Below are 115,343 nucleotides of genomic sequence, written 5' to 3' on the forward strand. Positions count from 1 at the left end.
TGGCTAATGTGGCAAATGGGTAGTGCGCCTTATTTAGGTGGTGGCTTTGGTCACTTCTATGCCTATGCACCAGAAAAATTTGAGTACCCAATTAATCGTTTTACTATGGAAGTGAAGCGTCAGCTTGATGTGCTGGATAAGCGCCTTGCCAATAATACTTACATTTGTGGTGAAGAATACACGATTGCCGATATGGCGATCTGGCCTTGGTACGGTGTACTTGTGCAAGGTGGTTTATACGAAGCAGCTGAGTTTTTAGACGTGAACGCCTATCGCAACGTTGTGCGCTGGGCAAACCAAGTGGCTGAACGGCCTGCTGTACAGCGTGGTCGCATGGTAAATCGTGCTTGGGGTGAACCTAACGAGCAATTACATGAGCGCCACGACGCCAGTGACTTTGAATTGCGCACACAAGATATCATTGGTGAGCCTGAGTCAGAAGAAAACTCTTAGCACATTATCTTGCTATAAGTTAGCTGCAACGCTAAAAAGCAAAGCTAAACAAAAAGCCCCAAGCAATAGTGATTGCTTGGGGCTTTTTAATTACGACTGTCGTCAGTTGATTGGCTTATTTCAACTTACTGGCAAAAGTCTTTTTAAACTTCGCTAATTTCGGTGAAACCACAGCTTGGCAGTATTGGTTTTCTGGGTTCGCGTTGAAGTAACCTTGATGGTACTCCTCGCCACTGTAAAACGGCATTTGCTCGTTCACTTCAGTAACCACAGGATCGGGCCAAATAGCGTCTTGATTAATCTCTTCAATAATGGCTTCTGCCGCCTGCTTTTGCGCATCGTTGTGGTAGAAAATCGCTGAACGGTATTGGCGACCAATATCATTACCTTGACGATTTAACTGCGTAGGATCGTGCAGCGCGAAGAAGATCTCTAAAATCTCGCGATAGCTAATAAGTTCAGGGTTAAAGGTCAGTTGCACCACTTCTGCGTGGTCAGTATTACCTTCGCAGACCGTTTTATAATCGGCTGTTGCTTCCGTGCCGCCCATATAGCCAGACACAGCTTGCTCTATGCCAACCAGTTGATTGAAAGCTGCTTCAATACACCAGAAGCAACCACCAGCTAATGTGGTTTGTTGAAAGTTTGTAGTCACGATAAACGTCCTAAACACCTAATGATGATGTTAAAGATACAGCATAGATGTTTAGACGTCTAGATGTTTTTATTGGTTGTGACTATTAATCGCTTCTTGCGCTCAAGTTATAGGCAATATGCTGATGAAAGCGCACCGTGACCTCATCATGTTTAGGATCAAATGCCAGCGTTTGTGCCATTTGCTTAACCGCCATTTCGATTTGATTGAGAAACTTTGCATGGGCTGAATCAGTTTGATTGTCTTTGGTCGCGACAAACACGAGTTGGATATGGTCAACTAAGTGACGTGCATCCCATTTACTCATCAAACCGCAGGGAGATAGCTCAGGGTTGTACCCGAGCATTTGCAATTCACCAACGCGTGAAACGGTTTCATGCTCGTTGCAACGAACAATAGGAATTAAGCCATTGGCGATAAGTGCACCGTTGTTGAGATTAAAACGCTGCGCAGCGTTGGAAAAGGCGTCAGTAATTAGCGTATAAAATGGGTTATACGGATCGTCAGAAGATGGGTCGATATCAGCCAAATTCACTAAGTCAGATTTAACGGGAATGTTAATGGTTGCATAGGTCATTTGGCGTTGTGACGCTGGTAGCTCGACATTTTGGCTTGCATAACGAACGTTAATGGTTCTCAGCTTATGAGCTTTAGAGTCGGCACCCGATTTTTGTTTCTCGAATAAATCGTAGGTTAGGTGCTGGTGATCTCTTAATCTAAAGTTCAAGCTGCCCAAGTTTAACGCTGCTTCAAACTCCAATAGTAGTTGGCTGACTTTGGCATGAAAGCTAGCAGCATTAACACGAATATCGCTGCCAGTTGCTAAAAATAGCAAGGTGATTTTTTCAGCGCGATAGCTGGCATCGTAAAAAGACTTTTGCAACTGATGGTAGCTAGGGTTGTAGTAAAACAAAATTTGCTGATTTGTTTGCCACTGATGCATTTCTTGAGAGTAGCGAACTCGTGCTAGTTTATCGTTTGCAATAAATAGGGCATTAGTGATTTCGTAATGCTGACCCAATTCAAAAAGCTTGGCACTAAGCGTTTGATAAACCGATTCATACTCTCCCTCAACTTTACTAGGTTGTGTTTGCAACGCTTTAATCAGGCGATCTGTTAAGGGAAACTCGGCAAGTAAATAATGGTTATCTCTGGCGTTAACTGGAATGTAGGCTTTTTGCGGTGCTGTTCGTTTACGAATAATTGACATCTATAGTCCCTTAACATGTTAATTCGTGAATTCGAGCCGAGTATAGAGAGTGCAGATGACACTTTTATTGCATGGTTAACCAGTTGCTTTAGCGTTTATCGCCTTGCGTTAGCGTCAATATAGGGGAGTGCGCTTAGGTGTGAATTTTTGATGACAAAATGCTGATCAAACTTTGTTATTGAATTGATGTACTACTCAGCGTAAGAAAGTGCGAAAATATTCATGCAAACTAACTCATGGTACTTATGCCAACCCATAACAATTAACCAAGTGGATTATTAGTCTTATGTTCGCCGATCAACAAGCACTTGTTGCTGCCATTAATCAAGTGATGCCATTTGGCAAATACGCTGGGCGTAAGTTGTTGCAGTTACCTGAACCTTACTTGGTTTGGTTTAATAGCAAAGGCTTCCCAGAAGGGAAGTTAGGGGAACAGCTAGCGTTAGTATATGAAATTAAACTCAATGGTTTAGAAGCGATGTTACAACCGCTGCTACAGACCGACTAGCAAAGCTAATTGTCGAGCGGTAGCGTTGTAAATAGCCCAGTGCTTGCTGAGCCTCAGTTAGTTGATGCTCAGCTAGTTGAATCATTAAATAAACTGGTAGCTTCCGGCGTTATTGCCTATTCAGCGTCGATATCGATTGATTCGGTCGTCGTTTCTTCATCACTGGCTTCGACTTTAGTGCGGCCAAATAGTGTATGAAACTGCTTTGGTGATAACACTTTGTTTTGGTACTTAAGCCAAGCTTTTTCGACTTTATTTTCTGGGGCAAGCTTGCCTTGGCACACTTCAACAAAGCGTTGCTCCAACTGGTTTTCTGGGGTTTGAGAGCCATCAGCTAATGCTTTTAAGGCAACGCCGTGGTTTTCTAAAATTTGCACTTCAGCGAGCGTAAAGTCGCCACTTCTACCCATACCGCGTGGGTAGTTTCTATCATCGTAAAATTTGCGGTTAGCCTTAAAGCTATCTTTTGGGATACTAGTTGCGTTCATAACAAGACTCAAAAAATAAAGATAAAGATTACGAGCGTTTTGTATCGCAAGATTTGATAGTTGGCAATGGCATTTTTATGAATTTTTTATCATTTTTGTCTAATTGTGGGTGCTTTAACCTCGCTTGTTTAGTGCGCGAACATTTAGCTTATTGTGTTGCTTCCCTACTTGTTAAATATTAACCACATGTTTTCAAATAGCTTTTCAAATTTAGCTAATGAGTGATTTGTTTACTTGTTCCTACTAGTTACATCAAATGACATTTTTATGAATTTTTTGTTATTGCATTCGGATTCAATTTGTTCTTAAATGAATCGTCAACTGTTGTTCAAGGTTGACCGCTTAATCAATTTATAGTCAATAAAACCACAATACTTTTAACAAGTTACGGAGACTGATCTATGAGAAGACAAAAACGAGATCGTTTGGATAGAGCGCATGCAAATGGTTATCAAGCCGGCCTTAGTGGCAAATCCCGAGACAATTGTCCTTACCAAAGTATCGAAGCCAAATCTGAATGGCTCGGCGGTTGGCGAGCGGCAATGAATGACCGCAATATGGGCTTATTTAAATAAGTCTTGCCTTAAGTTAATAATCTACTTAGACAACAAAATCTATTTAGATAACACGAGTACGGAAAACACACGTACGGAAACATAAACACAGATAACAAAAATTTCCACATCATGCTATTTTCGGCGTGATCATTACAGTAAGGATTCCGAAAAAAGCCGCTTAATGCGGCTTTTTTCATATCTACTCATTTAGATCTTTCTTCAGGATTATTGTTTTTGGCAAACAGGGCAGCTTGTTTGCGGGGCGAGAGTAAATTGCTGCCATTGCTGGCTTAGGCCATCAAACAACTGTAGCTGATTGATATTCACGGAAAGGTTAGCCAGGTATTTTATTGCCGTTAGGCTTTGCATGCCCGCAACTATCGCCAATACTGGCCCAAGTATGCCAAGGGTTTGGCAGTTTTGATTGTTATCGGCTGCTTCGCTCGAAGAAGATGCAGGAAATAAGCACTGATAGCAAGCGCTTGATTTTCGCGGATCTATCATCATGGTTTGGCCATCAAACCCCGTTGCTGCGCCGATTACAAGCGGTACACCAAAATCATAGCAAGCTTGATTAAGTAGGTAACGGGCGCTAAGGCTGTCGGTGCAATCAATCACTAAATCAACTTCAGGTAAGTAACTTTCGGCGAGCTCTGAGTCGAACATCTCATCAACCGCTTCGACCTCTATCAGCGGGTTTTGCTGCGCAAGCTTTTGCGCCGCTGTTTCTGCCTTGTTTTCGCCAATGTCATCTGGGGTGTAGAGCACTTGTCGCTGTAAATTGGATGCTTCAATTTCATCGCCATCACAGAGTACTAAGTTACCAACTCCGGCACTGGCAAGATAAAGGCTCACTGGGCAACCCAACCCACCCATGCCGACAATCAACACCTTGGCGCTCTGTAAGGCAAGTTGCCCCTGTTCGCCAATTTGGCTTAGCATTATTTGACGACCGTAACGGATATGCTCTTGTGCTGTTAACACCTTAATCTCCTTGATAAGCCAGTTGTTGTAAGGCACTTGCCTTAAATTGCAGATAAATCGGTTGATTAACCGTTAAAGCCAGTTGCGACATTGAATAGCTAGTAATAGCTGAAAAAAATTCCTGACCACTGCAGTTCACCGTTAACAAGGCTTGATGTTGATGAACTGATATATGCGTAATAATGCCGGACAGTTGATTAACGATAGAGCTATGATCTGGCGGTGAAGTGCAAACACTGATATCGCTGGCAAGAATACTACATACGCTGCTGCCTTGGTTAAAGATAATGCGGCCACTTAAGGTATATAGCTCTAGGCCATTTGGCGTGCGCAGTTGCATTAAACCGTTTTGCCTTGCTAAGCCTTTTTGCTCTGGCAAGTCAGTTTGTTCTACTTTTAATACCGTTTGCGGCACGATGCGTTGTTCTTGGGTTAGCTGAGCAACCACGCCAGAGATTTCGCCACGCTCGATAATTTGACCATTTTCCATAACATAAAGCTGCTCACACAAAAATTCGTGTTCACTTATATTGTGACTGACAAACAGCATGGGCATTTGGGTGGTGAGATGCAGCAACTTAATCAGTTGTAAGATGGCTAGTTTATTTTGTCTATCGAGCGCGGTAACCGGCTCATCTAATATTAGTAACTTAGGCTCTGCCAATATTGCCTGCACTAACGCAACTTTTTGCCGTTCACCACCTGATAGGTAAGTGACTTTGCGATCAAGTAGCAAGGTTAATCCAGCTTGCTCGATAATCTTGTCGGCATCGAGTGTTGGCGATGACAAGCGTTTACGGCCAAAGCGTAAATTGTCTCTCACGTTTAAGTGAGGGAATAAGCTGTCTTGCTGAAATACACCGACGATGCGTCGATGCTTACTCGCAATATTTAGGCGCTCTTTAGTTGCCAATAGCTTAGTGTCAGCAAGGCTGATATCGCCAACTGCAGGCGTTTTTAGGCCAGCAATGGTTTTTAATAGCGTGGATTTACCTGCACCTGAATGACCGAATAAGCCAACAATACCCGTTAGCGGTATGCGCTCTTCAACGGCTAAGGAAAAGTTTGCCAGCTGTGCCTTGATGTTAACTTCTAAATAACTCATTAACGCTGCCTGAGTCCGCGCGAGCCTTCATTCGCACTCTTATTTGAACTTGGCTGATCATGGTAAAAATTGAGTAAATAGATCAGCGCTAACGTAATTAATGAGCCGATTAGCAGTATCGAAGCCAACAGGTGTGCTTGTTGATATTCAAATGCTTCAACATGGTCGAATAGTGCGATAGATAACACTCGAGTTTCATCAGGAATATTACCGCCAATCATCAGTACCACCCCGAATTCGCCAACAGTATGAGCAAAACCTAAGGTTGCTGCGGTGATAAAGCTGGCTTTGGTCAGCGGTAAAATAACGTGGAAAAATAAGTCGAGCTTGGCAGCACCTAACATGCGTGCTTTGGCCAATACATGTGGGTCAATTTGTTCAAACGCTTTTTGGAGTGGCTGAACAACAAAGGGCAGTGAATAAAACACAGAGCCAATAACAATTGCCGAAAAGCTAAAGGCTAGTTGTTGGCCGGTAAGTGACTGCCATAATTGGCCGGGCAGGGCATCTGGCGCAAAGGCAATAAGCAAGTAAAAACCTAACACGGTTGGCGGTAGTACCAATGGCAAAGCAACCACAGCCTCAATCACCACTCGCCATTTGGATTGTAACTGACTTAACCACCATGCCAGCGGTGTGCCCAGCAATAATAAAATCAAGGTTGTGACACTTGCCAGTTTCAGTGTTGTGTAGGTGGCTAATAGATCAAATTCAGTCATGGCGAATGGCACTTGGTATATCTTGAGGCAACTGCGCAGGGTTACTCAATGCATCAATAGGCAAATAGCCGAGTGATGCGAGCTTTTCTTGTTGTTCAGTATGCGTAAAAAAGGCAATCAGCTTACTCGATAGTGCAGGCTGTTTACTGGCAGAAAGTACACCTACGTATTGGGTGAGCATCTCAGGACTTGTCAGGGTAACTTGCTGCACAGGCAACTGATGGGCGACTAGCTGACTAACCGCAACTAAGCCCCAATCGACGGCGCCAGAATGAGTTTGCTGAAAGGTTTGATTGACATTATTGCCGACAATCGCGCTTTTGCGATATTGCTGCCAAAGTTCATGCTCGGTTAGCCACGCTTGTGCCGCTTTGCCATAGGGGGCGGTGACAGGATTTGCAATGGCGATACGTTTAGCAACAAAGTCTTTGTTGATAATAGCTTGTGGCGTTAGCGCCGGATTTTTCGCCGCATAAATGGCAAGTTGGCCAATGGCATACGGAGCAAGCGTTGTTTGCTTGATAAAGCCACTATCGGCTAATCGCTCTGGGTGTTCGCGATCAGCGGAAAAAAATAAATCAAATGGAGCGCCGTGGCGAATTTGTTGGTAAAGCGCACCGCTAGCACCGCTTATCCAATGGATTTTAAGGTTATATTGTTTTTCAAAAGGAGCGGATAATTGTTTTGCACTGGCCGCAAAATTACTGGCAACGGCTGCTCTAAGCACGACCTCTGACTGGGCGTAAGCACTGGCGCTCAATGCTGCCAAGCTAAATAAGCCAAGCAAGTTAAAAAAATTAAACGAGAAAAAGCTAAATAAGCCAAATACGTTAAATAATATAGTGCGACGCTGTCTAAGGTTAAGTTTATGAACGAAAGAAGCAGGCAAGTGACAGCAGCGCGAGCGCAAATCGCGCTTGTTGAGAAAGGGTTTAATGAACTTACTCGTTGACGTTAAAAACTGCTGCATTACCAAGTAATTGCTTTATCTTGATCGCTTTGTCTGGCGTCTATCCAAACTTCACCATCGGTTCGCGTTTCTTTTTTCCAAAACGGTGCTTCAATTTTGAGGTAGTCCATAATAAATTCGGCCGCAGCAAATGCATCACCACGATGTGCACTAGTAACGCCAACAAAAACAATATTATCGCCGAGATTCAGCTGGCCAACGCGATGAATAACCGTCACTTTGTTGATCTGCCACTTGGCTCTGGCACTATCAATGATGCGGTTAAGTGACAATGCTGTCATTGCTGGGTAGTGCTCTAGAAACAAGCCTGTGACTTGCTGACCTTCATTTTGCTTACGTACGCGACCTGTAAAGGTTACAACCGCGCCATCTGCTTGGTTGTTGGCTTGCAGCAATGCGATTTCATCACCGGCATTAAAATCAGCTTCGCTCACTCGTACTTTGGTGCTCATTGAGTTAGCGCTATTAAGGTCAGTTACAGTCAACGCTTAGCCTCCGGTAACAGGTGGGAAAAATGCGAGCTCATCACCAGCATTTACCACAGTATCTTTACTCACCATTTGTTGATTAAGCGCCGCTAAAATATTGTTGCTACTTAGAGGAGATTGCCAATCAGGGTACTCTTCCTTTAGTTGCGTCAGCACTTGTTCTACAGTGGTGTTTTCGTTAACTGCGATTCTAACCGAAGCTTGACCAAGCTGCTCACGCAATCGAGCAAAAAATAATACGGTTAGCATGTTTGTGTGCGCTCCCAGTGTCCGCTTTTACCACCTGATTTAGTGGTTACTGCGATACCTTCAATCACCATGTGAGGGTCAACCGCTTTACACATGTCGAACAAGGTTAAACAGGCAACTGATACCGCCGTTAGTGCTTCCATTTCAACACCGGTTTGGCCCGAAAGCTTGCATAGGCTAGTGACTTTGACTCGGTTGTGCTCAAGCTCGGAAGTAAAATCAACTTGAACTTTTGTCAGCATCAAAGGATGGCAAAGTGGAATTAAATCGCCACACTTTTTTGCCGCCTGAATACCGGCAATACGAGCTACGGCGAACACGTCTCCTTTTTTATGTTTACCTTCGGTTATCATGGCTAAAGTGTCTGCCGACATCTTAATATAGCCTTGTGCCGTGGCCTGACGCTGCGTAACCGCTTTGTCAGTAACATCAACCATGTTGGCTTCGCCTTGTGCATTCAAATGAGTTAGTGAATCACTCATTAATTAACCTCGGGTATGGCAGTTAACATCAATATTTTTCAGGTGCGGTGCAAAGTTACACGGCTTGTGGCTGGCATCAAGCTGCTCTGCTAATAACTTATCCCATGCGGTTTTACAGGCGTTAGTTGAGCCGGGTACACAAAATACTGCGGTACCATTCGCCATGCCAGCAAGGGCGCGAGATTGCACTGTAGAAGTGCCAATTTCACCTAATGAAATATGGCGGAAAGTTTCGCCGAAACCTTCAATCTGTTTGTCAAATAATGGCATTAAGGCTTCTGGCGTATTGTCACGGGCGGTAAAACCTGTGCCGCCAGTTGAAATAACCACTTGCACATCGTCACTGGCAATCCATTTCGAGACAATGGCGCGTAATTGATAAACATCGTCTTTCACTATCGCCTTTTCAGCCAGTGTATGGCCTGCTTGAGTTAAGCGCTCGACTAATGCAGCGCCTGAGGTATCAGTTTCTTCAGTGCGGGTATCTGAAACGGTAAGTACAGCGATATTTAATGGAATAAATTCAGGTAAACTTGCTTTGGCCATTAATAACTCCTTAGTGGCGTCAACAGTTGCGACTGAGCTTGTTGCCAGTCGTCAGGGGTATTGGTATTGGTTAATGTACTGGGCGTTAAGCACCTAATTGACTGATGTGGCATTTGTGCCAATAGCGCCTTAATCGAAGGCCCTTTCGCACTTTGACTTAGTTGAACTAAGTGCTGATTAAAAAACAATTCAGTATAGGCATTGTTTGGCAAATAAAGCGGTAGTGAGTGTTGTTCAAAATGTACCGCCTGCTTTAGCAGTTGCCCAGCCTGTTTTAATTGCGTTAACACCTTGGCATTCATCAAGGGCAGGTCAACAGGAATAATTAATGCTGCCTGACAAGGTACTTGTGCAAATACGCTATAAATGCCGCCCAATGGCCCAAGTTTAGGCATTAGATCAGGTACAATATTGGCCTTGTTGTCGGTCTTGTTTAAAGTTGAATCTGCGGTTAAGTTTTCCGATGACGCGCTAATCACCACGCGATCAACACCAGCATCAGTCAGCAGTTCTTGGCTAAATGACAACATGGTTTGCGAACTAGCTTGCTGTGTGCGCATTAGCTGCGACTTATTTTGCCCCATGCGGCGTGACAAGCCACCCGCCAGTACTATGCCGATGCAGCCATTTTGATGGTTATTCAAGCTTAGCCTCCTAACATCGACAAATGTTTAGTGGCGCCAGTAAGCCGGTCTTGTAAAAAGTGGCTGACTTTTTTGTCACCCAGTAAGGCGGTAATTTCGTCTGCTATACGTTCAATCTTTTTGTCATTGCTTTGAGCATCGCTTTGCGTGTTTGGGGTTAATAAGTGACGCAATTCGTGACCTTGCTCGGCAAACAAGCAAAGGTGAAGTTTACCTAGCGAGCTAATTCTCAAGCGGTTACAGCTGGCGCAGAAATCTTTGCTGTAGGGCATGATAAGGCCGATTTTGCCAGCATAATCTGGGTGGTAGAACTCTTGCGCTGGGCCTGCGGTTTTATCTCTTAACGCTGGTAGCCAGCCATTTTGCAGCAAGTGACGCTTAATGGTGTCGCCACTAACATGCTGCTGATCAAAGAAGGTTGTGTTATCACCAGTTTGCATCAACTCGATAAAGCGTAATGAAACAGGTTTGTCTTTTACCCAACCTAAAAAGCGTGACAACTCATCTAAATTAAAGCCGCGCATTAATACAGTATTTACCTTCACAGTTAATTGCGGCGCTGCAAGTGCTTGGTCAATGCCTTCAAGAATGGTGGCTAACTTGTTGTGGCCAGTAATTAGCTGAAACTGCTTGGCGTCTAAACTATCAATACTGATATTAATAGCATCTAAGCCAGCATCTAACCAGCTCGGCAAATGCTCAGGTAATTTATAACCATTAGTGGTTATGCCAACTTTTTTAATGCCTGAGGTATTTTTGCAGGCACTGATAATTTCAGGTAAGTCTTTTCGCAAAGAGGGCTCACCGCCAGTAATACGAATTTTCTCTGTGCCTAAACGAGCGAAGGTTGCCGCCAGTGTTTTGATTTCGGGCAGGGTAAGAAAATTGCGATCGTGATCGCACTGATAACCATCAGGCAAACAATATTGGCAACGAAAGTTGCATACATCAGTAATTGAAAGGCGCAGATAATAAAATCTGCGACCGAAAGCGTCTTGTAACATCTCACCTTTCCAAATGCGGGAGGCTAGCGCGTTTCCTTGCTAACCCTGGTGGTTTGACAAGTGGTCGCTGCATTGCTTTGCCACTCGTTAACCACGGCTTATCAGACTTATCTTTGTCGCTTAATGCAACAAATACTTAGTGCTGAAAAGCTCGGCGAACCAAATTGTTCCTTAAGCATAACAATTCACAGCTGGATTTCAAACTTGCATAAAACCCAGTATATTGAGCAGGCGCAAATTATTATAAGGTTTTGTCATGGCTGATTGTTTTAGTCAATCGGGGTTGCTGCCATTTGAGCAAGCGAAAACCCTCATATTAGAAAATGTTCCAACCCACAGCGATAGTGAAGAAATTCCCATTGACCAGGCAATTGGTAGAGTTCTAGCCAGCCAAGTGCTGAGCCCCGTTAATGTGCCTCCTCATGATAATTCAGCGATGGATGGCTATGCCTTTGCTCAGGCAAGTGTTGAGCATACTAATAGGCTAAGGTTGGTAGGCAAAGCGCTTGCAGGTGCACCCTTTAAAGGCCAAGTCGGTGCAGGTGAATGCGTTCGCATTATGACCGGTGCTAAATTGCCTTTAGGCTGTGACACGGTTGAAATGCAAGAAAATGTTGAGGCTCAAGACGATCAGCTTGAGCTGCAACAAGCAACTAAGCATGGTCAGCACGTTAGAGCGACAGGCGAAGATATTGTGCAACAACAAGTATTGATGAACGAAGGACATCAGTTAACGAGCGCTGATATAGGTACCTTGGCTTCTATTGGTATTGCCTCCGTCGCCGTTGTGAAACCGCTGACTATTGCGTTGATTGCGACAGGAGATGAGTTAAAACAGCCAGGTGAAGTGTTAAAGGAAGGGGATATTTTTGAAAGTAATCGCTTCTTTTTGTCGGCGATGTTGAGCAAGCTACCAGTTAAGGTGATTGATTTTGGCGTGATCGCTGACGATAAAGAGAAACTGCGAGCAGCGTTTAATCAAGCTAACCAGCAAGCGGATGTGGTGATCTCAAGTGGCGGTGTTTCAGTGGGGGAGGCTGACTACACTAAACTGATTTTGGAAGAATTAGGCCAAGTAGGCTTTTGGAAAATTGCCATGAAGCCAGGCAAACCGTTTGCTTTTGGTAAGCTAGCGAACAGCACCTTCTTTGGCCTGCCGGGAAATCCCGTTTCAGCATTGGTCACTTTTTACCAGCTAGTGGTGCCTGCGCTCTACCAAATGATGGCGGGGCAAATGCCACCGCGCGTTAAATTGCCTGCGGTAACAACTTCAGCACTGAGAAAAGCACCGGGGCGCATGGATTTTCAACGGGCGGTTTGGCAGTTAAATAGCGAAGGTCAACTTGAAGTGACAAGCACAGGCTCACAAGGCTCTGGCATCTTAACCAGCATTGCCAAAGCTAACTGCTTTATTTTGTTACCACAAGATCAAGGTCGAGTTGAGCTGGGCGAAACTGTGACGATAGAGTTGTTTGACGAGTTAATCTCATAATTAGCTACTTTCCTGAACAGTAATTTTTCCTTAACAGTAATTTCTAGAGCGGCTCAGGTGTTACTAGCAGTGACTTAAGGATTAGTTTTAAGAAATGATGTGCTCATTTATAAATGATTGTAATGAGCACACCGTTTTCTGAACTGAGGCATGAGATAGTCACTTATTCAATAAAGTTAACATTAATTTTATCCGCTTTGGCTACGTCGATAATTTCAACACCACCAATACTGTTTTGCAGGCGAGAGGCGGTTTTATAAGCACCGCGAGTTTCCGCAAAAGTAATAATATCGTCGCCATTACACATAACTTTCAACGCAACGTCATGTGTTGATAGGTTGTAGTCCTCCATGGCCACTTTCATTCGAATGGGTTTGTTGCTAGCCGCTGATTTACATACTTTGATCAGTGCGCGCTCTACTTGTTTGTCCATTGCCATACTATTGCCGCTCACCAGCGCCAACGATAAACCAGCGACAACGCCAGTGATGACAGTTTTAACCTTAATTGTTTTGATTGGGCTATTCATTGTTAATCTCCTTGATTTTGATGGCGTGCAAAGTGTTACTGAGCATCAATTAGCACGCTTGTTTAAAGTGCTGTTGTAGATGTATTGCCAAGCACAAGTTAATAGTGGTGTTTTTTCATCGAAAAGTTGTTAATGAGTCGAGACTGGCTGTAAATATCTTTACCGTAGAAAACAGGTTGTTCGTCGCTAAGTGATTAATAATTCGTCTTTTATGGAAAATGTGAATAATGATTTTTGAAAAATATAGTTACATTCGATCGCGATAACATGAGTCTATAGCCGATAAACGGTGACAAAAATTTGGTGAAAAATTGGAATTGTGTTACTGTTGATCTATACAGTTTATTGTCTAATGTTTTACTGCGTTATTAAATGCAGTGTTCGGTAAATGAGGGAAACGCATGGCAGTTGAAAGTCGGTTTGTGGTAATTAGAGATGGCGTGGAGGTGCAGACGTTTATGGATAAGAAGGCCGCTGATGAATACGACAAAATGTTGGATATGGCAGATAACTTGTCTGCGATGCTCACCGATGCACCAATCGAATTGTCAGAGCAAGTAACTGAAGACCTCAGTATCTTTTTAGCGGAGCGACGCGAAGAAGTGCTCATTGCGCTGCAAGCGAAAAAGCCAAAGCCAGCACCAAAAACTGAAGCGCAGTCTGCGAGCAACAAAGAGCAAGCATCAAATAAAGTAAGTAAAAAAGATAAAGCGACTAACACTAGTAAAGCTGATAGTAGTGATGAAGAACAGCTTCCAGAAGCAAGTTAGTGACTGAAAACTTACAAACTGCATCTTCGGGTAGCTTGTCTTATCAATTGGTTTATAGTGACAAACGCAAAACAATAGGTCTACAAGTTAAGCACGGGCTTATCACAGTTCGTGCTCCCTCCTTTGTTGATAAGACTTTTGTTGAGCGATTTGTGGCCAGTAAAGCAAGCTGGCTTAGGGCAAAAGTTTCTCAACAACACAATACAGAAAACCGCTTACCACGCTATCGGCTTATGGATGGTGGTCGTATGCTATTTATGGGAAAAGAGTTCGATATTATAGTGCAAACGGGTCGCCGACGTAGTATTGAACTTGGTGAAGAGGTTTTCACTTTTAAACTGCCAAGCAGCTATTTTGCTTCAAGCGAAGATGAAATAAATTGTAAAGGCATACCTAGCAAGTTAACGCTTCAATTGGAAAAACAGCTTGATCAATGGCTCAAAGAGCAGGCGTTAAAATATCTACCCGAGCGGGTCCGATATTGGTCATCAATAACCAACTTATTCCCGCAAGAGGTATTGATTAGGAAGTACAAATCCCGGTGGGGAAGTTGCACGAGTCAACGCGTTGTCAGTTTAAATAGCCGGCTAATGTTGTGCCCTGTAGAAGTTATTGACTATGTTATTATTCACGAGCTTTGCCACTTAGTTCATCTTAATCATTCCGCAAAATTCTGGCAGCTTGTAAACAGGCACTGCCCTGATATGGAACAAGCTAAATCTTGGCTTAAACAAAACCAGCGAGAGTTCTATTTTTAGTTTCATTAGCATTCTATAGATAACTAGCGCTTGAACATTTGTTTGAGCTGCTTTTTCCACATGCATTGAAGTTAAAGCTACTCAGCTAATCAGCCTTCCTCTGCTTTGTAATAATTGCTTAAATTACCTAGCGCTTTATTTTTCAACTGTTTTTATATCTTTCTATATAAGTCTTTTCTTTGCACATAATTTATCCCTGCGAATATTTTCGTATTTTTTTCTTGAATGCGTAATTTTTATACGACTAAAGCGGTTATATATGAAAATTATTTGTTAATTGAGCGTTAAATTTAACGAACTATTTTCAAATTTTTGGATCAAACAATGCATAAGCAGTAAATCAGAGGTAAGAATGCACAAGTAGTAAGGTTGGGTTTATGAGGAAAGGTCATGAAATTAACAACGAACGTTGTCAAAATGGTATTGATATATTGTATATCAGCGATAATTTCGCTCTTATTAATTAAGCTACTGTTGCCATTTTAAAGGCTTTTTTGTCACAGAATTATTTTTTGTACCAACTGGTTTGGTGCAAGGTCTTTACTTATCTCTATATTTTTCGCCTTATTTATCTACCTGTTCCCATGTGTCTAAAAATCTTACAAATATTGTTGATATTCATTAACAATTTGAAAAATATGCGTTAGATTAGACTATTAAAATAATAATAACGAAAGGAAGTACCTCTTTATGAGTTCGTCGGTTCTTATTTGTGATGACTCGAATCTCGCGAGAAAACAAGTGATAAGAAGTTTACCCTCGCAATGGGATGTAGATGTTCAACTCGCCAAGAATGGTCTTGAAGCATTGTCTGTGTTACGCACTGCCAATATTGATGTCATGTTTCTTGATCTAACCATGCCTGAATTAGATGGTGTCGGTGTGCTTGAAGCACTTCAACAAGAAAATATAAGCCTGCCTGTATTTGTTATTTCTGCAGATATTCAACCTGAAATGCAAAATAAAGTGTTAGAACTAGGCGCAAAGGCTTTTTTGCGTAAGCCTATTAATGCCGATACCTTAACCTCGACTTTACAAGATTTTGGAATTCTGTAATGGCGTATGAATTAACTGAAGATCAACAAGACTGCTTGCAGGAGTTGATCAATGTTGCCATGGGTCAGGCAAGCGATCAGCTCGCTCGCTATTTAGACTCTTTCGTCTACTTAACCGTACCCAATATTGCCTTAGTCAATGGGCAAAAGTTGAGTGATGACCTTGTTGCTAACGAAGCATCTATGGCTGTTGTGAGCCAAGGCTTTTTTGGTTATGAGGGGATTCGCGGTGAAGCCTTGCTGGTCTATCAACACAAAGACTCGGATCGTATCGGTGATTTGCTCGGCTACGAGCCCGATGAATTGTCGGTTGAAGAGCAGTTAATCGATATTAGCTCAATTTTAACAACCACTTTTTTGAATGTATTTGCTAGCCAAATAGAAAATCAGCTTTCATACAGTGCACCAAAATTACTAGCAGATAGTAAAGGTACCTTATCGGCTCATTTGACTCAGCTTTCGTTTGATTGGGATACGGCATTAACGGTAAATATTAATTATCAGGTGACCGACTACTCGTTCAATTGTGAAATGATTTTGTTAATTCCAGAAGCTGCGATCGATAACATTAAAACCGTTATTGATAGGATCTTGGCAGACTTTTAATGAGTGAGGGTATGATGGACAGCCAAATAATTGATCAATTAAATTCTGGTGTTTTACTGGTCGATCTGAACTTTAAACTCGTTCATTGGAACCGTTTCCTCGCTGTTCATGTTAATAAGCCTTTTAATGACGTTGCTGGGCAATCAATATTTGATGTCTTTCCAGAGTTACCTAAACGTTGGTTAGAGCGCAAGCTCAATAGCGTTGTTCAACTAGGTACACCAAGCTTTTGTGGTTGGGAGCAACGACACCACTTATTTGAATTACCTCACACTCGGCCAATCTCTACAGACAGCGAGTTTATGGCACAAAACTGTACGTTCTTGCCTTACCTTGAGCAGCAGCAGTTGGCGGGAGTTTATATCTTAATTGAAGATGTCACCGATGTATGCCATTACCAGTCAATGCTCAAAGCCACGATGCAGGAGCTTGAGCTAGCGACTCGAATTGATGGCCTAACTAAAGTTTACAATCGCAAGTTTTGGGAAGAGTCACTTACTCATGAGTTTTCGCGTGCCAAGCGCTATGCTTGTGACATGAGTTTGTTGATGTTTGACCTTGATCATTTCAAGTCCATTAATGATAACTATGGTCATCAATGTGGTGATCTTGTTCTTGTCGAAGCTGCTCACAGAGTTAACTCGCTATTGCGCGATGCTGATGTTTTAGGTCGCTATGGCGGCGAAGAGTTCGCTGTTATTTTAACGGAAACTGCGCAGTTCGGTGCGGTTGAAGTCGCCGAGCGAATTAAAAAATCGCTCACTGCAACTCCTGTAGTCTTTAATGGCAAAGAGATTTATTTTTCTGCGAGCATTGGCATTGCTTCATTTAACTCTGAGCAAACCAGCCATGAGACGCTAATTGCTGAAGCTGATGCCGCTTTATATCGGGCGAAATCATCAGGGCGAAATAAAATTTGCCTCTCTCCTACACTTTATAAGTGTTCTTAATACCAAAAACGTTAAACCATCACAAAATAGCTGTAGAAGTTTAAATTGAGCTATTTTGCCTAGTTATGCACAAAAGCTATTGGTTTATTCATAATTAATGGGTTTTATTCAGTGTTTTAGAGTTGACATTCTAAAATGACAGTGGCATGTTAAGCCCATGCTTAAAATTCAAAACCACATCATTACCATTATTACCACTACCACCCTCGAGGGTTGGTGGTCATTGGCTGACGTGTAAATAAAATAGATTTTTACAAAGCCCGTGACCTAACAAGGTCACGGGCTTTTTTGTTTTTAGAGGAAGAAAAAATGCGGGTATTAAAGTTTGGTGGGTCATCACTGGCATCAGCGGAACGATTTAAAGCAGTTGCCGATATCATTCTTGCCAAAGAAAAAGAGTCTAGCGTTGCCGTTGTGGTATCTGCACCACAAGGTGTTACAAACCACTTGGTTGCTATGGCTGAAAATATTGGCGATGAAGCCAAAATGCAGCAAGATTTATCGCATTTCAAGCAAGCCATTGAAACCATAATCACCGACTTAAGTGCTAGCATTCCTTCTTTTGATAAGCACCATGCCGAGCAAGCGTTAACTGATTGGGAGCATCAATTAACACGCTTGATGCAAGGGGCACATTTGCTTGAGTTTTGTCCGGATCATGTGCGGGCACGCATCATCTCAACAGGTGAGCGATTAAGCGTTGCTATTTTGTCATCAGTGATTGCCGCTCATGGAAAAGAGGCTGTAGCCCTAGCGCCTGAACAATTCTTAGCTACTAATGATGTATCACTCAATGCGGTTGCTGATCTCGTATTATGTAAAGAGAAGTTTAGCCTTGCATATCCTTCACTATCGGGCATTAGCATTATGCCAGGTTTCATTGGTGTAAATAGCAAAGGTGAAGTGACTACGCTCGGTCGCAATGGCTCTGACTACTCAGCTGCGGTATTAGCGGTTTGTGCGCAAGCAGAATGCTGTGAAATATGGACAGATGTAGACGGTGTTTATAATGCTGACCCACGCATTATTAAAGATGCAAAACTATTGGATTACCTCTCGTACCAAGAAGCAATGGAGCTTTCCTACTTTGGTGCGAAAGTGCTGCACCCCAAAACCATTGGCCCAATTGCGCAATTCCACATTCCTTGTTTGATTAAGAATACTGGCAACCCGTCAGCGCCGGGTACTCGCATTGCTAATGAAACTGACGACAAGCAGCAAGTAAAAGCGATATCTAACCTAGATAACCTGACCATGGTTAATGTATCTGGTCCCGGCATGAAAGGCATGGTAGGTATGGCTAGCCGCGTATTTGCCGCGATTAGCCGCGAACAAATTTCTATGGTGATGATCAGTCAGTCATCAAGTGAATACTGTATCAGTTTTTGTATTCATACTGCTGACACGTTCCGCGCCGAACAAAGTTTAAAGCAAGAATTTGAGCTGGAGCTATTAAACGGTTTATTAGAGCCCATCGAACTACAAAGCAATTTATCTATTGTTTCACTCGTTGGTGATGGCATGCACCATCAACGCGGTGTGGCGGCTAAATTATTTTCATCATTAGCACAAGCACGCGTGAATGTTGTGGCGATTGCGCAAGACTCTTCTGAGCGCAGTATCTCAGTGGTGATTGAACAGCGTAAATGTACTGACGCACTTAAAGTGTGTCACCAAAACTTCTTCTCACACCGTTTAACCATTGATGCTTTTGTTGTTGGTTGTGGCGTTGTTGGTAGTGAACTGCTAGGTCAAATTGCTAAGCAGCAAGCGAGCCTAAAAGCGCAGCAAATCGAGCTAAAAGTATATGGCCTAGCAAACTCAAAAGGTATGCTATTTAATGAAGGGGGTATCGACTTAGCTAATTGGCAGCAAACACTAGCCGATGCCGATGAGCAGCAACGAGAGCCGCTGACGGTTGATAACTTAAAAGCTTTTGCCCGTGATAATCACTTAATCAATCCTGTATTAGTGGATGTTACCTCGAATGAAGCGCTGGCACTGCAATACGCAGATTATTTGGCAGAAGGCTTCCATGTTGTCACACCAAACAAAAAGGCTAATACTGATTCTTGGCAATACTACGGCAAGCTGCGCGAAGCGGCGCAAAGCACTAATCGCCGCTTCTTATACGAAACAACTGTTGGTGCTGGCTTACCTGTGATTGACACCTTACAAAACCTGATTAAAGCCGGTGATGAACTGGTGCGTTTTGAAGGGATTTTATCTGGCTCACTATCTTACATTTTCGGTAAGCTAGAAGAGGGCATGTCGCTGTCTGAGGCAACAGCGATTGCCAAAGAAAATGGTTTTACTGAGCCTGATCCACGTGATGATTTAAGCGGTATGGATGTCGCACGTAAACTATTAATTATGGCGCGTGAAGCAGGTATGCCATTAGAGCTAAAAGATATCCAAGTAGACTCTGTGTTACCGAATAATTTTGATGCCAGTGGCGATGTCAGCGAGTTTATGAATAACTTAAATGCACTTGACGGCGAAGTTGCTGAGCAAGTGGCGAAAGCCCAAGCAGAAGGGAAAGTGCTGCGCTATATCGGCACTATTAACGAAGGCAAATGCCGTGTGGCTATTCAAGCGGTCGCTGCTGACCATCCGCTATACGTGATTAAAGACGGCGAAAATGCTCTAGCGATTCACTCTCGCTACTATCAACCACTGCCATTTGTACTGCGCGGTTATGGCGCAGGTGCTGCTGTTACCGCAGCTGGTGTTTTTGGTGACTTACTGCGCACGCTAGCTTGGGAGCAACAACACTAATGACTGTTTCAGTTTTTGCCCCTGCTTCAATAGGTAATGTGACGGTTGGCTTTGATGTTTTAGGCCTTGCTGTGCAACCGGTTGATGGCAGCTTGTTAGGCGATGTGGTTAGTGTCGAAGCCAGTGATAGCGATCGTCTTGATGTCATTGGCAACTTCGCTAATAAATTACCGAGCGAGCCAAGCGATAATATCGTTTGGCACTGTTTGCAACTATTTAACCAAGCCTTGGCTGAACAAAAGGCTGCGCAAAAGGCTGCGCAAGGTCATACAATTCAGTCTGTTAGGTTAACGCTTGATAAAAAAATGCCAGTTGGCAGTGGTTTAGGTTCAAGCGCGTGCTCTGTTGTCGCAGCGCTTGAAGCGCTTAATGCATTTTATGACAAACCATTTTCGCCTGAGCAAATGTTAGCCATGATGGGACAAATGGAAGCGCAAATTAGTGGCAGCCTGCACTACGATAATGTTGCGCCATGTTACTTTGGCGGTTTGCAGTTAATGATCGCCGACCCAGCGATAATCACGCGAACATTGCCAAGCTTTGAAGATTGCTATTTTGTGATGGCGTACCCGGGTATTGAAGTCTCGACGAAAGCAGCACGTGAAGTATTGCCTAATGAGTACTCAAAAGCTGATGCTATTGCCTTTGGGCAAACCTTAGCAGGCTTTGTTGACGCTTGTTACCGACAAGACAAACAACAAGCTTTCGGTCATTTTAAAGATGTACTGGCTGAGCCTTATCGAGAGAGCTTATTGCCGGGCTTTGTTGAAGCGAAAGCTCATTTGCAATCAGCAGGTTGTTTAGCGGTTGGCATATCTGGCTCAGGTCCAACATTATTTGCCGTAACCGACGATAAAGCTCTGGCTGACAACGCAGCTACTTGGCTGCAAGAAAATTACTTATCAACAGAATTAGGTTTTGTGCATGTCTGCAAAGCCGACACACAGGGCGCTCGCTGCCTGTAAATGGAAGGAAGTTAACGTGAAGTTTTATAATTTAAAAGAAAATGAAGAGCAAGTCAGTTTTGCTCAAGCAGTTAAACAAGGTTTAGGCAAAAATCAGGGCTTATTCTTTCCTGAAGATATTCCGGCGCTCGACAATGTTGATGAACTGTTGGCAATGTCTTTAGTTGAGCGCAGCGTGCATGTATTGGCTCCTTTTGTCGCAGGCGATTTAACCAAAGATGAACTGGCGGAAATTGTCACTAACGCTTTTAATTTTCCAGCGCAAATTCAGCCGATCAGCGAGCAACGTTCAGTATTGGAATTATTCCATGGTCCAACGCTAGCCTTTAAAGACTTTGGCGCCCGCTTTATGGCGCAGTGTCTACAAAAATTCACTAATGGTCAAAAGATCACTATTTTAACGGCAACTTCTGGTGATACAGGCGCGGCTGTTGCTCATGCGTTCCATGGCTTAGAGAATATCCGTGTGGTGATCTTATACCCGAAAGGTAAGATCAGCTTACTGCAAGAGAAAATGTTCACAACGCTTGGCGGCAATATTGAAACCATTGCCATTGAGGGCAGCTTTGATGATTGTCAGGCACTTGTTAAACAGTCATTTGACGATAAAGAGCTAGCACAAGCTATTGGCCTAAATTCAGCTAACTCAATTAATATTAGCCGCTTACTCGCGCAAGTTTGTTACTACTTTGAGGCGGTGGCTCAATTAAAACGTCAAAATAGCCAGTTAGAAGATATCGTCTTTTCTGTGCCAAGTGGCAACTTTGGTAACTTAACGGCGGGCTTATTTGCTAAAGCCATGGGCTTACCAATTAAACGCTTTGTTGCCGCAACTAATGCCAATGATACTGTGCCACGTTATTTAGCAACGGGCGAGTGGGCGCCGAAAGCCACAGTAGCGACAATTTCTAATGCGATGGACGTTAGTAACCCGAATAACTGGCCACGCGTTGAGCATATGCTAAAAGCGGGCATCGTAGACGAATGTGTGAGCTCAATTTCGGTCGATGAAGAACAAACGCAATCAACTATGTTGCAACTGAATAAATTAGGCTATATCAGCGAGCCGCACGCAGCAGTAGCTTACAAAGCGCTTGGTCACTGTGAAGACAATGAGTTTGGTGTGTTCTTAGGTACGGCGCATCCCGCTAAGTTTAAAGATGTAGTGGAAAGTACTTTGGGGCAGCCAATTGCGCTGCCAAAAGAATTAGCCGATTGCGCTGGTGAAAAGATTCTATCGGTGGATATGAATGCTGATTTTGCTGGTTTAAGAGCTTACTTGTTGACGTAAGCTCTTTAAGAAAAGGCATTTAAGTTTAAGTTTTGTTACTTAAGCTTTCTTAATCAAAATAAATGATCATTTCTGCCGCTTCACAGTGGCAGTCAAAGCCACAAAGAATGCAGTCGTAGCCATTTAATGCGTCTTCACGCCACTTATCTGGGTGCGATTGCACTAACTCGCCACCACATTTGGTAAAGTATTTCACTGCGCTATTGCCTGGGCTTTGTTTCCATAAATGACTCACGCCTGCAATCGCCCCTTGCTGCTTGGCGGCAGTAATCGACAGCTTAAGCAATTCACTGCCAATACCATAGCCTCGATAGTTTTCATCAACGGTATTGCATTTGAAATAACAAACTTGAGCCGTGTCTGCCTGCCACTTTTGTGGGGAACACCATTTGTCGATATGCCATTGCTCGGCGGCATAGGTAATGCGAAAGCCAACGAGCTTGTTGCCGTCATATGCAACAAAGCCAGCATTAATCTCGTCTTTAAAACCTTTTTGATACCAGTCTTGAATATTGTTCTCGTTCATATAGCCATCACCATGCACATGGTTGGCTAGCTGGATCACTTTAGCAAAGTCATTTGGGGCCAACGCCCGATAATCAATGGTCGTCATTACTGCTTGTCACGCCAATTAAAATAATGGCATAGTTTGCCACTGTTTTGATTTAGTTGCATTAACGCTCGCCCAATTAACCTATGTATGATCCGCTACACGATTCCATCCCTGGTATTAACCTTGACTATCCCAACAGCTATTGGGCTGATGTTTCTGGCGAAAGTCCAGACAATGATGGCCAGCTGCAAAGTGATCTCGATGTTGATGTAGTCATCATTGGCGGCGGCTTTACTGGCTTATCCTGCGCATACTACCTTGCTGCAGAACAAGGTATCAAAGCGGTTGTGTTAGAGGCTAATCAAACCGCTTGGGGCTGTAGTGGTCGTAATGCAGGATTTGTCTTAAAGAGCTCTGGTCGAAAATCGTTTACTGACATGGCGAACGATTGGGGCAATGAAGTAATGCGTGGCATCTATCAAGAGATGGCGGCGGGCGTTGATACCGTCAATAATTTAATTGCACAAGGCATAGACTGTGATCGCCAAGCACCTGGCTATTTAAAAGTTGCTCATAAGCCTAATAAGCTCAAGGAATTAATTGCCCTCGCTGATGTTCAACGCCAGCAATTTGGTTATCAAGTGGAAGTGCTGTCAAAGCAGCAAGTCCGTGATCAGTACATGGATGACCAACAAGCCTATGGTGCCATTCGCTATCAAGATGGTTTTGGCTTAAACCCACTTAAACTTGCCTGGGGCTATCAGCGCTTAGCGCGCCAAGCGGGTGCTAAAATTTATACTGGCACGCCAGTGATTAATTGGCAGCAACAAGGCGAATATCAAGAGTTAATCACGCCAAATGCTAAGGTGCGCGCGAAAAAAGTGGTGCTAGCAACCAATGGTTATACACCCAAAGGTTTTCATCCTTGGGTTAATAACCGATTCTTGCCAGTACTATCACAAATAATTGTCACTGAGCCGCTGACCGAGCAACAAATTGCGGCATGCAACTGGCAAACGAATAATGTGGTAATGGACACTCGTGCGTTAAAATACTATTACCGAAAGCTGCCAGATAATCGTATCTTATTTGGTGGGCGCGGCGCCATTACTGGTAAGGGCGCAGAAGATGATTATTACCCGAAACGTTTGCTTTCGGTGTTAAAGCAAAGTTTTCCTGCACTTCAACGCATTAACTATGATTACGCGTGGGCTGGGTGGATTTGCATGTCGCTAGATGATATTCCACATATTTATCACGATGACCAGCAACAGGTTTTCTATGCTATGGGCTATTGCGGGGCAGGGCTGTCATTTTCGGCACAGGCAGGTAAACGCTTAGCGGAAAGTGTCGCAGAAAAACAGCTTCCTAATTTACCGATATTTAATCGTCACTTACCTAAGTTTCCGTTTGCCCCGCTAAGACGAGTTGGCCAATGGGGCTATTTTCAATACGGCAAAATCAAAGATAGGTATTTTTAGCAACTTAGCATAGTAACTTTTAGATAAAATCATTTGTTGCAGATGTAAAAAAACCACGGTACAGCGTGGTTTTTTTATGGGATTAACTAAGCAAGCTAGTTAAGGTTAATGGTTAATGGTGACATGCTGGTCGTCGTTCCTGACGGCGCGGTAATGGTGACTTCCAATACACCGGTTTGAGGCTCACCACCGGCAGGGTTACTAATCAAGAATTCTAATGTAACGGCCGACAACCTGTCATCAAAAGTAAATTCAGTTTGACCGAATAGCTCACCTGCAGTTGATGTCACTGTAACCTGTGTATCACGAGGCATTGCTTGCAGCGCTGTATCAGAAACAAACAGCTCAAAGCGCTGTGAGCTGCCATCACTAATACTAGGTACATTCTGGCGAATGTTGGTAATGTTAGATCTGAAGGTATCGCCAGCGCCATCGCTTAAGGTAAATGATGCGCTTGAACTCGCCATTACCATGACAATTGCTTTACGCACATGAATGGCTTGATTATCTTCGGCAGCGCAACGTGCGCCTTGACATTGCGGACCGTTAAACAAACCGTCTTGTGTTGTAAAGCTATTATCGTTATTAAAATCTAAGAATACTTCACCCGCATCATATTGATTATCTTCATCATCATCACGCCATGCTTCACTCATATCAACAAAGCCAGAGGCTTGAGCCACCTGACGGCCACGACCTGAAGATACAGTCGAGTTAACAATGGCAGTACCGTCATTGTCGTCAAAGGTATTATTACCGTTAGTGTCAAAGAAGGTTTCGTGGCCAAGCGCCGTCGCTAAAATGGTAATACGGTGATCAGGTACACGTGGCTCTGCACTAGTCCAAGTAACTGAACAAGCGCCGTTAGTTGTAATACAGCTTGGCTCAATGGCACCGCCTTCGGTGGTAAAGTTGACGGTTGTACCGTCTGGTACTGGGTTATTAAAGTTGTCAGCTAAGCGGGCAGTAATTTGCGCTTCAACACCGCTGATGTCGCCAGCTTCTGGATTGGAAATATCAGTCGATAACGTCACCGAACGTTGTTCAGGTAAACCCGTATTCACTGACAATAAATCTGACTGGGTTTGTACCTCAATCGTTTCATTGCTGACGTTCATGGTCGACTTAGCAGTAACGCGAACGGCAGTTGGTACAGTACCTGCGGTAACTTTAACAGTCACAATACCTTGGCTGTTAGTAAGACCAGATGTTGGGCTTAGCGTCATGCCACCTACTTGAGTACTTAAACTAAAGTCCACAGCTTGTTGCGCTAGCGGGTTACCTAAGGCACTGCGCACAGTAAAGGTTAAAGTAGAAGTTTCTTGTTGGCCTTGGCCACCTGTACCTTTTAAGACGATAGAGGTTGGCTCTGCAGAGGTAAACTCAATTGAACCAAGCTGTTCGCCAGCGATACTCACTGTGCTCGAAGCAATGCTAGTAACGCCGTTAACGGTAATTGATGCAACGATAGCATCATCAATACCTGAGCTGCCTGCACAGCTTAAGTCTTCAAAGGTCGCATTGGCACTTCCTTTGATAGTAAACACTGATTCATCAACAGTAGCGTCACCACTTTGCACACAGTTCGAAGAAAAGCTTACTGGTGTTGGTGTATTAATACGGTTACCTTCGCTATCTACTAAATCAACAGTTAAACCTAATGTCCCGCCTGCACTGATGGTGTCTGAGCCTAATAGAACCTCACCTTCGTTAAAGGTTCCGCTAGCATCAATATGACCAATGCGAATACCTTCATCGACAATAACAGCGTCAGCAGCAATGATTTCGTAGTTAAATTGACTAGGTGTTACTTCGCTATCTTCACCAAGTGACGCAACCACAACGCCAGCGCCTATTTGACCGTCGCTTACCAGCGTAACCTTAGCTTCACCTTGGCTATTCGTCAGTGCCGTAGTTGTGTTCAAGGTACCAATATCGGCTGTAAAAGTGACAATTTCATTAACAATAGGTTGATTAGCATTAGTCGTTAAGCGGGCAATAATTTGCGCTTGTTGATCCGCTTTAAACTGGCTCGTGACTTGGCCATCGACTAATAGTTGGCTGGCAAGACTAGGGGCTTGCACTGCTGTTGCTTGTAAAAACTCGAAATCGTCTGATGCCGTCAGTTCACCAATCGTCGCTGTAGCTGTACCTGCGCCAGCAGCAAGCTCAATATTAGTGACCGTAACACTTGCTTGGCCTTGTTCATTAGTGAGGCGAGAGCTAACGGCTAGGCTACCGATGGTGGTTTCAAAGCTGACACTGCGGCCTGCGATGATTTGCCCATTGCTATCTAGCACGGTTGCTAATAGCTGTACTTCATCATTGGCTTGAAAGCTTTGTTGACTTTGCCCTGACGCATTCAAAATGGCTAGGGTAATTGAATTGACTGTTTGGCTTTCACTGGCGGTGGGATTGTCTCCTGAGCTGCCATTACAACCAACTAAAAGGCTAAGGCTCGCAAAAAGCAGTGCCGTGAAGTACTTTTTCATTCGGAATACCTGTTGAAAAGGATGGACGTAAAACTACAGCAAGAATAAATTTCTGTCGGTAAAAAGTCTATGAATTTTCTGGGCTATTTTGTGTTCTTAATCAGATATTACTCAGTTAAATTACTGGTAATTTTAACGAGCGAGTTTGGCTACTCGCGTAATTCAACTACTTGGTCCGCGCATCTAGTTGCCTAGTTCACCTTGTTAATTAACTTGCCTGTATTAAAGCCTGCGATGTTTGCCGCAACTATATTTAAAATACGTTGCTGTGCTTGTTGGCTTGCCCAAGCAATATGACCCGTGATAGCAAGATTGGGAATATCACCGCTAACAAAGCCAGCAACTAATGGGTGTGAGCTTGGTGGTGGCTCTTGATCAAGCACATCTAAAATGGCGTAGCTAAGCTGCTGTGTTCTCAGTGCATTGGCTAATGCATTATTGTCAATCAGGTCGCCACGGGCAGTATTAATCAATATTGATGAAGGCTTCATTTGAGCTAAGCGAGCACTATTGATTAACCCTTGAGTTGCGGGCGTTGAAGGGCAATGTAAACTGACAACATCAGCATTAGCTAGCATATCGTTAAAACTGACGCGGTCTTCGCGAACTGTGTGGCTGTCAGGTCGCTCTGCAATTAGTACCTTCATATCAAAAGCACGTGCCGCTTTAGCAACCGCTTGGCCAATATGGCCATAGCCTAAAATACCGAATGTTTTTCCCGCTAATTCATTAATTGGCTGATCGTGCAAACAAAATGCTTGGCTGGTGCTCCATTTGCCGCTGGCAACATTGGCATTGTGCTGTTCAATATTTTGAAAACGCTTAAACAGCTGTGCAAAAACATATTGAGCGATTGGCGGCCCTGCATAGTCTTTTGCATGACAAACCTCAATTTGGCGCTGTTTAGCTGCGGCTAAATCAATATTGTTCGTGCCAGTTGCGGCAACACAAATCAGTTTTAGCTTAGGTAGCTTGGCCAGTGTTTCGGCATCTAATACCACTTTATTGGTGATAATTATTTCGGCATGCTGGGCGCGGCTAATCACTTCTGCTGGCTGAGTGAACTCATGTATGGTGAGCTTTTCTGTTTTTTGGCGAATTGGATTAACATCAAGGCCAGAATTGAAGGTGCCGTAATCAAGAAATACTGTTGTCATCATTTTATTGCCGCTTAGCGTGGCTCAGGGGAGTGGCGCAAGCTTAACGAGAAAGGCAATAGGCCTCAAGTACGGCGATTCACATGGTTTTTACGATAGTTGTAATGGCGTTATTAACCCACAGCACTTATAGTAACGCTGGTAAAGGTAAGGGCATAGTGCCCGCAAAGCCTAAGAACAATAACTAGAGATAGTAAACCATGAAATTAAACAAATTATTCGCCGCAATGGCGATTTCTGGCGTACTTTGGGGATGTAACTCAACAGATACTAGCCAAGCCGTTAGCCAATCACCAGAAGCCGAGGTTAATACTGTGGCTGCAAATAGTACAGAAATTTCAGCTGCAACTGAGCTGTTAATGTCAGAATGGACTGGCCCATACCAAGGTGTACCAGCGTTTGATAAAGTATCACTCATTGGTTTAAAACCTGCGCTGGAAAAAGCGATGGCGTTGAATCTAGCTGAAATCGAGGCGATTGCTAATAATCCAGCACCAGCAAACTTCGAAAATACCATTGTTGAAATGGAGCGAGCAGGCAAAGTACTCAATCGCATTTTCAGATATTACGGTATTTGGAGTGCTAACCGCTCTTCAGCTGAATTTAGAGAAATTCAAAGTGAAATGGCACCTAAGCTGTCAGCGTTTTTCTCAAAAATTAATCAAAACGATAAACTTTTCCAACGTGTTTCAGCTGTTTACAACGGCGAAGAAGTCAAAGGCTTATCAAAAGAGCAGCAACGCTTAGTGTGGTTGGTATACAACGGTTTTGCTCGCAATGGCGCAACCTTGCAGGGCGAACAAAAAGCACGTTACGCTGAAATTAACCAACGTTTAGCTCAGTTACATACAAAATTCGCTAACAACGTTTTAGCTGATGAAGAGAACTACGTACTATTTCTTGATGAAAGCCAGCTGGGTGGTTTAACTGATTCTATTATTGCCGCAGCAGCTAAAGCGGCGAAAGAGCGCGGACAAGAAGGTAAATACGCCTTTACCAATACTCGTTCTTCAATGGATCCGTTCTTAACCTATTCAACTGAACGTGAATTGCGTAAACAAGTTTGGGAAACCTACTACAACCGTGGTGACAATGGTGACGAATTTGATAACAACGAGATTATCAAAGAGATCTTAACACTTCGTCACGAGCGTGTTGGCTTATTAGGTTACGATAATTATGCATCGTGGCGTTTAGAAGATCGTATGGCGAAAAAGCCAGAGAATGCGATCGCATTAATGGAGAAAGTTTGGCCAGCAGCAATTGCCCGTGTTGATGAAGAAGTGGCAGACATGCTGAACATCGCCAAAGCAGACGGCGTAAAAATGATCAAACCATGGGATTATCGTTACTACGCTGAAAAAGTACGTATGGACAAATACGCACTTGATTCAAGCGAAGTGAAGAAATACCTACAAGTTGAAAAGCTGCAAGATGCAATGTTCTATGTTGCGGGTCGTTTATTCAACTACAGCTTCAGTGAAATTACCGATGGCTCAGTACCTGTATTCCATGAAGATGTGCGCGTATGGGACGTAAAAGATAAAACCTCTGGCGAGCATATTGGTTTATTCTACTTAGACCCGTTTGCCCGTAAAGGTAAGCGCAGCGGCGCATGGGCGACAACTTACCGCAGTCATACAACGATTGATGGTAAAACTAACGTTTTATCGTCGAATAACTCGAACTTCATCAAAGGTAAAGAAGGCGAGCCAGTATTAATTTCTTGGGATGATGCAGAAACTTTCTTCCACGAATTTGGTCATGCATTGCACTTCTTATCATCTAATGTTGATTATCCAACGCTAAATGGTGGTGTACGTGATTACACTGAATTCCAATCACAGCTATTAGAGCGTTGGTTAACTACCGATGAAGTGATTAACACTTACTTGGTGCACTATAAAACTGGCGAGCCAATGCCAAAAGATTTAGTCGCTAAAATCAAGCAGGCAGCAACTTTTAACGAAGGTTTTAAAACGACTGAGTACTTAGCGTCTGCGATTATTGATATGAAGCTACACACGACAGATCCTGCTGGTATTGACCCAGATAAATTTGAGCGTGAAGAATTAGCCAAGCTCAATATGCCATCGCAAATTGTTATGCGTCACCGTACGCCGCATTTTGGTCATGTATTTAGTGGGGAAGGCTACTCAGCTGCATACTACGGCTACATGTGGGCAGAAGTGCTAACCTCTGATGCGTCAGAAGCGTTTGAAGAAGCTCCTGGTGGTTATTACGACCCTGCTGTCGCAGCAAAATTAGTAGAGCACTTATTCAGCGTGCGTAACGCGGTAGATCCTGCCGAAGCATATCGAGCGTTCCGTGGCCGTGACGCTGTGGTTGATGCGCTAATGCGTGACCGTGGTTTTCCGGTGACTAAATAGTAACTTTTAAATTAAGTTATCAGCTACTAACTAGCTGAACTAAAAGTTAAATACGCTAAAGCCCGCATTTGCGGGCTTTATTATTTTTATCTATATTGCAGAATCAAATTATCACGCCAACAAGGAATATACTGATGAAAATCACCTCATCTGAACGTTTGTTTTACCGTTTACTAACCGCTGACGATGCACAGTTATTGGCAGATCTTGATCAAGACCCTGAGGTGATGAAATACATTAACGGTGGGCGAGTCAATACGCTTGACGATATCGAGCAAGTGTTCATGCCAAGATTGCAAAAATTTGTTAACCCTTCGCAAGGCTGGGGGATGTGGGGTGTTTTTACCCAAGGTGCGAAAGCGGAACAAGCTACCGATATAACTCAAGCAGAATCTCAAGCAGAGCATGACCGCGAGCACTTTATCGGCTGGATTTTGATAAGACCAATGGGCTTTTTTACGGATAAACCCAACTGGGATGAATTAGAAATTGGCTGGCGCTTTAAACGTCACACCTGGGGCAAAGGCTATGCCACCGAATCTGCAAAACATGTGATGTCGGCGATTCAATCACTAGGTATTGCACGCGGCATTGGCGCGATTGCCTTGCCAGATAATTCCGCCTCGATTGGGGTGATGAAAAAGCTTGGCCTTCAATATGCCTCTACCTATCAGCATACAGATCCATTGGGTGACGCAGAAGTTGTTTATTACCGACTCGCTTGGCAGCCGCTAGTAATTAGTCGGTAATAAACAAAATATATTTATAATTATCTACTCGTAGTGACGTTCGCGTTTCGTCTTTATCACGGCTATATATGCATGCCAGCTCGCATAGCTCAGCACTGGCATAATCAAAATAAAACCAAACCCTTGGGTTAAGAACCCCACAAGTACAAAGCCTAGAATGACTAAGGCCCATGCAAACATGGCGAACACATTCTTGTTAACCGCTTTTACTGAGCTTATCACCGCGGTCATAATATCAACGCGGCGTTCAACCATAATTTGTGGCGTAAAGGCGCTGATGGTGAACACCACAGCAGCCATGGCTGCCCCCACTAGCGTACCGAAACCTAAAAAGAAAGTAAGTTCCTCAAAGGTTGGATTTACGGTATTGGGATAAAGTGCATGGATCAAGGCGGCTAGGCGAGTCCACGCAATCATGCAAATCATTAGTAAGATGGCAAAACCCCATTCGCCAACGGGATTTCTAAACATGGATTTTAGACTGTGCGACATGGTCGGCTTGTGACCCTTTTCTAGCTCCCACGCAACATCGTATAAACCAGTGGCAAATGCCGGACCAATCAAAGCAAAGGCAATTGTGGCGGGCAAGATAATCAAATGATTTTCTGTGTTTGCCACCAAGTAGAAAATTGCCACAGGTACGACACTAAAAATAAGGCCGTAAATTAAGCTAATTAATGGTGCTTTCGTAAAATCTTTGATGGCTAAACTTAACCAGTGAAAACAGGCAAAGGTACTGACTTGATTACTTTCAATCGTTCTGGCAAACGCTTTTTTATCTCGTGTTTGACGGTTTGCTTGTGCCTGTGTTGACGTCTGAGTGGTCGGCATATCATATCCCTCGTTCGTTGTCGTTCTTGCGGATACTGCTTCATAATCTAGGGTAGTCTACCTATTTGATTACGCAGTTATATTAACCATGGTTCATTTTTCCCGATTGAGCCAGTTTATGCGTAAGTTCGTAAGCTAGTTTGTAATGTTATGGCGTAAGGTTAGTTCGTAACCAACAACGGTGAAGTTAGGAGGAAGTATGCACAATGAACTAGACGTAAAATATTGTCTGTCGGTGTTTAATAAGGTGCTTAGTGACGGTGAAGTGTTAGAGGGTAAACGCCATTGGCAAGGGCTTTCTGCGTGGGCTGATTTTGATGGCTATACCTGCTATTTACAGTTTAATCAGGTGGTGGTGACCTTACTGTTTCACGGCAAATATGATGTCAGCAAGCCTAATGAAGAGGCTTGGCAACAATTTTTAAAGAAAATTAAAAGTTTGGCAGACCGTTTATAACGGTTTACCTTGCTGGTTATCAGCTACAAAGGAATGCTTTTACCAAGGAATCACTTTATGCTGCCAATCAAGGTAACTGGCCTGTCCATCCAACTCAACATGGTGTTTGGCTGACAATAATTGCGTTGCAACAAACGCGGGTGTAAATAGCTTATCTTTGCGCACATTGCGCTGAAACGGTTTAGATAACGGCGTGTCGGTTGTTCCGGGGTGAAACAAAATAAATTTGACGTGCTTAGCTCTGCGACTTGCCTCTATCGCCAAACATTTTACTGCCATATTTAACGCTGCCTTTGACATTCGATAACTGTACCAACCGCCCAATTGATTATCGCTAATACTGCCGATGCGAGCGCTCATCACAGTAACAAAACAAGGTGCTTGATAATGCTCTAAATAAGGCATTAAGGCTTGTAACCAGCGCAGTGGTGTTAACGTATTGGCTGATAAAACTTGATCAAAAGCGCTTGGCTCAAACGCTTCGATTTTTTTCTCTGGCATAAAGTCTTCGCTGTGTAAGATACCATTGCAAATTATAATTTCGCTCAGTTGTCTTTGATCTTTAGAGTGAGTCACGGAGAGAGTTGCAAAGAGCTCAGTTAACAAGGCTTGTATACTTGCTTGCTGATAATCACTTTGTCGCCAAGTTAATTGTCCATTGGCCAAAAAAGGCGCCAGTGATTGCGGCATAGCTTGTCGAGATACGGCGATAACCTTGTTATGTTCAGCTTTTGCTTTATTTTGGTTTAGCTTGTCGTTTAGAAGCTGCGCAATCACCGCTTGGGCAATGGCACTGCTAGCACCAATCACTAGACTCGTTCTCATTGCCGCATTTTCCTTTTTGAATCAATGGAATCAATGTTGTGCTCGGTGTTAGGTAGCCCATCAGTAACTTTATTTGTATGGCTAGACTGATGAACGGTTGTTGGAATGGCGCACGAACAACCTTGTTTGTCTAGTGTTTCTTGCTTAGTTAATTTGGCGTACAGCTTAGATATGGTGTGGCGATTAGCTGCAAATAACCGATAGCCGAGCTTTGCCAACGGTCGAGTTAGTCGCCAGGCTAGGGGCTTAACCCAAAACTCTTTACCGACTAATCGCCATGCATGGTAATTTACGTCGATACCCGTGATCACTTTACCCCTGAGCTTACCGTGTATAACGCGCATCGCCTCTTGGCGATCAATATCAGGAAATTGAGTAGCAAAATCGTTCTGATGTAAGTCTTCAAATTGAATCAACTGTTTGCTATTTCGTTTGGCTAAGGCATTGATTTCAGCTATGCATAACGGGCAGTTGCCGTCAAAAAATAAGGTAAGCTCTGCCATATTTATTTCCCATTAAATATAAGTCTGCTACTAACGACAGGCTGCTAAAGAGCGTTAAAAGTCAGGATATGACAAAGCACTACGATGCTGGTGAGTACTATTCGCAACAATTGGTAGCCAAGTGGCTTGTCAGTGAATAACCCCATTTTAAATTCACTTGCTAGTAGCAGCACAAAGCCACTAGCTAGCACGAGTAAAGCCAGTTGTGCTGGCAGTAACAAGCAGGCGAAGGCAACTAAAGTAAACAGGTTGGAAATGATAGTTGCTGTTTGCGCTGTTTGCTTTAGCCATAGGGTACCTGCAAGGAAACTCAATATGCAGGCGCTGTAGGCGACAAAAACTTGGTATGGCGAGAGCGACAATAAAGAGGTATTACTGGTTGCTGCCCATGTTGCGGCGATAAATGGAATTAGCCCTAGGTAACCCAGTGTTCGCCAATTGATTATATTTGCCATTGCTTTCACACCTTTTGTTTTCACGCCTTTATTGCCTGTGCAATGCATTATTATCTGTCTGAGAATTTACGCAGCACGATGCACAGGCGATCAGTAACGCAGGGAGAATTACTGTTCGAACGGCTTAGTTAATCTGTAGGCAATACCAACTCATCAATCGCGTCACTAATTAAGTCGACTTGTTGCTGCATTTTTATCTGGGCATCGGTAACACCTTGATTATAAAAATGCGGCGAAAACTGCTCGACAATAAAATCGCATAAAAACTCCGCATCAAAGCCGCCAATATCAATGGCTAGCTCGTCGTTTAAGTAGTTGGTAAGTTTTTGGGTTAAATCATTTTTTTGTTGTTTTGATAAGGATTTCATCATGCTAAGAGTTGTTCGACTATGGAGTAACTCTTTATACTAAGGTGAAAATTTTATTCAAGCCTAAACTATGCTCGACTACCTTAAGAAGCTATGGCACACCGACTGTCAATTTTGCCGAAAAACGCGCTATTTCCTGTTATGGCTTATACTCATGTTATTAGCGGATTACTTTGTTTTTAAATTAATTTTTTAGCAACCTTGCAAGTTTTTATCGGTTGCTTAAGTGATGACCTGATACGAAAACAAGAGAGGAAAGTCTTGATGGCACTAAAATGGGTAGACTCACTTGATATTGCCTTAGCCTTAATTGACGAACATCCAGAGGTTGATCCAACGCAACTGCATTTTCCCGAACTAATGCAGTGGGTGATTGCTTTAGAAGAGTTCGATGATGATCCAAACCGTTGTGGAGAGCGCATCCTCGAAGCTATTCAACAAGCTTGGATTGATGAAGCTGACTGACTTTTCGTTAAGTTAAGTTCACGTTTTTTTGATCGTTAGTATTTTGAATGCCATAAAAATTTGAACTTGACCCAATGGTCGGCTTTTTAGTTCACGGTTCATCAACTATACTGTCGGCCAAATTTAGCGGCAGGATCATTAATACGATCACTTCGCTAACAAATTTCCGCCCCAACACAATATTCTAATCAAAACTATTATGACAGAAGCCAAAAAACGCCCATTGTATCTTCCTTATGCTGGCCCGCACTTGCTTGAAACTCCGCTACTAAACAAGGGTAGTGCGTTTAGCAAAGAAGAGCGTGCGATGTTTAATTTAACCGGATTAATTCCACCAAGTTACGAAACGATTGAAGAGCAGGTTGAGCGCTGCTACCAGCAATTTAGTAGCTTTCAAACAAACCTAAATAAGCATATCTACTTACGTAATATTCAAGACAAAAATGAAACCTTGTATTACCGACTTGTGGAAGAAAATTTAGAGGAAATGATGCCAATCATCTATACGCCAACGGTAGGTGATGCATGTGAGCGTTTTTCTGATATTTATCGCAGTAACCGTGGTTTATTCATCGCTTATGAAGAACGCGACCAACTTGATGATATTTTGCGCAATGCCACCAAGAATAAAGTCAAAGTAATTGTCGTTACTGACGGTGAGCGCATTTTAGGCTTAGGCGACCAAGGTATTGGCGGTATGGGTATTCCAATTGGTAAGTTGGCACTTTATACCGCTTGTGGTGGTATTAGCCCAGCATACTGCCTGCCAATTACGCTGGATGTGGGTACCAATAATGAAAAACTGTTAAACGATCCTATGTATATGGGCTCAAGACACCCACGTATTAGCCAAGAAGAATACAACGAATTTGTTGATATGTTTATTCAAGCGGTGAAGCGCCGCTGGCCAAATGTGATGTTGCAGTTTGAAGATTTCGCGCAGCCTAATGCAATGCCGCTACTAGAAAAGTACAAAGACGAAATTTGTTGCTTTAATGATGATATTCAAGGCACAGCATCGGTAACGGTTGGAACGCTATTGGCTGCTTGTCGTACCAAAGGGGTTAAGCTTGCTGATCAAAAAGTCGCCTTTGTTGGCGCTGGCTCTGCTGGCTGTGGTATTGCTGAGCAAATTATCAGTCAAATGGTCAGTGAAGGGGCGTCACCTGAGCAAGCACGCTCACAGATCTTTATGGTTGATCGTTTTGGCTTATTAACTGAAGGCATGACTGGCCTGCGAGACTTCCAACAAAAATTAGTGCAGACAACAGGTGCACTAAGTGATTGGCAAGTTACGGGTGAATACGCCAGTTTGCTAGAAGTGATGGAAGGCGCAAAGCCTGATGTGTTAATTGGTGTTTCTGGACAAGCAGGGTTGTTTACTGAAGAAGTGATCAAAGCTATGCACAGCCATTGCCCCCAGCCAATCATTTTCCCGTTAAGTAACCCATCACGCCAAGTAGAGGCAACACCTGAGCAAGTGATCACTTGGACAGAAGGTCAAGCGATTGTTGCAACAGGTAGCCCATTTAAACCGGTCGAATATCAAGGTGAATTGTTCCCAATTGCCCAATGTAATAACAGCTACATTTTCCCAGGGTTAGGCTTGGCAGTTGTCGCCGCTAAAATCAGCCGCATTACTGATGAAATGTTAATGGTGGCGAGTGAAACATTGGCGCAAGCATCGCCATTGGCGAATGCTGGGCAAGGGGAGCTATTGCCGCCAATTACAGAAATTTCAGCATTAAGTAAGCGTATTGCTTTTGCTGTCGCGAAAGTCGCCTATGCGCAAGACCTAGCGTTAGCGCTTTCTGACGAGCAATTAAGTGCAAAAATTGAAGCGAACTTCTGGCAGCCTGAGTACCGCCAATATCGCCGTACTAGTATCTAAAAAGCTGCTAGGTATAGTATTTAAACATAGCGTGAAAAATTAATGCTGCTAATGCAAAACGGCTCGCTTTGCCCTCTAAAGTTGAATACGAGGTGCAATGTGAGCTGTTTCTGTTTTTCTCTAATATTTGAAAGCATTCCGCAGTCAATTCACCCTCAACTAACACTTTGCAGGTTAACGCCGCTAAAGGTAATAACTAACGCTAGCGCATACGCCAGCCAAGACCTGTAAGCGTCACAACAATATCATTAGTTTTTTAGCATCACTTAGTCTATAATCGCGCCAAAATTTTTAGTGTTCATTTCGTTTGGCGGGCAGTATTCCCAATTCCTTGCAAAGTGAACCCATTATTCAATTACTTAAAAGAGGCTTTATCATGGCTATCGAACGTACTTTTTCTATCGTTAAACCAGATGCAGTTGCTAAAAACGTTATCGGTCAAATCTACAACCGTTTCGAAACTGCTGGTTTAACTATCATCGCTTCAAAAATGGTTCACTTATCTAAAGAACAAGCTGAAGGTTTCTACGCTGAGCACAGCGAGCGTCCTTTCTTCGGTGCTTTAGTTGAATTCATGACTTCTGGCCCAGTAATGGTTCAAGTTTTAGAAGGCGAAGGTGCTGTACTTAAAAACCGCGAAATCATGGGTGCAACTAACCCAGCTGAAGCATTAGCAGGTACATTACGTGCTGACTACGCAAACTCTATCGACGAGAACGCAGTTCACGGTTCAGACGCTTTAGAATCAGCAGCTCGTGAAATTGCTTACTTCTTCACTGAAGAAGAAATTTGCCCACGCACTCGCTAATTCTATTTTAAGCGTCGTGTAGCGCTCCCGTTCGTTGTCAGAAATGCTCACGTAATATTCATACGCTGCGCGTTTCTTCCTAGAACGAAAACGCTACACTTAGCTTAAAAAGAGAATTACAAAAAGGATTTTACTGAGTTATCGGTAAAATCCTTTTGCGTTATTTAAGGTTTGCTGTTTTCCCTAAATAACTTGCGAAGATTAGCGCTGTTAATCGTAAGCATTTTTAAAATGAAGCGCTGAAAATGCTTACAATTAGTTATCGCATAACCTTACTGACACTACTTTATAATTGTTTGTGGTGGTGGAAAAGTGTACAATCTTGCGCCTTTAAATTTTGTCTTCTAGAGAAATTGATTTATGTCTGAAGTGGTACAAGTGGCTGAGCAAACAGCCTCAAAAGTCAATCTACTAAATTTTGATCATCAAGGTTTACGCCAATACTTTGAGTCAATCGGTGAAAAACCGTTTCGCGCTGATCAAATCATGAAGTGGATGTATCACTTTGGTTATGACGATTTCGAAAAAATGACTAACTTGAACAAAAAGTTACGTGAAAAATTAGCGCGTAACTGTGAAATTGTTGCACCTGAAATTTCGCAAAAGCAAGTGTCTAACGACGGCACAATCAAGTACGCGTTAAAACTTGAAAGTGGCCAAGAAGTAGAAACGGTTTGGATCCCCGAGAACAACCGTGCAACTTTATGTGTTTCGTCACAAGTGGGTTGTGCACTGGAATGTAGCTTTTGTTCAACGGCGCAGCAAGGTTTCAACCGTAACTTATCGATGGCTGAGATCATTGGTCAAGTTTGGCGTGTGGCTAACGATATTGGCGCAACGCGCATTGCTGGCACGCGTCCGATCACTAACATTGTGATGATGGGCATGGGTGAACCACTGCTTAACATGAAAAACTTAATTCCAGCATTAGATACAATGCTCAATGATTTGGGTTATGGCTTATCAAAGCGCCGCGTTACCGTCAGTACTTCGGGTGTGGTACCAGCGCTTGATATGCTGAAAGAAAAAATTGACTGCGCGTTAGCGATTTCGGTGCATGCACCAACTAATCAGTTGCGTGATGAATTAGTGCCAATCAACAAGAAATACCCGTTAGAAGATTTCTTGGCGGCATCACGTCGTTATATCGATGGCTCGAAAGCGCAAAAGGCGGTCACAGTTGAGTATGTGATGATAGATCACGTCAACGACAGCACTGAGCAAGCCCATGAATTAGCGCATGCGTTAAAAGATACGCCGAGTAAAATTAACCTTATTCCGTTTAATCCTTACCCTGGCTCTCCTTACAAGCGTTCAAGCAATTCACGTATTGATCGCTTTGACAAAGTACTGCAATCGTATGGCTTTACTGTGATCACACGTCGTACCCGTGGTGATGATATTGACGCGGCTTGTGGCCAATTAGCTGGTGACGTGCTTGACCGCACTAAACGCACCGCGGCAATCGCTGCAAAGCGTGGTGACTCAGCAAGTGAAATTGAGGTTAAAGTCGTTTAACTAGCCATTCAAATTTCCCTGGCAAGTTTCTCGTTCAGGGACTATTAAAGGCACTCATTAATGAGACATCAGTGAGCAACCAGCAAGCGCTTAATCCCCTTGCTGGTTTTATTTATAGTAGGTCAAAAATATTTAGTGTTTGGCTGCTAGTGCTAGGCTGGTATAGTATTGTTCATTTGATGCTGGCTAAGTACTTTACCAGTAATTCCAAGATAACAATAACGATCAAGCATGCTATGCAAAATATGGATAAAGCGTTTAAACTTCTTGCCCTGAGCGCAGCCCTTAGTTTTTTATCTGGCTGTGTCACGCAAAACTATGAAAACTCCAAAACGCCTGTTGTTCAGAATGAATCGAGCAATACGGAAATTGCGATGACTCGCATCTCACTTGGCTTAGGTTACTTAAAAATGGGTAACACGACACAAGCTAAGTTAAACCTTGAAAAAGCAAAACGATTTTCGCCAAACCTAGTACAGGTTTATACCGCATTCGCCCACTATTACGAAACGGTTGGCGAAGACGAGTTGACCAGTGCTTCATATGAAAAAGCCTTATCGCTAAAACCCGATGATGCCGATACGCTCAATAACTACGGCGTTTTTCTTTGCCGCAAAGAGCGCTTGGCAGAAGCAGAGCAACAGTTTTTAAAGGCAATTGCAGTACCGACCTATTTGCTGGTGTCAAAAAGCTATGAAAACTTGGCGTTATGTCAGCTAAAAGCACTAAATTTTGAAAAAGCAGAAACTTATTTAAATAAAGCGATTGACCATAACCCAGCCAATGCCTCAATTTTATATCAAATGATGCGTCTGCAATATGCGAAAGGACAGTACCATCAAGCCTTGGCTTATGCTAAACGGTATGAAAAAGCCACTCGACGTTTTACCCCAGATTCATTGTCACTCAGCTATAAGATTTATGAAGCTCTCGGTAATCAGCGAATCGCAAAAAATTACGGCACTATGTTGGTTAAAATGTTTCCAGAGTCATGGCACGCAAGGCAATATTTGCTCAACGAGTTAGAGCAAATAGAAGCAGACGAATTGGCTGAGCAATACAGGTTGTTGGCATTATCTGGTAATACATCATCAACTACCGATAAGCTAAACAACTCATTGACCAGCGCTTCCCCTGACCCTACAAAAACTGTCGCGAAGAAAGTTAAAGTATTAAAACCTAACAATAAGCCGCCTGTTGTAATAAAACGAAGCAAGACAGCGGTGCTGGAAAACCCAGAAGCAGTAGCTAATGCCGCAACCGAAACTGCAACCGCAGCTTCCGCGACAGCAAATGTCGTTACAACAAGCACGAAAACGCCTAAAAAAACCATCGTATTGAAAGCGCCAAAACCTGAAGTAAAACCCAAAGTGTCACCCGATGCATCTGTGCAAGCAAAGGAACTATCTGCGTCAGCTGAGGTCATTAATGATAAGAATCAGTTAGTTGAACAACCGGTATCACAAGATGACAGTATCGAGCTAGCGATAACAGCAAGCGAAACATCGGTGAGTGAACCCGAAAAAATTGCACCCAAAGAAACTGTGTCAACGCAAACTGAGCTAGCAGAGCATATAGTTTCAAAAAGCACAGCGACAGCGATACAGGAAAACTCAGACGGTTTGACCACTGCTGACACTGATGCTGTCGAAGAACTAGAAGGTAACGCGCAGGTATCGGAACGGGAATCAGAGCAAATAGTAAAACAAGTAGCTGAGCCGTTAACAGAGCCAGTTTATTTAACGCTTGCTGATTTGCCTCAACATAAAATAATGAAAGGTGAAAATTTATTCACTATTTCAAAGCGCTATAACATTTATTTAAGCGCTTTACGCAGATGGAACAAATTAGACGAAGATTCGCTGATAAAGATCGGCGACATTATTTATTTGGCTGACCCTGAAAGTGTACAAGCCGAACAAGAGCAATAAATTTAAATGAGTAATACATCAACTGAATTATCAGAAGATATTGAAGTAATTGGCCCTGGGCAAATGCTAGCTGAGGCTAGAGTTGCAATGGGGCTGAGCCAGCAACAAGTGGCAGAGCAGCTTAATTTCCGCCCTGCGTTGGTAAACGAAATAGAACAAGAAATCTTTGACAGTAAACTGCCAGATACCTTTAACCGAGGGTATTTGAAAAACTACGCTAAATTAGTGGGTGTAGACGAGCAAGATGTGCTCGCAAGTTACGAGATGCTAGGTGTTGCAGCCAAGCAGCGCACTGAGTTACAAAGCTTTTCCAAAATTACCGAGAAAGAAGCACAACACAGCCGATTAATGTGGATTAGCTACCTTATTTTGGCGGCATTAATCGCTTCTACCGTGCTGTATTATTTACAAGATGCCAGTAACAATACGCTTACTATAGAGCCGCAACCCACTAATGGTGAGTCATCAAGTGCTCAAAACACTAATCAAGCTGCAAGTTTAACTGCCGACACTCAAAACCCTGAATCAACCACGTCAGAACCAGCAGCGATGGAACCTAAAGCTTCGAACAGTCAGCTAGTGTCAAAAGCTGCAGAGCCTGTAAATGAAGAGCTCGTGCCAGAAACCCCGTTAACAGTGCCTCAAGCTACTGTTCAACCAACAGTTCAAGCAAGGCCTATTGAGCTAGCGCAAGCTAACGCTGAAGTTGCGCAAGCGCCGATAGCAGAGCCCGTAAAGGTGGTTTTCTCGTTTGCAGGAGACTGCTGGGTTAACATTTATGACGGTGCCGGTGAGCGTATTGCATGGGGCATTAAAAAAGCAGGTTATGTCATGGAACTTAACGGCCTTGCTCCTTTCAAAGTAACCGTTGGTAAACCCGAATTAGTTGCTATTGATTTTAATGGTGAGTCTATCGACATGAGCAAGTATAATGTCGGCAATATTGCAAAATTTACCTTACCCGAATCTTCTTAGCCTGAGTTTTCTTAGTTTATGTCTATGTTTAATGAATCTCCGATAGTCAGGCGCAAGTCGCGCCAAATTATGGTGGGCAATGTCCCAGTAGGTGGTGATGCACCCATTAGCGTGCAGTCGATGACGAACACCTTAACCACTGATGTTGCTGCTACCGTCGCACAAATCAAATCGCTTGAAGCGGTTGGTGCTGATATTGTCCGCGTTAGTGTCCCGACCATGGATGCCGCCGAAGCGTTTAAAGAAATTAAAAAGCAAGTGTCAGTGCCGTTAGTCACCGACATTCACTTTGATTACCGTATTGCCCTGAAAGTTGCTGAGTATGGCGCCGATTGTTTGCGTATTAACCCAGGTAATATTGGCAAAGAAGATCGCATTAAAGCGGTAGTTGAGTCTGCGCGTGATAAAGGTATTCCGATTCGCATTGGCGTTAATGGCGGTTCATTAGAAAAAGACTTGCAAGAAAAATACGGTGAGCCAACACCAGAAGCGTTATTAGAGTCGGCGATGCGTCATGTAGATATTCTTGATCGCATGAACTTTCATGACTTTAAAGTCAGTGTTAAAGCATCAGACGTATTTCTAGCGGTCGGCGCTTACCGATTGTTGGCAGCGCAAATTGATAATCCATTACACCTTGGTATTACCGAAGCGGGTGGCTTCCGCTCGGGTTCAGTTAAGTCTGCTATTGGTTTAGGCATGCTGCTCAGCGAAGGCATTGGTGATACGTTGCGTGTTTCTCTTGCTGCTGATCCCGTTGAAGAAATTAAAGTCGGCTTTGATATTTTGAAATCGCTGAAAATTCGCAGTCGTGGTATTAACTTTATTGCTTGCCCGAGCTGCTCGCGCCAAGAGTTTGATGTGATTGGCACAGTCAATGCGCTGGAAGAGCGTTTAGAAGACATAGTAACACCAATGGACGTTTCTATTATCGGCTGTATTGTTAATGGTCCAGGTGAAGCAACTGTTTCTGACTTAGGTTTGACCGGTAGCAGTCGCAAAAGTGGTTTCTACTTAGATGGTACCCGCCAAAAAGAACGCATCGACAACAACGATATTGTTGACCAACTTGAGCAAAAGATCCGTGCAAAGGCCAAGTTGATGGACGAAAACAGCAAGATCGCCGTTAAGCAATTAGAAGACGAATAATTTGGTATGGTTCGTCTGCTAGCGTGCTGTTTACGTTTAAACCGCTAGCGCCTATAATGCGCCGTTGATTTTTACTATTGTTTTTAAGTTAAAAGAAGAGAGCTGATTAAGTGAGTAAAGCGATTCAAGCAATTCGTGGTATGAATGACTGTTTGCCGTCAGAAACTAAAGTGTGGCAAATGGTAGAAGACACCCTACGCAGGGTAGCTGGCAATTATGGTTTTGCCGAAATTCGTATGCCGATCGTTGAATCTACCGCTTTGTTCAAGCGCTCTATCGGTGAAGTGACCGATATTGTCGAAAAAGAAATGTACACGTTCGACGATCGCAACGGTGACAGTTTAACACTTCGCCCTGAAGGCACTGCAAGCTGTGTGCGAGCTGGTAACCAACACGGTTTGTTGTATAACCAAGAACAACGTCTGTGGTACATGGGGCCTATGTTTCGCCATGAGCGTCCACAAAAAGGGCGCTATCGTCAATTCCACCAATTTGGTATTGAAGCATTTGGTATTGCAACACCGGATATTGACGCAGAAATTATTATGCTTTCTGCACGTTTGTGGAAAGAGTTAGGTATTGCTGAACACGTTACGCTAGAGCTTAATTCATTAGGTTCAAACGAAGAGCGTGCCGCTTACCGTGATGCACTGGTTGAATACTTAACCAAGCATGAAGAAAAGCTAGATGAAGACAGCAAGCGCCGTATGCACTCTAATCCGCTGCGCGTGCTTGATAGCAAAAACCCAGATGTGCAAGCTGCTTTAGCCGACGCGCCGAAGTTAAGCGACTACTTCGGTGAAGAGACTCAAGCGCACTTTGCTCAACTAACCGCCTATTTAGATAACGCAGGTATCAAGTATAAACTTAACGAGCGTTTGGTGCGTGGCTTAGATTACTACAACCGCACGGTATTTGAGTGGGTAACTTCTAGCCTAGGCGCGCAAGGTACTGTTTGTGCTGGCGGTCGTTATGATGGTTTGGTTGAGCAGCTTGGCGGAAAAGGTACTCCGGGTGTTGGTTTTGCGCTTGGTATTGAGCGTTTAGTGTTAATGCTGACCAGCTTAGAAAAACTAAATAATATTCGCCCACAAGTAGAAGCTTATGTAATTGCATTGGGTGAAGGTGCCGACTTAACTGCGATGCAGCTTGCGGAGCAGTGGCGTGATGAAGTGTCGGGTATTCGTATTCAAAACCACTGTGGCGGTGGCAACATGAAGAAGCAAATGAAACGCGCGGATAAATCAGGTGCACATATTGCGCTTATTTTAGGTGAAGATGAAATTGCCAACGGGCAGGTAACGGTCAAGTATCTGCGTGGTCAACACGAACAACAACAAATCGACTTAGCGCAAGTCGCAGGTCTGTTAGCAAGTATTATGTAAGGAAGTATTGTGGAAACATTTGAAACAGAAGAACAACAAGTCGAAGCGATCAAAAAGTTTTGGCACGAATACGGCAACTACCTTATTGGCGGCTTAGTTGTTGGTTTATCAGGATTTGTTGGTTTTAACTTCTATAAAGATAGCAAGCTAGAAGGCGAAATGGCCGTTGCTTCTGAGTATCAAGCCGTTATCGACAGCCAAACAGCAGATCACGAAGCGTTTAAAGCAAACGCAGAGCAATTTATTCAAAACAATGCAGAATCAAGTTATGCGTCGCTCACAGCGCTAAGCCTAGCTAAAGATGCGGCTGAGCATCAAGATTGGGAAAAAGCAGCGACACATTTACAACAAGCAATTGATAAAGCAAGCAATGCTGGCATCAAGTCAATTGCGACAGTGCGTTTGGCGCGTGTACAAATTCAGCTTGAACAATTCGACAAAGCGTTAGCGACTGTTGGTGGTGAACAATCAGAAGCATTTAAGGCTGCGATTGAAGAAATTAAAGGTGATGCTTACCTTAAGCAAGGTAAAGTTGAGCTTGCGCGCAACGCTTATCAAGCAGCAATTGATGCCGATGGTTTAGCGACTAATCCAAGCTTACAGCTGAAAATTGATGATTTAGCACAGGCAACTAACCTAACTCAATTGCCTAACTAAATAGCGAGCTGCGTTGTGAAAAAAATGATAAAAAAAATAGTAAACGTACGATTATTATCAGCCATTGCGCTGGCAACAACACTAGCGGCGTGTTCATCAACTGACGATGAAGACGAAGCAATAAAAATTGCTGAGTTGACTGATATCAATGAGCAGTTTGAAGTAGATGTTGCTTGGGAAAAGGGCATTGGCGATGGCGTTGATGACTACTTCTCACGCATTAAACCTGCTTACGGCTACAACAAAGTATTTAGCATCAGCCGAGAAGGTGATGCTTACGCGATTGACGCCAACAGTGGCGATCAAGTTTGGCATATTGACTTAAGCGATGTGAACAAAGAACGCGGCTTTTTCGACAGTCGTGAACCTGCGCTATTAGCCGGAGGACCTGTAACAGGCGTCAATAAAGTCTTTATTGGTAGCGAGAACGGTCAAATATTTGCACTTGATGCTGAAACAGGCGAATTAGCTTGGCAAGGGAAAGTAAAAGGCGAAGTGATTGCTCGTCCGGCATTAGACTCTGGCATTCTTGTAGTCAATACAGCATCGGGCGTGTTAAAAGCGTTTAATGCCAATACCGGTGAAGACCTATGGCAGGTAGATCTTGATGTGCCGCCATTAACATTGCGTGGTATCAGTGCCCCAACGGCTGCAGCAGGCGGTGTGTTAGTGGGTACATCAGCTGGTGAATTGTCGGTATTTATGCTGGAAAAAGGCCAACAAGGTTGGACTGTACCTGTGGGTGAAGCAACTGGTTCAACTGAGCTTGAGCGTGTTATTGACGTTGACAGCCAACCACTGGTTTTTGGTGATAAGGTTTATGCAATTTCATCGCGCGGTAACTTAGTGGCTATCGATATTCGCAATGGTCGAATTTTGTGGAAGCGTCAGTACTCTTCATATCGCCAGTTAGCCATCAAGGGTAACACCTTGTTTTTAACTAATTTAAAAGGTCATGTTTACGCAGTTGACCGCGTGAATGGCTTAGAGCGCTGGAGTAACTTAGCGTTAACTAATCGCAGTGTAACAGGCCCTGTTGTCATCGATGACTACTTAGCGGTTGGTGATTTTGAAGGTTATTTACATTTCCTTGACCAAGAAACAGGTGAGTTTGTTGCGCGTCACAAGGTAGATGGCAGTGGCATTTATGCAACGCCAACTGTGGCGGAAGGCACTATCTATGTGCAAGCACGCGATGGTTCGCTGCAAGCAGTTAAGCTTCCATAATTAGTAAAGCTATCGCCCGCTATCTTGATAGTGGGCTATAGTTATAAAAGATTTAATGGCTCCATGCTCGCGCATTGGAGCCTTTGTTTATATTGGCATTGCCAATTTATAGAGAGAATTGTAGGCAGTTGTTAGCAATACTGCCCGTTAAGAGTTTGAGGTAAACATGCTACCAGTCGTTGCTTTAGTCGGTCGTCCTAATGTGGGTAAATCGACCTTATTTAACCGCCTAACCCGCACCCGTGATGCGCTGGTAGCTGACTACCCAGGCCTGACGCGTGATCGCCAGTATGGCCAAGCGTCGGTCGAGGAACATCCGTTCATTGTTATTGATACTGGTGGTATTCATGGTAATGAAGAGGGTATCGACGCATTAATGGCTGAACAATCGCTGATGGCGGTTGAAGAGGCTGATGCGGTACTTTTCTTGGTAGACGCTCGCGCAGGCTTAACATCAGCTGATGAAGCAATTGCAGATTATCTGCGTAAGCAAGATAAGAAAGTATTCCTAGTTGCGAATAAAATTGATGGTATTGATGCTGACTCGGCGATTGCTGAATTCTTCAGCCTTGGCTTGGGCGAAACGGTTCATCAAATTGCTGCCGCGCATGGTCGTGGTGTTACGCAGCTATTAACATTGGCATTGTCGCCACATATTGAAGAGCTTGGTCAGGAAAAGCTAGAAGCTGAAGAAGGTGAGTTTGATGACGAACTTATCTTTGAAGAAGGCGAAGAAGTTGAAATTGAAGCGCCTGAGCAAGACGATAAAATTAAGCTAGCCATTATTGGTAAACCTAATGTGGGTAAGTCAACACTAACTAACCGTATTCTCGGTGAAGAGCGTGTGGTAGTTTACGATATGCCAGGTACGACACGAGACAGTGTGTATATTCCTATGGAGCGCAATGACCGTGAATATACCCTGATTGATACAGCAGGTATTCGCCGACGCAAGAATGTCAACGATGTAGTTGAAAAATACTCAGTAATCAAAACATTGCGCGCAATTGAAGATGCCAACGTTTGTTTATTGATTATTGACGCTCGTGAAGGGATTACTGATCAAGACCTAAGCTTGTTAGGCTTTATTCTTGAAGCAGGTCGCTCGCTCGTACTGGCAGTGAATAAGTGGGACGGCATAGACCAAGAAGTTAAAGACAATATCCATAAAGAGTTAGACCGCCGCCTAGGCTTTATTGATTTTGCCCGTGTGCACTTTATCTCAGCGTTGCACGGCACAGGTGTTGGCCATTTATTCGAGTCGGTAGAAGAAGCCTTTGTTTCAGCGACTAAGCGTATTTCGACTTCTATGGTAACGAAAATATTGGATATGGCGGTGTTTGACCATCAGCCACCAATGCATAACGGTCGCCGTATTAAGCTTAAATACGCGCATGCTGGTGGTTACAACCCGCCAATTGTGGTGATTCACGGTAACCAAACCAAACACTTACCGCCGTCTTACAAACGCTACTTGATGAATTACTACCGTAAGTCATTAAAGATCATGGGGACGCCAATCAAAATTGAGTTTAGAGAAACTTCTAATCCATTTGCTGGTAAGAAGAAGCTAACTTATACCGAGCAGAAAAAACTAGCGCGTGCGACGCAAGGTTATAAAAAGGACTAGCTTAGCTCTCCAAGTTGTTAAAAGCCGTTAATTGAAGCTATTCAAATAACGGCTTTTTTTATTAGTTATTCATAACGGTATTAGGCTTAGTGAAATTGCATTTGTCGGTGCTTTTGGCTAGGGTAACGGCTAGCTGTAATGAAAGAAAAATTAAGGTGCTACACCAAACATGGCAGAGCCAATCAAAATTGATGTTGCTAAGCGTTTAAATCGCAATCTTGGGTTATTTAATGCTGGCTCTCAAGTAACAATAGATATTGTGTCGCCTGCCGGCAAACGTGGTAAATTTCGTACGACTTTTGTTGGCTATTTGACAAAACAATATGTGCTTATTCAATACCCTGAAAGTAACAAACTAGGCGGTTTTGCTCAATACATTACACAAGGCACTAATATTACGGTTCGTGGTGTCATCGAAGGGCATGAAGGCTCAATTGTTGCTTTTGTTTCACCTGTACGCCAAACCTTGCAAATACCCTCTCGCCTAATGGTATTAGAGTTCCCAAAAACACTAAGTCTACAAAATCTGCGTTCTTCAATGCGCATTGAAACTGACATTAAGGCTAAGGTTAAAGTCAATAACGATTACTGGCAGGCGAAAGTTCAAGATATGTCATCTAAAGGGTGTCAGCTTTCACTGCACAATGGCGACTCACTTTTATTGAACAAAGAGCAAGATATTTTGATTGTTATCGAAGACTTTCAGGAGAAAAGCAATATTAAGCTCGATGCGGTGATTTGTAATGTCAAAACTCAAGTTGATGGTATTGCTGTTGGTGTGCAGTTTAAAGAGCAGGGCAGTAAGCAAGTGATTGAATTACTCAATGCCGCATTGACGGTTGAGCTTTAAGTAATACGAAACTTTCCACTCCACGGTTCTCGGTTTTGCCATCACTAGATGCGATTTATCACCGCGAATAACATCCACACCTAATATCCGTAAATGAGCTTGGTTTGTTAGAAATAAAAGCGTGAAAACAAGCTGAATAATCAACTATTCAGCTTGTTTATCCGAAACTTTCGCCTTGAGTTTACCGTCACTCAATTGCACTGAAATCTCCTCACCTATTTTAACTTTCTCGATAGACTTTACAATGTCGCCAGTTTCACTTCGGGTAATGCTATAACCACGCGCTATGGTGGCTAGTGGGCTTACTAAGTGTAATTGCTCAGCAAGGGCGGCAAAGCGTTGCTGTTGTTGACTTAATCCTTGCTTAAAGCTTTGTTTAAATCGCTTATCCAACTGGCTCAATTGCAGCTGGTATTGACTAATGGCTCGTTCTGGTGATTGATGCTCTAATCGCTGTGCAAGTAACGTGGGGTGCTGGCTTTTATTGACTAGCAATTGATTCATTGCTTTGGTTAAGCGCTGTTGCAGTTCATCAGCCTGTTGGCTTGCCACTTGTAACTGTCGTTGCGGATCATTTTGCTGTAAGCGCTGTACTAGATGGGCACTGCGCTGCGATTGCAGATGAAGCCTTTGATTGATTGCTTGTTGGCAGCGCTGTGTTAGTTGCGTAATTTTAGCAAGCTGTTCTTGCTGATCACCAGAAATAAGCTCTGCCGCCGCAGACGGGGTAGGGGCTCTGATATCAGCAGCAAAGTCGGACAATGTCGTATCAATTTCATGACCAACCGCGCTGATCACCGGTAGCTCGCTATTACTGATTGCACGCACGACACGCTCGTCATTAAAGCACCACAGATCTTCTAGTGAGCCACCGCCGCGACCGACAATTAAGACATCCACTTCATTACGCTGATTGGCAACTTCAATACTCGCGACAATATCCGCTGCAGCTAGCTCTCCTTGAACAAGCGCCGGGTAGATAATCAGCTCTGTGCTTGGGCTACGCCTTGCCATGACACTAATAATATCTTTAATAGCGGCGCCTGTTGGTGAGGTAACAATACCAACTTTATTGTAGTGAGAGGCAATTGCTTGCTTGTTGCTGGCGGCAAACAAGCCTTCGCCATCAAGCTTAGCTTTAAGTGCTTCGTATTGCTGGCGCAACAATCCTTCACCAGCATCTTCCATTTGTTCGATAATTAACTGGAAGTCGCCACGCGGTTCATACAAAGAAACCTTCGCTTTTACCAATACTTGCTGACCATTCTTAGGTTTAATGCGAACGTATCGGTTATTTCCTTTAAACATTGCACATTTAACCTGAGATTGGCTATCTTTTAACGATAAATACCAATGACCTGAGCCGGCGGCGATAAAGTTAGAGATTTCACCACTTAACCAAACGACATTTATTTCGCTTTCCAGCATAAAGCGGACTTTTCGGGTCAGTTCGCTGACTTGTAAAATATGTTGTTTATTGGTCATTTAAGGGCTATTTCTTGGAAGTTAAGCTAGTGTTTAGCCATTATATCGCGCATTTGGCGGCTTGGGATGAATAAATTTAAATTTACGAAAAATTAAGTTTACCTTGCAGGCCAAAACGGTTAAAATTCTGCCGCAATATTTCTTCCACCTATTCAACCTTGTGAGATATTGCAATGCTACGTATAGCCCAAGAAGCGTTAACCTTTGATGACGTTCTATTAGTACCAGCCCACTCTACGGTACTGCCTCATACTGCCGACCTAACCACCAAACTTACTCGCAAAATTTCATTAAATGTGCCTATGGTATCTGCCTCTATGGATACGGTAACTGAAGCGCGTTTAGCGATCACTCTTGCGCAGGAAGGTGGTATTGGTTTTATTCACAAAAATATGACCATTGAAGAACAGGCGCGCAATGTTTCTAAAGTAAAGAAATACGAAAGCGGGATTGTTTCTGACCCTGTTACTGTTGCACCCAATATCTCAATTGCTGAAGTTACCAAACTTTCTGACGAACTTGGCTTTTCTGGTTTCCCTGTCGTTGACACTGAAAACAACCTAGTCGGTATTGTTACTGGCCGTGATTTGCGCTTTGAAACAGATCTGAACAAAACAGTGGCTGAGCTAATGACTAAGAAGGAAGACTTAGTTACGGTTAACGAAAGTGCTGAGCGTGAAGAAATTTTGCACTTGATGCACGAGCATCGCATTGAAAAAATCCTAATGGTTGACAATGCCTTTAAGTTGAAAGGTTTGATCACAGTAAAAGATTTCAAAAAAGCAGAGCGCAAGCCTAACGCTTGTAAAGATGAGTTCGGTCGTCTTCGCGTGGGTGCTGCTGTTGGTGTTGGTGCAGGCACCGACGAGCGTATTGACGCATTAGTTGCTGCTGGCGTTGACGTACTTCTGATTGATACATCACATGGCCACTCGCAAGGGGTTATTGACCGTGTTGCTGAAACACGTGCTAAATACCCAGATTTACAAATTGTTGCCGGTAATGTTGCTACTGCTGCCGGTGCTAAAGCGCTAGCTGATGCGGGTGTTGATGCGGTTAAAGTGGGTATTGGCCCAGGTTCAATTTGTACAACGCGTATTGTCACTGGTGTTGGTGTGCCACAGTTAACAGCTATCTCAAACGCCGTGGATGCGCTAAAAGGTACTGGCATTCCTGTTATTGCTGACGGTGGTATTCGCTTCTCAGGTGATATCGCTAAAGCCCTAGTAGCAGGTGCGCACTGCGTTATGGTTGGCTCAATGCTAGCGGGCACGGAAGAATCGCCAGGTGAAGTTGAACTTTACCAAGGTCGTTACTACAAGTCTTACCGCGGTATGGGCTCATTAGGTGCGATGGCGCAAAAAGAAGGTTCATCAGATCGTTACTTCCAGAAAACTGACGGCGAAGCCGACAAGCTAGTACCGGAAGGTATTGAAGGCCGTGTTGCTTACAAAGGTCCAGTAGCTGCAATTGTTCACCAACAAATGGGCGGCTTACGCTCATCAATGGGCTTAACGGGCTCAGCAACAATTGAAGAGATGCGTACCAAGCCTGAATTTATGAAGATCACGGCGGCGGGTATGGGTGAGTCTCATGTTCATGATGTGACCATCACTAAAGAAGCACCAAATTACCGTATGGGCTAGTCGAATAACGATTTCATTGCTACTCGACTCGATAGCTTCATCAGAAGTGCTCACTTGGTGAACCAAGTTCTGCGCTTCTTCTTTGCTCTCAAGTCGATTAGCTTCGAAATCAGCTATTCTTGAACTACTTAAAAGATTTTTTACAGGCTGACAGCCATCATCAATGGAAGTCAGCCTGTTATTTTTAAAATTTATATAAGGTTTTGATATGACCAAAGATATCCACTCATCGCGCGTTCTAATTCTAGACTTCGGCTCTCAATATACTCAACTGATTGCACGTCGTGTGCGTGAAATTGGTGTTTACTGTGAACTTTGGGCTTGGGATGTAACCGAAGAGCAAATCAAAGAGTTCAACCCAACTGGTATTATCTTAGCGGGTGGCCCAGAATCAGTGACTGAAGCCGGCTCTCCACGTGCACCAGAATATGTGTTTAACGCTGGCGTGCCAGTGTTAGGTATTTGTTACGGCATGCAAACCATGGCTGAGCAGCTAGGTGGTGGCGTACAAAGCTCTGAGCATAAAGAATTTGGCTACGCGGCGGTTGAAGTAATTAGCCAATCTGCACTATTCAAAAACATTGAAGATTCCGTTGGCGAGAATGGCAATGCGCTGTTAGACGTATGGATGAGCCACGGCGATAAAGTATCGGCAATCCCAGAAGGCTTTGTGACTGTTGCACAAACACCTAGCTGTGCTTATGCTGCAATGGCTAATGAAGAAAAGCAATTTTATGGTGTTCAGTTCCACCCAGAAGTAACGCACACTAAACAAGGCATGCGTATTCTTGAGCACTTTGTGGTTGATATTTGCCAGTGTGAAAAGTTATGGACGCCAAGTTCAATTATTGATGATGCGATTGCCAAGATTAAAGCGCAAGTGGGTGACGATGAAGTTATCTTAGGCTTATCAGGCGGTGTCGATTCATCTGTGGTTGCCATGCTAGTGCACCGCGCTATTGGCGATAAGCTTACTTGTGTATTCGTTGACAACGGTTTACTGCGCTTAAACGAAGGTCAGCAAGTAATGGACATGTTTGGTGATCACTTCGGCCTTAACATTGTGCATGTAAATGCTGAACAACGCTTCTTAGATCGCTTAAAAGGTGAAGCAGATCCAGAAGCTAAGCGTAAGATCATCGGTAATGTTTTTGTTGAAGTGTTCGATGAAGAAGCCGGTAAGCGTCAAAATGCAAAATGGTTAGCACAAGGAACAATTTACCCTGATGTTATTGAATCAGCTGCTTCTAAAACGGGTAAAGCGCATGTCATTAAGTCGCACCATAATGTCGGTGGTTTACCCGAAGATATGGAGATGGGCTTAGTTGAGCCACTACGCGAACTGTTTAAAGATGAAGTACGTAAAATCGGCCTAGAGTTAGGCTTACCATACGATATGCTTTATCGCCATCCATTCCCTGGGCCTGGTCTAGGTGTTCGTATCTTAGGTGAAGTGCAAAAAGAGTACGCTGACTTATTACGTCGTGCTGATGCTATTTTCATTGAAGAATTGCACAAGCATGACCTGTACAACAAAGTGAGCCAAGCGTTTACTGTCTTCTTGCCAGTGCGTTCGGTTGGTGTGATGGGTGACGGCCGTAAATATGACTGGGTAGTGAGTTTACGCGCAGTTGAAACGATCGACTTTATGACTGCTCATTGGGCACACTTACCATATGATTTCTTAGGTTTAGTATCAAACCGTATTATTAATGAAATCGATGGTATTTCTCGTGTGGTTTACGATATTTCGGGTAAGCCGCCTGCAACAATCGAGTGGGAATAATTAGCTTACAATAACTGCGTTATAAATAAGCTTTAAATTGAAAACGCCGTGATGCTTTATTGATAAACAATAATCATCACGGCGTTTTTGTTGGTGTTATCCTTAGTCTTTAATGTTGCGCTGCTTCGCCGCTTGGCTGCAACTGAAATAGCCAGCAATAAGCAATAGCGTAATCGCAAAGTTATTTTCACTGCCTTGTGTAAGTAACGATATGGCAATCATTAAACTCGCAAATACAAGTGCTATGGCAATTTGTGCATTGTCGTTTGTACAAACCTTGTTTTTTAATTGTTGCATATTCATCTGTTTCTCCTTGATGTGAAAAATGATTTAAGAATCAAATCGTGGTGTTGTTCATGCAGCGCACGCGATTGCCAACAGAAGCGTAAGCAACTACCACGGCATAAACTGCAGTTGCACCAGCTGACCAATGTTCTGCAGCAAGTGCGACAAGTAAACTCTGCAATGTGAAATAGCAGCTCATTGCAATGCTCAAATAAAAAAGCGATTGAACCGTGTATTTAACGCGATCTAAATGATTAGCCTGTGCTTGCTGAGGATCTTTTTTCTGGCTGTAAATTGTTTTGAAAACCAAAGCGAACAGTAAGCCATTAGTTATGATTAAGGTTATACTGCGATGTAACGCCTGTTCATTAAAACCCTGCCACAAAGGTTGCTGATTAGCATGTATGCTAAGATCAAACGCTATTGTTAACAGAATGCAGGCCAAAGCGATGAGCATTAATTTAAGTGGCACAAAGGTTAAAAGCGTGCGTTTTACTATTGAGCCTGAACGTTTGGGCTGATGAATAACTTGTTTGAGCCATTGAAAGTGGCGTTTTTCAGTAACGTCAATAAATGCAAAAGGCGCTAGCTGTACCATAAATAGCAAAACTGCAAACATGTTTGGCGGCTGAAAATTAAGTTCTAACTCCCAATACAAAAGCAAAGCTAAGCTACTAAGCCCAAGTGAAAAAATGACTTGGTTTGCTCGTTTAAATAGCGAGATGAACTTTGCAAAATCAACCGGTTTTTGTTGTTCAACATTGCTTTCCATCGGCGTTGAGGTATGTTGCAAAGCAATTAGGCCATGACAGGCACGTTTGGCGTAATGGTGCGACACAAGCCAAAGTTGAAAACCTACGACAAAATAAAAAATCACGCTAGTTAACATGCCTTTCTCCCTAAAGTTTACTATTCATTAAGTTGCCAAAAACAACGCGAATTTCTGAGTCGGTCACCCCATTGTTTCGCAGTTCATTGATACAAGTTTCGAGTTTTTCTTGCGTCCATTTTTTAAGATCAAGGTGACAATAGTTTTTTGCATCTTCTCGAATAAAGCTGCCTCGATAGCCTTTGCTATGCACTATTTTGTCCCGTTCAAGTAACTTATAAGCTTTAGCAACCGTTTTACTGTTGATTTCTAACTCATTCGCTAATTGCCTGATCGAAGGAAGCGGTGTGCCAGGCGCTAATAAATCACCAGCAACAGCTGACTTAATCTGCTCAATTAGCTGAGTAAAAACTGGCGTTGGATCGTCAAGATCAATTTCTATTTCCATATTTATTCAATAATGCCTTGTTCAAAACTGACAACGGTTTAAATATTTTTTAATGTACCACCTGTGGTAATGGTACAAGTGGCTTTTGTGTTTTTCAAGTAACGTGCGTTAAAAATGTTTAAAAAATAGACGTGGATGAAATTAGAGTAGTGAGCGTTTTGGGGATAATTTATCTTTTATCGGTTATCTAGTATGCTTGATAAATACACAAAAGTTGGCCGTTTACCAATCTGAATGACACAGTCGTTATTGTGGCAAGAGTCACAACAAAGTAATGAATTTGCTGAACTTTGTAGCGCGCTATATGAGCGTGAGGTTACCTTGCTGGCACGTGTCGAGGTCGCTCAAATAGAAACCTTGCAACGACGTTTACAAAGCCTACCTTATTATGTGCAAAAGGCAGCTCATGCGATGGTAAATGCTGAGACACCGATGACGCTTGATAGTCAAAATGCCACTTGGTCATCGAAGCAAAGTCGCAACTTGCCGCAAGTAGGGCAAGAGCTAGATGCCATTGCACACTGGTATTTAAATCAAGAACTGCCGTTAGGGTTAGTCGTTCCAGTTGAAGTGGGGGAGCGCTTGGTACTCGATTGCATTGATCGATTAGATAAAGTGCAGGGGCGAGTGCGAACGAATGGTCACGGTTGGTTTGCGCTCAAGCAGGAACAGCAGGGTAAGCAAAAGCAACAAGAGCATCAGCACGCCAATCTTCACACCAAGGCTAAATTGTTAAAGCCGACCAAAAAAATCATGATGGCAAGCTGTGCTGGCCATGTTTGGCAAAACAACAAACCATGCCGACCGATTATTCCAACCTTGCGGGAACTCTTATTGTCTTGCTCAATCAATTGGAAAAATTTAAAGAAACCGCTATCGGTCGATAATCATTAATCGCAGCAATGCAACTAACTGGCTATCGCATCTTCACTCTGCTTGGGTATAATATCCGCCATACCTTTCTAACTCATAATAATCAGGCGTCGAGCTTTCATGCGCATCATTACCGCACTATTGCTGATTTTTATTGTTTTTTTGCAATACCGTTTATGGTTTGGCAAAAACAGCATTTCTGATTACGTTGCGTTAAAAGAAGAAGTCACGCGCCAGCAGGCTGATAACGATAAGTTAAGGCAGCGAAATAAACTGCTTTATGTTGACACTGACGATTTAAAATCAGGTGTTGAAGCGGTTGAAGAGCGTGCCCGAAACGAGTTAGGAATGATTAAAAGCGGCGAAACATTCTTTCGTATTATTCCTGCCAATAAATCTCAGCAACGAAGAAATTAGTTCAGGAAGTTGTTAATGAATAAACCTATGGTTGCTGTTACAGCCATTGTTCCCGCTGCTGGTGTTGGTAAACGCATGCAAAGTCAGCATCCTAAGCAATATTTAAGTCTTGCGGGCAAAACTGTTATTGAACATACCTTAGCCAAGTTATTGGCAAGTAATTATGTTGAACGAGTGGTTGTCGCATTGGGAGCCGAAGATGGTTATTTTTATGATCTCGAAATTGCCCAAAACCCCAGTGTTATAACAGTTGTTGGTGGTCAAGAGCGTGTTGATTCCGTACTTGCTGCGCTTAAAGCAAGCGAGCAATTTGCCCCGCAAGCTGACGCTTGGTCTCTTGTTCACGATGCGGCAAGGCCTTGCGTCAGCACTGAAGAAATTGATCGTCTTGTCGAAACCTGTATTGCACAACATTGTGGTGGGCTATTGGCTGCACCAGTCAAAGATACTATGAAACGCGGTGATGCCGAACAATGCGTGCAAACAACAGTGACACGTGAGCAACTATGGCATGCACTAACGCCACAAATGTACCGCACAACTGAGCTGATTCAAGCGATAGAACAAGGGCTTGCTAACAAGGTCAATATAACCGATGAATCCTCAGCTATAGAAGCTGCGGGGTTACCAAGTATGCTAGTCAATGGCAGCCCAAATAATTTAAAAATCACTCAGCCAGAAGACTTAGTACTGGCAGAATTTTTACTAATGAACGAACAACGACAAGAGAAACAGGAAGCGTGATGAGAATAGGTCATGGTTTTGATGTCCACAAATTTGGTGGCGAAGGGCCAATTGTATTAGCGGGCGTAAAAATTCCGTTTGAGCATGGCTTTGTTGCCCATTCAGATGGCGATGTCGCCATTCACGCGTTATGTGACGCTATTCTAGGGGCACTTTGTTTAGCCGATATAGGTAATCACTTTCCTGATACCGATGCCGAGCTTGAAAATATCGACTCACGTATTTTGTTGCGCCACGTTGTTGCCCTTATGAACGATAAGGGTTATCGCTTAGGCAATGCCGACATCACAATTGTTGCGCAAGCCCCCAAGATTGCTCCACATCTATTGGCAATGCGCGAAATATTAAGCAGTGATTTACAAGCCGATATTGATCAAGTCAATGTCAAAGCAACCACGACCGAAAAACTCGGCTATGTTGGTCGAAAGGAAGGGATATCTACCCATGCAGTGGTGATGCTTGAGCGAATGTCGAGTGAAAGTAAGTGAGTTAGCAGACAAGTGAAGCAAGATTTTATTTCTTATGACGAGTTGGCTTATTTACATGGCAAGCCAACATCGACAGCACAATTGCGTACTGAACAAGCAGATTTCAAAGTATTTGAATTATTACCTTTCGCGCCGAGCGGTGATGGTGAGCACTTGTTACTGCACATTGAGAAAACAGGCGAGAACACTACGTTTGTTGCTCGCCAATTAGCGAAACACTTTGGCGTTAAAGATATGCAGGTCACGTATGCTGGCTTAAAAGACCGCCATGCAGTTACTCAGCAATGGTTTGGCGTACACTTGCCGGGTAAGGCAATCGATGATTTATCAAACCTTGATATTGCAGGTGTGAAGGTGCTGAGTTATCAGCGCCACAACAAAAAATTAAAAACGGGCGCGCTAATTGGCAATCGCTTTGAATTAACCTTGCGCGAAGTTAGTGATATTGCGTCAATTCAACATCGGTTTGAACAAGTGACTAAAACAGGTGTCCCAAATTACTTTGGTGAGCAACGTTTCGGCTTTAATGGTGGTAACTTACAAAAAGCACTGTCATTGTTCAATGGTCAAAAAGTCAAAGACAAGAAAAAGCGCAGTATGTATTTGTCTGCTGCTCGCAGTTACTTGTTCAATCAAATGTTGAGTGAGCGAATTGTACAAAACCACTTTGTATCGCCGATGCAAGGTGATGTGTTTATGCTTGCTGGCAGCCAATCAATATTTAAAGCAACTGAGCAAGACACTGATCTACAAGCGCGTCTAGATGCACACGATATTGATATGACAGCCAGTATGTGGGGTAAGGGCGAGCTATTAACGCAGCACCAAGCCCATCAACTAGAGGCAGATGTTGCAGCAGCTAATCCCGCACTTGCAGACGGCCTGTGCACCCTTGGTTTAAAACAAGAGCGCAGAAGAGCGCGGTTGACCATGCTTAATCCAAAAGCTGAGGTGATTGATGAGCGTACCATTCGGTTGTCATTTATGTTGCCAGCGGGAAGCTATGCCACGGCAATTTTAAGAGAGCTAACTCACTACGCCGATATAGCAGAGCAAGCTTTTCAAAGCCAAAGCTAAACAGTAATAACACGAACATTGTAATGCTGGCTTAAATTAGTAAAGCGCAACGATAAAAATTAAAAAGGAATGAAGGAAGTCAAATGAGAATACTACTGAGCAATGATGATGGCGTGCATGCACTAGGCATCAAAGTCTTGTATGAAGAACTGTCTAAATTCGCTGACGTCACTTTAGTTGCTCCTGATCGCAATTGCAGTGGTGCAAGTAACTCATTAACTTTGCTTAACCCTTTACGTGCTCAAACCTTAGATAACGGCTTTATCTCGGTAAACGGCACGCCTACTGATTCTGTTCATTTAGCGATAAGCCAGCTAATGGACCCGTTACCTGACTTAGTGGTTGCAGGCATTAATAATGGCGCAAATTTAGGTGACGATACCTTGTACTCAGGTACCGTGGCTGCAGCAACCGAAGGTCGTCATATGGGCTTACCTGCAGTTGCAGTCTCATTAGTCGGGAAAGGTGAAAATCATTACCAAACTGCTGCGGTTATCGCGGCAAACATAATCAAGCGATTAAAGGCACACCCATTACCTTCCGATCAAATTTTAAATGTTAACGTACCAGATATTCCACTTGAGGAAGTAGCTGGAATTAAAGTGACACGTCTTGGCCATAGACATAAAGCAGAAACCATGAAGGGCATGGCTGACCCTTGGGGGCGCACTATTTATTGGTATGGCTCACTGGGTAAAGAGCTTGACGCTGGCGCAGGAACAGACTTTAATGCGGTAGCCAATAATTATGCATCAGTCACACCTTTGACTGTTGATATGACGGCTTATAAAAGCATGGAACAAATGACTGAGTGGATGAGTGAAGTAACAATATGAATGTCAATGTAGGTCGCAGTATTGGCGGGAAGTCGAGTCGCAGTGGGGAAATATTGGCACAAAAGCTTGCCAATGAAGGCATCAGTGATCAACGTGTATTACGTGCTATTGCACAATCGCCTCGGCACATATTCGTACCAGAGATTTTAGCGCACAAGGCATATGACAATACCGCTTTGCCAATTGGGCAAGGACAAACTATTTCCCAGCCCTATATTGTCGCGAAAATGTCAGAATTAATTTTGGCTGATGGTATACCTGAAAATGTTTTGGAAATAGGCACTGGCTCAGGTTATCAAACTTCCATTCTTGCGCAATTAGTTACTAAGGTCTTTTCTGTTGAACGAATTAAAGCATTGCAATGGCAAGCCAAACGTCGACTAAGAGCCATGGATTTACACAATGTTTCGATGAAACACGGTGACGGCTGGCAGGGTTGGCAAAGCAAAGGCCCTTTTCAAGCGATTATTGTTACCGCAGCGCCAAGCAGCGTTCCAGAGGCTCTGTTAACACAGCTAGCGGATGGTGGTCGACTTGTAATTCCAGTTGGCGAACAATCGCAAGTGCTTAAATTGATTACCCGCGATGGGGATAATTTCCATGAGCAGCAAATTGAAATGGTGCGTTTTGTACCGCTTGTGCCAGGAGATTTACTGTGAAGATATTTTCTGCGTTATATGAATGGACACTTAAATGGGCCGAGCACAAGTTAGCGCCTAGAGTACTTGCCATACTCACTTTTGCTGAATCAGTGTTTTTTCCCATTCCTCCCGATGTATTACTGGCGCCTATGGTACTCGCTAAGCCGAAAAAAGCATGGGTTTATGCAACTTTAACCACAACTGCTTCTGTTGTGGGTGGCGTTGTGGGGTACCTACTGGGCTATTTTATGTTTGATGCATGGATTCAGCCGATTATTACTGAGGTAGGCTATCAAGATAAAATGGACAACGCCATGGCTTGGTTCGAGCAATGGGGCGTTTGGGTTGTCTTTCTTGCCGGTTTTACACCTATTCCTTATAAAGTGTTTACCTTAAGCGCCGGTGTTTTACAGATGCTCTTTTTACCGTTTTTAATTGCCTCATTTATTGGTCGAGGTATGCGCTTTTTCTTAGTTGCGGGCTTGATCCAGTGGGGCGGTGAAAAAATGGAACAAAAGCTTCGCCAGTGGGTTGATGTGATTGGCTGGAGCGTTGTTGCAATTATTGCGATAGCCTATGTAGTATACGTAGCATAAATATGCACCTTTAGACTCAGTTTTATTTGATTTGTACGTAAAATTACAGGATGTTTAGCCGTCACCTTTTTCTAATTATTGTTAGCCTTTTGGTGCTTTCTGCCTGTAGCACTAGAAACACGCCTGCGCCAGTAGTCGAGTCGCGCTCTACTGTTTCTGTGCAAACACAAACACCCGCGAGCATTAAAAGTTCATCCTATACCGTAAGAAAAGGTGAAACCCTTTACTCCATTGCTTGGCGTGCGAATAGCGACGTTAGAACCATCGCTAAACTAAACCGTTTGTTACCTCCTTATCGTATATTTCCTGGTCAAAAACTTAAAATTAGTGGAAATTCAAGCAAGCCCAGTAGGAATAAGAGCTCGGCAAATAATTCGACTAAAAGCTCTGGTACTACCACCAATAAAGCGCCTAAAAAAGCTATTGCAACGACCAAAAAGCAGGAGTATGGTAAAGCTGCAAGTGGGCAAAAAATAAGCAAAAAGCCTGCTGCAACGGCTAGTAACTTTTCGCAGAAAATCCGGCGTTGGTTATGGCCTGCTAAAGGAAAAGTCATCGCGACTTTTTCAACCGCAGCGCAAGGAAACAAAGGGATTGATATTGCTGGCAAGCGTGGCGATCGAATCACAGCAGCAGCTGATGGTAAGGTGGTTTATGCGGGTAGTGCATTAAGAGGCTACGGTAAGCTCATCATTGTTAAACACAACGACGACTACTTGAGTGCTTATGCACATAATGACGAGCTGTTGGTAAAAGAGCAGCAATCAGTTAAAGCTGGTGATGTAATAGCTAAGATGGGTGACACAGACGCGCAAAGAGTCATGCTTCATTTTGAAGTTCGCTTTCGTGGAAAATCAGTGAATCCTATGAAGTACTTACCTAAACGATAGCGTTATAAAAAGAATAAAAATGGAGATAACTTGAATAATTAATACTTAACTTTGCTAGTTGATGGGAGAAGTAATATGGGCTTAGAAAAAGAAATCGACGCAATAAATGTTGAACAAAGCACAGTTGATACGGAACCTTCAGTTAAAACTCAGGAAGAGGTCTCTGCAAGCCTAGATGCAACGCAGTTATACTTGAGTGAGATTGGTTTTTCACCTTTGCTCTCTGCCGAAGAAGAAGTCTACTTTTCGCGTTTATCGCTAAAAGGCGACGAGAAGGCACGAAAGCGTATGATAGAAAGTAACCTTCGATTAGTAGTTAAGATAGCTCGGCGATATAACAATCGCGGCCTACCATTGTTAGACCTGATAGAAGAAGGCAATTTAGGTTTAATTCGCGCAGTTGAGAAATTTGATCCAGAGCGCGGCTTTAGATTTTCAACTTATGCTACTTGGTGGATACGTCAAACCATTGAACGTGCCATCATGAATCAAACCAGAACCATCCGTTTACCCATTCATGTCGTTAAAGAGCTCAACATCTACTTGCGTGCTGCCCGTGAGTTAGTGCAAAAACTAGATCATGAACCTACGGCAGAAGATATTGCTAAAGAGCTCGATAAGCCAGTTGCTGACGTGAGCAAAATGCTTCGCTTAAATGAACGCATTACCTCAGTAGATACACCGTTTGGTGGCGACTCTGATAAAGCCTTGCTCGATGTTATCCCAGACGAGAAAGGTGCGGGGCCAGAGCGTGATTTGCAAAGTAACGATCTTAACAACAATATTATCGAATGGTTAGGTGAGCTTAACAGCAAACAGCGCGAGGTACTTGCGCGGCGTTTCGGCCTTATGGGCTATGAAGCGGCAACCTTAGAAGATGTTGGTACTGAAATTGGGTTGACCCGTGAACGCGTTCGCCAAATTCAAGTAGAAGCGCTTAAACGCCTGCGTGATATTCTGAGCCAGCAAAACTTATCAATTGAAGCAATCTTTCAAGATTAGCAGGTGATAACAAGCTTTTTCAAATATTCGTTCCCAGAATACGAACACAAAGTAGTATAAAGAAAGTAGCAAGAAGAAAGTAATAAAAAGCCAACTTAATCCAAGTTGGCTTTTTTCGTTGCTAAGAGTGTTACTGTAGCGATTAGTGGCTCTAGGTGCTTAACTGAGTCTATATGTATAGTACTATCTATATTGAGGTTAAATAGTTAATACTAAAAACCGTCATCACCAAGCCATAAATAACCAAACAATAAAAATGAGCTTAACCAAAGTGCGATTGGAATCCAGCTTGAGCGGAATCTTAGTTGAGTCGAGTGACTATGATGAGAGTAGCCAGTAATAATCGTCTTAATAACGTTATCTCCGCGCCAACTATGCACTAGTGCTGCGACTATATGTATTGCAATTAAACCAAGCAGAACATCAAAGTTACTATTGTGCAAACTATCCAGCGTTTCTGATAGCGAGTCACTCACATTATAGATAAGTGGCCCTTCTGCCAGTACATCATCCGTAGCGAACAAGCCTGAGATAAGCTGCACCCCAAGGCTAAGCAGCAGTGCAATTATCATATAGGCGGCCAATGGGTTATGGCCAGGGAAAGCTTGGTGAGGTTTGGCTAACCAGCGCAAGGCGTTTACTGGGGATGCAAGAAAATAGCTAAACCGTGAGGTTTGACTGCCGAAAACTCCCCAGAATAGACGACTTATCCATAAAGCCAGCATGGTATAACCGCAGATAAAATGTAGATCAAAATCACCTTGCTCACCTGAATACCAAAGCAAAGCCAACAAAATCAGTTGGCTCATATGATAGATGCGGGTGAAATTATCCCAGACTTTAAATTTCGTCATTACTACAATTAAATAATTTTACGAATTGGTTACGCAACTAATCGTCACAATCCATTTTGAAGGCTTTATGGCCTTTTTTGCTGGCCTTACCAATTTTGCCTAACGCTGATTTAATCGCAGGCAAGTCTTTTGCTTGAGCTAACTCAGATACGGCGGACTTCAGATATTCCATGCCTTTTTGGTACTTCTTAAAATCAGCTTGTTGTTCAGCAGTCAATGTCTTTTGGTCGCTAATTGCCAATGGCACAAGATCGGTTGACTGATTTACAGCGGTCATCAACTCATTAGCAATCATTGAAACTTTTTCAATATCACCAGATTTCACTGCTTTTTTAACTGCTTTCATGCTGCCTTTCATATCACCCATTAAGTCAGCTAATTCAGTTTTTCCACACATTGGGTGGCTGGCAAAGCTTGGAGCGGAGAAAGCGAGCGCTGACAATACAACAGGAACGATCATTTTTTTCATAGTAAGCCCTTTATATTATTAGATATTTTAATTACGAAATGATTAGAAAGCTTTGATTAGCTGGTAAGATACTAAAAACACGATGCTTTGTAAGCAAATAAATGTCAGTTTACCTACTACAAAAAATGTCATAGAAGTGTATTAATAGTGACATTAAATGGCTTTACTACTGTCATAAACGAGTAAGCACGACTAATTCGCAATTCTGGTAAACCAGCTTACAGGCTGCTATTTCAATGGTTTTCTTAGCTTTTTGTCATTTCTCTGTAACTTTTTGTCAATAAAAAGTACATATTTCCAAAACATTTCTGTCATTTTTGCCTCGTACGATTAGCCGCAATTCTAAATACATGATGTACACACTAATTTCTGCGGAGCAGGTAACAAAATGCAATCAACAAACCTATTTAAAACTAAGCTTTTTAAGATAAGTGCAGTTTCAGCTGCCTTGGTACTAGCCGGTTGTGGCGGTGATATTGAACTTTCTTCAAATGTTGATAACTCAGTAGGTGACACTAACATCACCAATCCAGCACCAACTAACCCAGACACTGGCGTTGATTTACCGGGTATCCCTTCTTCTTCATTGTCAGCTGAAGTAAGTGCAGCGGTAGGTTTTGACGTGCAAGTACAAGTGATCGATGGTCAAGTGTCTGAAAATACGACTCTAGCTAAATCAGATGGCAGCAAGCCAGTATTTTACGCCATTAGTGGTGCATTAGAAGTTGAAGCAGGCGCAACCTTAACGATTGAAGAAGGTACAGTATTATTTGGTCAATCAGGTAACGATTACGTTGTTGTTCATCGTGATGCACAAATCATGGCAGAAGGTACGCGCCAAGAACCGATTATCTTCACTTCTTTACAAGATGTTAAAGGTGAAGAAGCTACTGCTGGCCAATGGGGCGGTATTGTTATTCTAGGTAATGCGCCATCTAACAAGTGTCCTTCAGACGGTTCTGACTGTGCTCTGCAAGTTGAAGGTGTTGCTGAGGGTGCAGTATTTGGCGGGGCTAATACAAGTGAAAACTGGGAAGATAATTCAGGTGTACTTAAGTACGTTGTTGTTAAGTTCGCTGGTTTTGAAATTGCACCTGATAACGAGCTAAATGGTGTGACATTCGGTGGTGTTGGTTCAGGTACTACCGTTGATTTCTTACAAGTTCACGCGAATGCAGATGACGGTGTTGAGTTTTTCGGTGGTGCGGTAGATGTTAAACACTTAGTGTTAACCGGTAACCGCGACGACAGCATCGACTGGGATAACGGTTTCCGTGGTCGCATGCAGCACATTTTCGTACAGCACGCAGCGAATGCAGGCGAAGCTAACCGCGCAATCGAAGCAGATAACGACGGTTCAACGCCAGACAAAGAGCCAATGTCTAACCCAACTATTGCTAACATGACAATTATGGGTAACAACTTCGACACGGCTGATAAAGATTCTGAAGGTATCTACTTACGCGAAGGTACTTCAGCAAAAATTTACAACGCAGTAGTAACTGGCTCGTCTGAGATGGGTGAGTGTTTAGAATTTGAAGCAGGTCAAACTGTGACTAATGCCGAGTCTGGTGCCATTGTCATGCAAAACAGCACCATGGCATGTACCAACGGCGAAAACTTCAAAAACGCAGGTGATTTTGATTTAGCTGCTTGGTTTACCGCAGAGTCTTCAAACGCTGTAAGTTCGTCAATTTTAGTTGATGAAAACGGTGTACCTAGTGCGCAATCGCCACTGTTAGGTGCCGGTCAAGATCCAGCAGCAATCGACACTTGGTTCGATTCAACGGATTACCAAGGTGCATTTGACGGCACAAATGATTGGCGTCAAGGTTGGGCATTCGGTTTTGGCGGCGGTGAAATTACTGCACCAGCTGAGCAAGAAGGTTGTCCAACAGGTACTACGGCTATTGCACCAGTTGCGGGTAACACAACCTGTGAAATTTCAGGCACTATCACCTCTGACTTAACGCTAACCTCTGGCAACCTATACGCATTAGACGGCCCGGTATTCGTTGGTAACGATAAAACTGATTCAGCAACCTTAACCATTGAAGCTGGTACCACTATCTTCGGTCGCTCTGGTGGTGACTACATCGTGGTAAGCCGTGATTCAAAAATTGAAGCGCTAGGCTCAGCAGCGAATCCAATTACCTTTACTTCTAGCCAAGACGTTAATGGCGAAGCGACTGGTTCTGGCCAATGGGGCGGCATGGTTATCTTAGGTAACGCGCCTTCAAACAAATGTCCATCTGACGGTTCAGACTGTGCACTACAAGTGGAAGGTGTAGAAGAAGGTGCGGTATTCGGTGGTGCTGATACTGCTGAGAACTGGGAAGATAACTCAGGTACCTTACGCTACGTTGTAGTTAAGCACGCTGGTTTTGAAATCGCGCCAGATAACGAGTTAAACGGTATCACTTTCGGCGGTGTTGGTTCAGGTACAACGGTTGAATACATCCAAGTACACGAAAACGCAGATGACGGTGTTGAGTTCTTCGGTGGTGCGGTTAACGCGAAATACGTAGTACTGACTTCTAACAAAGATGACTCTGTTGACTGGGACAACGGTTTCCGCGGCAACATGCAATACGTACTAGTTAAGCATGACGAAAACGGCGGTGAAGCTAACCGTGCAATCGAAGCAGATAACGACGGTTCAAATCCAAGCAAGCAACCTCAGTCAAACCCAACGATTGCTAACATGACCATTATTGGTAACAGCTTCGACACAGCCGACAAAGATTCTGAAGGTATTTACTTACGTGAAGGTACTCGCGCTCAACTTCACAACTTTGTTGTCACTAACGCAGCAGGTGAGTGTTTAGAGCTAGAAGCAGGTACAACGGTTGACCAAGCAATCGCTGGCGACACAGTAATTACTAACTCAGTATTTGCTTGTAGTGAAAACTTCAAGAGCCAAGACAGCTCATCAGGTGCATTTGACCTAATGGATTGGGTATTAAATGTTAACGCTGATAACAGCACGGAAGCTGGCGTAGCAGACGTTGTTAACGGTATCTACACTATCGATACAACCACACCATACAGCTTCGGTTCACACCCGTTCTTCGACAACGCTAACCACATCGGCGCGGTATCAGAAGACAACGATTGGACTGCAGGATGGACTGTTGGTCTAGAGTAATCTGAGCCCCATCAATGAATAACGATTTGATGAGATAAGTGATTGCCGCCAGCGCTCAGTTGGCGGCATTTTATCTTAGCCTGAATTCTCTACTCTCAGTATCCATTTAGCAACTGACCCACAAGCATTAGCAGGTCAGCCATTCTAAAGAGGTTTGAAATGAACACGAATATTAAGCGCTTTGGATTATCAAGTTTAGCTGTGGCGGTATTGTCTGGCTTAGCTGGTGTTCAAGCGACGGCACAAGAAGCTGACGAAGCGGCGGCAATAGAGGAAGTTGTTGTCAAAGTTAGTCGTTTAAAAGGTACCGCCAGTGCGGTGATAGAAGAGCGTAAAAACCAAGCGTTCGTCGCCGACATTCTAGGTGCCGAGCAAATTTCACGAACAGGTGACAGCGACGCTGCCGCAGCACTTCGACGTGTTACTGGCTTAACGCTAGTCGACGGCAAATTCATCTATGTTCGCGGTTTAGGTGAACGCTACTCAAGCACCACCTTAAACGGTGCTTCTGTACCATCGCCGGATCCAACACGTACCGTTATTCCGCTGGATTTATTCCCGTCATCAATTATCGAATCTTTATCGGTGCAAAAATCTTACTCACCATCAATGCAGGCGCATTTCGGTGGTGGTAACGTTGATATCCGCTTAAAGTCGATTCCTTCACAATTGGTTTTTAATATTGCTGGTAACATTGGTGGCAATACAGATAACAGTTCAAATGGTTTAACCTACGAAGGCGGTGGCGACGATTGGTACGGTATTGACGATGGTACTCGTGAAGCACCTGCGGCACTGCGACAATTATGGCGTAACTTTGATGCGTTAGGCGAGTTATCACAAGCTGATAATCGCGCGATTGCCGCTGATTTGTATAAAGACTATGACCCGCAATCAGAAGACCCCGATCCTGATGTTGGCTTAGATTTAACCTTAGGCAACCGTTTCGACGCGGGTGATTTCCGCTACGGTTTCTTAACTGCACTATCTTACGACAATGAGTGGCAAGTATCGGAAGAATACGAAGGCCAGGATTTTGTACTTCGCCCTGACGGCTCATTTGATTTAGTGCGCGGCTTTGACGATGTAGTGTCAACTGAGCACTCTGTTAAGTGGTCAGGTATGTTCAACTTTGGTGTTGAATACTTGCGTGATCACAAGTTAGATTTTAGCTCGATCATCTTGCACGACACTAAAGACCAAATTAAAGACAAGCTAGGTAACACCAACAACGTTTTGCTATCTGATGGCTTGCGCGTGCGTGACTCTGAAGTAACATACGAAGAGCGTGAACTGATTGTTAACCAACTACGTGGTACCCATACTTTCCCTGAGCTGAACTTCTTGGGCATTGACTGGATGTATTCAGATTCACGCTCAAATCGTTATGCACCAGGCAATATTTCAACTCGCTATATTTTAGCGGACGAAAATGAAGACGGTGTCTTCGATTTAGAAAACGAAAGTTCATTGCGTAATGCGACAACGGCTTCTCGTTATACTTTCCAAAACCTAGATGATGATGCTGAAAACGTATTCGTTAACGTGTCGCTACCGCTAACGTTTGACACTACTGAGGTTGAACTAAAGGCCGGTGCCAATTACATCGAGAAAACGCGTCAAGCATTTGCCCGTCGTATTGATGTAAATACACTAGCGTTTAATGGTCTTGATTTATCCGGTTTTGAGATGAACGAGATCTTAACTGACGATGTTGTATTAAATCAGCCGTTAAATGGTAGCGAGCAAATTATTCGAGATACCTCGGTGGCGGGTGATGATTACTTATCAGCGCAGAAGATTGACGCTTACTACTTTGAAGCAGATGTATTCTTTGACAACACATGGCGCTTAAGCGGCGGTGTGCGTTGGGAAGACTTCCGCCAAGTGGTTGCGCCACTTGACCCTGCAACGGGGCAGTTTGATTTACCAGCTGAACCTACGGTAGAAGATTTAGCAGCATTGGCGTTCCAAGAAGATGATGTGTTTGGCGCACTAGCGTTAACCTATATTCTGGATGAAACTATGCAATTCCGGGCATCTTACGGTGAAACAACTATTCGCCCTGATATTCGTGAAGTTGCACCAGCAACTTATATTGACCCGCTAACAGAGTTCCCTATCGGTGGTACTCCGTCGGTACGCAGCACAAAGGTAAAAAACTACGATCTACGCTGGGAGTGGTATTTAGACACAGGTGAAAACTTATCGGTAGGTTTATTCTACAAAGATATGACTGACCCGATTGAGTCTGTGCAATCACCAGCGCAAGATGGTCCACCGCTTATTCGTATCGCCAATGCGGAAGAGGGTGAAGTATACGGTGTTGAAGTTGAGTTCATGAAAGACTTTGCCTTCATTCACAACATATGGGGCGACTTTATGGGCGGTATTGGTAACGATATTTTCTTATCAGGTAACGTAACGCTATCTGATTCAGAGATTCAAATCGATACACAAAAAGTGGTTGAGCAAACAGGTGTTTCTACATCTATTACCAACCCAACACGCCGTATGACGGGGCACTCTGAATACGTGGTTAACCTTAATCTTGGTTACGATCATCCAAATGGTAACCACACCGTTAACTTAGCGTACAACGTGTTTGGTGAGCGTATTATCATCCCAGGTATTGATGATAAAGATGACTCATATGAGCAACCGTTCCACTCATTAGACTTGGTTTACACTTTCTACCCAACGTTCTCAACACAGTTGAAATTTAAAGTGCAGAACCTACTTGATGAAGAAAAAGAAATTGAGTTTGATAACACCTTATTGCGCAGCGAAACTCGCGGTATCGGTTTTGACGTTCAATTTAAGTGGGAATTCGATTAGCGTTCTTAACCTAATCCACTTTCTAGAGGCGGCCATAGGTCGCCTTTTTTAATGGTGTAATCCCTTCCTAGATTGAATAAGTTATGCTGTAGCGCACTAATCTTTTTTACACTCTTTAGTTTACTTTTGGTTGAGTGATAATTAAACTACACCGAATAGTTTACTTAAAGGGTTGTTCTGTGAGCGCCGCTAAAGAGTCAAAGTTAGTGAAATCAAAATTAGTTTGGATTGGAGGTCTAGTGATGGCATTGTCGATTTTCTCTTGGTTTAGCCAAACTGAAACGTCAAAGCAAAAATTCCACAATACTGAAACGCAATATGAAACGCATTTCGGTGTGTTTTGGGAAATCATCAAGTCGTATGTCACCACTAAGCGTGCTGCGCCTGTGCCACCATCAACTTTGCCGATTAAATCGCTAACATTTGAAGAAATTCGCGCCGTACGCGATAACAGTGCAGTTAAGTTAGGGCACTCTTCTGTGCTAATGAAAGTAAACGAGCAGGTTATTTTGCTCGATCCTGTCTTTAGTGAACGTGTTTCGCCTGTGCAGTGGGCTGGGCCAAAGCGCTTTCATCAGCCACCAATCAAACTTGCTGATATTGAGCAGGTTGATGTCGTGGTCATTAGCCATGATCATTATGATCATTTAGATAAAGGCGCGATAAAGCAGCTTAAAGAAAAAGTAGGTCAGTTTGTTGTGCCACTACGCGTGGGTGACTATTTGCGTGAATGGGGCGTAGCAGAAGATAAAATTACCGAACTTGAATGGTGGCAGAAAACGCAGGTTAATGGCGTAGAATATATTGCGACCCCAACACAGCACTTTTCAGGTCGTGGTTTAATGGACCGTGATTTGACGCTTTGGGCAAGTTGGGTGATCAGAACGTCTGATATTAATGTCTACTTTAGCGGTGATAGTGGTTACTTTAGTGGCTTTGCTGAAATTGGAGAGAAATACGGGCCATTTGACTTAACCTTTGTTGAAACTGGTGCTTACAACAAGCTTTGGTCGGAAATTCATATGCTGCCAGAAGAAAGTATGCAGGCGCATATTGATCTGAAAGGTAAGGTGATGATGCCGATTCACAATGCCACCTTTGACTTGGCGCTACATGACTGGGACGAACCACTTGAGCGTGTTACCCAGTTGTCAGAGTCGAATCAGGTAACGCTTGCAACGCCGATTTTTGGTGAGTTTTTTGATTTAGCTAATCCACAAGCAAACAACCGCTGGTGGCGAGAATTGTAGCGGAGCATTAAATCAGCCAGCATAATTTATTATGTTTGGTGTTATTTGCACACGTCTAGTCAGTGATAGAATAGTTTGTCTAACAAAAGACTAGCAGCGAGCTAGTGAATAAACGTCGAAACTATTTAAAGTATTGAAAGTGAAAGTATTAACGCGGGCAAAGCAAGTTCATGGCAAAGTTTGAAAATACCGAATTTGAGTACATTGTTGACTCAAAAACCATTGCAACCTTTTTGAAAAAGCACTTTGGTGGTAAACGCAGTGCTGCTATGCCATCTGTTGCTTTGCCTGTCGCTAAGTTCTCTTTTGATGATGTGCTCGCTGCACCAGATAACACTGGCGTTAAGCTTGGTCATTCATCGCTGTTATTGAAAGTTAACGGGCAAGTGATCTTGGTTGACCCTGTGTTCAGTGAGCGAGCATCACCTGTACAATGGGCAGGGCCGAAGCGTTTTCATGAGTCACCAATTGAATTAGCTGACATTCCGTACGTTGATATCGTACTGATCAGCCATAATCATTACGATCATCTCGATAAAGGCTCCATTGCTCAACTTAAAAATAAAACTGAACAATTTATTACTACGCTAAAAGTTGGTGATCAACTTGTTAAGTGGGGTGTAGATGCCAGCAAAATTATTGAGCTTGATTGGTGGCAGTCAGTCAATGCTAAAGGCATTGAATTTGTTGCCGCGCCTACGCAACACTTTTCAGGTCGAAGTTTATTTGATCGTGACCAGTCGTTTTGGGCAAGCTTTGTCATTCGCACACCAGAAACTAACGTATTTTTTAGTGGCGATAGCGGCTACTTCTCTGGCTTTAAAGAAATTGGCAAAAAGTATGGCCCGTTCGATTTAACCTTTGTTGAAACCGGCGCTTATAACGAAGCGTGGCAAGGGGTACATATGATCCCTGAGGAAAGCCTGAAAACGCATTTGGATCTAAAAGGCAAGGTGATGATGCCAATTCACAATGCCACTTTTGATTTAGCGCTTCACGACTGGGATGAACCGTTAGAGCGCATCACCAAGCTTGCTGAACAAAACGATGTTGAGCTTTCGACTCCTGTTTTTGGTGAATTTTTTGCGCTAAATTATTCGAAAGGTAATGGTACAGGTAGCGACACAGATAGCGCGATATCAAGTGAGCGCTGGTGGCGCTCGCTAAAATAGCCAAAGGCGCGTTAAACGGCTATGAGTGACACTTCAATGAGTTGCCTTTCTCTTCTAGCGCTTTTGCCTGCTCTTTAATGTCTACATCACTTAGGAACTTAAAAAAGCCATCTTGTCGATCGGTTTGCAGGTAAACATCGACCAATAGATCCCGTTTAGGCATGGGCTCAGGTAAGCAAAAGTCGGTTAACCCTAAACCAAATGACCCTGTACCTTTGCCACCGTTAGCTTTGTGAGCTGCGATTTGTTGTTGAAAGCCTCGAAATAATTGCGCATCTTCGGCGGTGAGCGACAATGAAGTAACAACCTCTGTTGGCTTTAACTTGCCAAACAGTTCATACGCCGCTTTATTTTGGTTATCAACGACCACTTCAAATACCTTATCGATATTGATTGATTGGTCTTTGCTCTGATCTTCACTTTGGTATCGGAAGGTAATAGTCGCAGCCCCTTTTTTTACTTCGACTGCCTGATCGGTTTTTATTGCGACACTAATTTGCGCTGGATCCATCGTCATTGGGTCCATTTGACTCATTTTGTACATGCCAATAAAAGACATCGATGAGCATGCGACTAAGTTTGTCAGTAAACAACAAACCAACAAGCCTTTAAGTAATGATTTCTTCATATCCATTGCTAGTAACTTCATTCCTTTTTTAAAACTAAAGCTAAGACTAAACCTCAACTAACGAGGAAAAGTGAATGTATTTTGAACACTTCTTCCGACCTTTACCTGCACTTTAAGTTCCCCAATACGCCCAATTTAGGCTTGCTTAAGTCGTTATAGCTTGCTGTACACTTTTGTGACGATATTTTGAAAACGGTAAGAAAAACGTCACCTTACTGTAATTTAATAAAGCTGAAACATTAGCGAAACACAACCGTCACATTTCAAACTTAAAATTCTTACCATCTATTTTTATAGCTTTATTCGTTAGTCGTGTGCTTCACCGCGCAACTAACGCATTTTATTAAATACTCTAAGGTTTACTCTTATGAAATTGTCAAAACTGGCGCAAGCTGGGTTGTTTGTAGGCATGGCAAGTATGGCTTCATCTGCGCTTGCTGCTCAATCTGAGCAGCTAGATCAAGCAGTGAAAGCTGGCCAAGAAATCAACCAATCTGCCGGCAAGTCACAACAAAAAATCGATAAAATTGCCGATCAAATTCAAAGCAAGCTTCAACAGTTTAAAGCGGTTAACAAAGAAATTGATGGTTTAAACGTTTATAACGGTCAAATGCAAAAGCAAATTGATAACCAGCTAACGGAATTAGCAGACTTAGCAAGCTCAATGGAGCAAGTAAGCATTATTGAGCGTCAAATTTCGCCATTAATGGCGCGCATGATTGACACCCTCGAAGCCTTTATTTCATTAGATGTACCTTTCCTAGCAGAAGAGCGTAGCACGCGTGTTGCCAACCTTAAGGCAATGATGGAGCGCGCTGATATTTCTGCTTCTGAAAAGTTCCGCCGAGTGATGGAAGCTTACCAAGTAGAAGTTGATTACGGTCGCACTATCGAAGCGTACAGCGATTTACTTGAGCTAGACGGTAAAGAAATGGATGTTGACTTCCTACGCATTGGCCGTGTTGCTTACATCTATCAAACACGCGATGGTTCACGTATGGGGGCTTGGAACACTGACAGCAATAGCTGGGACGATTTAGACGCTGGCTACCGCACAGATATCAACAAAGCCTTACGTATTGCCCGCAAACAATTAGCACCGGACCTAGTGGTTGTTCCGGTTAACGTGAACAAGTAATTGGAGTTATTTTTACCGTGAACATGAAATCTTTAAATCGTGTTAAACAGCACGTTTCAACTTTCTTGGCAGCAGTAACCCTAACTTCTGCTGCTTTTGCTGCTAACGCTCAAGAAGCTACTAGCTTAGATCAATTACTTGAACAATTAGCGCAAGGTAAAGTTGCTCAAACTCAGCAAAACAAACAGCGTGAAGCTGATTTTATGGCGCGTAAGTCTGAGCAAGACCAGTTACTAGCAAATGCGACTAACGAGCGTGACAACCAAATCAAATTAAGTACTGAGTTAGAAGCTAGCTTCCAAAATAATGAAATTGAGTTAGCCAACCGTCAAGAAGCATTGAACAAGCGTTTAGGTGAATTAAAAGAGCTATTTGGTGTACTCCAGCAAGTGGCTGGCGATACCAAAAGCAAGTTCCAAAACTCAGTTATTTCAGCACAGATCCCTGGCCGTGAAGCTTTCTTAGATGAGTTTGCTCAATCAATGGGCTCTTCGTCAAAGCTTGCGTCAATCGAAGAAATTGAAAAGATCTGGTTCGAATTACAACGTGAAATGACGGAAAGTGCGAAAGTAGTGCGTTTCGATCGCGAAGTAGTGTTAGCTGATGGTTCAAAACAAACTGCAACTGTGACGCGTATTGGTAACTTCAACTTAGTGGCGAACAACAAGTACCTAGAATTTATCAGCGAGACAGGCAGTGTTGCTGAGTTAATTCGTCAGCCTTCTGGTCGTTACTTGGGTACTGCGGCTGATATGACTGCAGCTAATCCCTCACAAGGCACGCAACAAGTAGCATTTGCGTTAGACCCAACTGGTGGTTCAATTTTAAGCTTGTTAGTACAGGCACCTGATACGCAAGAGCGCGTTGACCAGGGTGGCCCTGTCGGCTACGTGATTTTAGCGATTGGTGCAATTGGTTTACTGATTGCACTTGAGCGTTTCATCGCATTATTCCTAGTGGGTAATAAAGTAAACCGACAACTTAAAACGGCAACACCTTCTAATGATAACCCGTTAGGCCGTGTACTAATGGCAAAAGAAGAGTACAAAGACGTTGACGTTGAAACCTTAGAGCTAAAACTTTCTGAGCGCATTCTAAAAGAAGTGCCTCAGCTTACCTCACGCTTAACCATGATCAAGATCATCTCAGTAGTCGCACCGCTTATCGGTCTACTAGGTACCGTAACCGGTATGATCAATACCTTCCAAGCAATTACTTTGTTTGGTACCGGTGACCCGAAACTCATGGCCGGTGGTATCTCACAAGCACTTGTGACTACAGTTCTTGGCTTAGTTGTGGCGATTCCTATGGTGTTTATCTCTACCATTTTAACCACACGTAGCCGTGGCATTATCAATATTCTACAGCAGCAAAGTGCTGGCATTGTTGCTGAGCGCGCAGAGAAAGGAGCGTAAACATGATTATATTCATCGAAATGATGAATAGTATCAGCGCGTTTCTAGATACCGGTGGTCAGGTACTGACCGTGATCGCCGGCGTTATCTGCCTTATGTGGTTACTGATTTTCGAACGTTTGTTTTTTTTCTTAAAAACGTACAACGGCATTAAAAAATCAGTTATTGCCAACTGGCAAGCAAGAGCCGATAAAAGCTCTTGGAATGCTGAGCAAATTCGTATTGCGCAAGTATCGCGCTTAACGGAAATGCTTAATCAGAATGTTGCCTTGATTCAGAGCCTAGTCGTGCTATGCCCACTGCTAGGTCTACTGGGAACCGTAACGGGTATGATTCAAGTATTCGACGTAATGGCAATTTCTGGTAGCGGCAATGCGCGCTCAATGGCGTCTGGGGTATCTCGCGCCACTATTCCAACCATGGCTGGTATGGTCGGTTCATTATCGGGTGTTTTTGTGGTGACTTGGTTGCAACGCAAAACCAAACGCAGAACTGAACAATTAGAAGATTCACTTGTGCTTCAGCATTAAGCTGGAGCCAAAATAAGGGTTAGAACTATGCGTTCTCAATTAGCAAAAGTTTTACAAGAACAGGAAGAACAAGAAGAAATTAATATGACGCCGATGCTAGACGTTGTATTTATTCTACTTATTTTCTTCATCGTTACCGCCTCATTCGTCAAAGAAGCGGGTATTGAAGTTAACCGTCCAGAAGCTGCGACAGCAGTGAAAAAAGAGCGCGCTAACATTCTTGTTGCGATTAGTGACAAGGGCGAAATTTGGATCAACAAACGTCGTGTTGATGTGCGTGCCGTACAAGCGAACATTGAACGCTTAAAAGCAGAAAACCCGCAAGGGACAGTGGTCATTCAAGCTGATAAAAAAGCGACCACGGATGTGCTGATCAAAGTAATGGACTCTGCTCGCGCCGCTGGTGTGTTTGATGTATCAATTGCTGCTCAAGAGGCATAATCGATGAGCACTAGTGTAACGTCAAATAGCAGCGCTACAAACTCATTAGCACCAAGCGCTTTACCACGTTACGGCATCGCGTTAGCGCTTGCTGTTAGCGTGACCTTTGTTTTGCTTTGGGGTATGCAAACCTTGATCACTGGTGGTAAAGACGCGTTAACTGAGCCGCCACGTGGTAACGTGCTCGACTTTATTCGTTTAAAGAAAGAAGAAACGGTACAAAAGAAAGAGCGTAAACCACAAAAGCCACCTAGGCCGCAAACCCCACCGCCACCAATGCAGCAACCACAAATGCAACAGGCAAACCCGAACGCAGATGCAATCAGCACAGCGTTTACCGCCGATGTGAGTGCAGATACTGGCCTAGCAGGTGGTTTGAGCTTAGACAACGGTGATGGCGATTACTTACCGATTGTAAAAGTGGCGCCAATTTACCCTCGTCGTGCGCAGTCTCGTGGTATTGAAGGTTACGTGATTGTTGAATTTACCGTAACCACGAATGGTTCAGTACGCGACCCGAAAGTTGTCGAAGCGCAGCCAGCAGATATCTTCAACCGCGCGGCAGTCGACGCAGCCTTGAAGTTTAAGTACAAACCTCGTGTTGTTGACGGTACTGCGGTAGAAGTGGCTGGCGTACAAAACAAAATTACATTCCAAATTGACGGATAGGAGCAGCTCATGAAAAAATCAAAGCTAATCATGTCCTTAGTAGCAGCTGGTGTACTTTATGGCTCACCAATTGTGAGTGGTGACTTTTTAGGTGGCGTTGTAAAGGCGGCTGAAGCATCACCTGCCAAGCGCGCTTCTAAGAAAGTACCAGCGATGCGAAATCGCGTATACACCCAACTAGCCCGTGCTCAGCAATTGGCTGACGGTGGTGATAAAGCGGCTGGTTTTGGTGTATTGGACGATGTAAAAGAGCGCATTAACCAGCTTAACAGCTATGAAAAAGCCATGATGTGGAACTTCTATGGCTTTATGCATTACGGTAATGACGACATCGCCAATGCGATCACCAGTTTCGAAAATGTTATCGCTGAAGAAGCCATCCCAGAGTCGCTTTACCTTTCAACCGTTTACTCGCTTGCTCAATTAGCAATGCAGCAACAAGACTATGGTAAGGCACTTGGCTTCTTACAACAGTGGCGCGCCAATACCGATAAGGAAATGCAATCTGGCCAGCATATTTTGTTCGCTCAGGTCTATTACCAAGACAAAAAGTATGCGGACGCACTTAACCATATCAATGCCGCCATTGATATGGTGAAAGCGAAAGACGAAACGCCAAAAGAAAACTGGTTAATTCTGCAACGTGCAGCTTACTACGAGCTTAAGCAGCCTGAAAAGGTGACTGAAGTGATGGAAGAGCTAGTGCGTTTATACCAAAAGCCACAGTACTGGATCCAATTAGCGGGCATGTACGGTGAAATTGGTGAAGAGAAGAAACAACTTGGTGCGATGGAAACCGCATGGCAGGCAGGCTATATCAGTAAATCTAGCGATATTATCATGCTCGCCCAATTGTATTTGTTCAATCAGCTACCGTACAAAGCGGCAAAACTGTTGGATGACTCGATTGCTAAAGGGATTGTTATTGCCGATGAAAAACGCATTCAGCTAATGGCACAAGCCTATGTGATGGCCAAGGAAGACGACAAAGCAATTCCGGCCTTGATCAAAGGCGCTGAAATTGCTGAAAACGGCAAGTTTGATGAGCAATTAGCACAAGCCTACTTAAACACAGAAAAGTGGCAGCAGTCGATTGATTCCGCCAAAGTCGCCTTAAAACGCGGTGATTTGGATAACGAAGGCAATATGCATTTAGCACTAGGCATGGCGAACTTTAACTTAGGCAATTTTGACGAAGCAATCGCTGCTTTCGCCGATGCTCAAGCCTTTAAAGACGTTGCCAAAACAGCTAAGCAGTGGACTAAGTACGTTGAAAAAGAGCGTGACTATCAACAGCGCTTGGCAATGAACTAGCGCCATTATCTAGTGAAATTTAGCCAAATACACTCAATAAGTATGCCCTTACTAAGTTAAATTAAGGGGCTAACTACTCAAAGATAAAACAAAAGCCGCACTTGCGGCTTTTTTAATATTTATGGCTTTTTTAATATTTATGGCTTTTCAAATTTAAATGTAAGTGGTTTAGAGCAGCCTTATTTAAGTTAAAAGGGGGCACGCTATACCAAAGAGAACTTATAGAAAGTTTCGAGAGTTCGATACGTCTCAATTAGAAGCACATATTTAAGGAGTTAGACTTCAGCACTTAAACACCTAGCGCTTCTCAATCATCCACCCACTAAAACGGCTAACTAGATAGTTAGTTCACTGCCTGTTTGACTAGCTTTTGGTTTAAACCTACCTAGGTATTCTTTTTGAGTACCTTGTCGCCCCAGCGTGACTAGCAAATTACCATTTTTTGTTTTGATTCTCAAAAGGCTACTTTATGTAATTTTCTTTTAAAAAATCTCATGAAAGTAAATTTTTGTGGATATATTCTACGAAAACATATCGCTATTACTGACTGTAAGCGTTGTCATGGATATTTTTGAAATTCATCTACTTATTTCAAGGTATTGAAATATGGGGGTTTTAACATCAATTTATGTTTTTATGAAAGTATATTACGAAAAATTAAGGGTTGACATGTCAAAAACACCTTTTTATGAAATTAAATTACAAAATAAATTTACATTAGAGTAAAGAGTCTATATACTAGCCAGCAGTTGAGTAGAGATACTCGTTAATCATTAAAAGCGTTATATGAGGTGTGCCATGAGATCATTATTTGTTGCTGCGTTAACTTTAGCTGTTTCTTTCACGGCGTCAGCAAAAGTCAATCAAGTTGAATTTAGAGCGTTAGATCAAACTGCTGAAACACAGCTTTGTATGGCCGCTGCGCAAGGTGGTATCGCTGAAGCGAAAGCAGTAGCACGCTCACTTGGCATGAAGTACAGCGAAGTAAAACGCAAAACCTACTGTAACGAAACATCATTAAGCCGCTTCGCTGCAAAATATGACGCGCAGGCAGCATTGTCAGTAAAAGATGTCGTTTTCAAATTTGTTGCTGCAGACAAAGCACTTGCCTCACAAATCTGTCGTGATGCAGTGGTTAATGGCTTAGATGCAGCACAAGCACAATACAAGAACATTGATGCTATCTACTGTAATGGCGAAATCATTAGTCGTTTTGTTCGTAAGCACAAAAGCTAGAACACAGCGTTTCTAAAACCCAATTGCTATTTTAAGCTCTCCCCCAAGCTGAGCTTTCTTTTGGCCCCGCACCTAGTGTGGGGCTTTTTTTATTCCCAGAAACTTGTCGACAGTTAAATGACGAGAAATAGCAAGGTCGAGCTTTTTGCTCTCCTCTCCTCCCAAGCAAATTGAGCTTTTTTTATTCTCAGAAACTTGTCGACAGTTAAAGTACGTGACATTGTAAGATAGAGCTTTAGCTCTCCTCTATCCCCTGCAAATTGAGCTTTTCTTAGGCTCTGCACATGGTGTGGGGCTTTTTTTATTCTTAGTGATCTGTCCTAGACAATATTGACAGTTAAAGTGCGTGGCAGCGCTTTTTGTTCTCCTCTACCGATAGATAACTAAGCTACCTTTGTGCCTTTCACGCAGTGACGTTTTTTGTCCTACAAGGTTTATCGGTAGGGGCGAGAAAGACGAACGATATAAACTAAACATGAAATGGAAAGGGGTGAATGTTAAATTGCTTGCTCTTATCCTGCGGTGATTTATGGCTAGCTGTAATTCAGCTTCTAGGTATTGTTCCTCTTATTTGCTCGAAAAGCGTGAGTAAAACGTGCAAGCGAGAAGTGTTTAGCAAAGCACCTGCTGTGAAGAGTATTTATTCGGTGTGTGTTTAACCTTTAGGCATAAAATCTGGTCTACCAGTGACGTTAATTTAGGCAAAAAAAAAGAGTAAAAAAATATGATGTTTTTATGAAAAAAACATTGCAAAAGCAGAGGCCAATATTTTTCGGGGGTCTCCTTTGTTATCCACAGAAAATGTGGAAAGTTGAATAACCTTATTATCTGTGGATAAGTTTGTTACTAACATTCGCTACGATAGGTAATTTCAAGACTAGCAAACAAAGCATGTAAAAATGATCAGTATGGTGGCGATCAAAGAATCAAATTGATGGAATTTTGGATCTTTATGAGGAAGTGCTGCGTAGTGGGTAATTTGAGCAATAGTGACGTTTTTTGTACTATTGCTCCTAGCCCTTTATTCTTCTGGGGTTTCGCCTGAAAAGTGTTCGGGCATTATACGTACGGTTTTGATCATGTTGTCGCTTACGTCAACGATCTCTACCGGATAGCCGGCGATCCTAACACTTAGTTTAGCTTGTGGAATATCTTCCAAATACTCAATAATTAAGCCATTAAGCGTTTTCGGTCCGTCTGTGGGTAAATGCCATGACATTTCCTTATTAATGTCTCGAATAGAGGCACTTCCATCAATTAAGTAGGAGCCATCAGGCTGGTGATGAACTTCTTCTGATGGTGCAGGAGCAGCTGTTGTTGTAAAGTCGCCAACAATCTCTTCTAGGATGTCCTCAAGCGTGACTAAACCTTGAATGTCGCCGTACTCGTCAACAACTAAGCCCAAACGTTCTTTCGCGTGTTGGAACTTAAGTAGTTGAACATTGAGCGGGGTACCCTCAGGGATAAAATACAATTCACGTACAGCGCGCAGCAGTGTCGCTTTGGTAAATTGGTTTTTTGATAATAAACGCAGCGCATCACGCATATGTACGTAGCCAACAACATCATCGATATTGTCACGATACAAGAGTACACGGGTGTGGTTTGATTGCGTTAACTGCTTTTGAATTTTCTTCCAGTCTTCGTTGATATCAATGCCCACTAACTCGTTACGCGGGATCATAATATCTTCAACCGTAACTTTCTCTAGGTCGAGAATGCTCACCAGCATGTTTTGATCGCGCTCTGGTAGCAAGGCACTTGACTCGTTAACGACGGTTTTTAATTCTTCGGTGCTTAAGCTGTGCTGTTCTCGCTGTTCTGAGCTTATTCTCAGCAATGCCAAAAAGCCGTTCGTTATCCAATTAACCGCGATAACAAAAGGGAACAGCACTTTTAACAATAAAGTCAGAATAACTGAGCTTGGGAATGCCACTTTTTCGGGGTACAGGGCAGCTAGCGTTTTCGGTGTTACTTCGGCAAAAACCAGAATAACTAAGGTTAATGCCAGACCTGCGTAAAAAATACCTGCGTCGCCAAAAAAGCGAGCAAAAATAACCCCTGAAACTAGCGATGCAAATACATTAACTAAGTTGTTGCCGATGAGAATAAGCCCGATCAATCGATCCGGTTTTTCGAGCAGTTTACTTACTCTTTTCGCACCTTTGTGTTTTTGTTTTTCAAGGTGCCTAAGACGGTACCTATTGAGTGACATCATGCCTGTTTCTGAGCCAGAAAAATAGGCAGAGATAAATATGAGCACACCTAAAATAATAAACAGTGTACTAGTCGAAATGTTGTCCAAAAAGGGGGATCCTATGTTGCCAAACAGATTGATTTTAGCGCGAAAACTAAAATCAGATATCCGTTATACCTTAAAATTTATGGCGAACAAACAGATATCTTCACTTGTGTAATAAAAACTAACTCAACAGGAATTCTTTCACAAAGCGGCTGCCAAAGTATGACAAGGTAAGTAATGCTGTTGCCACTAGTGTCAGCGTTAGTACGCGATGGCCACGCCAACCGTTTTTAAAGTGCCCCCAAAGTATAATGCTATAAATCAATAAGGCGAGTAACGACAACACGGTTTTGTGTGCATTATCGGTGTTAAATAAACCGTCTAAGAAGATAAAGCCTGTTAAGTTTGTAGCTGCTAGCGCTATCGTACCGACCGCTAGAATGGTAAATAACTGACGCTCTACCAACATAAGTGGTGGCAAGTGGTTCACTGCCGCCAAGTTTTTAGATTTCAGCTTCATATTGATATAGGCAACTTGAAAGCCGTACAAGCAAGCGATTATCAATACGCAGTAGGCGATAAGCGATAATGTGATATGGCTAAGTACAGTCGCTTGGGTCACTGCTAAAGGGATATGTGCTACATCGGGTAAGAAAAAGCTGATAAACAGCCAAATGCTAGCAAATCCATAAGCAGCAGGCTGTAGCAGATTTAACTGATACTTCACTGCGGTGGCGGTGATTAACATAGTGATCACCACGCTAACCAGCGTTACCACGTTAGGCAAATTGAAGTTAATTGCCCCGTCAACAAACAAAGCGTTAGTCGTTAACAAGGTATGAGGCACGATCGCAATACATGCAAGCAATAGCACGACTAAGTGGTTTGGTCCTTTGCTATCAAATAACTTAGATAAAATGGAAGCCGTTGCGAATAAATAACAGAACGCCGCAATTAAAGTGCTAATGTCAATAAAGTCCACTACTCATCCTAGTGTGTTGGTGTTGAATGACAATGAGTTGTCTACTAAAAAATCAGCGTCAGTTTATCAGATTGATGACCTAACGCCATGTTTGTCTTTAATTAATCGATAATTTTGCGGCGCAGTGGCTTTATTGCTGAAACAAACAGAAGTAATGCACAGCCAGCACTTAGCCAAAAAGGTAACAGTTCATGGCTGTGTTGCATCTGTTGATTAACATCAATGCCTAGGTAAGTGACTAATTCATCAAGTAATAAGCCAAAGGCGATGGCTGATACCGAAATGCCTAGTAGGTAGCGAGATAATACGGAAGAGCCCATTTCATTTTTAATGACGCCTAAGGTGGAAATATTGGTGGCAGGGCCTGCCATCATAAACACTAAAGCGGTGCCTGGCGAAATACCCGCCATGATAAATCCCGCCGCAATCGGCGTAGATGCTGTTGCGCAAATATACATAGGAATTGAAATTAAGATCATTAACAACATCGCAGGAATACCGCTGCCATAAGCTGTTAAGAGTTCAGTTGGAATAAAGGTTTTCACTAAAGTGGCGAAGATAAGGCCAACGAGCAGCCACTTGATAATATCGTCAATTAGCTGAGTTAATGCGTAATTAACGCCTTGCAACGTTTTCTGACCCGCACTTTTTTCTGTTGCCTTGTCGTGTGTTGATGAACAGCAGCTAGTTGCTGTTTCAGTGGCATGTACTTCTTCTACTTGTGTTTTGCTACTGCAGCAACTGGCTTTGGCTTGTGTAGAATTGCTGTGAGGCTCAGATACTGGCTTCGCTGTTTTCACCAAAAACCCTGTTGCAATTGCAGAGACAATCGCAGAAACGGGCCTAAATACGGCGAAAAAGGGTCCTAACATGGCATATGAAACGGTTATAGAGTCAACGCCAGTTTCAGGGGTGGCAACTAAAAAGGATGAAGTGGCAGGTGAAGAAGCACCGCTGCGTTTTAATTCGGTTGCAACTGGTATAACACCGCATGAACATAATGGCAGAGGGGCACCCACAAGCGCAGCTTTGACAATCGCGCGATTACCTTGTCCTAAATGTTTGGACAATAATTGGCTAGGTAGCCAAGCTTTCATTAAGCCAGCAATTAATAAGCCCAAAAGCAGCCAAGGGCTGGCATCTAAGGTTAAGGCAATAAAATTTGATACGAGTAAGCTTGCGGTTTCCACTTTCGCCCCAATATTGTTGCTAACGTCCGCCAGCGTATCATAAATGGTTTTACATACGCTATTTTCCGCAAAACAAGTAGGGAATTATTTTAATTGCCTGTTTAACGCGTATAATGGCGGCAGATTTTTTCACCTAATTCACTTGTTGAGACTTCCATGTTTGAGAATCTTTCCGATCGTTTAACCAAAACGCTTAAAAACATCAGTGGTCGCGGTCGCCTGACCGAAGATAATATTAAAGACACCTTGCGCGAAGTGCGCATGGCGCTACTAGAAGCTGATGTTGCTTTACCTGTTATCCGTGATTTTATTAAAAAAGTGAAAGAGCGTGCGGTTGGTCAGGAAGTATCAAAAAGTCTAACGCCGGGTCAGGTCTTCGTTAAGATTGTTCGCACAGAGCTCGAAGCTGCGATGGGTGAAGTGAACGAAGCGCTTGATTTAAAAGCAGCGCCACCAGCAGTGGTTTTAATGGCAGGTTTGCAAGGTGCAGGTAAAACCACCTCAGTTGCTAAGCTGTCAAAATTCTTAAAAGAGCGTGAAAAGAAAAAAGTACTTGTTGTTAGTGCTGACGTATATCGACCTGCGGCAATTAAGCAGCTTGAAACACTTGCTAGCGAAGTTGGCGTTGAATTCTTCCCCAGTGATATTAAACAAAAGCCGATTGATATTGCCAACGCAGCGATTGATCATGCTAAACGCCAGTTTTTTGATGTACTGATTGTCGATACCGCGGGTCGCTTGCATGTTGATGAAGACATGATGGGGGAGATTCAGGAATTACACGCCGCTATCAAGCCAGTTGAAACTTTATTCACTGTCGATGCGATGACAGGTCAAGATGCGGCAAATACCGCTAAAGCATTTAACGATGCCTTGCCACTAACCGGTGTGGTATTAACCAAAACCGATGGTGATGCGCGTGGTGGTGCGGCGCTATCAATTCGCCACATTACTGGCAAGCCAATTAAATTTATTGGTGTTGGTGAGAAAACCGATGCATTAGAGCCTTTCCACCCAGATCGTATTGCCTCACGTATTTTGGGTATGGGTGACGTATTGTCACTTATCGAAGAAGTAGAGCAAAAAGTCGATAAGAAAAAAGCCGAGAAGCTTGCCAAGAAAGTTAAATCAGGCAAAGGCTTTGACTTAGAAGACTTCCGAGAGCAGCTAGTGCAAATGAAAAACATGGGCGGCATGATGGGCTTGATGGACAAGCTGCCGGGCATGGGCAATTTATCTGAGCAAGTAAAAGGCCAGATGGATGACAAAATTACCGTGCAAATGGAAGCCATTATTAACTCGATGACGCCAGCAGAGCGCGCTCGCCCTGATATCATCAAAGGCTCTCGTAAGCGCCGTATTGCTGCCGGCTCTGGCACGCAAATTCAAGACGTTAATAAGCTACTAAAACAATTTACCCAAATGCAGAAAATGATGAAGAAGATGTCAGGTAAAGGCGGCATGCAGAAAATGATGCGCGGTATGAAAGGTATGATGCCACCGGGTATGGGCGGTGGCGGCTTTGGCGGCGGTATGTTTGGTCGTTAATTCTCAAAGCACTACAACTGCTGAAATGAAAGCCTAATTGTTATATGCAATTAGGCTTTTTGTTTTAGGCTTCACAATTTTTACTTCGTTTTCTTTTGGCTAACTGTTTTGCGAGCTATATTTTAAAGTGATAGTTAAGCTGAACAGCTAAGAAGAAGAGTTTAAAAGGAAATCGCGTGCTATCAGAAAAGCGTGCAAGTATTACCACCTTCAATCAGTAAGTTACGGCACTTTCATCAACATCTAGAGCAACAAGCAAATGGTAGAAAAAGAAATCATTAGTCAGGCAGAGCTCGATAAGCTGCTTCATATCAATCACTTTATTGAGCAGGAAAAAGATAATTCACTGATCAGTGAAATCAAGCACGCTATTCTTGATTCAGGTAAGTTAGAGCTTGAGCAGTGGCAGGCACTGCGGGAGCAAATTAGAGAGATAGAAGAATTAATCCCTCACATTGATTTACTGATCAAACTAAAAAAAGAGTCTGATAGTCAATAATCACCACAAACTTTGGTTGATTCAGCTTTTTATTCATGAAGTTTTTGTTCATGAAATAGCTTTCATCGAAAACTGGAATAACCATCAAATACTTGGTTAACAACTAATAACACTGCCAAAGCCAGCATTCACTTGCAATATCACCAGAAAAGCGTAGAATACGCGAGCTTTTCTGTCTGCCTGAAATATTGGTTGTACAGAAAGTGTCTGGAAAATTCGTTTAACATTAAATATATAGAGGACGGTATGGTTACCATTCGTTTAGCTCGTGGTGGCGCGAAGAAGCGTCCATTCTATCAGGTTGTTGTTGCAGATAGCCGTAACTCTCGCGATGGTCGTTTCATCGAGAAAGTAGGTTTCTTCAACCCAACAGCACAAGGTCAAGCTGAAAAATTACGCTTAGACCTAGATCGTATCAACCACTGGGTTGGTCAAGGTGCTGGTCTATCTGATCGTGTGGCTAAGTTAGTTAAAGACGCTCAAGCAGCTGCTTAATTAAGTTAGTAAGTTTTAGGATGTATTGGTGAGTGATATGAGTGAAAAAATCCTCCTGGGTAAAGTAGGCGCAGTTTACGGTATCAAGGGCTGGGTAAAAGTTCACAGCTTTACTGAAGATCCTCAAGCTATTTTTGACTATTCACCTTGGTCATTAAAATTAGGTGGTAAAGAACAATCAGCGGAAATTGTTGATTGGCGCAAACATAATAACGGCTTAATTGCCAAGCTAGCAGATGTGGAAGATCGCGACCAAGCTCAAAGCTTAGTACATTCTGAAATATTTGTTGATGAATCACTATTACCAGAGTTGCCGGAAGGTGAGTTTTACTGGCGTGATTTAATTGGTATGAGTGTCGTGACCGACAAAGGTTATAACCTAGGCGAAGTCACCGATATTATGGAAACTGGCGCTAACGACGTACTGGTTGTTAAAGCGAACCGCAACGACGGCTTCGGGAAAAAAGAGCGGTTAATTCCGTATATTTTTGACCAAGTCATTGTCTCGGTAAGCAATGAAACGAAACAAATTTGTGTTGACTGGGACCCAGGTTTTTAAACTGTGACAAGCAGCAAAATGTGGATTGGGGTGATTAGCCTTTTTCCAGAAATGTTTGATGCCATAACACAGTATGGGGTGACAGGCCGAGCGATTCGTAAAGGCTTAATTGAATTTCATTCTTGGAATCCAAGAGACTTTACCCATGATAAGCATCGCACTGTGGACGACCGACCTTATGGCGGCGGACCGGGCATGTTAATGATGGTGCAACCGCTGCGCGATGCGATACATACTGCCAAAGCGAAAGCTCAAGCAGATGGCCGTAACGCCAAGGTGATTTACTTATCACCGCAAGGCCGGAAACTAGACCAAGTTGGCGTGAGTGAATTAGCACAAGACGACTGCCTGATTTTTGTGGCAGGACGTTACGAAGGAATTGACGAGCGGATCATCGAGTCAGATATTGACGAAGAGTGGTCAGTGGGCGATTACATTTTAAGTGGCGGTGAACTGCCGGCGATGAATGTAATTGACGCGGTCGCAAGATTTGTTCCCGGCGTGCTAGGGCATGAGCTATCAGCCGAGCAAGACTCGTTTTCTGATGGTTTACTTGATTGCCCACACTATACAAGACCAGAAGTATTAGACGCTGGCTCTGAAAATGAGAAAGCGGTACCTAAGGTGTTGTTAAGTGGTAATCACGAACATATCCGACAGTGGCGACAGTTTCAGTCACTGGAAAGAACTTGGCACAGGCGACCAGAACTTTTAACTGACCTAGCTCTGACGGCAGAACAGACTGAAATGCTGAAGCAAATTAAGCGTGAAGCAACTGACCGTGAATCCTAGGAAGAGGTAATTATGAGTAACATTATTAAAGCTCTTGAACAAGAGCAAATGAAAACTGACTTACCTGCGTTCGCGCAAGGTGACACAGTTGTTGTACAAGTAAAAGTTAAAGAAGGTGATAAAGAGCGTCTTCAAGCATTTGAAGGTGTTGTTATCGCGATTAAAAACCGTGGTTTACATTCAGCTTTCACTGTTCGCAAAATTTCGAACGGTGTAGGCGTTGAGCGTGTATTCCAGACACATAGCCCATTAGTTGACTCTATTGCAGTTAAACGCCGCGGTGATGTTCGTCAATCTAAACTTTACTACTTACGCGAGCGCTCTGGTCGTTCTGCGCGTATCAAAGAGAAGTTGGCGAAGAAGTAACTTTTACTCTAAAAGTATTACTTTTATACCCCAGAAAAAACCCGAGCACTGCTCGGGTTTTTTATTGACAATATTTATTCTCAACTTTATTCACAGCATCATACCTATTCGCTATTCATATACTCAATAGCATTTTCACTCTAAACAACAAGCCAAAACCTCCCCGTTATTTTTGTTTTTTTTCTGTGCTGATTGGCCTGATGTGTCAATTGTGTGGCCTAATCTATCATGTCTCGTAATTTAACTTTCTATTATGGTAATTAAGCAACTATTATAAAAAGTGAACAACAGGAGTGCATTATGGGCATTACAGTTACCCCTACGGGTGAAGCTTGTGGCGCATACATCGGGGGCGTCGATTTAACTCAGCCTTTGAGTGATGAGCAGATTGAAGAAATTCGCCAAGCTTGGGGCGAACACCACGTAATTATTTTCCGTGATCAAAAATTATCAGATGATGACTTAGAGCGTGTATCTGCATCATTTGGTGATCTGGCGATAGATCCCTTTGTTAAGTCGCTGCCAGGTCGTGAGCATATGATTGCTATTCAGCGTGAAGCTGACGAAACCGCAGCAATCTTTGCAGAGATTTGGCATGCAGACTGGACGTTTAAATCGAACCCTCCATTTGCAACTTGCTTGTACAGCATCGAAATACCACCAGTCGGCGGTGATACTTTGTTTGCTAACCAAGTGTTGGCATTAGAGGAAATGCCGGAAGAACTGCGCAGTCGTTTAGAAGGGCAGTTAGCGATTCATTCAGCGAAAATGGGTTACTCGAAAAAAGGTTCTTACGGCGATAAGTACAAGAGCAAGAGTATGGAAGTGGTTGCATCTGATGAAGCATTAGAGCAAGAAACACATCCATTTATCCTTAAACACCCGGTAAGTGGCAAAGAGTCAATATACGGCTCAGCAATCGCCTACATTATTGGTGTTTCAGACATGCCGCAAAAAGAAGCAATGAGCTTGATTATGGAATTACAGCGCTGGCAAGTTCAAGAGCAATTCGTTTATGCTCATAAATGGGAAAGAGACATGTTGGTGATGTGGGATAACCGCAGTGTTTTACATAAAGCGACGGGTGGCTACGAAGGTTACCGCCGCGAATTGCATCGCACAACAATCTCAGAGAAAGACGGTCGTCCATTCTCGTTATCATAATATCAATTAGAAAGAAGAATTAAGGTTACAACAATGACTACACAAGAATTAATTGACGCTCTAATACCAGCTGTTGACAAGTTTGGTGGCTTCCCGTCATCGGTTAAATTTAAAATTGGTGATGCGAGTGTTATTCACGTTCACAACAAAGAAGTAGTTGCTGAAGACAAAGATGCGTCGTGCACAATCACCATGTCACTTGATACCATGAAAGAGATCATGGCTGGTGAAACTGATGCGATGAGCGCGGTAATGGAAGGCGATGTTGAAGTTGAAGGTGATACATCGGTTGCCGTTAGCGTTCAAGGTCTATTTTAATTGATATACGGCGCATTTAGCGCCGTTTGCTTTGCGCTATCAATTTAAGGTTTGAGCGAGTTTAGAAAAGCACGTTACGGTTTTGTTTAGTGCTTTTGTAAACGGGCTCAAACCTTAATATTCGTTGGTAACAAAACGTTCTTTGTTTAATCAGCAACAATTGATGTCTACAGTAAATATTCATCAAATAACACATACTTCCCTCGTTATGCCAAACACTTAAGCTTGATTGGCTTCAATGCATTAATATTTCAGCTTAAACCGCTGACCAACCTGACTAAACACTGAGGTAAACAGAACTGCTATGTCGTGGAAAGATAACAGACGAGCCAATCTGACTATTCAAGCGATTGCCAATATTTTAGAAACGAATGGAATAGACTTAGCACAGTGTTTTGGTGATACAGGGATAGACATCAAACAAATGCTAAATGCAGATGTTGATATCCCTAATCAAACTGAAATTGAAGTTATTGCAAGAGCAGTTGGAGTGCTGCCTAAACAGGCAGGTTATGGGGTAAAAGCTGCACAGGCATTAGATGTCACCAACTTTGGGGTTTTGGGGTTAGCAATATTAACAAGCCCAACCGTGCGCTCTGCTTTAGAGGCGATGGCGAGCTTCTCTGAGGTGTCTATTCTACTCTCTCGGGTGAGTTTTCGAGAAAGCCTTGGCCGCGTTGCCTTTATACTCGATATGGAACATTTGCCTGCGTCGATTCACCGGTTTACCTTTGAGCGTTACTTTTATATGACGCTGCGTTTTCTGCGTGAGATGAGTCCTGATTATGACATGTCTGATTTTGAACTACAGTTACCGTTTTCAGACCCTCATTATGAGCAAGAATTGACTGCAATTTCTGGTTTGAAAGTCAGGGGCAATCAACCCTTTTATGCGTTAATCGCCTCTAAAGAACTACTTGATTTACCCGTTACTAATACCGATCCCATTGCTCATAATCATTTTCTCAGTGAGTGTCAGCGCATTCTTAACGAAACCAACAAATTTGGTGGCTTCGCACAAAAAGTTCGCAATTACATTATACAAGAAAAGAATTTTTCGCCTAAGTTAACTGACGTCGCTCACTCCTTGTTTATCAGTGACCGCACATTAAAAAGACGGTTGCAGGAAGAAAACCATAACTTCAAGGCTGTGGTGATGGACACCAAGATGACGCTGGCAAAGGAGTTACTGCTCGCGGCTTCGTTGCCAGTCAAAGTAGTCGCAACTAGGCTGGATTATTCTGAGTCTGCGAGCTTTTTAAGAGCCTTTAAAAAGTGGTGGGGAGTATCGCCTGCGCAGATGAGGGCGGCACAACCTAAGCCGTTAGTAAAAGATAGCGAACTTCAGCATTAGCCAGTAGTAAGCACCATTAAGCACTTTACTTATTGGTAACCGTTACAAGTAACAACTACAAATATCAATAAATACATAATAAAAGAGAAACACTATGCCCTGTCATATTGCTAGATACAAAAATACAACATCAGGAAAATTCGGTTGGGCCGTTTGGGACAATGGCCTATACGATATTGATGTAGACAGCCCAGATACCCAGTCTTTTTTGCGTGATGGTCGAGAGCTGGCCTTTAAAATGCAAAGTAATTTATCGGAATATCAAGATCAATTGCTCGATGCAGCAGAAATCGAAGTTCTGTCGCCAATTACAAAACCGTGTCGTATTTTATGTCAAGGCTCAAACTATCCCGCTGCTCGCGTTGAAACTGGGATGGATCCACATGCTAAAGACTACAACACACTATTTCATAAATCAGATGCTAGCATTACCGGCCCTGCGTCAGATATTATCAAGCCAAGCCATGTTAAATTGCTTGACTATGAGGTCGAGTTAGCTGTTGTTATTGGCGCTGACATCAAAGAATCAGTAACGGTAACGCGCGACAATATTCATCAGTATGTCGCCGGTGTAGTTATGGTTCACGACGTTACTGCACGTGATATTCAAATCCCTCAAGTACAGTTTTACAAAGGCAAGAGCTATCGAACATTTTGTCCAACAGGACCTTATTTATGTCTGCTTGGCGATGATGAAACGAAATACCTTGATCAACTGAATTTGACGTTAACGGTCAATGGGGAGCTTAAGCAGCAAGATCATAGCAGTAACATGATTTACAAGCCTCATGAAACCCTGACTGAGCTCTCTCAAATAGAAGACTTATCACCCGGGGATATGATTTTTACCGGCTCACCTGGCGGTTGTGCGCTCTCTGTGCCACCTAAAGCGATTGTTAAACTGCTTGGCTTATTGCCTGAAGCGGTTAAATGGAAAGCCTTTGTTGGCAAACAAGCTAAAAACCCTGAGTACCTTAAAGCGGGCGATTATATTGAAGCACGCATTGTCAGTGACGATGGCAAAATTGATTTAGGTACTCAACGCAATACTATTGTTAATCAGTAATTAAGGTCAACAGTGCCTATGTTAACTGGGGGAAAGTTATCGCTTTCCCCTGATGTGATTGTTTTCTCACTACTCTAGGCGTATTAAAAACTTTAACTTCTCTGAGCCTTTAAATTATCACTATCTTGAGTATATCTGTGCATTTGCCGATATCCGAGACTGAGAAATACGGTCGAGGGAAAATAGCCTGCTAGTTCGCTTTTTCAATGTTTGCGTCGCTTGTTTAACTCGTTAGAATGATTAGCAAATCATAATTAAAAAACTACAAGAAAGTGAGCCTAATGAGTTTAACAACACTAGAAACCAATGGTAGCGTTGCGATACTTACCATGAATAATGGTGAGAATCGCCATAACCCAGCATTCGCAGCAGAAATGAAGGCACAATTAAGTGCTGTGCTAGCAAATGAGAACCACAAGGCACTGATCATTAGCTCAAGCGATGAAAAAAGCTGGAGTTTAGGCATTGATACTGACTGGCTAATGCCAGCAATGCAGCAAAAGCAATATGCGCAAATCCAAACGTTTATGTACGATATGGACGAAGTATTTAAAACACTCTTGCTGTTTCCAATCCCTGTTATCGCCGCCATTAATGGTCATGCATTTGGCAATGGCGCAATTTTATCGTGTGCCTGTGACTTTAGATTTATGCGTTCAGATCGTGGATTTTTCTGCTTCCCAGAGGTTGATCTATCAATACCGTTTTTACCCGGCATGATCGCATTTGTGAAAAAGGCCATGCCTTACTATCGCTTTAATGAGATGAAACTGACTGGTCGCCGCGTCGGTGCACCAGAATTGGCTAGCGACCATGTGATTGAGCAAGCCTGTGATGACAATGAAGATTTGCAAGCTAAAGCACTAGCGTTCGCGCAAGGTTTTGATAAAAAACGCGCAATATTTGGCGAGCATAAAAAGCGTCTGCACAAAGAGATTATTGCGGTCATTGACCAAGAAAATAAACCATTGATTGATAACCTACAGTTGATGGTTTAGCACCAGCTTTTAAAAAGGATAATAAAATGAGTATCGAATTTAACTATCAAGGTAAAAACGTTTTTGTTGTTGGTGGTACCAGTGGCATTAACTTAGGGGTTGCCCTTGCTTTTGCACGCTGGGGAGCGAAAATCGCGGTAGCCTCGCGTAAGCAAGAAAAAGTAGATGCAGCGGTGGAGCAACTAAAGGCCTTAGGCGCAGACGCTTTTGGGGTGACTTTTGATGTGCGCAACGCTGATGATGTGAGCGCAGGCTTTGCTCAAGTGGTTGATTTCTTTGGTGGCGACATCGATGTCTTGGTTTCTGGTGCGGCGGGTAACTTCCCGGCACGTGTTAACGACATGTCAGTGAATGCGGTCCGCTCTGTGGTTGAAATTGATCTCATGGGCACCTTTCATGTGATGAAAGCTAGCCATCAATATTTGCGTAAGCCAGGCGCAAGCGTAATCAATATTTCTGCCCCGCAAGCTTTTCTACCCATGATGCATCAAACCCATGTTTGTTCAGCAAAAGCTGGTGTGGATATGGTGACACGCAGCTTAGCAATGGAATGGGGGCAAGATGGCATCCGTATTAACTCAATTGTGCCTGGGCCAATCGCTGGGACAGAAGGGATGGAGCGCTTAACACCAACGCCCGAATTAAAAGCAATGTGTGATAAATCGGTTCCACTCGGCCGTCAAGGAACGCCTGATGATATTGCCAATGCGGCAGGTATGTTAGGCAGTGACCAAGCGGGCTACATTTCAGGTGCTATTTTACCTGTTGATGGCGGTTGGAGTCAGTCTGGTGCTACTTGGTTGATGGCCAACCTATCAGAGATGCTCGATCAGAATGCTAGTTAAGCATTCAGTTATTACCATCGTCTTTTAGCTAAAGGCGATATCCAATAATGGAAACTAGTTATTGTTGTGGCTAGTTTCCATTTTCCACTACCTACTTTTCACTCATTCACTTTTCATTGCTCTCGTTTTTATAATGCTCTCTCTTATTTTGACAAGTTGTCGCTGAGCAAAGTGTGGCAAGACAATCAAAAACAAATCAAAATCAAAAACAGAAAATAATGCCAAGGCCAGCCGCTAACGTTTATATCTGCGTTTGTAAATTAACGTCGCTACTTAAAAGCAATGGCTAATGAATCTGTTGGTTTAGCTTGAAGTGCCAAATCTCGGTAATGTTGCTCGCGAATCTCAATAAATGCCCCATTGGCAACACCTTTCTCTATCACGCGCATGAGTTGATCTAAGTGCGGCATTAATTGTGAACGCCGACTAATTGCAAAATAGTATTTTCGCTTATCCGTAGGTTGGTAAATGGCTGGTTTTACCTGATCGCTAAGCGCTAATATTTTTAGGTTAACTAAGGTGCTGTCGTAATTGTGAATAAAAGTGTCAACGCGATGATTGATAAGCAATTTTATCTTCTGTTCCAAAGAATCTACCTCTACTTTAGCTAGTGATTCATCGTTATCAAATTCATCGAAATAGGCAACTTGAGCGGTGATGGCAATACGTTTAGAAGTTAGGTCCTGGTAATTTGTCAGGGCAGATTTTTCTGGGGCGCGAACAAAAAACGTTGAGGCTAAGATTTGGTAGGGCGGATCGATATAAATAAGGTTTTCTTGCTGTTCAGCAGAGTCCTGCAAACCGACTAATATATCCAGTTCACCGTTTTGCAAAGCGCGTAATCGACGTGAAAACGACAGCGGTTTAATGTCAATCTTCATCATTAAGTTTTCGGCGATATAATTGAGATACTTTGCATGCAGTCCGTCAATAAAGTCCGGTGATACCGCACTGCGAAGCACTAACTTTTCATGAGCAGTCACACTGAAGCAAAAAAGCATTAATGCTGTTACAAGCAAGAATTTATTAACCACTTAGCTTCCCTAAAACAAAGGTTTAGTTTTATACCCTGTGATACGCGTTCTTTTCATGAAAAGGAGAGAAAAGGAGAGTGACGAACGAATAAGCGTATTAAGGTTATTATTATTCCCTATATAGCAAGTTAGTCGAAACTCTCACACTGTCAAATTCAATTGAATTGAAGTTCTCATTTTGTCGTCAGGTAAGCCATTGTTATCCAGTTACAGGCACGCTAAATTTCTTGAGTTGCCAAACATCAAAAAGATTTGGCATTTATACAAAAATATGTAAAAAGTGAGCTAGAAAAATATTAGGTGCTGGATTGCTGTGAGTTTTTACTCACAGGGAACAACCCCTGCTTTATAACTGCGATCAGCCCTTGCACCTGAGTACCAGATATAGCAATTATCAGATTTAAGGCTATTTTGGCCTGGCTGAGCAGCAATGTTCACATTGTCGCTAAAAGAAAACGTCGCCACAACATTTGTACCCGTCACCCCTTGCGCTACCCAATCGTTACTATGGTAACCCGCAAAAACAAATTCTTGGTCTTGGCCTATGTTCTCAATAAGTGAAGGAATCGTTGTCGCTGAAGCTGAAGGTGTGCCGTAAATAAAGTAGCAATCTTGTCCACAAATATTATTGAAAGGGTTGTTAGCTGGTTCATTACCGAAGTAACCGCCACCAGTCACTGGGTCAGTTCTAGCAGGGTTGCGGTCAGCTAGACCTACCACTGCTAGCTGTGCAAAAACTAAATTCGCTTGAGACTCGATTTGCCCTTTTACCGCCATTAACGTGCTGTTACGAGCGTCTGTTTGCAGGTTGATAAATCTTGGAAGTGCAACTGCGGCTAAAATTCCGAGTATCAGAATAACGGCAACAAGTTCTATTAATGTGAAACCACGAAAACGACGATATGAGTATGATTCCATTATTTTTCCTTTCTACAGCTCAGGTGTTACGACAATTCTTCCCTAGAATGATGAGCGTAGCAGATAGCTCGCTTATTCATCAATGACAGGCCTGTAACAAGATGTAGTCCATTCAAAAGGTGTTGGCAGTGTTATCTCTTGCTTTCATTTATTTGAGTTAAAAGGTTCTATTAGTTGGGACGAACATGTTTAGCGAGAATGGCATTAATATGCACCAGTACTCCAGGCTGCTTTCGCCAGCGCCATAATAAATCTCTGGATTGCTTACCTGTGGCGGTGATATCAACGATACGGTCTGGGTAGTCTTGACCAAGCTGAACATCATACATTTGTTGCTCCATATGGGTTAGTTCCCATGGCTTGTGAATGAATGGTGCAGGAATTTCAGATAGCTCAGGTAGCCATTGCTTGATAAAAGTTCCATCAGGATCTTGCTCTTCAGACTGTTTGACTGGGTTATAGACACGAATGGTATTGATCCCCGTAACGCCCGCTTGCATTTGAAATTGGGTGTAGTGAATACCCGGCTCGTAGTCGAGAAAATAACGGGCAAGGTGTTTAACGCCCAAGCGCCAATCAAGCAGTAAATGATGGCATAGAAAGCTAACCAGCATGGCGCGCATACGAAAATTGATATAACCAGTTTGTGCCAAACAACGCATGCAAGCATCAACGAGTGGATAGCCAGTATTACCGTCTTGCCAAGCAGTTAATCGTTGTTTTGCCGTTGCTCCGTTGTTGTAAGGAAAATCGTTATAGCCGGGATTTAGGTGCTCAAACTCTAGCTCAGGCTCGGCTTCAAATTTTTGGATAAAATGGCAATGCCAATGAAGCCGCGATGAAAGTGCCGAAAGTGCTCTGCGCCAGCCTGGTCGTTGCCAATGGCTTAACAAGGTTTGGTAAGTGTGGCGCAGACTAATATTGCCCCATGCTAGGTAAGGTGACAGCCGAGAGCAAGCCTCGCGGCTAGCGCTTGGGCTTGATATTGAATAATGGTAACGCTGGCCGCGTTCGATAAAGAATGACGCTAGTGTCGCCAGCGCCTGTTGTTCACCACCCAGTTGAAAATTATCATCAATTTGTTGCCAACTCTCTGGTGCTTGAAATGTATCAAGCTGACGCAGTGTTGCGTTGGGAATGGTTAGCCAATTGACGCTAGGTAAATCTACGTTGACCAACTGTGCTCGCATGTATTGTTGCCAGCGTTTATCCCAATCAAGCCGGTGGCTTAAGCCGCGAACAACAGCGCCCGCTTGGCACTCTTGCCAGACAACTTGGTTTGCCTGACACCAGTTTTTAACTTGCTTGTCACGGGTAAAGGTGTGATCTAGTCCCGTTTCTTGGTGGCTAAATATATAGCGAAGATTAAATAGCTGGGTTAGTTGATTGAGACACTCAATAGCGTTGCCTTTAAGCACCAGTAAACGAGTATCAACATTTAACTGCGAAAGTGACTGATTGATGCTTTGCCAAGATTGGAAAATAAACCGCCAATGCCGCAATGACATATGCTCATCGGCAAGCATAATATCCTCAACAATATACAGAAGCAGAACAGGCAGTCGAGTTTGTGCGGCAAGTGCCAGAGGAAGATGATCGCTTAGTCGAAGATCTCGCTTTAACCAAACCACGGCAATATCAGTTTGCACATTGCTTAGTTGCGTTTCATTACTCATAAATGTGAATTTCCACCGAATTAAAGCGCCCAAAGGCCTTGATTGGCTAACAGGTCTCCAAACAAGCGGACAACTGAAGTTTGGTACTTTGCCAAGAAACGCTTGTTCACCAAACTTTCGTGCCAAACTTTCTCCACCAATTATTTAACCGCCACAAAATATTTAGCAAAATCTGATTGGAGAAAATAACGGATGATTGGCGATTAGTACGAGTCTTTTATTCTGTGAGATTACCGCGCTACTTAGGTGTTTAAATCATGGCTACTAATTAAGCTAAAACCCTTGATTTTGTTGTATTAGTATCACGTTTGTAACGAAACTATCACAGCTTTGTAGTGATTTTATAACTTGTAAAAAATTGTGAAACTTTATCTGTTTTTACGTCCTCTTATTGGCTGCCTAAGTTAAAAGGTACGACCAATACCTTGTTGGTTACTTAGTTTTTAACAGGGCCGTTTATATAAAAAATAGGAGGGTTAAACATGTTTAATTTGCGCAAGCTTTTAATATCTCAACGTTCAAAGCCGACACTAGCTGTTATCGGTGTATCTGCTGCAGCTATTTTATCTTCAGGCCTAGCTAATGCGGGTGCATGGGTTCCTAAACAAGGGGAAGGGTACAACAAGCTTGCCTACGCTTATTACGAAGCGGATGAATTTAGAGGCGATAACGATAACTTCTCTGAGTTTATTGGTGAAAATACTTCTTTTTATGGTGAATATGGCTTGGGCAACAATTTTGCCGTCTACGGTCAATTACTTTATCAATCGCTTGAGCAAACAGACGCCAATAATGTTAAGCAAACCAATAATGGCTTTGGTGATGCTGAAATTGGTATTCGTTATCAATGGCAAGCAGATCCTTTTGTCCTTTCTACCTCTTTCCTCGCAAAGCTACCTTACTTGTACGATGAAGATGATGATCTCGCCTTAGGTAATGGTCAAGAAGACTATGAGCTAAGAGTCTTATTAGGTAAGAGCTTAAACCAATATGGTTATTTAGGCGCGGAATTTGGCTACCGTTATCGCAGCGGTGCGCCGTCGGATGAATATCGTTATTTGTTGGAATATGGTTTCAGCGTTAACAAAAACCTCTACTTGCGAACTAAGCTTGATGGCGTGCTAAGTGCCGAAAATGCTGATAGCAACGCTAGTGATACGAATGCCAACTTATTGGTTGTACCGGAGTTTGATTCTGGTAAGTGGGAATTGACTGCCGGCTGGACGTTTGATTCAAGCTCAAAAAATAAATGGGGCCTTGAACTTACCTATACCCAAGATATCTATGGCAAAAATACCTTGGAAGGTGACAGCATTCAACTTGGATTAACACGAGTGTTCTAAGCATATGTCGTTAATAGCAATATGTGTCCTAGTTGGGCACTTTATTTTACTGCTGGTGCTATCACTATTTGGTTTGCACCGCCTTTCTATGGTTTTTCGTCGTTATAAATATCGCGATAAAAAGCCCCAAATAACCCAAAAGTTTGACACTTTACCTAGCATCACTGTTCAGATCCCTTTATACAATGAGCGTTTGGTTGCTAAGCGCATCGTTGATGCCGTTGCCGACTTTGACTATCCGCAAGACAAATTGCAAATTCAAATTGTCGATGACTCTAACGACAGTACCAGCGATGTTATCGCCGAGCGTGTTGGTTATCATCAACAGCGCGGTATCAATATAGATCATGTGCAACGTACCAACCGTCAAGGCTATAAAGCGGGCGCGTTAAAAGATGCCATGGAAACCGCAACGGGCGAATTTATTGCTATTTTCGATGCCGACTTTTTACCTGAGCCAGACTTGCTGAAAAACAATATCCATTATTTCTTTGAAGATGATATTGGTATGGTGCAGTTTAGGTGGGAGCACTTAAACAAAGCGAGCAGCGAACTAACCCAAACTCAGGCGATTATGCTCGATGCACACTTCAGTCTTGAGCAGCAAGTGCGCAGCGCCAGTAACAAGCTATTCAACTTTAATGGCACCGCCGGTATTTGGCGAACTAAGGCGATTGTTGATTCCGGCCATTGGAGCGCGGATACGCTAACTGAAGATTTAGATTTAAGCTATCGCGCTCAACTTAAAGGCTGGCGCATGCTGTATTTAAATGATGTTGGCTGTGCGGGTGAAATTCCTGCTGATATCAATGCGTTTAAAAGCCAGCAACACCGTTGGGCAAAAGGTGGTGTCGAGGTGATGCTGAAGATGCTGCCTAAGGTTTGGCGCTCATCATTACCGCTAAAAACGAAAGTAGAAGCGAGTTTTCATCTGTCAAATAATCTCGCTTATCTCATCATGTTGGTAGACACCTTAGTGTTCTTAATCCCGACCTTGTGGATAAGGCAAGCTTATGACCTTTACGATGTGTTATGGCTGGATTTACCATTACTATTCTTAGCTTCGGCTAGCCATTTGATCTATTTGTTCTACGGTCAAGTCGCGCTCGGTCACTCCAAGCTGCGCGCTGCATTGCGCCTACCAAGATTAATGTTGCTTGGTATTCAGCTAGCAACCAATAATGCTAAAGCTGGTTACGAAGCGCTGCGCGGTGAGCGAAGTGAGTTTGTTCGCACTCCTAAAAGTGGTGAATTGGTGGAAGGCGATGAGCAACAAGTCAGTCATACGCCAGCACCTGAAACCAAGGCCGCCAAATCTAGCATACTTTCAGCAAAACTTTATCGAGCAGTAGCGCCGCGTGGTGCACTATTTGAATTTGCTGTTGCTGTTGTTTATGGCTTTGTCTTGATTTGGGCGATTGCCAACGAACATTGGTTTATGGCGCCGTTCTTGTTGTTACTGTTGCTTGGGTTTTTAACAACCTCAATTCACAGTATGCGCAGCTATCAAAAGCATCAGCAAGAGTAACTGCCGTGACTCGCACGATAGCCACTAGTACCATAGCCTCTGACACTTTAACGAAGTTGGCCTGTTCAGGTCCCCACGCGACGACTGTTCATAGTCGGTGGTCTTGGCTACTTTATGCAAGCTTGGTTGGCGCGGTCTTAGTGGCATCAATGAGTCATTGGCTAAGTGAGGTGCACAGCCAATTGTCACAGGCAGTTATCACGTCAACTACTATTGAGCTTGGCGGTGATGGCTGGAGCCTAGCAAATTCGGATCTAGCACAGTGGGGGATGGGCAATTTAGTTATCGCCCAATTTACCTTGATGTGTTTATGCATGCTAGTGGCTTGGTATTCTGTGCACGCATATCAGCAAAAAACTCAGCAAAAAGGTCAGCAAAATGCTTCCTTTGCCGCGAGTATGGCTCGCATTAGCTGGTTGATCTTGGCAGCGGGCATCTTAGCGCGGATTGTTTTACTGGGGGTTGAACCATACACCTCAAACGATGTAGACCGTTATCTATTTGACGGTCGTATCGCACTGACTGGGTTAGACCCTTATCAAGTCAGCCATGATGATCCTGCGCTTGTTGAGCTTAGATCAATATGGCAGCCACCGGCTGAGCACGCCGCTTATCCAACACTTTATCCACCGTTAGCGTTGGCATTATTTAGCGTTGCTGCCAGTGTAGGGATCGACCACGCCCAATGGCTGTGGCAGTTGATGTTAACCTGCGCCAGCATTGCCTCGCTATGGCTAATGTTTTTACTGCTTAAAGCGCATAACAAGCTGGTACATTTACCGCTGATTGCATTATCTCCGATAGTCATTATCGAAACGGGTGCAGCCCTACATGTCGATGCCTTTTCAACGTTAGCGATAGTCGCTGCGCTTTATTGCTGGCAGCGTAACAAACTCGCATTAGCTGGTATTTTTATTGGGCTTGGGGTACTCATCAAAATATTGCCCTTGGTGCTGTTAATGCCGCTGGTGTTGGCTAACTTCTCGTTGCGCCGAGCGGTGACGATAGTTGCTAGTGCGATTGCTACGATTAGCCTCGGCTATGCGATTACCTTAGCATTAGGGCTATACCCTGTTGGTAGTATCGGTGTGTTTTTTGAGAAATGGCGCTTTGCCGCACCGCTGTTTTCACTGTTAACACCGCTAGGCACACAGGGGTTCATTGCTGCGCTCGCAGGCGTTACCTTGAGCTTAATTGCCATTGTGGGTTACTTGGCTAGCCGTCAGCAAGCGAACGCTCAAAAGCCGGCAGCAAATAATGAGCAAACTCTGCTTTCTAACGACTTAGTTAGCGCCTGTCAGCTTGCGCTCTTTATTCCATTATTTATTAGTCCAGTGCTATTTCCTTGGTACTTAATGCCATTGGCTGCACTCGTCGCATTAAAACCCAATCTTGCGTTATTGCTCATTCTTGGCGTTATGCCATTTACCTATGAAGTACTGGATCAGTTTGTTTGTTGCCAAATTTGGCAACCAGCGCAATGGCCTATCAATTTGTTGGCTGGTGCCTATCTCTTTGCATTGCTGAGTTTAATTTATGCCGGCGTCACAAGGTGGAAGAAACAAACTATTACTGAGGGCGAACTTTCGTCGCCCCAAAAGAGGTTTTCATGTTAGCTATAGTAAGTAAATATCATCATTGGTTACATGGTCAATGGCCTGACGCCAAAGTAGAAAAACTACCGGTAAGCCAAGCTAATGGCACAACTAATATTCCCGGTACCTATATTGTTGGTGACTTAACTGGCGTGCCATTGTTAAAGTTTTCTGCCGACACTGGTGCAAAAGCCGTTCAAGACATACTGGCCGATACCAGCTTCAGTAATCGCAAACATACAGCTGAAGTTGCTGATATCGTTATTATTGGTGGTGGTGTTAGTGGTTACTCGGCGGCAATTTCCGCCAAAGAAGCTGGGTTAAGCTTTAAGCTGATTGAAGCTAACGCACCGTTCTCAACCATCAATAACTTTCCTCACGGTAAGCCGATTTATACCTACCCCACTGAGATGACGCCAAGTGGCAAGCTCCAATTTGGTCAAGAGGTCGTTGACAAAGAAAGCTTGTTAACGAGCTTGCAAGCGGATGCTAAGCGTCATGATATCCAGCCTGAAATTGCTAATGTTACTCATATTGAACGCAAAGGCGGACACTTGCATGCAATGCTTGACAGTGGCGAGCGTATTTCGGCACATCGCATTATTGTCGCTATTGGTCGCTCAGGTAATTACCGCAAGCTTAATGTGCCAGGCGAAACACTCGAAAAAGTCAGTAATCGTTTAATTGACCCGAGCCAATATCAAGGGAAAAAACTACTTGTGGTTGGCGGTGGTGATAGCGCCCTAGAAGCGGCAATCAGCTGCGCTAATTATGATGCACAAGTAACGCTGTGCCATCGTCAAGCAGAGTTTTCGCGCCCCAAACCGGAAAATGTTGAGCAAGTGAACCAGTTGGTTGAGTCAGGCCAACTTGATTTAAAAATGTCAACTCAGGTGACTGAAATTACCGAGGATGCCGTTAACCTCACCAACAAAAAGGGCGAGCAACAAACCCTAGCCAATGATGAAGTGTTATTGGCGACAGGGCGCGAGGCTCCACTCGAATTTTTCCGCCGCAGTAAAATCCAAATTAGTGGTGAAAGCAGCTTTTCAGGTTGGTTAGCCTTTGCTTTGTTTATGCTAGCGATGTTTGCCCTGTATGACTGGAAAGGCTATGGCTTTGTGAACTCATTTTGGTCAACCTTTACCTTCCCAAATAACATGCCAGAGGTGATCAGTGGCCTTGGCAGTTGGTGGTCTAGCCAAGTTGAAGACAGGTCTACCTTGATCGGCACTATCGCCATGTCATTAAAAAGTCGATCCTTCTATTACACCTTTTTATATACCACTTTGATTGCCATATTTGGATGGCAGCGAATCCAACGTAGTAAAACCCCTTATGTGACGGTACAAACTAGTGTGCTGTTTACCATTCAACTGTTTCCACTGTTTTTACTGCCGGAAATTATTCTCCCTTGGATTGGTTACAACGGCGGCTTTGATGCAGGTTGGGGCAAAGCGGTAGGCGATGCTTTATTCCCTTCATATATTTCAGCGCAAGACTTAGCTAATCACGTTTGGCCAGACTGGGGGCACCCACGAGCATACTGGCATGCCTACAGTTTTATCTTTGCGTGGCCACTTGGTGTATACACTGTCTTTACCGACCAGCCTCAGGTGGCTTGGTTGGCGATAGCCGTGGTGCAAACATTCGTGATCATTCCATTGATTGTTTACAAATGGGGTAAGGGCGCGTACTGCAGTTGGATTTGCTCTTGTGGTGCAATGGCTGAAACCATGGGCGATCAGCAGCGCCATAAAATGCCGCACGGCAAAAACTGGAACAAGCTGAATATGCTTGGCCAAGTTATCTTACTGGCGGCCTTTGTCATGCTATTTATTCGTATCTTGGGCTGGATTTACCCTGAAAGCTGGATGAATTCAATGTTCAACTTGCTTTTAAAAGGTGAGAACCAAAATTATGAGCTCGTCAATGCGTTTAGCTGGAAATGGGTCGTAGATACCTTTATGGCTGGGGTCCTAGGGTTTGGTTTGTACTTTAAATATTCTGGCCGTACTTGGTGTCGTTTTGCCTGTCCGCTTGCCGCGTTAATGCACATCTACGCGCGATTTAGCAAATTTGCGATTGCTGCTGACAAATCTAAGTGTATTAGCTGTAACCAATGTACAAGTCAATGTCATCAAGGTATTGATGTCATGGCGTTTGCGCAAAAGGGGAAGCCGATGGTTGACCCACAATGTGTTCGCTGCTCGGCGTGTGTACAAGTTTGTCCAACCGGTACATTGAGCTTTGCTGAAATTGATCGCACCACCTCACAAGTTGTCAAAACCGGTAAGCTTGCTGCCAGCCGCGTACAAATGGCTGAAATTATTGAGGTTAAAAATGTATAAAGGGTTTCGCGTTGCTGCGGTTATTCCGGCGCTAAACGAAGAACAGGCCATCGGTAAAGTGGTTAAAGAGTTAGTGCAGTTAACCTTTAATAGTGAGAGTGAGCAAGCGACTTCGGTGATTGATCAAGTGGTGGTTTGTGATAATGGCTCTACTGATGCTACCGCAGCTAATGCTGAGGCGGCTGGTGCCCATGTCGTTAGGCAAGACCAGCCAGGCTATGGTATTGCTTGCCTAACGGCGCTCGAATGGCTGGAACAACAGCAACTCAAGAACCTACAAAACAAGAAACAGCAAGCGTACGACATAATTCTGTTTGTCGATGGCGATGACTCCTGTTTTATTGAGCAAGCAGAGCGACTATTGGCTGGTATTGCCAGTGGTGATGATATGGCGATTGGTTCTCGTACACTTGGGACGATTGAACAAGGGGCGTTAACGCCGCCCCAGCTGTTTGGTAACTGGTTATCATCGCGATTAATTCGACTGTTCTGGCGTCAGCCAGTCACCGATTTAGGTCCGTTTCGCGCTATTCGTCAAAGCGCATTGAAACAATTAGCCATGGCAGATCAAACCTTTGGTTGGACCGTTGAAATGCAGGTTAAAGCGGCCATGCTGCAACTTAAAACTAGTGAGTATCCAGTTGATTCTAAAGTCAGAATAGGACGATCAAAAATCAGTGGCACAGTTAAAGGCACTGTGCTGGCTGGCTTTGGCATTTTAACCATGATCGCGAGGTTGCGTTTATTTGGTTTTAGTGGTCCTGAGCTGTCGCCAACAAAAGAGAATACTCAGTAATGACAGTGCTCAATGCCGCTAAGCCCGCCCAAGCCAAACCACACCCAAACAAGCTTGATCGCTCTGCGCTTTTTGAAGTTATTTTTGGCTTGTTAGTCGCTTGCACCATGCTACTAGCTACTTTGGGCTACGATTTGTATCAAGCGCGCACCGCCAAGCCGATTGGTTACTGGCAGCTAAATCAAGAAGCTTTCGCGGCGGACAATACGAAAACCATAGCCCATCAGTCTTGGCAGCAGTTACTGGCAAAATATGCTCGTTACTCTAATCAGTTATCGGCGACAGTATTCGATTACCGAGCAGTGAGCGAGCAAGATAAGCAACAATTGAACGCTTATCTTCAGGCTTTGCAAGATATCGACCCGCGAACATTTAATCATCGTGAGCAATTTGCTTATTGGATCAATTTATACAATGCGCTGACGGTAAAGCTTGTGCTCGATCACTACCCGATCGCCAGTATTCGCGAAATTCACCAACTGCCGTTTGATAGCCTAGGAGAAATTATTGGCCCTTGGGATATCAAAGTCGCTCAGGTAGCTGGGCAAGCGTTGAGTTTAAATCAAATTGAACACGGTATATTGCGCAGCATTTGGCAAGAACCAAGAGTGCATTACGTGATTAATTGCGCTAGTCGCGGCTGTCCAAATTTACCTTTGCAAGTGATCACTGCAAACGAGTTGGAGCAGCAACTAAACACCGCAGCAAAAGCTTTTGTTAACCACCCTAGAGCGGTGAACTTGGTTGGCAGCCAGCTTACCTTATCAAGTATTTATAATTGGTTCGGTGTTGACTTTGGCGAAGACCATAATGCACTGCTTGCTCACCTAATCCGTTATGCCGAACCAGAACTTGCCAGTGCACTAACGAAATTTAATGGCGATATTAACTATCAATATAACTGGCAACTTAATCAACCGATTGACGCAGCTTTGAATACAGCAATGCAAAACCTAGATAAAACGACAATAGAGACCCAAGATGACAACAACTAATCCAAGCCTAGTGATTATGTGTAAGCGCCCCAAATTACATCAGGGCAAGCAACGCTTGGCACAAACCATAGGTGCTGATGCGGCATTTGATATTGCCCAGTTGTTGTTAGCTTGCGCTATTGAAGACGCTCAAGCTTGGTCGGGCAATGTCGTGTTAGCGGTTGCTCATCAAGAAGATTTAGCGTGGGGGCAGGCTTTAATTCGCCAAGCGAAAGAGCCGCAAGCTCAGGTGATTTATCAAGGCGGTGGTAACTTAGGCCAACGACTTAACCACATCGACAAACACTTGCGAAGTCAGGGCCATCAAAAGTTGGTCTTTATTGGTACCGATGCGCCGATGCTCAGACAGGCACACTATGTTGGCTTGGCCGATATGCTAGCGAAAGACGATATTGTGCTTAATATGGCGGCCGATGGCGGTGTTGTCATTATGTCAAATGCACAGCCTTGGCCCGATTTAACTAATCTGCCATGGAGTTCTTCATATTTAGGCGCATCACTGGCGGCTTGTTGCCATAGCTGGGGCTTGTCGGTTGGTTATCACACCCCAGGTTATGACATTGATGAAAAGTGCGATCTTATCACCTTGTATCGCGACTTAGCGGGCGAACAGCGACCTGCACGACAAAAACTATTGCAATACATAGCGACCATTTTAACGTTAGAAGAGAGTGACTCATGCACGACGCAGTAAAAGAATATTACGGTAAAACCCTACAATCGAGCGAGGATTTACAAACCAATGCGTGCTGTACAGACAGCAATTTAACTACCGATGTGAAGACCGTATTGGCGAACATTCACGATGAAGTATTGGCGAAATACTATGGCTGTGGGTTAGTGACGCCAGAGAGCCTAACGGATTGTCATATTCTCGATCTTGGCTGTGGCGCTGGCCGCGACTGTTATGCCTTGGCGCAAATGGTAGGTGAGCACGGTTTTGTCACGGGTGTTGATATGACTGAAGAGCAGCTAGCAGTGGCCAACAAACACTTGGCATATCATCAGCAAAAATTCGGTTATCAACAAGCAAATACTGAGTTTAAGCTAGGTTATATTGAAAAACTCGACCAGCTTGGTCTGGCTGAGAATAGTATTGATGTGATTGTTTCTAATTGTGTGATCAATTTGTCACCTGATAAAGAAGCTGTGCTTAAACAAGCTTATGCGCTGTTAAAAAATGGCGGTGAAATGTATTTTGCCGATGTTTATGCCGATCGCCGTATTCCTGAGCACCTGAAAAACGATCCACTACTTTATGGTGAGTGCCTCAGTGGCGCTCTGTATCAAGGGGACTTTATCGAATTAGCGAAACAGGTTGGCTTTGCCGATCCAAGACTAGTTGAGCGCCGAGAAATCACCATAGACAACCCTGAAATCATTGAGCGCGTGCAAGGTATTAAATTTCACTCTAATACCTACCGCTTGTTTAAAGCACCTGAGTTAGAGGCTAATCAGGAAGACTATGGCCTTTCAGTCGTTTATCAAGGCACTGTGGCTAGTCATCCAGACGCATTACAGCTAGATCAAGATAACTATTTTGCTAAAGGCGAAAAAATTAAGGTCAGCGGCAATACTTGGCAAATGCTAACGCACAGCCGGTTCAAGTCACACTTTGAATTTGTCGGTGACTTTAGCCAACATTTGGGGGCATTTACGCGCTCACCTTCATGTGCCACTGATCAGCCTAAAGCGAAAACAAGCACAACCACTTCAGGCTGCTGTTAATGAACAAACAACATAGCGAAAGCTGGTATAAAACCCCTACGGGTGATGAGCGTGGTTATATTATCCCGCACGCGCTTGATGAGCTTTGGTTTCATACTGGCACTCGCTGCAACCTCGAATGTAGTTTTTGCTTAGAAGGCTCAAGCCCAAGCAGTAAACGTCTGCAAGGGCCAAAACTGAGCGAGGTAAAACCTTTTATTGATGAGGCACTTGCTTTAGGGGTTAAGCAGTTTTCTTTTACCGGTGGCGAGCCGTTTTTGCTCAAAGATATGATTGACATCTTAGCTTATGCTAGTCAGTTTCGACCTTGTTTAGTGCTCACCAACGGCACTACGCCACTGATTAAACGCTTACCAGCACTTCAAGACTTGGCAGAGAGTAGCGAATGTAAACACCCCATTTCGCTGCGCATCAGCTTAGACTCAGCCGAAAGCCAAAGCCATGATGCGGGGCGGGGGCAAGGCAATTTTGCATTAGCGATTAGTGGCTTAAAAAAACTATATCGAGCAGGCTTTAAAGTATCTGTGGCGCGACATATGTCGGCTGACGAAAATAGCGATCAAGTCACTAAGCAGTTTCAGGATTTATTTGCCTTAAATGGCTTACCTGAAGATCTCAATATTGTTGCTTTCCCAGACTTTTTACCCCCGGGTAGCATTGCTGATGTGCCACACATCAGTAGCCATTGTATGGTGCAGTATCAAACCGAGCAACAGCGCAAAAATTACATGTGTAGCAATTCTAAAATGATCATCAAGAAAAATGATCAAATGCAGGTATACGCTTGCACCTTAGTGGATGATGACGAGGATTATCACTTAGCCAATACGCTCAGCGATAGCATGAGCGCTCGTATTAGTATGAAACATCATAGGTGCTACAGCTGCTTTGCTCATGGCGCCAGCTGTAGTGAATAACCTTATTTTTTTCGGAATTTAGTTGGGAGAATTATTAAATGTTAGCAATTATCGGTGGCACAGGTATTTATCAAATCGATGGCTTAGCAGTAGAGCAGGAGCATGAGATTGATACGCCATTTGGTAAACCATCTGCTGCCATCAAGCAGGGCAGTTATCTGGGGCAAACGGTTTTTTTTCTGCCAAGACATGGCAATAGTCATCAACTATTGCCGAGTGAAGTCAATTATCAAGCAAATATTTGGGCGCTTAAGTCGCTTGGTGTTACTCAAATAGTGGGTTTTTCAGCTGTTGGTAGTTTGCAGCAGGAAATTGCGCCCGGCGACTTAGCCATTTGCGGGCAGTATTTTGATTTTATTAAAGGCAGCCGTGCCAAGAGCTTTTTTGGTAACGGCTTGGTTGCTCACGTATCAACCGCCGAGCCCAGCTGCAAACATTTAGCACAAGGTATCGTTGAGGCCGCTAATAACCTTGAGGTAACCATCCACGACAACAAGACTTATGCTTGTGTTGATGGTCCTCGTCTTGGCAGTAAAGCGGAAAGTCTGTTTTTAAAAAATGCTGCTGCTTGCGATCTAGTGGGTATGACAAATGTACCAGAAGCATTTTTGGCACGCGAAGCACAAATTTGCTATTGCACCATTGGCATCGCGACAGATTACGATTGTTGGCAAGATGACCCAAGCCAACATGTGAGTGTGGAGCAAGTGATCAGTCGTTATGGCGAGAGTTTAACAAAAGCAAAGTCGGTACTGGAGTCGTTTATTAAAACTCATCAGGCGGATGAGTCATGCGGTTGTCGAAGCGCGTTGGCAAGCGCAGTGTTAACGCCAGAATCTGCGTTATCATCAGAGGCTAAAGCGTTATTAGCGGTGTTGAGCCGTTAACAACTCTTAGAAAGTCGAGTTGAATGCCTTGCACATTGGCAGCTGCAAGGCATTTTTTAGTCCCTTCTGCGCCATTTTTTAACGTAAGGTAAGCAGAACAGATACAAGCCAGTTAACCAGAGTAATAGCAACACAATGGCAACGGGCAGCATAAGCCATAAATTGGCTTGTTTTTGAAAGAAAGTACCGTCGTGTAAGCTTTCGATAAATTCTGAATTACGGTAAGCCACTTGCAGCACTTTACCTGTTTGGCTGTCGAGCTGAACTTCCCATGAACTTTTTGTTCGCACTTTAATAACGCCTTTACTTGGGCGAATATCTAATCGATCTATGTCTTGCCAACTTGCAACGTTTGCCTGCTCAACCGTCTTGGTTTGTGCCAGTATGGAGGAAAAATCAAGGCTAGGTATAGCGCTGATACCATGCTGCGTTGGCGGTTGTAAGACAGCAAACTCTTTTCTCACTAATAGTAGAGTTCCTGTCACAATGACCAGCAATAAAGGTAGGGCAATTAACAGGCTAGCCCACTTGTGAATCGTACGGTTTAACTTGGCAAACTTCATTTTAGTATTTCATTGTCAAATAACAGGGTAATTTTAGTTTGTGATAAGGCGACAACGCGAGGTTAACGGCGAAAGGACACAGCACAGAGCTTGAACTAAAATTAACTAATGCTCATTCTAACGAATATTGCTGAGATAGCGCCAGTGAAACCATCTAGCTTAACCCGCCGTTCATCGTTTAAATCTTGGCTTGAACTTACGTTGTTATTCTTATTGTTACCATTGATCCTGTGGCAGTTAAATCATTTGATAACATACTGGGTACTGCCGATATTAACTGTGATTGGTGCCATTTGTTTGTGGTTATTGATCTCTGATGAGCGTTTTAAGCGCTTTCGACTCACTAATAAATTAGGATTTAACAAACGCATTGCGAACACACTTTGGCTGTTCTTTGGTGTGATGCTTGGCAGCACATTGGTTTTCGCACTAATCGCGCCGGAATCTTTATTCAAACTACCGATTGAAGGGCCGAAAACGTGGTTGTTGTTACTCTTCCTCTACCCACTGTTTTCTGCGTTGCCGCAGGAAGTTATCTTTCGTACCTTTCTCTTTCACCGTTATAAAACCATATTGCCGCGTAAGCGCCATCGAATTTGGCTAAGTTCTACGAGCTTTGGTTTTGCTCACATTATTTATGGCAATTGGGTTGCTGTGCTCCTGTCTACCCTTGCAGGTTATTGTTTTAGCAAGACTTATGCGGTATCACGCTCAACCTTACTGGTTGCTTTAGAGCATAGTTTATGGGGCGTCTGGCTATTTACTCTTGGCTTGGGACACTTTTTCGAATTACAGGCCTGAGAATCAGTACGATCCTAAAAACTTGAACCACGGAAAGTTAGATGAAGACAAGTTATAGGTTGCACTTGTTGTTTTAATATGTGAAAATTTGAATATATAAAATATCGTATGTTTCTTAGATTGAAAACTGAACAGAGCATTAGCTAGAGAGCTGAATAGAGAACTTTATAGAGAGATTAGTCATGGCAATTAAAGTAGGTATTAACGGCTTTGGCCGCATGGGTAGATTAGTGATGCGTGCTGCATGGCAGTGGCCGGAACTTAGCTTCGTACAAATTAACGATCCTGCAGGTGATGCCGCAACCTTGGCGCACCTGATGAATTACGATTCTGTTCATGGTACTTGGCAGCATCAAGCAAGTGCTGAAGGCGATAAGATGATTATTGATGATCAGCAAATCGCTATTACGCATAACCTCGCGATTGCTGACACTGATTGGTCAGGCTGCGATATTGTGATTGAAGCTTCGGGTAAAATGAAAACCAAAGAGAAGTTGCAAGCCTACTTAGATCAAGGGGTAAAGCGAGTTGTTGTGACGGCGCCCGTTAAAGAAGAGGGCGTACTCAATATTGTCATGGGTGTAAATGACAACTTATACAAGGTTGATGAGCACCCGATCGTGACTGCCGCTTCTTGCACCACCAACTGTTTAGCACCTGTGGTAAAAGTGCTGCAAGAAAACATTGGTATCAAACACGGTAGCATGACGACCATTCACGATATTACGAACACCCAAACCATTTTAGATGCGCCACACAAAGACTTGCGCCGTGCTCGTGCTTGCGGGCAAAGCTTGATCCCGACAACAACAGGTTCGGCAACGGCAATTACTCATATTTTCCCTGAATTGAAAGGCCGCTTAAATGGCCATGCGGTGCGCGTGCCGCTGGCAAATGCTTCAATTACCGATTGTGCGTTTGAAATGGAGCGCTCGGTAACCGTTGAAGAAATTAATCAGTTAATGGCAAGTGCTGCCGAACAAGATCTCAATGGTATTTTAGGTTACGAAGAAAAACCTTTAGTGTCAGTTGATTACAAAACTGATCCGCGTTCAAGTATCGTCGACGCATTATCAACTATGGTGGTGAACGACACCCATTTAAAAATGTACCTTTGGTACGATAATGAGTGGGGCTACGCTAACCGCACTGCTGAGCTAGCAAAGATGGTAGGTTTAAGTGTTAAATAAACTCCAAACGCTATCAAGTGAAGTAAAACAGTACTTAGTGATCACCGCTAATTACTGGGCTTTCACGTTAACTGATGGCGCTTTGCGCATGCTGGTGGTGTTGTATTTCCACCAGCTAGGTTACTCGCCTTTAGCAATTGCCATGCTCTTCTTGTTCTATGAGTTCTTTGGCGTGGTGACGAATCTTATTGGTGGCTGGCTAGGGGCACATATTGGCCTTAATCGCACGATGCAAATTGGCTTGGTGCTGCAAGTTGCTGCATTGGCGATGTTGGCGGTGCCAGATCAGTACTTAACGGTTGTGCTGGTGATGGCGGCGCAAGCACTTTCTGGTATTGCAAAAGATCTCAATAAAATGAGTGCGAAGAGCAGTATTAAAGCGCTTATTCCCAAAGATTCAGCGCAAAGCGAACAGCAGGGAGCATCGTTTGAAGGTAAATTGTTTAAATGGGTAGCCTTGCTGACTGGCTCAAAAAATACCTTAAAAGGTATTGGCTTTTTTCTCGGTGGCGCATTACTGACGCTGCTGGGGTTTCAATCTGCCATGCTGGCGATGGCCAGCGCCTTGTTTTTGGTGGTAATTGCCAGCCAGCTGTTATTGAAAAAAGATTTGGGTAAAGCAAAAAATAAACCTAAGTTTAATGATATCTTCTCTAAGTCTGCATCACTAAACTATTTATCAGCGGCACGGCTTTGCTTATTTGCTGCTCGCGATGTTTGGTTTGTGGTCGCAATACCTGTCTTTTTCGTCAGTGAATTGGCTTGGCAACACCACCATGTGGGGTTGTTTATGGCGCTTTGGGTGATTGGTTATGGCATAGTACAAGCGTTATCACCAAAGCTAGTGAACCTCTCAACTAAACCTGTGCACACTGTTGCAAGTCAGTGGGGCGGCATACTGACTCTGTCTGTTATCGCGCTAATGTTTGCCTTAAATAGTGAGCTATCAGCAACTTGGGTGTTGGTGATCGGTTTGTTACTCTTTGGCGCCGTATTTGCGATAAATTCTGCCGTGCATAGCTATGCGATTGTAGCGTTAGCGAAAGAGGATGGTGTTTCCATTGATGTGGGTTTTTACTACATGGCGAATGCTATGGGGCGATTACTTGGCACGATATTTTCGGGATTGATGTATCAACAATATGGTTTAATGGCGTGTTTGGTTGCCTCAAGTTTACTGGCGGGACTGGCTGCTTTATTAGTAACACAAGTTAAAGTGACGGATGGGGCAGTTACAGCTTAGTTTCAAAAGAAAGCGTCAAAAACAAAGCACATATTTAAACAATTTACATAGACCGGAGTCACTATCACTATGAGCACTAACGCGAATGACGAACGCAATAACAATCGCACAATTTGTCATGCGTCGATTGGCACGAATGACCTGGTCAAAGCCAAAGCATTTTATCAGCCTGTATTGGCGACATTGGATATTGACTTAGTTAGTGAATACGAACACGCACTTGCTTTTGGTAAAGGTTATCCAGAGTTTTGGGTGCAAATTCCATTTGATAAACAGCCAATGAGCACCGGCAATGGTGTTCATTTTGGCTTTGTTGCTAAGTCTCATCAGCAAGTTGAAAGCTTCTACCAACAAGCTTTAGCGTTGGGCGCTAAGTGCAATGGTAAACCTGGTCCACGCCCTGACTATGGAGAACCTTATTATGGCTGTTTTGTGATTGACCCTGAGGGTAATAAAGTCGAAGCTAGCTTTTGGGATTTTAATTACTCATCAAGTTAACTAGGGTGTTTGTAACTCGCTGTTTTATTTTGTGATATCTAAATTTTGGGGCGTTGAATACTGTGTGATTTGTGCTTTGATTTATGCTTTGATTGGCGATTGTTTGTCGTTATACTGCGGTTAGCGTTTATTTTAAACGTGTACCAAAGATGCATCTGCAGTAAAGAACTAAAGCATAGAACTAAAGCATAGAACAACACCAATAGGCGCCACAGGTAAGTGCAAAAAAATTATTTATTCCACTTCTATAACCAACACTTCAACAGTTGGCTGGCGATTAGAAAAAAGCCGTTTTCATCTTTCGCTAAAATATACTCAAATTGGTTAAGCATATTGGCCATTGCTACTGGGTTGGCACTGGCATCTCTATCAACATCAAGCTTTGCGTTAACACTAAGTCTTGCGTTTGCGCCGTGGAATACACAAAGCGCAGATGCGTTTGAGCAAGTATCAAACGCCAATATCTCGTTACTTGAACAACTTGCGCCAATTAGGCGTCTGTCTGATACCGAGCAAGCAAAAGCGGTACATCAACTGCAGCTTTTAAAGCCCTCGCTAACCCAATACCCATTAAATGAGCAGCTAGAGTATTACCACGTGCTTGCTGAGGTCTACTCGCTGCAAGGGCAGCACCGACTTGCCCGAGCAACAGCTGAGCAAGGCTTAATTTTAGCATCGAGCTTAATCTCACCGCGCATTATTATCGCCCAGCTA

114 protein-coding genes and 1 riboswitch (2 of these 115 running past the window's edge) are annotated in these 115,343 nt (G+C 43.4%); of the genes, 78 read left to right on the plus strand and 36 right to left on the minus strand.

Going from position 1 to position 115,343, the window contains the following annotated elements; translation table 11 throughout:
* Nucleotides 1-453: the 3' portion of a glutathione-dependent disulfide-bond oxidoreductase gene (gene yghU, locus DXX92_RS03785; protein ID WP_115999223.1), read on the plus strand. Its footprint begins 435 nt before the window's first position; only the last 453 of its 888 coding nucleotides appear in the window; the start codon falls outside the window, past its left edge; its stop codon occupies nt 451-453.
* A gap of 115 nt (nt 454-568) precedes the next feature.
* On the opposite strand, the gene msrA is transcribed toward yghU, so the two are convergent.
* Both msrA and DXX92_RS03795 read right to left on the minus strand, forming a co-directional pair.
* Nucleotides 569-1,108 carry a peptide-methionine (S)-S-oxide reductase MsrA gene (gene msrA, locus DXX92_RS03790; protein ID WP_115999224.1) on the minus strand — a complete coding sequence of 180 codons (540 nt, stop codon included), beginning with the start codon at nt 1,106-1,108 and terminating at the stop codon, nt 569-571.
* Between the two features lie 85 nt (nt 1,109-1,193).
* A complete protein-coding gene (locus DXX92_RS03795) occupies nt 1,194-2,318 on the minus strand; it encodes a DUF3083 family protein (RefSeq protein WP_115999225.1) in 1,125 nt (374 codons plus the stop codon).
* Between the two features lie 286 nt (nt 2,319-2,604).
* Here DXX92_RS03795 and DXX92_RS03800 point away from each other — a divergent pair, with 286 nt between their 5' ends.
* Nucleotides 2,605-2,826, plus strand: a complete 222-nt coding sequence (locus DXX92_RS03800; protein WP_115999226.1) for a DUF3820 family protein — start codon at nt 2,605-2,607, stop codon at nt 2,824-2,826.
* Between the two features lie 116 nt (nt 2,827-2,942).
* Here DXX92_RS03800 and maoP read toward each other — a convergent pair whose 3' ends face one another.
* Nucleotides 2,943-3,314 (minus strand): DUF413 domain-containing protein, encoded by a 372-nt coding sequence (gene maoP, locus DXX92_RS03805; protein WP_115999227.1) that lies wholly within the window; start codon nt 3,312-3,314, stop codon nt 2,943-2,945.
* A gap of 401 nt (nt 3,315-3,715) precedes the next feature.
* Here maoP and rmf point away from each other — a divergent pair, with 401 nt between their 5' ends.
* A complete protein-coding gene (gene rmf / locus DXX92_RS03810) occupies nt 3,716-3,889 on the plus strand; it encodes a ribosome modulation factor (RefSeq protein WP_115999228.1) in 174 nt (57 codons plus the stop codon).
* Nucleotides 3,890-4,096: 207 nt separating this feature from the next.
* On the opposite strand, the gene DXX92_RS03815 is transcribed toward rmf, so the two are convergent.
* The 10 genes from DXX92_RS03815 to moaA form a co-directional block, all read right to left on the minus strand.
* On the minus strand, nt 4,097-4,855 hold the full coding sequence (locus tag DXX92_RS03815) for a HesA/MoeB/ThiF family protein (RefSeq protein ID WP_115999229.1): 759 nt from the start codon (nt 4,853-4,855) through the stop codon (nt 4,097-4,099).
* Between the two features lies 1 nt (nt 4,856).
* The gene (locus tag DXX92_RS03820; protein WP_115999230.1) at nt 4,857-5,960 is read right to left on the minus strand and encodes an ATP-binding cassette domain-containing protein; all 1,104 of its coding nucleotides are present in this window, start codon (nt 5,958-5,960) and stop codon (nt 4,857-4,859) included.
* The gene (gene modB, locus DXX92_RS03825) at nt 5,960-6,679 is read right to left on the minus strand and encodes a molybdate ABC transporter permease subunit (RefSeq protein WP_115999231.1); all 720 of its coding nucleotides are present in this window, start codon (nt 6,677-6,679) and stop codon (nt 5,960-5,962) included. The genes DXX92_RS03820 and modB overlap by 1 nt, the downstream gene beginning before the upstream one ends.
* A complete protein-coding gene (gene modA, locus DXX92_RS03830; protein WP_115999232.1) occupies nt 6,672-7,649 on the minus strand; it encodes a molybdate ABC transporter substrate-binding protein in 978 nt (325 codons plus the stop codon). The genes modB and modA overlap by 8 nt, the downstream gene beginning before the upstream one ends.
* On the minus strand, nt 7,649-8,101 hold the full coding sequence (gene moaE / locus DXX92_RS03835; RefSeq protein WP_115999233.1) for a molybdopterin synthase catalytic subunit MoaE: 453 nt from the start codon (nt 8,099-8,101) through the stop codon (nt 7,649-7,651). Before moaE ends, modA begins: the two co-directional genes overlap by 1 nt.
* Before the next feature lie 36 nt (nt 8,102-8,137).
* Nucleotides 8,138-8,386: a molybdopterin converting factor subunit 1 gene (moaD, locus tag DXX92_RS03840; protein ID WP_115999234.1), complete on the minus strand. Its 249-nt coding sequence runs from the start codon at nt 8,384-8,386 to the stop codon at nt 8,138-8,140.
* Nucleotides 8,380-8,868 carry a cyclic pyranopterin monophosphate synthase MoaC gene (moaC, locus tag DXX92_RS03845; protein WP_115999235.1) on the minus strand — a complete coding sequence of 163 codons (489 nt, stop codon included), beginning with the start codon at nt 8,866-8,868 and terminating at the stop codon, nt 8,380-8,382. Before moaC ends, moaD begins: the two co-directional genes overlap by 7 nt.
* Before the next feature lie 3 nt (nt 8,869-8,871).
* Entirely contained in the window at nt 8,872-9,414 is a 543-nt protein-coding gene (moaB, locus tag DXX92_RS03850) for a molybdenum cofactor biosynthesis protein B (RefSeq protein ID WP_115999236.1), read from the minus strand.
* A complete protein-coding gene (locus DXX92_RS03855) occupies nt 9,414-10,058 on the minus strand; it encodes a molybdenum cofactor guanylyltransferase (protein WP_245961391.1) in 645 nt (214 codons plus the stop codon). Before DXX92_RS03855 ends, moaB begins: the two co-directional genes overlap by 1 nt.
* A gap of 2 nt (nt 10,059-10,060) precedes the next feature.
* Entirely contained in the window at nt 10,061-11,062 is a 1,002-nt protein-coding gene (gene moaA, locus DXX92_RS03860) for a GTP 3',8-cyclase MoaA (protein ID WP_115999237.1), read from the minus strand.
* A riboswitch (molybdenum cofactor riboswitch) is annotated at nt 11,049-11,231 on the minus strand. (Overlaps the previous gene by 14 nt.)
* A gap of 87 nt (nt 11,232-11,318) precedes the next feature.
* Here moaA and moeA point away from each other — a divergent pair.
* Nucleotides 11,319-12,554, plus strand: a complete 1,236-nt coding sequence (gene moeA / locus DXX92_RS03865; RefSeq protein ID WP_115999238.1) for a molybdopterin molybdotransferase MoeA — start codon at nt 11,319-11,321, stop codon at nt 12,552-12,554.
* Nucleotides 12,555-12,717: 163 nt separating this feature from the next.
* On the opposite strand, the gene DXX92_RS03870 is transcribed toward moeA, so the two are convergent.
* Nucleotides 12,718-13,083, minus strand: coding sequence for a DUF3718 domain-containing protein (locus tag DXX92_RS03870; RefSeq protein ID WP_245961392.1), 366 nt, complete (start codon nt 13,081-13,083; stop codon nt 12,718-12,720).
* Nucleotides 13,084-13,484: 401 nt separating this feature from the next.
* Between DXX92_RS03870 and DXX92_RS03875 the strand changes: the two genes are divergently transcribed.
* From DXX92_RS03875 to thrC, 8 genes are all read left to right on the plus strand, one after another.
* Nucleotides 13,485-13,853 carry a YebG family protein gene (locus DXX92_RS03875; RefSeq protein ID WP_115999239.1) on the plus strand — a complete coding sequence of 123 codons (369 nt, stop codon included), beginning with the start codon at nt 13,485-13,487 and terminating at the stop codon, nt 13,851-13,853.
* Nucleotides 13,853-14,611, plus strand: coding sequence for a M48 family metallopeptidase (locus tag DXX92_RS03880; RefSeq protein ID WP_115999240.1), 759 nt, complete (start codon nt 13,853-13,855; stop codon nt 14,609-14,611). The genes DXX92_RS03875 and DXX92_RS03880 overlap by 1 nt, the downstream gene beginning before the upstream one ends.
* A gap of 690 nt (nt 14,612-15,301) precedes the next feature.
* Complete coding sequence (locus tag DXX92_RS03885) at nt 15,302-15,667, plus strand: response regulator (RefSeq protein WP_115999241.1); 366 nt, start codon at nt 15,302-15,304, stop codon at nt 15,665-15,667.
* The gene (locus DXX92_RS03890; RefSeq protein WP_115999242.1) at nt 15,667-16,272 is read left to right on the plus strand and encodes a chemotaxis protein; all 606 of its coding nucleotides are present in this window, start codon (nt 15,667-15,669) and stop codon (nt 16,270-16,272) included. The genes DXX92_RS03885 and DXX92_RS03890 overlap by 1 nt, the downstream gene beginning before the upstream one ends.
* A complete protein-coding gene (locus tag DXX92_RS03895; RefSeq protein ID WP_115999243.1) occupies nt 16,272-17,222 on the plus strand; it encodes a GGDEF domain-containing protein in 951 nt (316 codons plus the stop codon). The genes DXX92_RS03890 and DXX92_RS03895 overlap by 1 nt, the downstream gene beginning before the upstream one ends.
* 309 nt (nt 17,223-17,531) lie before the next feature.
* Complete coding sequence (gene thrA, locus DXX92_RS03900; RefSeq protein WP_115999244.1) at nt 17,532-20,000, plus strand: bifunctional aspartate kinase/homoserine dehydrogenase I; 2,469 nt, start codon at nt 17,532-17,534, stop codon at nt 19,998-20,000.
* The gene (gene thrB, locus DXX92_RS03905) at nt 20,000-20,965 is read left to right on the plus strand and encodes a homoserine kinase (protein WP_115999245.1); all 966 of its coding nucleotides are present in this window, start codon (nt 20,000-20,002) and stop codon (nt 20,963-20,965) included. Before thrA ends, thrB begins: the two co-directional genes overlap by 1 nt.
* A gap of 16 nt (nt 20,966-20,981) precedes the next feature.
* On the plus strand, nt 20,982-22,256 hold the full coding sequence (gene thrC, locus DXX92_RS03910) for a threonine synthase (RefSeq protein WP_115999246.1): 1,275 nt from the start codon (nt 20,982-20,984) through the stop codon (nt 22,254-22,256).
* Nucleotides 22,257-22,305: 49 nt separating this feature from the next.
* On the opposite strand, the gene DXX92_RS03915 is transcribed toward thrC, so the two are convergent.
* Nucleotides 22,306-22,869, minus strand: coding sequence for a GNAT family N-acetyltransferase (locus DXX92_RS03915; RefSeq protein WP_115999247.1), 564 nt, complete (start codon nt 22,867-22,869; stop codon nt 22,306-22,308).
* Nucleotides 22,870-22,952: 83 nt separating this feature from the next.
* Between DXX92_RS03915 and DXX92_RS03920 the strand changes: the two genes are divergently transcribed.
* Nucleotides 22,953-24,290: an NAD(P)/FAD-dependent oxidoreductase gene (locus DXX92_RS03920; RefSeq protein WP_115999248.1), complete on the plus strand. Its 1,338-nt coding sequence runs from the start codon at nt 22,953-22,955 to the stop codon at nt 24,288-24,290.
* Nucleotides 24,291-24,385: 95 nt separating this feature from the next.
* On the opposite strand, the gene DXX92_RS03925 is transcribed toward DXX92_RS03920, so the two are convergent.
* Nucleotides 24,386-26,782 (minus strand): Ig-like domain-containing protein, encoded by a 2,397-nt coding sequence (locus tag DXX92_RS03925; RefSeq protein ID WP_115999249.1) that lies wholly within the window; start codon nt 26,780-26,782, stop codon nt 24,386-24,388.
* A 191-nt stretch (nt 26,783-26,973) separates the two neighbouring features.
* Nucleotides 26,974-27,942, minus strand: coding sequence for a D-2-hydroxyacid dehydrogenase (locus DXX92_RS03930; RefSeq protein ID WP_245961393.1), 969 nt, complete (start codon nt 27,940-27,942; stop codon nt 26,974-26,976).
* Nucleotides 27,943-28,139: 197 nt separating this feature from the next.
* Between DXX92_RS03930 and DXX92_RS03935 the strand changes: the two genes are divergently transcribed.
* Nucleotides 28,140-30,329 (plus strand): M3 family metallopeptidase, encoded by a 2,190-nt coding sequence (locus DXX92_RS03935; RefSeq protein WP_115999250.1) that lies wholly within the window; start codon nt 28,140-28,142, stop codon nt 30,327-30,329.
* Between the two features lie 134 nt (nt 30,330-30,463).
* Nucleotides 30,464-31,078, plus strand: a complete 615-nt coding sequence (locus DXX92_RS03940) for a GNAT family N-acetyltransferase (protein WP_115999251.1) — start codon at nt 30,464-30,466, stop codon at nt 31,076-31,078.
* A 24-nt stretch (nt 31,079-31,102) separates the two neighbouring features.
* Here the strand turns inward: DXX92_RS03940 and DXX92_RS03945 are convergent, their stop codons facing one another.
* Nucleotides 31,103-31,909, minus strand: coding sequence for a DUF2189 domain-containing protein (locus tag DXX92_RS03945; RefSeq protein WP_115999252.1), 807 nt, complete (start codon nt 31,907-31,909; stop codon nt 31,103-31,105).
* Nucleotides 31,910-32,108: 199 nt separating this feature from the next.
* Here DXX92_RS03945 and DXX92_RS03950 point away from each other — a divergent pair, with 199 nt between their 5' ends.
* Nucleotides 32,109-32,366 carry a DUF3081 family protein gene (locus tag DXX92_RS03950; protein WP_115999253.1) on the plus strand — a complete coding sequence of 86 codons (258 nt, stop codon included), beginning with the start codon at nt 32,109-32,111 and terminating at the stop codon, nt 32,364-32,366.
* A 39-nt stretch (nt 32,367-32,405) separates the two neighbouring features.
* Here DXX92_RS03950 and DXX92_RS03955 read toward each other — a convergent pair whose 3' ends face one another.
* The 4 genes from DXX92_RS03955 to DXX92_RS03970 form a co-directional block, all read right to left on the minus strand.
* A complete protein-coding gene (locus DXX92_RS03955) occupies nt 32,406-33,191 on the minus strand; it encodes an SDR family NAD(P)-dependent oxidoreductase (RefSeq protein ID WP_115999254.1) in 786 nt (261 codons plus the stop codon).
* Nucleotides 33,188-33,694 (minus strand): thiol-disulfide oxidoreductase DCC family protein, encoded by a 507-nt coding sequence (locus tag DXX92_RS03960; protein WP_115999255.1) that lies wholly within the window; start codon nt 33,692-33,694, stop codon nt 33,188-33,190. Before DXX92_RS03960 ends, DXX92_RS03955 begins: the two co-directional genes overlap by 4 nt.
* A 44-nt stretch (nt 33,695-33,738) precedes the next feature.
* Nucleotides 33,739-34,149 (minus strand): DUF3429 domain-containing protein, encoded by a 411-nt coding sequence (locus DXX92_RS03965; protein ID WP_181901684.1) that lies wholly within the window; start codon nt 34,147-34,149, stop codon nt 33,739-33,741.
* A gap of 128 nt (nt 34,150-34,277) precedes the next feature.
* A complete protein-coding gene (locus DXX92_RS03970; protein ID WP_115999257.1) occupies nt 34,278-34,520 on the minus strand; it encodes a DUF2164 domain-containing protein in 243 nt (80 codons plus the stop codon).
* Between the two features lie 261 nt (nt 34,521-34,781).
* Between DXX92_RS03970 and iscX the strand changes: the two genes are divergently transcribed.
* From iscX to DXX92_RS04030, 12 genes are all read left to right on the plus strand, one after another.
* Complete coding sequence (gene iscX / locus DXX92_RS03975) at nt 34,782-34,982, plus strand: Fe-S cluster assembly protein IscX (protein ID WP_115999258.1); 201 nt, start codon at nt 34,782-34,784, stop codon at nt 34,980-34,982.
* Between the two features lie 199 nt (nt 34,983-35,181).
* Nucleotides 35,182-36,873, plus strand: coding sequence for an NAD-dependent malic enzyme (locus DXX92_RS03980; protein ID WP_115999259.1), 1,692 nt, complete (start codon nt 35,182-35,184; stop codon nt 36,871-36,873).
* 376 nt (nt 36,874-37,249) lie between these two features.
* A complete protein-coding gene (gene ndk / locus DXX92_RS03985; protein WP_115999260.1) occupies nt 37,250-37,681 on the plus strand; it encodes a nucleoside-diphosphate kinase in 432 nt (143 codons plus the stop codon).
* A gap of 360 nt (nt 37,682-38,041) precedes the next feature.
* Nucleotides 38,042-39,199 (plus strand): bifunctional tRNA (adenosine(37)-C2)-methyltransferase TrmG/ribosomal RNA large subunit methyltransferase RlmN, encoded by a 1,158-nt coding sequence (locus DXX92_RS03990; protein WP_115999261.1) that lies wholly within the window; start codon nt 38,042-38,044, stop codon nt 39,197-39,199.
* 245 nt (nt 39,200-39,444) lie between these two features.
* Entirely contained in the window at nt 39,445-41,130 is a 1,686-nt protein-coding gene (gene pilW, locus DXX92_RS03995; RefSeq protein ID WP_181901685.1) for a type IV pilus biogenesis/stability protein PilW, read from the plus strand.
* Between the two features lie 6 nt (nt 41,131-41,136).
* Complete coding sequence (locus DXX92_RS04000; RefSeq protein WP_115999263.1) at nt 41,137-42,105, plus strand: RodZ domain-containing protein; 969 nt, start codon at nt 41,137-41,139, stop codon at nt 42,103-42,105.
* Between the two features lie 24 nt (nt 42,106-42,129).
* Nucleotides 42,130-43,254 (plus strand): flavodoxin-dependent (E)-4-hydroxy-3-methylbut-2-enyl-diphosphate synthase, encoded by a 1,125-nt coding sequence (ispG, locus tag DXX92_RS04005; RefSeq protein WP_181901502.1) that lies wholly within the window; start codon nt 42,130-42,132, stop codon nt 43,252-43,254.
* Between the two features lie 110 nt (nt 43,255-43,364).
* A complete protein-coding gene (hisS, locus tag DXX92_RS04010; RefSeq protein WP_115999265.1) occupies nt 43,365-44,639 on the plus strand; it encodes a histidine--tRNA ligase in 1,275 nt (424 codons plus the stop codon).
* 9 nt (nt 44,640-44,648) lie between these two features.
* Nucleotides 44,649-45,296, plus strand: coding sequence for a YfgM family protein (locus tag DXX92_RS04015; protein WP_115999266.1), 648 nt, complete (start codon nt 44,649-44,651; stop codon nt 45,294-45,296).
* A gap of 24 nt (nt 45,297-45,320) precedes the next feature.
* Nucleotides 45,321-46,523, plus strand: coding sequence for an outer membrane protein assembly factor BamB (bamB, locus tag DXX92_RS04020; protein WP_115999267.1), 1,203 nt, complete (start codon nt 45,321-45,323; stop codon nt 46,521-46,523).
* Between the two features lie 166 nt (nt 46,524-46,689).
* The gene (gene der, locus DXX92_RS04025) at nt 46,690-48,153 is read left to right on the plus strand and encodes a ribosome biogenesis GTPase Der (protein WP_115999268.1); all 1,464 of its coding nucleotides are present in this window, start codon (nt 46,690-46,692) and stop codon (nt 48,151-48,153) included.
* Between the two features lie 169 nt (nt 48,154-48,322).
* Nucleotides 48,323-49,003, plus strand: a complete 681-nt coding sequence (locus tag DXX92_RS04030; RefSeq protein ID WP_115999269.1) for a PilZ domain-containing protein — start codon at nt 48,323-48,325, stop codon at nt 49,001-49,003.
* 144 nt (nt 49,004-49,147) lie between these two features.
* On the opposite strand, the gene xseA is transcribed toward DXX92_RS04030, so the two are convergent.
* On the minus strand, nt 49,148-50,488 hold the full coding sequence (gene xseA, locus DXX92_RS04035; RefSeq protein ID WP_115999270.1) for an exodeoxyribonuclease VII large subunit: 1,341 nt from the start codon (nt 50,486-50,488) through the stop codon (nt 49,148-49,150).
* Between the two features lie 173 nt (nt 50,489-50,661).
* Here xseA and guaB point away from each other — a divergent pair, with 173 nt between their 5' ends.
* Nucleotides 50,662-52,134: an IMP dehydrogenase gene (gene guaB, locus DXX92_RS04040; RefSeq protein WP_115999271.1), complete on the plus strand. Its 1,473-nt coding sequence runs from the start codon at nt 50,662-50,664 to the stop codon at nt 52,132-52,134.
* Nucleotides 52,135-52,342: 208 nt separating this feature from the next.
* Nucleotides 52,343-53,920, plus strand: coding sequence for a glutamine-hydrolyzing GMP synthase (guaA, locus tag DXX92_RS04045; protein ID WP_115999272.1), 1,578 nt, complete (start codon nt 52,343-52,345; stop codon nt 53,918-53,920).
* A 102-nt stretch (nt 53,921-54,022) separates the two neighbouring features.
* On the opposite strand, the gene DXX92_RS04050 is transcribed toward guaA, so the two are convergent.
* From DXX92_RS04050 to DXX92_RS04060, 3 genes are read right to left on the minus strand one after another with little or no spacing between them, the layout of a single operon-like run.
* Complete coding sequence (locus DXX92_RS04050; RefSeq protein ID WP_115999273.1) at nt 54,023-54,223, minus strand: hypothetical protein; 201 nt, start codon at nt 54,221-54,223, stop codon at nt 54,023-54,025.
* Between the two features lie 34 nt (nt 54,224-54,257).
* A complete protein-coding gene (locus tag DXX92_RS04055; protein WP_115999274.1) occupies nt 54,258-55,094 on the minus strand; it encodes a hypothetical protein in 837 nt (278 codons plus the stop codon).
* Between the two features lie 10 nt (nt 55,095-55,104).
* Nucleotides 55,105-55,482 (minus strand): GntR family transcriptional regulator, encoded by a 378-nt coding sequence (locus DXX92_RS04060; RefSeq protein ID WP_115999275.1) that lies wholly within the window; start codon nt 55,480-55,482, stop codon nt 55,105-55,107.
* A 234-nt stretch (nt 55,483-55,716) separates the two neighbouring features.
* On the opposite strand from DXX92_RS04060, the gene DXX92_RS04065 reads away from it, so the two are divergent.
* The 10 genes from DXX92_RS04065 to rpoS all read left to right on the plus strand — a co-directional run bounded on the left by DXX92_RS04065 (nt 55,717) and on the right by rpoS (nt 63,046).
* Nucleotides 55,717-56,376, plus strand: coding sequence for a hypothetical protein (locus DXX92_RS04065; RefSeq protein ID WP_115999276.1), 660 nt, complete (start codon nt 55,717-55,719; stop codon nt 56,374-56,376).
* 99 nt (nt 56,377-56,475) lie between these two features.
* A complete protein-coding gene (gene ftsB, locus DXX92_RS04070) occupies nt 56,476-56,772 on the plus strand; it encodes a cell division protein FtsB (protein WP_115999277.1) in 297 nt (98 codons plus the stop codon).
* 15 nt (nt 56,773-56,787) lie between these two features.
* Complete coding sequence (gene ispD, locus DXX92_RS04075; RefSeq protein WP_181901686.1) at nt 56,788-57,516, plus strand: 2-C-methyl-D-erythritol 4-phosphate cytidylyltransferase; 729 nt, start codon at nt 56,788-56,790, stop codon at nt 57,514-57,516.
* Entirely contained in the window at nt 57,516-58,004 is a 489-nt protein-coding gene (gene ispF / locus DXX92_RS04080; protein ID WP_115999278.1) for a 2-C-methyl-D-erythritol 2,4-cyclodiphosphate synthase, read from the plus strand. The genes ispD and ispF overlap by 1 nt, the downstream gene beginning before the upstream one ends.
* Nucleotides 58,005-58,016: 12 nt before the next feature.
* The gene (truD, locus tag DXX92_RS04085; protein WP_245961394.1) at nt 58,017-59,081 is read left to right on the plus strand and encodes a tRNA pseudouridine(13) synthase TruD; all 1,065 of its coding nucleotides are present in this window, start codon (nt 58,017-58,019) and stop codon (nt 59,079-59,081) included.
* An 83-nt stretch (nt 59,082-59,164) separates the two neighbouring features.
* A complete protein-coding gene (gene surE / locus DXX92_RS04090; protein ID WP_115999279.1) occupies nt 59,165-59,917 on the plus strand; it encodes a 5'/3'-nucleotidase SurE in 753 nt (250 codons plus the stop codon).
* Nucleotides 59,914-60,576 (plus strand): protein-L-isoaspartate(D-aspartate) O-methyltransferase, encoded by a 663-nt coding sequence (locus DXX92_RS04095; protein WP_115999280.1) that lies wholly within the window; start codon nt 59,914-59,916, stop codon nt 60,574-60,576. The genes surE and DXX92_RS04095 overlap by 4 nt, the downstream gene beginning before the upstream one ends.
* Entirely contained in the window at nt 60,573-61,154 is a 582-nt protein-coding gene (locus tag DXX92_RS04100; protein WP_115999281.1) for a YqaA family protein, read from the plus strand. The genes DXX92_RS04095 and DXX92_RS04100 overlap by 4 nt, the downstream gene beginning before the upstream one ends.
* A 50-nt stretch (nt 61,155-61,204) precedes the next feature.
* Nucleotides 61,205-62,044, plus strand: coding sequence for a peptidoglycan DD-metalloendopeptidase family protein (locus DXX92_RS04105; RefSeq protein ID WP_115999282.1), 840 nt, complete (start codon nt 61,205-61,207; stop codon nt 62,042-62,044).
* 75 nt (nt 62,045-62,119) lie between these two features.
* Nucleotides 62,120-63,046, plus strand: a complete 927-nt coding sequence (gene rpoS / locus DXX92_RS04110; RefSeq protein WP_115999283.1) for an RNA polymerase sigma factor RpoS — start codon at nt 62,120-62,122, stop codon at nt 63,044-63,046.
* A 212-nt stretch (nt 63,047-63,258) separates the two neighbouring features.
* On the opposite strand, the gene DXX92_RS04115 is transcribed toward rpoS, so the two are convergent.
* Both DXX92_RS04115 and DXX92_RS04120 read right to left on the minus strand, forming a co-directional pair.
* On the minus strand, nt 63,259-63,900 hold the full coding sequence (locus DXX92_RS04115; protein ID WP_115999284.1) for a cytochrome b/b6 domain-containing protein: 642 nt from the start codon (nt 63,898-63,900) through the stop codon (nt 63,259-63,261).
* A 37-nt stretch (nt 63,901-63,937) separates the two neighbouring features.
* Nucleotides 63,938-64,369 carry a cytochrome b562 gene (locus tag DXX92_RS04120; RefSeq protein ID WP_115999285.1) on the minus strand — a complete coding sequence of 144 codons (432 nt, stop codon included), beginning with the start codon at nt 64,367-64,369 and terminating at the stop codon, nt 63,938-63,940.
* 388 nt (nt 64,370-64,757) lie between these two features.
* On the opposite strand from DXX92_RS04120, the gene DXX92_RS04125 reads away from it, so the two are divergent.
* The 4 genes from DXX92_RS04125 (at nt 64,758) to DXX92_RS04140 (ending at nt 72,777) form a co-directional block, all read left to right on the plus strand.
* Nucleotides 64,758-67,517 (plus strand): hypothetical protein, encoded by a 2,760-nt coding sequence (locus tag DXX92_RS04125; protein ID WP_115999286.1) that lies wholly within the window; start codon nt 64,758-64,760, stop codon nt 67,515-67,517.
* A gap of 159 nt (nt 67,518-67,676) precedes the next feature.
* A complete protein-coding gene (locus tag DXX92_RS04130) occupies nt 67,677-70,355 on the plus strand; it encodes a TonB-dependent receptor domain-containing protein (protein ID WP_115999287.1) in 2,679 nt (892 codons plus the stop codon).
* 206 nt (nt 70,356-70,561) lie between these two features.
* Nucleotides 70,562-71,605, plus strand: a complete 1,044-nt coding sequence (locus DXX92_RS04135) for an MBL fold metallo-hydrolase (protein WP_181901687.1) — start codon at nt 70,562-70,564, stop codon at nt 71,603-71,605.
* Nucleotides 71,606-71,775: 170 nt separating this feature from the next.
* Nucleotides 71,776-72,777, plus strand: coding sequence for an MBL fold metallo-hydrolase (locus DXX92_RS04140; protein ID WP_115999288.1), 1,002 nt, complete (start codon nt 71,776-71,778; stop codon nt 72,775-72,777).
* Nucleotides 72,778-72,796: 19 nt separating this feature from the next.
* Here DXX92_RS04140 and DXX92_RS04145 read toward each other — a convergent pair whose 3' ends face one another.
* Complete coding sequence (locus DXX92_RS04145) at nt 72,797-73,405, minus strand: hypothetical protein (protein ID WP_115999289.1); 609 nt, start codon at nt 73,403-73,405, stop codon at nt 72,797-72,799.
* A gap of 367 nt (nt 73,406-73,772) precedes the next feature.
* Between DXX92_RS04145 and DXX92_RS04150 the strand changes: the two genes are divergently transcribed.
* The 7 genes from DXX92_RS04150 (at nt 73,773) to DXX92_RS04180 (ending at nt 80,148) form a co-directional block, all read left to right on the plus strand.
* Nucleotides 73,773-74,543 carry a DUF3450 domain-containing protein gene (locus tag DXX92_RS04150; RefSeq protein ID WP_115999290.1) on the plus strand — a complete coding sequence of 257 codons (771 nt, stop codon included), beginning with the start codon at nt 73,773-73,775 and terminating at the stop codon, nt 74,541-74,543.
* A 23-nt stretch (nt 74,544-74,566) separates the two neighbouring features.
* Nucleotides 74,567-75,958: a MotA/TolQ/ExbB proton channel family protein gene (locus tag DXX92_RS04155; protein ID WP_115999291.1), complete on the plus strand. Its 1,392-nt coding sequence runs from the start codon at nt 74,567-74,569 to the stop codon at nt 75,956-75,958.
* A 2-nt stretch (nt 75,959-75,960) separates the two neighbouring features.
* Nucleotides 75,961-76,488 (plus strand): MotA/TolQ/ExbB proton channel family protein, encoded by a 528-nt coding sequence (locus tag DXX92_RS04160; protein ID WP_115999292.1) that lies wholly within the window; start codon nt 75,961-75,963, stop codon nt 76,486-76,488.
* 27 nt (nt 76,489-76,515) lie between these two features.
* Nucleotides 76,516-76,929 carry an ExbD/TolR family protein gene (locus tag DXX92_RS04165; protein WP_115999293.1) on the plus strand — a complete coding sequence of 138 codons (414 nt, stop codon included), beginning with the start codon at nt 76,516-76,518 and terminating at the stop codon, nt 76,927-76,929.
* A gap of 123 nt (nt 76,930-77,052) precedes the next feature.
* Complete coding sequence (locus DXX92_RS04170) at nt 77,053-77,598, plus strand: energy transducer TonB (RefSeq protein WP_428977357.1); 546 nt, start codon at nt 77,053-77,055, stop codon at nt 77,596-77,598.
* A gap of 9 nt (nt 77,599-77,607) precedes the next feature.
* Nucleotides 77,608-78,912 (plus strand): tetratricopeptide repeat protein, encoded by a 1,305-nt coding sequence (locus DXX92_RS04175; RefSeq protein ID WP_115999295.1) that lies wholly within the window; start codon nt 77,608-77,610, stop codon nt 78,910-78,912.
* Between the two features lie 798 nt (nt 78,913-79,710).
* On the plus strand, nt 79,711-80,148 hold the full coding sequence (locus DXX92_RS04180; RefSeq protein ID WP_115999296.1) for a hypothetical protein: 438 nt from the start codon (nt 79,711-79,713) through the stop codon (nt 80,146-80,148).
* Nucleotides 80,149-81,169: 1,021 nt separating this feature from the next.
* Here DXX92_RS04180 and DXX92_RS04185 read toward each other — a convergent pair.
* The 3 genes from DXX92_RS04185 to DXX92_RS04195 all read right to left on the minus strand — a co-directional run bounded on the left by DXX92_RS04185 (nt 81,170) and on the right by DXX92_RS04195 (nt 84,562).
* Nucleotides 81,170-82,453: an HlyC/CorC family transporter gene (locus tag DXX92_RS04185; RefSeq protein ID WP_115999297.1), complete on the minus strand. Its 1,284-nt coding sequence runs from the start codon at nt 82,451-82,453 to the stop codon at nt 81,170-81,172.
* Between the two features lie 118 nt (nt 82,454-82,571).
* Complete coding sequence (locus tag DXX92_RS04190; protein ID WP_115999298.1) at nt 82,572-83,372, minus strand: cytochrome C assembly family protein; 801 nt, start codon at nt 83,370-83,372, stop codon at nt 82,572-82,574.
* 101 nt (nt 83,373-83,473) lie between these two features.
* The gene (locus DXX92_RS04195) at nt 83,474-84,562 is read right to left on the minus strand and encodes an SO_0444 family Cu/Zn efflux transporter (protein WP_115999299.1); all 1,089 of its coding nucleotides are present in this window, start codon (nt 84,560-84,562) and stop codon (nt 83,474-83,476) included.
* A gap of 156 nt (nt 84,563-84,718) precedes the next feature.
* Here DXX92_RS04195 and ffh point away from each other — a divergent pair, with 156 nt between their 5' ends.
* The 12 genes from ffh to DXX92_RS04255 all read left to right on the plus strand — a co-directional run bounded on the left by ffh (nt 84,719) and on the right by DXX92_RS04255 (nt 94,566).
* On the plus strand, nt 84,719-86,110 hold the full coding sequence (gene ffh, locus DXX92_RS04200; RefSeq protein WP_115999300.1) for a signal recognition particle protein: 1,392 nt from the start codon (nt 84,719-84,721) through the stop codon (nt 86,108-86,110).
* Nucleotides 86,111-86,369: 259 nt separating this feature from the next.
* The gene (locus DXX92_RS04205; protein WP_115999301.1) at nt 86,370-86,609 is read left to right on the plus strand and encodes a hypothetical protein; all 240 of its coding nucleotides are present in this window, start codon (nt 86,370-86,372) and stop codon (nt 86,607-86,609) included.
* A gap of 246 nt (nt 86,610-86,855) precedes the next feature.
* Nucleotides 86,856-87,104 carry a 30S ribosomal protein S16 gene (rpsP, locus tag DXX92_RS04210; RefSeq protein WP_044835858.1) on the plus strand — a complete coding sequence of 83 codons (249 nt, stop codon included), beginning with the start codon at nt 86,856-86,858 and terminating at the stop codon, nt 87,102-87,104.
* A 37-nt stretch (nt 87,105-87,141) separates the two neighbouring features.
* Nucleotides 87,142-87,663, plus strand: a complete 522-nt coding sequence (rimM, locus tag DXX92_RS04215; protein ID WP_116002289.1) for a ribosome maturation factor RimM — start codon at nt 87,142-87,144, stop codon at nt 87,661-87,663.
* A gap of 18 nt (nt 87,664-87,681) precedes the next feature.
* Entirely contained in the window at nt 87,682-88,455 is a 774-nt protein-coding gene (gene trmD / locus DXX92_RS04220; protein WP_115999302.1) for a tRNA (guanosine(37)-N1)-methyltransferase TrmD, read from the plus strand.
* Between the two features lie 12 nt (nt 88,456-88,467).
* A complete protein-coding gene (gene rplS / locus DXX92_RS04225; protein WP_115999303.1) occupies nt 88,468-88,821 on the plus strand; it encodes a 50S ribosomal protein L19 in 354 nt (117 codons plus the stop codon).
* Nucleotides 88,822-89,121: 300 nt separating this feature from the next.
* Nucleotides 89,122-89,985: a TauD/TfdA dioxygenase family protein gene (locus tag DXX92_RS04230; protein ID WP_115999304.1), complete on the plus strand. Its 864-nt coding sequence runs from the start codon at nt 89,122-89,124 to the stop codon at nt 89,983-89,985.
* 33 nt (nt 89,986-90,018) lie between these two features.
* Nucleotides 90,019-90,303 carry an SCP2 sterol-binding domain-containing protein gene (locus DXX92_RS04235; RefSeq protein WP_115999305.1) on the plus strand — a complete coding sequence of 95 codons (285 nt, stop codon included), beginning with the start codon at nt 90,019-90,021 and terminating at the stop codon, nt 90,301-90,303.
* Nucleotides 90,304-90,607: 304 nt separating this feature from the next.
* A complete protein-coding gene (locus DXX92_RS04240) occupies nt 90,608-91,657 on the plus strand; it encodes an AraC family transcriptional regulator (protein WP_115999306.1) in 1,050 nt (349 codons plus the stop codon).
* A gap of 94 nt (nt 91,658-91,751) precedes the next feature.
* Nucleotides 91,752-92,723, plus strand: a complete 972-nt coding sequence (locus tag DXX92_RS04245) for a fumarylacetoacetate hydrolase family protein (RefSeq protein ID WP_115999307.1) — start codon at nt 91,752-91,754, stop codon at nt 92,721-92,723.
* 281 nt (nt 92,724-93,004) lie between these two features.
* Nucleotides 93,005-93,721, plus strand: coding sequence for an enoyl-CoA hydratase/isomerase family protein (locus tag DXX92_RS04250; protein ID WP_115999308.1), 717 nt, complete (start codon nt 93,005-93,007; stop codon nt 93,719-93,721).
* A 26-nt stretch (nt 93,722-93,747) separates the two neighbouring features.
* Complete coding sequence (locus DXX92_RS04255) at nt 93,748-94,566, plus strand: SDR family oxidoreductase (protein WP_115999309.1); 819 nt, start codon at nt 93,748-93,750, stop codon at nt 94,564-94,566.
* A 269-nt stretch (nt 94,567-94,835) separates the two neighbouring features.
* Here DXX92_RS04255 and DXX92_RS04260 read toward each other — a convergent pair whose 3' ends face one another.
* The 3 genes from DXX92_RS04260 to DXX92_RS04270 form a co-directional block, all read right to left on the minus strand.
* A complete protein-coding gene (locus tag DXX92_RS04260) occupies nt 94,836-95,600 on the minus strand; it encodes a substrate-binding periplasmic protein (RefSeq protein ID WP_115999310.1) in 765 nt (254 codons plus the stop codon).
* Between the two features lie 321 nt (nt 95,601-95,921).
* On the minus strand, nt 95,922-96,518 hold the full coding sequence (locus tag DXX92_RS19300) for a type IV pilin protein (protein WP_115999311.1): 597 nt from the start codon (nt 96,516-96,518) through the stop codon (nt 95,922-95,924).
* A 170-nt stretch (nt 96,519-96,688) separates the two neighbouring features.
* Entirely contained in the window at nt 96,689-98,194 is a 1,506-nt protein-coding gene (locus DXX92_RS04270) for a cryptochrome/deoxyribodipyrimidine photo-lyase family protein (RefSeq protein ID WP_115999312.1), read from the minus strand.
* 482 nt (nt 98,195-98,676) lie between these two features.
* Here DXX92_RS04270 and DXX92_RS04275 point away from each other — a divergent pair, with 482 nt between their 5' ends.
* The 10 genes from DXX92_RS04275 (at nt 98,677) to mtnP (ending at nt 110,334) form a co-directional block, all read left to right on the plus strand.
* A complete protein-coding gene (locus DXX92_RS04275; RefSeq protein ID WP_115999313.1) occupies nt 98,677-99,537 on the plus strand; it encodes a hypothetical protein in 861 nt (286 codons plus the stop codon).
* 4 nt (nt 99,538-99,541) lie between these two features.
* On the plus strand, nt 99,542-101,065 hold the full coding sequence (locus DXX92_RS04280; protein ID WP_115999314.1) for a glycosyltransferase: 1,524 nt from the start codon (nt 99,542-99,544) through the stop codon (nt 101,063-101,065).
* 149 nt (nt 101,066-101,214) lie between these two features.
* A complete protein-coding gene (locus DXX92_RS04285; protein ID WP_147301930.1) occupies nt 101,215-102,681 on the plus strand; it encodes a glycosyltransferase 87 family protein in 1,467 nt (488 codons plus the stop codon).
* The gene (locus tag DXX92_RS04290) at nt 102,675-105,011 is read left to right on the plus strand and encodes an NAD(P)-binding domain-containing protein (protein ID WP_115999316.1); all 2,337 of its coding nucleotides are present in this window, start codon (nt 102,675-102,677) and stop codon (nt 105,009-105,011) included. The genes DXX92_RS04285 and DXX92_RS04290 overlap by 7 nt, the downstream gene beginning before the upstream one ends.
* The gene (locus DXX92_RS04295; RefSeq protein ID WP_115999317.1) at nt 105,004-105,807 is read left to right on the plus strand and encodes a glycosyltransferase family 2 protein; all 804 of its coding nucleotides are present in this window, start codon (nt 105,004-105,006) and stop codon (nt 105,805-105,807) included. Before DXX92_RS04290 ends, DXX92_RS04295 begins: the two co-directional genes overlap by 8 nt.
* A complete protein-coding gene (locus tag DXX92_RS04300) occupies nt 105,807-106,802 on the plus strand; it encodes a DUF547 domain-containing protein (protein ID WP_220347622.1) in 996 nt (331 codons plus the stop codon). The genes DXX92_RS04295 and DXX92_RS04300 overlap by 1 nt, the downstream gene beginning before the upstream one ends.
* The gene (locus tag DXX92_RS04305; protein ID WP_115999318.1) at nt 106,789-107,496 is read left to right on the plus strand and encodes a TIGR04282 family arsenosugar biosynthesis glycosyltransferase; all 708 of its coding nucleotides are present in this window, start codon (nt 106,789-106,791) and stop codon (nt 107,494-107,496) included. Before DXX92_RS04300 ends, DXX92_RS04305 begins: the two co-directional genes overlap by 14 nt.
* Complete coding sequence (locus tag DXX92_RS04310) at nt 107,481-108,530, plus strand: methyltransferase domain-containing protein (protein WP_115999319.1); 1,050 nt, start codon at nt 107,481-107,483, stop codon at nt 108,528-108,530. The genes DXX92_RS04305 and DXX92_RS04310 overlap by 16 nt, the downstream gene beginning before the upstream one ends.
* Nucleotides 108,530-109,447 (plus strand): radical SAM protein, encoded by a 918-nt coding sequence (locus DXX92_RS04315; RefSeq protein WP_115999320.1) that lies wholly within the window; start codon nt 108,530-108,532, stop codon nt 109,445-109,447. Before DXX92_RS04310 ends, DXX92_RS04315 begins: the two co-directional genes overlap by 1 nt.
* A 38-nt stretch (nt 109,448-109,485) precedes the next feature.
* Entirely contained in the window at nt 109,486-110,334 is an 849-nt protein-coding gene (gene mtnP, locus DXX92_RS04320) for an S-methyl-5'-thioadenosine phosphorylase (protein ID WP_115999321.1), read from the plus strand.
* Between the two features lie 56 nt (nt 110,335-110,390).
* Here the strand turns inward: mtnP and DXX92_RS04325 are convergent, their stop codons facing one another.
* Entirely contained in the window at nt 110,391-110,897 is a 507-nt protein-coding gene (locus DXX92_RS04325; RefSeq protein ID WP_115999322.1) for a PepSY domain-containing protein, read from the minus strand.
* A 108-nt stretch (nt 110,898-111,005) separates the two neighbouring features.
* Here DXX92_RS04325 and DXX92_RS04330 point away from each other — a divergent pair, with 108 nt between their 5' ends.
* The 5 genes from DXX92_RS04330 to DXX92_RS04350 form a co-directional block, all read left to right on the plus strand.
* Nucleotides 111,006-111,698, plus strand: coding sequence for a CPBP family intramembrane glutamic endopeptidase (locus DXX92_RS04330; RefSeq protein ID WP_115999323.1), 693 nt, complete (start codon nt 111,006-111,008; stop codon nt 111,696-111,698).
* A gap of 182 nt (nt 111,699-111,880) precedes the next feature.
* Nucleotides 111,881-112,888 (plus strand): ArsJ-associated glyceraldehyde-3-phosphate dehydrogenase, encoded by a 1,008-nt coding sequence (locus DXX92_RS04335; protein ID WP_115999324.1) that lies wholly within the window; start codon nt 111,881-111,883, stop codon nt 112,886-112,888.
* Nucleotides 112,878-114,131: an organoarsenical effux MFS transporter ArsJ gene (gene arsJ / locus DXX92_RS04340; RefSeq protein ID WP_115999325.1), complete on the plus strand. Its 1,254-nt coding sequence runs from the start codon at nt 112,878-112,880 to the stop codon at nt 114,129-114,131. Before DXX92_RS04335 ends, arsJ begins: the two co-directional genes overlap by 11 nt.
* Nucleotides 114,132-114,200: 69 nt before the next feature.
* On the plus strand, nt 114,201-114,629 hold the full coding sequence (locus DXX92_RS04345) for a VOC family protein (protein WP_115999326.1): 429 nt from the start codon (nt 114,201-114,203) through the stop codon (nt 114,627-114,629).
* 219 nt (nt 114,630-114,848) lie between these two features.
* Nucleotides 114,849-115,343, plus strand: partial view of a tetratricopeptide repeat-containing diguanylate cyclase gene (locus DXX92_RS04350; RefSeq protein ID WP_115999327.1) — the 5' end (the start) only. The gene runs 1,554 nt beyond the window's last position; 495 of the gene's 2,049 nt are visible here — the first part of the coding sequence; the start codon lies at nt 114,849-114,851; the stop codon falls past the right edge of the window.

This window comes from Thalassotalea euphylliae, from assembly GCF_003390395.1.
Classification (GTDB): Bacteria; Pseudomonadota; Gammaproteobacteria; order Enterobacterales; family Alteromonadaceae; genus Thalassotalea_F; species Thalassotalea_F euphylliae_C.

Coding starts and splice junctions, on each gene's coding strand:
- DXX92_RS03950 (WP_115999253.1), top strand. CDS start 32,109: ATGCACAATGAACTAGACGTAAAATATTGTCTGTCGGTGTTTAATAAG.
- DXX92_RS03935 (WP_115999250.1), top strand. CDS start 28,140: ATGAAATTAAACAAATTATTCGCCGCAATGGCGATTTCTGGCGTACTT.
- DXX92_RS04170 (WP_428977357.1), top strand. CDS start 77,053: ATGCAAACCTTGATCACTGGTGGTAAAGACGCGTTAACTGAGCCGCCA.
- ispF (WP_115999278.1), top strand. CDS start 57,516: ATGAGAATAGGTCATGGTTTTGATGTCCACAAATTTGGTGGCGAAGGG.
- maoP (WP_115999227.1), bottom strand. CDS start 3,314: ATGAACGCAACTAGTATCCCAAAAGATAGCTTTAAGGCTAACCGCAAA.
- DXX92_RS04305 (WP_115999318.1), top strand. CDS start 106,789: ATGACAACAACTAATCCAAGCCTAGTGATTATGTGTAAGCGCCCCAAA.
- thrB (WP_115999245.1), top strand. CDS start 20,000: ATGACTGTTTCAGTTTTTGCCCCTGCTTCAATAGGTAATGTGACGGTT.
- surE (WP_115999279.1), top strand. CDS start 59,165: ATGAGAATACTACTGAGCAATGATGATGGCGTGCATGCACTAGGCATC.
- DXX92_RS04105 (WP_115999282.1), top strand. CDS start 61,205: ATGTTTAGCCGTCACCTTTTTCTAATTATTGTTAGCCTTTTGGTGCTT.
- mtnP (WP_115999321.1), top strand. CDS start 109,486: ATGTTAGCAATTATCGGTGGCACAGGTATTTATCAAATCGATGGCTTA.
- DXX92_RS03940 (WP_115999251.1), top strand. CDS start 30,464: ATGAAAATCACCTCATCTGAACGTTTGTTTTACCGTTTACTAACCGCT.
- DXX92_RS04275 (WP_115999313.1), top strand. CDS start 98,677: ATGTTTAATTTGCGCAAGCTTTTAATATCTCAACGTTCAAAGCCGACA.
- DXX92_RS04050 (WP_115999273.1), bottom strand. CDS start 54,223: ATGAATATGCAACAATTAAAAAACAAGGTTTGTACAAACGACAATGCA.
- DXX92_RS03800 (WP_115999226.1), top strand. CDS start 2,605: ATGTTCGCCGATCAACAAGCACTTGTTGCTGCCATTAATCAAGTGATG.
- DXX92_RS04055 (WP_115999274.1), bottom strand. CDS start 55,094: ATGTTAACTAGCGTGATTTTTTATTTTGTCGTAGGTTTTCAACTTTGG.
- DXX92_RS04270 (WP_115999312.1), bottom strand. CDS start 98,194: ATGAGTAATGAAACGCAACTAAGCAATGTGCAAACTGATATTGCCGTG.
- DXX92_RS04290 (WP_115999316.1), top strand. CDS start 102,675: ATGTTAGCTATAGTAAGTAAATATCATCATTGGTTACATGGTCAATGG.
- bamB (WP_115999267.1), top strand. CDS start 45,321: ATGATAAAAAAAATAGTAAACGTACGATTATTATCAGCCATTGCGCTG.
- ispG (WP_181901502.1), top strand. CDS start 42,130: ATGTTTAATGAATCTCCGATAGTCAGGCGCAAGTCGCGCCAAATTATG.
- DXX92_RS04175 (WP_115999295.1), top strand. CDS start 77,608: ATGAAAAAATCAAAGCTAATCATGTCCTTAGTAGCAGCTGGTGTACTT.
- DXX92_RS04140 (WP_115999288.1), top strand. CDS start 71,776: ATGGCAAAGTTTGAAAATACCGAATTTGAGTACATTGTTGACTCAAAA.
- DXX92_RS04150 (WP_115999290.1), top strand. CDS start 73,773: ATGAAATTGTCAAAACTGGCGCAAGCTGGGTTGTTTGTAGGCATGGCA.
- DXX92_RS03925 (WP_115999249.1), bottom strand. CDS start 26,782: ATGAAAAAGTACTTCACGGCACTGCTTTTTGCGAGCCTTAGCCTTTTA.
- rplS (WP_115999303.1), top strand. CDS start 88,468: ATGAGTAACATTATTAAAGCTCTTGAACAAGAGCAAATGAAAACTGAC.
- DXX92_RS19300 (WP_115999311.1), bottom strand. CDS start 96,518: ATGGAATCATACTCATATCGTCGTTTTCGTGGTTTCACATTAATAGAA.
- DXX92_RS03970 (WP_115999257.1), bottom strand. CDS start 34,520: ATGATGAAATCCTTATCAAAACAACAAAAAAATGATTTAACCCAAAAA.
- DXX92_RS04245 (WP_115999307.1), top strand. CDS start 91,752: ATGCCCTGTCATATTGCTAGATACAAAAATACAACATCAGGAAAATTC.
- DXX92_RS03795 (WP_115999225.1), bottom strand. CDS start 2,318: ATGTCAATTATTCGTAAACGAACAGCACCGCAAAAAGCCTACATTCCA.
- moaA (WP_115999237.1), bottom strand. CDS start 11,062: ATGTTACAAGACGCTTTCGGTCGCAGATTTTATTATCTGCGCCTTTCA.
- rpsP (WP_044835858.1), top strand. CDS start 86,856: ATGGTTACCATTCGTTTAGCTCGTGGTGGCGCGAAGAAGCGTCCATTC.
- DXX92_RS03915 (WP_115999247.1), bottom strand. CDS start 22,869: ATGACGACCATTGATTATCGGGCGTTGGCCCCAAATGACTTTGCTAAA.
- moaD (WP_115999234.1), bottom strand. CDS start 8,386: ATGCTAACCGTATTATTTTTTGCTCGATTGCGTGAGCAGCTTGGTCAA.
- ndk (WP_115999260.1), top strand. CDS start 37,250: ATGGCTATCGAACGTACTTTTTCTATCGTTAAACCAGATGCAGTTGCT.
- DXX92_RS04230 (WP_115999304.1), top strand. CDS start 89,122: ATGGGCATTACAGTTACCCCTACGGGTGAAGCTTGTGGCGCATACATC.
- DXX92_RS04000 (WP_115999263.1), top strand. CDS start 41,137: ATGAGTAATACATCAACTGAATTATCAGAAGATATTGAAGTAATTGGC.
- guaB (WP_115999271.1), top strand. CDS start 50,662: ATGCTACGTATAGCCCAAGAAGCGTTAACCTTTGATGACGTTCTATTA.
- DXX92_RS03870 (WP_245961392.1), bottom strand. CDS start 13,083: ATGAATAGCCCAATCAAAACAATTAAGGTTAAAACTGTCATCACTGGC.
- der (WP_115999268.1), top strand. CDS start 46,690: ATGCTACCAGTCGTTGCTTTAGTCGGTCGTCCTAATGTGGGTAAATCG.
- DXX92_RS03895 (WP_115999243.1), top strand. CDS start 16,272: ATGAGTGAGGGTATGATGGACAGCCAAATAATTGATCAATTAAATTCT.
- DXX92_RS03875 (WP_115999239.1), top strand. CDS start 13,485: ATGGCAGTTGAAAGTCGGTTTGTGGTAATTAGAGATGGCGTGGAGGTG.
- ffh (WP_115999300.1), top strand. CDS start 84,719: ATGTTTGAGAATCTTTCCGATCGTTTAACCAAAACGCTTAAAAACATC.
- rimM (WP_116002289.1), top strand. CDS start 87,142: ATGAGTGAAAAAATCCTCCTGGGTAAAGTAGGCGCAGTTTACGGTATC.
- modA (WP_115999232.1), bottom strand. CDS start 7,649: ATGCAGCAGTTTTTAACGTCAACGAGTAAGTTCATTAAACCCTTTCTC.
- DXX92_RS03820 (WP_115999230.1), bottom strand. CDS start 5,960: ATGAGTTATTTAGAAGTTAACATCAAGGCACAGCTGGCAAACTTTTCC.
- DXX92_RS04315 (WP_115999320.1), top strand. CDS start 108,530: ATGAACAAACAACATAGCGAAAGCTGGTATAAAACCCCTACGGGTGAT.
- rpoS (WP_115999283.1), top strand. CDS start 62,120: ATGGGCTTAGAAAAAGAAATCGACGCAATAAATGTTGAACAAAGCACA.
- DXX92_RS03980 (WP_115999259.1), top strand. CDS start 35,182: ATGACAGAAGCCAAAAAACGCCCATTGTATCTTCCTTATGCTGGCCCG.
- DXX92_RS04235 (WP_115999305.1), top strand. CDS start 90,019: ATGACTACACAAGAATTAATTGACGCTCTAATACCAGCTGTTGACAAG.
- DXX92_RS04145 (WP_115999289.1), bottom strand. CDS start 73,405: ATGAAGAAATCATTACTTAAAGGCTTGTTGGTTTGTTGTTTACTGACA.
- ftsB (WP_115999277.1), top strand. CDS start 56,476: ATGCGCATCATTACCGCACTATTGCTGATTTTTATTGTTTTTTTGCAA.
- DXX92_RS04160 (WP_115999292.1), top strand. CDS start 75,961: ATGATTATATTCATCGAAATGATGAATAGTATCAGCGCGTTTCTAGAT.
- DXX92_RS03920 (WP_115999248.1), top strand. CDS start 22,953: ATGTATGATCCGCTACACGATTCCATCCCTGGTATTAACCTTGACTAT.
- moaE (WP_115999233.1), bottom strand. CDS start 8,101: ATGAGCACCAAAGTACGAGTGAGCGAAGCTGATTTTAATGCCGGTGAT.
- DXX92_RS04300 (WP_220347622.1), top strand. CDS start 105,807: ATGACAGTGCTCAATGCCGCTAAGCCCGCCCAAGCCAAACCACACCCA.
- moaC (WP_115999235.1), bottom strand. CDS start 8,868: ATGAGTGATTCACTAACTCATTTGAATGCACAAGGCGAAGCCAACATG.
- DXX92_RS04120 (WP_115999285.1), bottom strand. CDS start 64,369: ATGAAAAAAATGATCGTTCCTGTTGTATTGTCAGCGCTCGCTTTCTCC.
- DXX92_RS04325 (WP_115999322.1), bottom strand. CDS start 110,897: ATGAAGTTTGCCAAGTTAAACCGTACGATTCACAAGTGGGCTAGCCTG.
- DXX92_RS04165 (WP_115999293.1), top strand. CDS start 76,516: ATGCGTTCTCAATTAGCAAAAGTTTTACAAGAACAGGAAGAACAAGAA.
- xseA (WP_115999270.1), bottom strand. CDS start 50,488: ATGACCAATAAACAACATATTTTACAAGTCAGCGAACTGACCCGAAAA.
- DXX92_RS03885 (WP_115999241.1), top strand. CDS start 15,302: ATGAGTTCGTCGGTTCTTATTTGTGATGACTCGAATCTCGCGAGAAAA.
- DXX92_RS04295 (WP_115999317.1), top strand. CDS start 105,004: ATGTATAAAGGGTTTCGCGTTGCTGCGGTTATTCCGGCGCTAAACGAA.
- DXX92_RS04060 (WP_115999275.1), bottom strand. CDS start 55,482: ATGGAAATAGAAATTGATCTTGACGATCCAACGCCAGTTTTTACTCAG.
- moaB (WP_115999236.1), bottom strand. CDS start 9,414: ATGGCCAAAGCAAGTTTACCTGAATTTATTCCATTAAATATCGCTGTA.
- DXX92_RS03990 (WP_115999261.1), top strand. CDS start 38,042: ATGTCTGAAGTGGTACAAGTGGCTGAGCAAACAGCCTCAAAAGTCAAT.
- DXX92_RS04310 (WP_115999319.1), top strand. CDS start 107,481: ATGCACGACGCAGTAAAAGAATATTACGGTAAAACCCTACAATCGAGC.
- iscX (WP_115999258.1), top strand. CDS start 34,782: ATGGCACTAAAATGGGTAGACTCACTTGATATTGCCTTAGCCTTAATT.
- DXX92_RS03890 (WP_115999242.1), top strand. CDS start 15,667: ATGGCGTATGAATTAACTGAAGATCAACAAGACTGCTTGCAGGAGTTG.
- moeA (WP_115999238.1), top strand. CDS start 11,319: ATGGCTGATTGTTTTAGTCAATCGGGGTTGCTGCCATTTGAGCAAGCG.
- trmD (WP_115999302.1), top strand. CDS start 87,682: ATGTGGATTGGGGTGATTAGCCTTTTTCCAGAAATGTTTGATGCCATA.
- DXX92_RS03930 (WP_245961393.1), bottom strand. CDS start 27,942: ATGATGACAACAGTATTTCTTGATTACGGCACCTTCAATTCTGGCCTT.
- DXX92_RS04285 (WP_147301930.1), top strand. CDS start 101,215: ATGAGTCATTGGCTAAGTGAGGTGCACAGCCAATTGTCACAGGCAGTT.
- DXX92_RS04240 (WP_115999306.1), top strand. CDS start 90,608: ATGTCGTGGAAAGATAACAGACGAGCCAATCTGACTATTCAAGCGATT.
- modB (WP_115999231.1), bottom strand. CDS start 6,679: ATGACTGAATTTGATCTATTAGCCACCTACACAACACTGAAACTGGCA.
- DXX92_RS04205 (WP_115999301.1), top strand. CDS start 86,370: ATGGTAGAAAAAGAAATCATTAGTCAGGCAGAGCTCGATAAGCTGCTT.
- DXX92_RS04030 (WP_115999269.1), top strand. CDS start 48,323: ATGGCAGAGCCAATCAAAATTGATGTTGCTAAGCGTTTAAATCGCAAT.
- DXX92_RS04115 (WP_115999284.1), bottom strand. CDS start 63,900: ATGACGAAATTTAAAGTCTGGGATAATTTCACCCGCATCTATCATATG.
- rmf (WP_115999228.1), top strand. CDS start 3,716: ATGAGAAGACAAAAACGAGATCGTTTGGATAGAGCGCATGCAAATGGT.
- DXX92_RS04280 (WP_115999314.1), top strand. CDS start 99,542: ATGTCGTTAATAGCAATATGTGTCCTAGTTGGGCACTTTATTTTACTG.
- DXX92_RS04250 (WP_115999308.1), top strand. CDS start 93,005: ATGAGTTTAACAACACTAGAAACCAATGGTAGCGTTGCGATACTTACC.
- DXX92_RS04130 (WP_115999287.1), top strand. CDS start 67,677: ATGAACACGAATATTAAGCGCTTTGGATTATCAAGTTTAGCTGTGGCG.
- pilW (WP_181901685.1), top strand. CDS start 39,445: ATGGATAAAGCGTTTAAACTTCTTGCCCTGAGCGCAGCCCTTAGTTTT.
- ispD (WP_181901686.1), top strand. CDS start 56,788: ATGAATAAACCTATGGTTGCTGTTACAGCCATTGTTCCCGCTGCTGGT.
- DXX92_RS03945 (WP_115999252.1), bottom strand. CDS start 31,909: ATGCCGACCACTCAGACGTCAACACAGGCACAAGCAAACCGTCAAACA.
- DXX92_RS04345 (WP_115999326.1), top strand. CDS start 114,201: ATGAGCACTAACGCGAATGACGAACGCAATAACAATCGCACAATTTGT.
- DXX92_RS04335 (WP_115999324.1), top strand. CDS start 111,881: ATGGCAATTAAAGTAGGTATTAACGGCTTTGGCCGCATGGGTAGATTA.
- DXX92_RS03955 (WP_115999254.1), bottom strand. CDS start 33,191: ATGAGAACGAGTCTAGTGATTGGTGCTAGCAGTGCCATTGCCCAAGCG.
- DXX92_RS03960 (WP_115999255.1), bottom strand. CDS start 33,694: ATGGCAGAGCTTACCTTATTTTTTGACGGCAACTGCCCGTTATGCATA.
- DXX92_RS03965 (WP_181901684.1), bottom strand. CDS start 34,149: ATGGCAAATATAATCAATTGGCGAACACTGGGTTACCTAGGGCTAATT.
- DXX92_RS04125 (WP_115999286.1), top strand. CDS start 64,758: ATGCAATCAACAAACCTATTTAAAACTAAGCTTTTTAAGATAAGTGCA.
- thrA (WP_115999244.1), top strand. CDS start 17,532: ATGCGGGTATTAAAGTTTGGTGGGTCATCACTGGCATCAGCGGAACGA.
- DXX92_RS04095 (WP_115999280.1), top strand. CDS start 59,914: ATGAATGTCAATGTAGGTCGCAGTATTGGCGGGAAGTCGAGTCGCAGT.
- DXX92_RS04065 (WP_115999276.1), top strand. CDS start 55,717: ATGACACAGTCGTTATTGTGGCAAGAGTCACAACAAAGTAATGAATTT.
- guaA (WP_115999272.1), top strand. CDS start 52,343: ATGACCAAAGATATCCACTCATCGCGCGTTCTAATTCTAGACTTCGGC.
- DXX92_RS04155 (WP_115999291.1), top strand. CDS start 74,567: ATGAAATCTTTAAATCGTGTTAAACAGCACGTTTCAACTTTCTTGGCA.
- DXX92_RS04180 (WP_115999296.1), top strand. CDS start 79,711: ATGAGATCATTATTTGTTGCTGCGTTAACTTTAGCTGTTTCTTTCACG.
- DXX92_RS04255 (WP_115999309.1), top strand. CDS start 93,748: ATGAGTATCGAATTTAACTATCAAGGTAAAAACGTTTTTGTTGTTGGT.
- DXX92_RS04330 (WP_115999323.1), top strand. CDS start 111,006: ATGCTCATTCTAACGAATATTGCTGAGATAGCGCCAGTGAAACCATCT.